Here is a 110,158-nt window from a genome sequence, read left to right on the forward strand (position 1 = left end):
GGTGGTGCAGGATGCAGGCCCGCACGACCAGACCGTGCTCCGGCAGTTCGGTCGTCGTGAGGTAGACGTTGCCCCGTGAGCAGACCAGCTCACAGAGTTCGGCGTTGAGGACGGAGTCACGAGCCCCACTGAGCTTGAAGATGACCACAGGCAAGTGGATGGGGTGCTGGCGCACCACCTCCAGACCGTCCAGGGTCGCCAGCCGGTCGGCGAGGTAGTGCGCGAGATCGATCTTCTCGTCCAGAGTGGTCTCGAACGCCGCCACACCGTGCATCTTCAGCGGCAGCCAGGCGGTCAGACCCCGGATCTCGCGAGACAACTCCGGGCCATATGACGCGAAGTCGGCCAGCTCAGGTTCGTCGACAAACCCTGGCAGGTAGGCGGCACCTGGGATCTCGAACGCGTCGCCTAGCCGGACCCGATCCTTCACCAGCAGAGCAGAGCTGCCGTGTGGCAGGAATAGCGACTTGTGCGCGTCGACCGAGATGGAGTCGGCGTCCTCGATGCCGCGCAGAGCAGCCCTGCCGCGCTCGGTCAACCGGAAGAAGCCGCCGAAGCACGCATCTGCGTGGAACCAAGCGCCCTCTTCATGGGCAATCCGGGCGATGGCGGCGAGGTCGTCGACTGCACCGGAGTTGGTGGTGCCCGCCGTACCGACAACGCAGACCGGCCGGAAGCCTGCCGCGCGGTCGTCGGCGATGCGGGCGCACAGTTCGGCCAAATTTTTTCCCTTTTGCCGATCACCCACAGCGGGGAACATTCTCACCAATCTGGCCCAGCGACTCTGCCCTTGAGCCAAGGCATGCAACAGTCATCGGGTTCATGAGTTGATCAGCTCGCCACCAGCGCAGCCGTTGTCCCAGGACCAGCATCTTTGGTCAGGCCTACGCGACCGCACCCCACCCTGAGCCTTGATCACTCTCCATGATATGATCATCTCTCTCTTAGAGACTGTTGGGTAACTGGGGCGACACTGAGCGTGGCGTGATGTTGATCTCGGCCAGCGTGTCGAGATGACAAAGGGACTGGAGTGCCGACGGCACGATCGACCGTGTCCACGACGCGCTGCGCGAAACGCGGGTTCGATATGGGCAAGAAAACGACAGGCCGCAAACGGCACCTCATCGTGGACACCCTCGGCCTGCTGCTGGTCATCATGGTCACCTCCGCATCGGTGCAGGACCGCGCGGAGCGCGGCGGGCGCGAGATCCTGCGGCGCCTGGCGGCCCGGTTCCCCTCGATCGCTCTGGTGTGGGCCGATGGCGGATACGCCAACTCCGTCGTCAACGGCCTGCTGGCCTGGGCGAAGGAAAAACTCGGACTGGTACTGGAAATCGTCAAACGCAGCGACGATGTCAAGGGGTTCCAGGTGCTACTACTAGGCTAGGTGGGTGGTCGAACGAACTTTTGGGTGGCTGATCCGCAACCGTCGCCTCGCCCGCGACTACGAACGCCTGACCGCGAACTCCGAAAACATGATCAAACTCGCGATGATCCGCCTCATGGCCACCCGGCTCGCCGGCCAGAGCATCCGGTGGTCCAACGCCACCGAACGCGAAGCCGCCCGCCGACTCACCGCCGAAACCAACATCGCTGCGTAACCACCCAGTTACCCAACAGTCTCTTAGACCATCAGCCTGGATAAGGAGATGTGGGGTGGCTCTGGCTGTCGCGTGGTTACCCCCGCGGTGTACTTCGAGTTCCTGGAACTGCAGCACAAGGTTGAGCTACACAACCTGACCGGCCGGGTGGTCGAGTGCCCGCTGGACGGGATGAACCGGCCGCCGGCCTCAGTCGAACCGCAGCTGCGGATCCCGCCGAGCGAGCAGTAGATCGAGCAGCTGTTTGCTGGGTGGCGCGAGGAGCTGGCCAACTGCCGCAAGTTCGCGTCGGACGTCCGCAACTACGCGGTCGCCCGGTTGGCCAGCGATGTCGGCTTGCGGATCAACGAGGCTCGGATGCTCGACCTGGACGACGTCCGGCGGGAGCTGGGCCGGGTCGGCAAACTCAACCGGTCCGACCGGAACTTGCAGTGGTTCATCCGACGGCGAAACACCGATAACCTAGGAAACAGCGCCCAACCCGAAACGCTCACGGGTCCTTCGCTGCGGCCATGCAGGAGTCGGGATCCCGGAGCCGAGAAGGCGTCTGAGGTTCCGCTACCCGCACAGTCAAGCACCAGCCCGGGATAGGTTTTCAGGCTTGGGCGATCTCCAGGAGGGTGTTGAGCATGGACTGGGTGGCCGGGCGGTCGGCCACCGTTTCCCGCACCGCGACGTACAGGCGGCGGGCGGGCTCCGGGTTGCGCACCGGCCTCACCACCACTCCGGGGTGCACGACGTCCAGGCCCAGGCGCGGGACCAGCGCAACGCCCAGCCCCGCGGCCACGAAACCCTGCGCTGAGTAGCTGCCGTCGGTCTCCAGCGCCACCTTGGGCGTGAACCCGGCACTGGCGTAGGCGTCCCTGAGCAGCGTCGAGCAGACGTCATCGCTGGTCACGGCGCTGTTGATCCAGGATTCGCGGGCCAGCTGGACCAGGTCCACGCAGTCCTGGGCGGCCATTGGGTGCGATTTCGGCAGCACCAGCCGGTACGGGTCGTCGCCGAGGTGCACGAACCGCACCCCGCGTCGTTCGGGCACCGCACGCCCCACCACGATGATCGCCAGGTCGGCCTCGCCGCGGGCCACCTCGTCGAGCAGCCCGACCTCCTGCATCCGCAGGTCGAGCTGGACCTCGGGGTGCTCGGCCCGGAACTTGGCGACCGCGGGCGGAATCAGCCCGACGCTGGCGGTGTGGAAGAACCGCACCCGCAGCAGGCCGGTGCGCCCGGCGCGGATGTCGGCCAGCTCCGCCTCGGTGCTGCTGAGCAGCTCGGCGATCTGCCCGGCGCGCTCGGCCAGCAGGGTGCCCGCCGGGGTCGGCCGGAGCCCGCGCCCGACCTTCTCCAGCAGCGGCGTGCCCGCCTCCTTCTCCAGCGTGGACAGCTGCTGGCTGATCGCGGACGGGGTGTACCCGAGGTTCGTCGCGGCCGCGCTGACCGAGCCGCTGGTGACCACGGCGCGCAGCACTTGCATCCGGCGTACGTCCAACACGACTCCACGATACAGCAAACCTAAAACATCGATTGATTTTATTTCACTTGTTCTTATGTCTGGGTTGGCGCAACGTAGTAGGCGGAAATCGGTTCGGCGGGCGCCGAAACACCGACGACCTACCTTCACGGCGACACCTCGACCACGCGATACCCCGCGAGACCGGACAGGACATGAACAACCCGAACAACTACGTCCGACTGGGCGTGCTGGCGCTGCTTTGGGGCTCCAGCTTTCTGCTGATCAAGCTCGCGCTGGGGGCGCTCTCCCCGACCCAGATCGCACTGACCCGCATCGTGCTCGGCGCCGCGGTCCTCCTCGCGCTGTGCGCGCTGCGCGGCATGCGACCGAGCCGCGACCGCAAGCTGTGGCGGCACATCGCCGTCGCCGCGCTGTTCGGCAGCGCGCTGCCGTGGGTGCTGTTCGGCCTCGGCGAGCAGACCGTCGACTCCGGCCTGACCGGCGTGCTGAACGCGACGACGCCACTGTGGACGGTGCTGTTCGGGCTGTTCGCCGGTCGCGAGGCGATGCCGCCGACCCGACTCGGCGGACTGCTGCTGGGGTTCCTCGGGGTGCTGCTGATCTTCGCCCCGTGGCAGGGCGGCAGCCTGCTCAGCTGGGGCGTGCTCGCCTGCCTGAGCGCGGCGGTCAGCTACGGGATCGGCTACGTCTACATCGGACGGAACCTCACCGGGAACCACGGCCTGCCACCGCTGGCGCTGGCCGCCATGCAGATGGTCGCCGCCACCGGATACGCGCTGCTGGCACTCCCGCTCGACGGCCTGCAGCCGGTGCGCTGGGAGCCCCTCGCGCTGCTCGCGGTCGCGGCCCTGGGCATCTTCGGCACCGGACTCGCGTTCGCGATCAACTACCGGATCATCGGCGACGAAGGCGCGACGACGGCGTCCACGGTGGCCTATCTGATGCCGATCGTATCGGTGCTGCTCGGTTGGTTGCTGCTTGGCGAAGAACTGGGCTTGCGGGTCCTGCTGGGCATGGCGATCGTGCTGCTGGGCGTAGCCCTGACCCGCCGCTCCCCCGCCCCGAAACCCGTTGCCGCACCCGCTCCCGAAGAGGACGAGATGTCGAACCAGCTCCGCACCAAGGCCACTCGCACCACCCGCACCACCCGCACCGACGAGCTCCCGCCGATCGAGCCGCCCGGCGCCTGGACCAGGATCCGCCTCGCGTTGATGCGCGGCTCTCAGCTCTACGCCGACCTGGCCACCAACCACCCGCTGAAATGACCTGGTCCGGGGATTTCCTGGTCCAGAACCGGGAAATCCCCGGAGGTCAGGTCAGCTGGTCATCGCGGGTCCGGGGCGCCGGAACAGCTACGGCTGCCGATAAAGACCGAGTCACACCAGGCGGCGGTCTGAGGCCCAGCGGGACAGCTCGTAGCGGTTCGACAGCTGGGTTTTGCGCAGCACGCTGGACACGTGCGTCTCCACCGTCTTCACCGAGATGAACAGCTCGGACGCGATCTCCTTGTACGCGTAGCCGCGCGCCAGCAGCCGCAGCACCTCACGCTCCCGCGGCGTCAGCAGGTCGAGCTCCGGGTCGCCGACCGGGGCCGAGTTCGGGCCCTCCGAGAAGGCGTCCAGCACGAAGCCCGCCAGCCGTGGCGAGAACACCGCGTCGCCCGCCCGCACGCGCTCGACCGCGTCCGCGAGCTCCCGCCCGGAGATCGTCTTGGTGACGTAACCGCGCGCCCCGCTGCGGATCACCGCGATGACGTCCTCCGCCGCGTCCGACACCGACAGCGCCAGGAACACCACTTCGGTGTACTTGCTGCGCACCTGCCGGAGCACCTCGGCTCCGCCGCCGTCGGGCATGTGCACGTCGAGCAGCACCACCTCTGGGCGGTAGTGATCGATCCCGGTGACGGCCTCGGCCACCGATCCCGCCTCGCCGACCACCTCGACTCGGTCGGCGGACGCGCCGAGCTCGGCGCGTACCCCGGCGCGGAACAACGCGTGGTCGTCGACCAGGAACACCCGGACCGGCCGGGATTCGCTGACCTCGGGTGTCGCTTCACCGGTCACGATCAACATCCTCCATCGCTGGGTTCGTCCCGCAGGGTACGCGAGTTCACGCCGCGGCCCTGGGCATTTCCATCTGCACCTCGGTGCCCGAGCCGGGCGAGGTGCGCACCTTGACCCGGCCGCCGTGCCGCTGCATGCGGCCGTGGATCGAGTCGGCGAGGCCGTGCCGGTCGTCGGGCACGCGGTCCGGGTCGAACCCCGCGCCGCGGTCCCGCACGTACACCGAGACCTGCTCGGACTCCACCTCCGCGTAGACGCTGACCTCCGCGACCCCCGCGTGCTTGGCGGCGTTGACGACCGCTTCCCGGGCCGCGGCGAGCTGCGCGGTCAGCCGCTCGTCGAGGTCGCAGTCGCCGACGACGACCTGCTGGACCTTGATCGCGAAGACGTCCTCGACCTCGCCGCAGACCCGGCCCAGCGCGGCGGCGAACCGGGCGGCGGGCGCGTCGTCGATCGCCGCCTCCCGCTCGGAACCGTAGCCGTCGGGGCCGTACAGCCAGTTCCGCAGCTCGCGTTCCTGGCCCCGCGCCAGGCGGCGCACCTCGCGCTCGGAATCGGCCTGCTTCTGGATCAGCGCGAGGGTCTGCAGCACCGAGTCGTGCAGGTGCGCGGCGATCTCGGCGCGCTCCTGGGAGCGGATGCGGCTGGCCCGCTCGACGTTGAGGTCGCGCACCAGCCGCACCCACCACGGCACGGTCAGCACCGCTACGCCGATCAGCGTGGCGAGCACCGAAAGCAATCCGAAGCGGACGTCGTCGATGGAGGAGGTGCCGACCAGGAAGATCACGAGGCCCAGGACCACCAGCGCCGCCCCGGCCGAGATACGCACCAGCGCCGCCCGCCCGCCGCCGCCCAGCAGCGCGCCCGCCACCCCGGACCGGGCGCCCTGCCGCCACCGGCGGCGCTGCGACTCGTCGGCTTCCCGCCAGACCACGGCGGCCCCGACCAGCACCACCACCAGCGGGGCGACGACCCACGTCGGCGCCGCGATGAACGACACGGCCGCCACCATCGCCCCGATGCAGAGCAGGATCATCCCGACGCCCTGCTGGCGTTCCTTGACCGAGATGGGCTGTTCCACGCCGCTGCTCTGCGGCACGAACACCCAGAGCACCGCGTACGCGAGGATCCCCGCCCCGCCGCACACGGCTAGCGCCGCGAAGGCACCGCGCACCCACAGCACCGGGAGGTTCAGGTGCTCTGCGACACCGCTGGCGACCCCGGCCACCAGCCGTCCGGTGCGCCGGCGCCGCAACTGCCCGGACAACGTGGACTGCGTCGACAGCGGCACCGTCGGCCGCTCCGCCAGCGGCGTTGCATCGGCCGCTTCCGCCTGATGAGTCCGTTTCCGCTTAAACCGGGCCTTCACGACAACGATCGTCACACGCCCGCACGCGCGCGGGCATCGGGGACGGCCCCTGACTTTCCGGGCAGTCTCAGGGGCGTCCCTGATGCCTCCGGGGGCACCGCTCTCGGATAGTGGTAGCCATGAGCAGCACGAAGCTATCCGGCGCCGCCGGTTTCGAGGAAACCTTGCGGGGCTTCTGGGCTACCCGCCCGATGCGGCCTCGCACGGGCGGCAAGCTGGGTGGCGTGTCCGCCGCGATCGGCACGCGGTACGGCATCGATCCGATCCTGGTTCGCGTCGCCTTCGCGCTGGCCACGATCTACGGCGGCGCCGGGGTGGTGCTCTACCTGCTGGGCTGGTTGGTGTTCCCGAAGGAAGGCGATCCGCTGCCGGGCTCGACCGAGCCGACCCGGGAACCGACGTCCACCGGGCTGGCCGTGGTCCTTGTGCTGCTGCTGATCCCCGGCGTGTTCTGGCTGACGAGCTCGCCGGCGATCATCGGCGTGGCCCTCGGTCTCGGCGCGCTCTACCTGCTGCACCGCAACTACGGCGACCGCGGCGTCACGCCGACGGCGACAGCACCGGCCACAGCGGCTCCCGTCGCCGGTCCACAGCCGGCGGTTCCGGTGGCCGAGAACACCTGGGTCTACCCCGGCGTCGCATCGACCACGACGAACGCAGCGCAGGCCGAACAGCCGCCACAGCAGCCGCCGGCCTGGGACCCGCTGGGGGCCGCACCGTTCGCCTGGGAGTTGCCCGAACCGAGCGAACCCGAGGAACCCCAACCGCCGCCGCGGCCCAAACGGCGCTGGATCACCATCGCGACCCTGGCGCTGGCGGCGTTCGCATCCGTCCTGGCTGCGGCGATCGGCGCGCCGCCGGAGTCGGCGCTGGCGATCGCGCTCGCCGTGCTGGGGCTCGGCATGATCGGCGGCGCGTTCCTGCGGGGCGGTCGCGGTCTGATCGGGGCCGCGATCCCGGTCGGCGCGTTGGCCATGGCGATGGCGGTGCTGCCGATGGGCGACTTCACCGGGAACATGGGCAGCGACGAGGTGCGGCCCACCTCGATCGAGAACGTGCTCCCGCACTACCAGCGGTCGGCCGGTTCCGTCCTGTTCGACCTGCGGGACCTGCAGATCACCGACGGCCAGGAGCTGCGCACCGGAGCCAAGGTCGGGTTGGGCGACATCACCGTCCAGCTGCCCCCGAACGTGGACGTGACGGCGCGGTGCGCGTCGGAACTGGGCGACGTGCGGTGCTTCAACGACACGGCGGACGGCCGGGGGGCGGACATCTCGGTCACCGACCAGGGCGAAGACGGCCCCGGCGGTGGGCACATCGTGCTCGACCTCGTGGTGGGCACTGGAAGCGTGGAGGTCACCCGTGGCTGACAACGAGATCAACCGTCGTCCCGACCGGGACGATCCGGACGTGGTGACGCTGGTCGCCGGCTTGCTCTCGGTCGCTGTCGCGGGCGGCCTGCTGTTCGGCTTCGGCGGTCACATCCAATGGCTGCTGGCGGTCGCCGCCGTCGTGATCGGCGTCGTCATGCTGATCGCCTCGTTCCGCACCCGCCGCGACACCTGAGGTCGTCCCGTCCCAGGCCCTTCGATTTCAATGGAAATCGAAGGGCCGATTTCCATTGAAATTGCGGAGCAGCACCCCGGGATGGGTCTGGGAACGGCGCGTCAGAGCACGATGCCGAGGACGACGCAGACGATCCCGGCCAGCGCGGCCGCCGGAATCCCGAACGCCAGCAACCGGTGTTGGGTCCGGAGGCTGTCGCGCACCTCCTGCTCGCTGCGGGTGGAGATGATGAAGAAGCCCTTCTGCTCGGGCTTGCCGATCACCAGCGGACCGATCCTGTCGTGCGCCTCACCAAAGATGTACAGCCGCTGACCAGGCCGGATCACCCACTCCTTGTACTCGTAGCCGACCGTGCCGCTGTTGTCGAAGATGTTCGGCAGCTGGAAGCCGAACACGGTCGGCCCCTGCGGGTTGTGCGGCTCGAACCGGTCGACGACCTGCTCCGGCCGATCCGGTTTGGTGCCGTTGGGATCGACGCCGATCAGCATGCCGGGTCATCGCGCAGCGTGTAGCCCTCCCACGACGTGTGCTCGGCGACGGTTTCGCTGCCCCGGTCGACTTGCCGACGACCATCCCGGTAGCGCACCCGCTCGTAGCGACGCTTGACGACATAGCGGAACCAAACGCATTCGCTTGCTGAGCTCGGAGATGAGCATGCCTTCCGGGCGCGGGTGCGCCGCGCCGACGACCTCGCACTCCTTGCGGAATCCGCCCCGCGCGCCGACTTCGTCGGAAGCCTTGCGCAGCAGCTCCAACTCGTTGACCGGCAGGGTTTCCGCGCCGATCATCGCGTGCAGCTCGTCGCGGGCGCGACGCATGAAGTAGAACCCGATGGCGGCCGCGACCAGCAGCACGACCCCGACGATGACCACGGCCATCGGCCCTCCCCAGATCAGTCCCGCCCGACCCTAGTTCCGCACGCCCGGCTCGGGCATCGATTTCGGCAGAACAGCAACGCTCGCCACAACTGGCGCCCGGGACCGCGATCCGCGGGATGGCGATTTCGCGCGAAATCGCCATCCGGCACGCGTGGGGAGCGGCGATTTCGCGCGAAATCGCCGCTCGTTCTCCCCGAGCGGTGCGCGGGATCTGAACGCGTTTCCAAAACACGCCACGCGCGAGACCTGATGCGGAACCGGTGGGCATACTCGATCGATCCACTCGGACCGCTGGGTGCGCGGGAGTGGGGCGCTCCCAGCTACTCGGAAGGAGCCGACATGGCCCCGAGACGACTGCTCGCGGCCGATGCCGCACACGCCCTGCTGGCCTCCGCGCCGCTGTCCGAAGCCGGTGCGACGCCCCGCGCCGAGGTGTTCTTCGACGACTTCTCCGGGTCGGAGCTCGACCGTTCCAAGTGGACGGTCGAGGTCACCGGCGAGAACTTCGGCACCGTCAACCAGGAACAGCAGGCGTACGTCGATTCGCCCGATACCATCTACCTCGACCAGGACCCGTCGACCGGGGCGAGCAACGGTGCGCTGGCGCTGCACCCCCGGTTCGAGCCCGGCCACCAGGCGCCGGACGGCCAGACCTACGACTTCATCTCCGGCCGGATCAAGACCCAGGACAAGGTCGAGTTCACCTACGGCAGGTACTCGGCACGGCTCAAGCTCCCCGAGAACGCCACCGCATCCGGGCTGTGGCCCGCGTGGTGGTCGCTGGGCTCGAACATCGACGCGGGCAAGCCGTGGCCGGAGTGCGGCGAGATCGACGTGATGGAACACGTCGGCGAGCCGTGGACGAGCTCGGCGCTGCACGGCCCGGAGTACCACGGCGACACCCCGTTCACCAGGCGCCAGAACTTCGAGGCCAAGGACCCGGCGGACTGGCATGTGTACGAAGTGGACTGGGCCCCGAACGGGTTGACCTTCTTCGTGGACGACACCGAGACGTACCGGGTCACCAAGCAGGAGATCGAGTCCAAGGGCTGGACGTGGGCGTACGACGACCCGCAGTTCCTGATCCTGAACTTCGCGCTCGGCGGCGGGTACCCGAACGGCGTCAACGGCGTGACGGAACCGTACTTCGGCCTACCGCAGTCCACAGTGGACAGGATTGCGACGGGCAACGTCCGGTACCTCATCGACTGGGTCCGGGTCGTTCCCGTTGCCGATGCTCTTTCGTGATCGGCCGGAATGTTCAGAATATCTCGTGCGACACGGCTAGATGGGTGACGTGTCCCCGGAATGCGGCCGACTGGCCTCGTCCGAAAAGCTTGCGCGATAGCCTTCTCAAACGGGGGAACACGACAAAAATATCCGGGGCCTGGGGTGGAGTGCAGTTTCTGGGAGTTCGGTGCGATCGTGCGGCAGGAGAAGGCCCGGCAGGATGCCGGGCTGGTCTCGGCGGCGGAAGCACGGCGGAAGTTCGATGTGCCGGTGTTCGTGACCTCGGCTCGCAGCGGGCTTGATCAGCCCAACGATCCGCGAGCGACGCTGGAGGCCGCACAGGACAGTGCGCGGGCCAAGGGCTGGATCGACCGCAGCGGCAGGCTGAACGACCAGTGGTACGAAATCGTCTCCGCACTGGCCTATGGTCAGTCGTTCGCTTACCTCTACCTCACCGAGCCGGACAAGCCCGAAACGCGGGCGATGGTGACCGTGAATCACCTGGCGTTCCGTTTCGTCCTCAGCCGCGACCGAGTATGGATCGATGAGCTCGCCCCGAACGCCGCCGGACAGGCGCTCGTTGCGTGCCTGCCCGAAGTTATCCCCGCGGCGGGCCAGGGTGTCACGGTACCGACGAAGATCCTGGCCGCCGCCGGCACGGAGGCCGAGAACCACCAGGCCGACCAGGGCGACTGGATCGCCTACGAACTCGGCCAGGCCGGAATCCGCGCCGGCGACGCCAAGGCGGTCGGCAGACTCGCGAACATGGCGGACCGGATGATCGGGCAGTTCAACGTCGGCATCCGCGAGCCCGACGGCCACAGCTACCTCTGGCCGTGGGCGATCACGACCCACCACAGCCCCACCGGCAGGGTCGCGCGGATCACCCAACTGCCACGGGGCGAGAACACGCTGGTCACCCCAGCCGACACCAAGGTGCTTATCGACGCGCTGCGTTCCTACCGCGACGACCTCCGACGAAAGGTCCGCGACCAGCAGCGATAGACGCTTGCCCCGGTGAGCAGCAGTTCGGGGCTGGGCGATGTGGCTGGTCCTACTTGACTTTGCCCACGAAGAGGGACGGCTGTGCCAGGATCACGGCCGGACGACGATCGAATGCAGGAGGGCACCAGGCGTGAGCGAGCCGATGTCACCGCAGCAAGCCGCAGCAATGCAGGCCGTCGGGATGGCAATGACCCCGTTCAACCCGGTCACCGGCGCCGCGATGATCGCGGCAGGCACCGTGAACGGTCACCAGACCTTCGAGATCCAGCCCGACCAGTTGCCGCGCGTTCTCGCAGGACTCGACGAAGTCCGCGCCAAATACGTCGAGGCGCAACGATTGGCGAGGCAGCTCTCAAACGTCACGCCTCCATTCGCCGACGACGTCACGGTCGAAGCGTTCAAGAAAATCAGCGAACGGGCCCAAGGGGGCGAGGGCTGTCTGTTCGACACAGCGCAAGGCATGATCGACTGGATTGAGGGTTTCAAGGCCGCTGTTCAGCAGGCGATCGAGGACCACCAGCGCATCGATGACGACAACCGGATGGCCTGACTGTGAACACCACACGTACCACCCTCGCTGCTGCGGCGAGCCTTTTCGGTCTCGGTTTGGCCGGCTGCTCCAGCCCGACACCAGGGCAGCCCGAGCCCACCACCGGGGGCGAGACCACGTCAGCAGTGAACGACCCGTTCCGGATCGACCAGCCCAAGAACCTCAAGGCCATTAGCGACCCCTGCCAGCTGCTTAACCGACAGCAGCTGCAAGAAGTTGGCGCGACGACCACTGGGCGACAGGACAAGTCCCAATGGGGTCAAGCCAACTGCGCCTGGGACGACGCCAAGTTGGCCCTGCAGGTTTCACCAGACACAGTCCAAGGCCAGGGCTTGCGGTACACCACGAAGATCGTGGCAGATGGTAAGCCGACAGCTGAGGTCGCGGGGTATCCAGCAACTCACGTTGGGGCCACTAGCGGTTCGTGTGGAACCTATGTGAGCACATCGGATACAGAACTGTTCCTGGTCGACTTCCAGATGGGTACTGAGGATTTCAAAGCATCAGGGTTTTCCGATCCGTGTGCAGCCGCGGACGAGATCGCAGAGATGGTGATCAAGAATCTTCCTCCTGCGTGAGGTCGGATTCGGTAGGGAGCTACGGGAGGGGCTATGGGGGCGTTTGATTGGTTGTTCGGTAAGCAGGCGATACCAGGGCGAGCCGTTGCGGCGTTTGATCACCCGAAGATCTACGGCGAGGTGGAGGCCGGGCCGGGTGTCGCCGCAGCATCGCAGGCCGCCGCGAACTGGCGGGAGCAGGTGAGCTCAGCCTTTGTCGACGCGGACGCCGCGCTGGCTCGGGTGCTCAAGGACTCCGAGATCATGATGCAGGGCGGCGCGGGTGAGCAGGCTCGGGACGCCGTGACGCCGCTGTCGCAAGCGACCCGAGGAGCGATCGAGGTTGCCGCGCAGTCCGGGGCGGCGGTGCAGCAGCAGGCGCAGGGCTCAGCGGACTTCAAGAACGCGTTCCCCCCGCCGTACCGGGTGCCGCCGGACAACATCGGCTGGGGTGACTACGTCAACCCGATCTCCTACGGGATCAAGTCCGGTGTTCGTGCAGCGCACGAGGAGCGCCATGACCAGGTCGAGGCGCAGGCGCGGGAGCAGTACGAGTCCTACACCGGGGCCACCAACGAGCGGGTCAACGGCATCCAGCAGTTCCCGCCGCCGCCCACCTTCGCCGGGAATGTGACTTCGGACCCGTCCACGCCGGTGAACAAGGTCAACCCGAGCACGAACTCCACCGCCACCAGCTCCACCAGCGACACGAGCGCGGGCCGACCGTCGACCCCACACGCCCCCGGCCCGCACCCTTCAACATCGACGCCACCGGCGCATTCATCTGTGAGTCCGTCGCCGCAAGCTCCGGCCGCATCGGGTTCGGCATGGTCGAATCCACCTGCCGCCGGCGCGACTCCACTGCCGGTTACGGCGACTCCAACGCCAGGGCCCAGTGGCGGCGGGTTCGTCGGTAACGCGGTGATCCCGCCCAGCAATTCTGGCGGTGGAACTCCCGCGCCGGAAACAGGCGGCCGAGTCGGCGGCGGTACGGGTTCGGGCCGCGGTGTCGGCCCCGGAACCGATGCGGGTGTTCGCGGCGGTGCGGGCAACGTGGGCGGGGGTGGTCGAGCCGGTGTCGGCGGCCTCACACCCGGCAGCGGCGCAGGCTCAGGCGCGAGTGGCGCAGCGCGTGCTGGCGCGGGTGCTGCGGGCGCGACCGGTGCACCAGGGCGGGGTAAACGTTCCGGCGACGAGGACAAGGAACACACCAACAAATACGCCGAGCCCAACACCGACCCGTGGGACGACCTCGGCCTGCCCAAGACCGCACCGCCCGTGTTCGGTGACTGGTCCGCACAGAACATGGAGGGCAAACCCCCTCGCCCTCCGGAGAAGCGATAACAACCCGCGGTCACCCTGCTCCGGTGCTGGCCACGGCATCCCCTTTTCCCAGGGGGATTCCGCGGCGAGCACCCTTTTTTGACCACATGCGAATGGCCGTTCCTGTCACCACCGGCAACAGGAACGGCCATTCAGGCACCCAGGTCAGTCGCCGAACCGGCCGGCCTTCACCGCGCCAATGAACGCCCGCCACTGAGAGCCGGTGGCGGTGAAGTACCCGGCGGCACGATCCTTGGTGTCACGCACCGCAGCGCCACCACCGACACGACCAACCTCGACACAGTTGCCGCCACTGTTCGACCGCGACGACTTGCGCCACGTCGTGCGGGAGAGGTCCACGCACCAACCTCCTAAGTGTCTTACGCCAGGTTGTCCCTGATCGTACGCAGAAGATCTAGCGATTCGGGAGCAGGTAGCGCCAGGGAACGGACCTCGTCGAAGACGTAACGCAGGGCCGCCACGTCGTCTTCTTTATCAACGGTGTGACCACCAAGCGGCGAGTCCATGAACCCGATCGACTCCTCGTCCGGCCGAGAGAACGCCAACACGATGAACGCGCCAGATGGACTGGCGTGCATGCCCGCTTTGAACGGCAGCACCTGAAGGATCACGTTTGACAACTGACACCGCTCGATCACGGCATCGATCTGCTCGCGCATCACTTCAGGCCCGCCGACCAGCCGATGGAACGCCGCCTCAGCTACCACGGCGCGAAACTCCAAGGGCGGGTTCTCGTCAAGCCTGCGCTGTCGCTCCATGCGTGCCTTCACCCGACGCTGGATATCCGGCGGATTGGTCGTATATCGACCCGCCCGGTGCACTTCGTAGGCGTAGCGCTCGGTCTGCAGCAGCCCGGGAATCAAGTCGAGTTCGAAGTTGTACGCCTCGCTTGCGAAGCTCTCGAACTCGACGAACGGCGCGAACCAGTCCGGCACTCGGTATGACTCCCACCAACCGCGCTGTTCGGCGTCGGCCTGCGTAGCCTCCAGCTGTTCGCGCACGTCGTCCGGTGCTTTGTAGCAATGCAACAGCTTGGCCAGCTCGGTCTTCTTGACCTTGGATCGGCCGGCTTCGATATGCCTGATCTTGCTGACCGAACAGCCCAGGACCTTGGCGGCGTCTTCCACGTCGTAGCCCTGCTGCTTGCGCAGCTTCTCAAGCCAGCTGCCCAGTTGCCGCTGCCGCGCCGATGACATGGCCGTCATCTTAACGATCTCGTAGGTCACAGAGTGTTCACCCGGTTGCGGGACTTGATGATCTGACATTATCGCCGATATCTTCTGATGTGTCAGACGAGATTCATGATTCAGGAGTGAATCCATGTGGTCGTCCACCAGCCGTGTCACCACCTCGCAGGCGGCGTCGTGATGTACCGACCGCACCCGTTCAGCTGGATTCCCGCCTGCGGAAAGCGACATGCCAGCGCCGACACGAAACCCCTTGGCGGCTACCCGAATGGCTTCGTGGTGGCCACGTTGTGCAGGCATCAACTGCCCGCAGACAACTCCGACGTGGCGTGGCTGTGGGAAACCTGTCCCGAGTGCAACGTCAAAGCTCACGAGCTCGCCGGGATTCCGATGCCGAAGGGCGGTACGCGATGACCGACTACGCCCGGCTCGCGAGACTCATGCGGTCCGCGATCGTGATGCTCGGCTTTGCGGTCGACGACATCGAGCGCGGCCTGTGGAACGTTGACGATCTCGAAAAGACCGCGAGAGGCCTCGACTGCCTGGTCGTCGCATTGCGCGACAACACCGCGACCGTTCCCGGCCACGAACTGGCAGTCATCGACGCAACGAGGGCCGACTCATGATCCCCACGCTCATACTCAGTGCAGCTGTTTTCGTTGTCGTCGCGTGGTTCGCGACTCGCCACTTCTCCGAGTACGGCAAACACTCCGGCGGCGGCGACGGCGCGCTGACGGTTCGGCACCTGCTAGCCCAGGCCGCCGCCGAAGCCGCGTCCCGCGGTCGGCACCACCTGCGCGAACCCCAACCCCCACCACACTCCACAAAGGACATCAACGCGCCCCAGCCACCACCGCTGGAAATCCAACGCCGAATCCTCGACGCCCTCCACCGCCTCTAACCCCCGAATCTCGGGCCCGGACGCCGACGCGCCCCCGACCCACGGCACCGGGCCTTGCGGGCCGGTCGGTGCGACTCACCACCCCACGCACCGACCGGCCACCCCACTACCCGACAGCGAGAGGCGTGAAGGGCACCTTCCGCCGGCCGACTCGGCCGGCAAACTCGGCAAAAGATGCCCTTGTCGCAGAACTACAGCCATGTGAACCGTGCGTCTGGTTGTTAACCCTGACGCGCCACCCTTCGGAGCATCCACCGGCCCAACCCCAGTCCAGCCCCAGTCCCAGTCCCGCCTACATGAGACTTCCGTTCGTGGAAAAGAACAGCCATGTCCGATGATCAATCCATCGAGGACCCTCCTACCGGGTCTTGGGCCGCGTTCGGCTACCAGAACCACATCCTGCTCAACAGGTTCGTGCCGCGTGACCACGGCAAGCTGACCGCCCTGTGCGGCGTACTCACCCCACCTGCCGAGGTGTCTGAAAAGGACGATCGTCCGGTGTGCGCATGGTGCGCAGAGCAGGTCCAAACCGGGCAAGTCCGCGTCGAGCTACCACCGGACACGGCCTGACAAAAGGGCGCCGACCGCGGAATCCCTGGGATTCGCCGGCCGCCGAATCCCCTGGAAAGGGTCACCGAGGTCCTGACCCGTTCCGATGAAGCGCGAAGGGCGCCTTCGACCAGTTGTCGAAGGCGCCCTTCGCCTCGTCGGACCTCTCCGGTCACTCCCACTCGATGGTGCCTGGGGGCTTGGAGGTGACGTCGAGGGTTACCCGGTTGACGTCGGCGACCTCGTTGGTGATCCGGGTGGAGATCCGCTCCAGCACGTCGTAGGGCAGCCGGGTCCAGTCCGCGGTCATCGCGTCCTCGCTGGACACCGGGCGCAACACGACCGGGTGCCCGTAGGTGCGGCCGTCGCCCTGGACACCCACCGACCGGACGTCGGCCAGCAGCACCACCGGACACTGCCAGATGTCGCGATCCAGGCCCGCGGCGGTCAGCTCCTCGCGGGCGATCGAGTCCGCCGCACGCAGCGTCGCGAGCCGCTCCGCGGTCACCTCGCCGATGATCCGGATGCCCAGGCCCGGCCCGGGGAACGGCTGCCGGTGCACGATCGTCTCCGGCAGGCCCAGCTCCAGCCCGACCCGGCGCACCTCGTCCTTGAACAGCGCGCGCAGCGGCTCGACGAGCTCGAACTGCAGGTCGTCGGGCAGGCCGCCGACGTTGTGGTGGCTCTTGATGTTCGCTGCGCCGGTGCCGCCACCGGACTCCACCACGTCCGGGTACAACGTGCCCTGGACCAGGAAGTCGATCTGCTCGCCGGCCGCGCCCGCCTCGGCCTGCAGGTCGCGGGCGGCCTGCTCGAAGACGCGGATGAACTCGCGACCGATAATCTTGCGCTTCTCCTCGGGGTCGGTAACGTCGGCCAGTGCGCCGAGGAACCGGTTCACCGCGTCGATGGTCACCAACCGGACGCCGGTGGCGGCGACGAAGTCGCGCTCCACCTGGGCGCGCTCGCCGGAGCGCAGCAGGCCGTGGTCGACGAACACGCAGGTCAGCTGGTCGCCGATGGCGCGGTGCACGAGCGCGGCGGCCACCGCGGAGTCGACGCCGCCGGACAGCGCACAGATCGCCCGCCGGTCGCCGATCTGCTCGCGGATCGCCGCCACCGTCTCGTCCACGATGGACGCGGTGGTCCACTGCGGGCGGACGCCGGCGATCTCGTGCAGGAACCGGCGCAGCACCTCCTGGCCGTGCGGCGAGTGCACCACCTCGGGGTGGTACTGCACGCCGGCCAGCTGGCGCTCGACGTTCTCGAAGGCGGCCACCGGGGTGTCCTTGGTGGCGGCGGTGACGGCGAAGCCCGCCGGGGCCTTGCTCACCGAGTCGCCGTGGCTCATCCACACCGGGTGGTGCCCGGGCAGCTCCGCGTGCAGCGTGCCGCCGTCGCCGCTGATGTCCAGCTCGGTGCGGCCGTACTCGCGGGTGCCGGTGTGCTCGACCGTGCCGCCGAGCGCGGAGGTCATCGCCTGGAAGCCGTAGCAGATGCCGAACACCGGGATGCCCGCGTTGAACAGCTCCGGGTCGATCTGCGGCGCGCCGTCGGCGTAGACGCTGGCGGGGCCGCCGGAGAGCACGATGGCTGCCGGGTCGCGGCGCGCGATGTCCTCGACCGGGATGTCGTGCGGCACGACCTCGGAGTAGACCTGCGCCTCCCGCACCCGTCGCGCGATCAGCTGCGCGTACTGAGCGCCGTAATCGACAACGAGAACAGGCCCCTGCCCCTTGCGGTCGGGGCCGTTGCTGCTTGCGGTACCGGACACGTCGTCGAAACCTCCTGGCGAGAGCGGTGGCGCCCATTGTCCCAGGTAACCGAGGCCACAGCGGCACCGACCCCGCCCCTCCCGCGAGGCCTCGCGGCCCTGGGTCGCGGCCGCAACGGGCGGGGTGCGCGGTCAGCTGAGCTGCTGGGCGGGCAGTACCCCGGCGCGTCGTGGCCGGTCTCGATCGGGTCCTTCCTGGTCACCTGCGTGCTGGTCGTGCCCGTCTTCACCGGGCTGCGGTTGCGGTCCGCCGCAACGTGCCCGCCGTCGTCGCGCACACCTTCGCCGGCACCGCCGCGGCTGCGCTGCGCTGGATGCCGTAGCAGCCGAGTTGCGGCGCCCAGAGGAACTTCCGAGCGCGACAGGTTAGACGTAACTACTCGCCAGTAGCTAGTGCCCGAGCCCCTTTCCGAACCCGTTTTGCACAGAAGGTGGAACCCTGCCGGTGCCCGCCGCCGGAGCCGGCCTCACGCGGAGTGGGCACCTCACCGGAGATCGGCGATTTCGCGCGAAATCGCCAGCCGGGCACTCCGAAATCGGCGATTTCGCGCGAAATCGCCAGCCGGGCACTCCGAACGGGCGGCGTCACGCCCGATCGGCGGCGCGCAGGTACCGCTCGCCGAGATTGGCCAGGTGGTCGCGGAGTTCGGGCGGGCCGACGACTTCGAAGTCCACGTCGAGCATCCCGGCGAAGACCGCCAGCAGGTGCATCGAGTCGACGCCCATGGTCAGCGTGCAGGAGTGCTCGTGCACCGGCTCGATCAGCGCCCAGGTCGGCGTGATCAGCTCGGCGAGGCGCGTCGCGGACCGCGGCATCAGCAGTGTCGCCTGGTACTGCGAGAGCGCGACCTGCAGCCGTTCGCCGAGGTAGGCGACGACGTCGCCGCCGGGCAACTCGCGCGGCGCGAAGCGCGGGCCGGCCGGGATCTTGGGCTCGATCCGGTCGGCCCGGAACGTCCGCCAGTCGGCGCGCTCGACGTCCCAGGCCAGCAGGTACCAGCGCCGGTTCGCGGAGCGGGAGAACAACGTCGTGCACTGGTCGGAGTTCGACGAAGGCGGCCACTTCCCGGCCCTCCAAGCCCCCGACCACCTGACCGAAGACCTCCGCGCCTTATACCGCCAGCTCCGCTGACGCCCCGAAAACTGCGCCGACGCCCGCAAACCGGAGTGCAGCGAACGGCCTGAACTCCTCGATAGACGACACGAACTGTCCGCTCGCTCCAACCGCTCAGCACCGGACCCGCGCTACGCGCCCGAATACCGGGTCAACCGCGGAGCATCAGGCCGACCTTCTGGAACTCCTTGAGGTCCCGGTAACCCGTCTTGGCCATCGCGCGGCGCAGGCCGCCGAAGAGGTTCAGCGTGCCGTACGGGTCGCTGCTCGGGCCGAACAGCAGCTTCTCCAGGTCCGCCCCGGAACCGGCGAAGCCGACGATCTCGCTGCGCGGCAGGCTCGGGTGCGCGGCGGCGGACGTCCAGTAGTAGCCCTGCGCCGGCGTCTCGGCCGACTCGGTCAACGCCTCACCGAGCATCACGGCGTCGGCACCGCAGGCGATCGCCTTCGCGATGTCCCCCGAGTACGACAGGGCACCGTCGGCGATCACGTGCACGTAGCGCCCGCCGGTCTCGTCCAGGTAGTCGCGGCGGGCCGCGGCGGCATCGGCGATCGCGGTCGCCATCGGCACCCCGATGCCCAGCACCTGCGTGGTGGTAGCCGCGCGGGACTGCCCGAAGCCGACGATCACCCCGGCCGCGCCGGTGCGCATCAGGTGCATCGCGGTGCGGTAGTCACCGACCCCACCGGCGATCACTGGCACGTCAAGCTCGGCGATGAACCGTTTGAGGTTCAGCGGCTCGCCGTTCCGGGCCACGTGCTCGGCGGAGATGATGGTGCCCTGCACGACCAGCAGCTCGACGCCGGCCGCGAGCAGGTCCGGGGTCAGCTCCTCGGCATGCTGCGGACTGACCCGCGCCGCCACGGTGACACCGGAGTCCTTGATCTGCTTCAGCGCGGTGGCCAGCAGGTCCGCCCGGATCGGCGCGGCGTGCAGCTGCTGCAGCAGCCGGATCGCGGCCTCCGGGTCGCTGTTCTCCTCCGCGGCGCGGACCACCTCGAACAGCTTCTCCTCGACGTTCTCGTGCCGCGCCCACAGCCCCTCGGCGTTCAGCACCCCCAGACCGCCGAGCTCGCCGATGCGCACCGCGGTGGCCGGCGAGACGATCGCGTCCGTCGGGTGCGTGACCAGCGGGATGTCGAAGCGGTAGGCGTCGATCTGCCAGGACAACGAAACGTCCTTCGACGACCGGGTCCGCCGGGACGGCACGATCTCCACGTCGTCCAAGTCGTAGCCGCGCATGGCCGTCCGGCCCATGCCGATCTCAACCTGATCCCGCACGTCAGTCCCTCCTCGCAGCACCGCTGTCCAACGGAACATTCTCGCTGCGGCATCCGGGCGACGTACAACTGGGGCACCTAAGCTCGCGCTGCCGCCGTCTCGCACTGCCGCAGGTGAGGTGGAGCGAACGGCCCGTTCGCTCCCTCACAAACGAGGCAAACGGTCCGTTCACCCCCGCCATCCCGCGCCGGAGACGACCCGGCCGCCGCCTCGCGGGGAGACGGCGGCCGGGTCGGTGGTGCTCAGCGGGTGGTGTAGTTCGGTGCCTCGACGGTCATCGTGATGTCGTGCGGGTGGCTCTCCTTGAGCCCGGCCGCCGTGATCCGCACCAGCTTCGCGTCTTGTAGCTCCGGGATGGTGCTGGAGCCCGTGTAGCCCATGCCTGAGCGCAGACCGCCGATCAGCTGGTCCACGACCTGCGCCAGCGGCCCGCGGAACGGCACCCGTCCCTCGATGCCCTCCGGCACCAGCTTGTCCTCGGACAGCACGTCGTCCTGGAAGTACCGGTCCTTGGAGTACGACTTCGCCTGGCCCCGCGACTGCATGGCGCCCAGCGAACCCATGCCCCGGTACACCTTGAACTGCTTGCCGTTGACCAGCACCAGCTGGCCCGGCGACTCGGCGGTACCGGCCAGCAGGCTGCCCAGCATGACGCTGCTCGCACCCGCCGCGATGGCCTTCGGGATGTCGCCGGAGTACTGGATGCCGCCGTCGCCGATCAGCGGCACGCCCGCCGGGCGGCACGCCATGCTCGCCTCGTAGATGGCGCTGATCTGCGGCACGCCGACCCCGGCGACGACGCGAGTGGTGCAGATCGAGCCCGGCCCGACTCCGACCTTCACCGCGTCCGCCCCGGCGTCGACCAGCGCCTGCGCGCCCGCCCGGGTCGCCACATTGCCGCCGATGACGTCGACGGAGTTGCCGAGTTCCTTCTTCAGCGTCGCGACGGTGTCCAGCACGGCGCGCGAGTGCCCGTGCGCGGTGTCCACGATCAGCACGTCGATACCCGCGTCCACCAGCGCCATCGCGCGCTCGTGCGAGTCCGCGCCGACGCCGACCGCGGCACCGCACAGCAGCCGGCCGTCCGGGTCCTTGGTGGCGCTGGGGTACTGCTCGGTCTTGACGAAGTCCTTGACGGTGATCAGCCCGCGCAGCTTGCCGGCGTTGTCGACGATCGGCAGCTTCTCGATCTTGTTTCGCCGCAGCAGCCCGAGCGCGGCCTCCGCAGTGACGCCGACCTGCGCGGTGATCAGCGGCGTGGCGGTCATCACCTCGCGCACCCGGCGGGTGTAGTCCACCTCGAACCGCATGTCGCGGTTGGTGATGATGCCGACGAGAGTGCCGTCCGGGTCGGTCACCGGGACACCGGAGATGCGGAAGCGGGCGCACAGCGCATCCACCTCGGCGAGGGTGTCGTCCGGCGAGCACGTGACGGGGTCTGTGACCATGCCGGCCTCGGAGCGCTTGACCACCTCGACCTGGGCGGCTTGCTCCTCGACGGACAGGTTGCGCTGCAGGATGCCGACCCCGCCCTGCCGTGCCATGGCGATCGCCATCCGGGCCTCGGTGACCGTGTCCATCGCGGCCGACAGCAGCGGCACCCGCAGCCGGATGTTGCGGGACAGTTGGGTGGACGTGTCAACGCTGCTGGGGATCACGTCGGATTCGTCGGGCAGCAGCAGGACGTCATCGAAGGTCAGACCCAGTGTTGCGAACTTCGAGGGGAGGCCGGGTGCGGAGAGTTCGCTGGTCATGGCGAGGGATGTGCCTTCCTTCACGCTGTGGTCCACAAACCTGCGGATGCGGATTGGATGTCCTCGGCGATTACGTCGTGCAACGTGGCATCGGCGGCGGGGATTCCCTCAATGATAGAGACGAGATAGAGACGACAGGTCAGGGCCCGTTTGCCCGTCTGCGCAGACGTGTGCCACGCCACGGCGAGCACCGAAATCCGCCCCGACAACCCCACGCGGTCGACGCAGCCGGTAGCGTGCGGGCCGTGCCGCACGATCCGATGCCACCAGACCCGTTCGCGGGTGACCCGGAAGATCCGAGCATGGCACTCGGCGATCACGACGCCGACGACGGACCGCCGCTCGGCGACGAGGAGCGGGCCGAACTGCTCGCCGACCTGACCGATCTCGCCGTCTACCAGGCATTGCTGGAGCCCCGCGGGCTCCGCGGCATCGTGGTGGACTGCGCGGACTGCGGCGAATGCCATTACCACGACTGGGAGTTGCTGCGCGCCAGCCTGGAGCAGCTGCTGCACGACGGCCAGATGCGCCCGCACGAGCCGGCGTTCGACCCGAACCCCAGCGCCTACGTCACCTGGGAGTACTGCCGCGGCTACGCGGACGGTGTGACGGAAAGCGAAACCACCCACTGAAGCTTTCCACCGCACACGAACGAAGAAGAGGGGCTCCCCACCGAGAGCCCCTCTTCTGTTTCAGGAGTACTGGGCAGTCATTCCGTCACGGATTGCTGCTGCTCTTCTGGGGGAAGAGATCCGAGCCCCAGCCGCTGGACGGCTGTTCCGAGCTACCGCTGGTCGCGCTCGGCGATGTGCTCGACACCGGCGGCGTGGACGACGACGGCGGTTGCGACGAGCTGTCCGTCGGAGGCACCGGCGGGGGCAGCGGCTGCGAAGGCGACGGCGAAGTGCTCGGCGTCGGCGGCGTCTCGGACGTCGGCTGCTGCGAGGTCTGCTCGTGCTCGTGGTCCATCCGCGCGGTCAACGAAGCGTGCGCGGCGCGCAGGTCGGACAGGCCGTGCTCGTCGTCGACGCCCCGCATCTGCTCCTGCGCGGACCGCAGCGCGGCCTCGGCAGCGGTGCGGTTGCCCTGCTCGATCGCACCCTCCGCGGTGTTCAGCTCCTCGCGAGCCGAGCTCGCGGCCACGACCGCGCGGGTGTGGTCGGTGTAGAGGACCTGGGCGACGCCCCACAGCATGTCGCCGGGCTGCGCGTCGCGAGCGGCCACGCCAACACCGGTGAACGTGATCATCAGGACCGCGGCGGCGGTGGCGACCGGCACCAGGTGCCGGCGCTTGAGCCTGCGGCGCGGGCGGTTGCCCGCCGCGATCGCCGAGGCTGCGGTCTCCACGTTGACGAGAGCGCCGATCGGCGCGGCGTCGATGTCCTGCCGCCACGCGACCAGCAGCGCCTCCAGGCTGGGGCGCTCGTCGGCCTGCGCGGCCACGTCGGGGTTGGTTCCGCCGAGCACGTCCAGCAGCGCGTCGTCGGCTTGCAGCGCGCTCAGGTCGATCGGTTCTTCGCCGAAGTCGTCGAAGTCGACAAGCTCGTCGCTCCCGTCGGCCGGGCGCGGCCGGAAGTCGAGCACATCAGCACCGCCCGTCTCGGCGGACGCGGTGTCGCATTCGGTGGTTTCGGACTCGGCCGAGTCGGAATCCCGATGGTTGTCGATCAGTTCCGTTCCCTCGTCTGCGCACTCCTCAGCGGGCGTCAGGTCCCGCTCGTCTGCACCGCGCGAACGGTCCTCGTGCCGACCGGACTCGACAGGGTCGCGTCCCGCCTGCTCCCCCTCGGGCCCCTTCCGCTCAGCCATTCAGACCACCTCCTCCGCGGACAGCGTCTTTCGCAGCCGGGCCAACGCGCGGTGTTGAGCCACGCGTACCGCGCCCGGCGTAGAACCGACCGCTTCGGCGGTTTCCTCCGCCGACAACCCGACGACCACCCGGAGCAACAGAATCTCCCGCTGCTTGGCCGGGAGGACGCGAAGCAGTTGCGCCATCCTGCCCGAAAGCTCACCCTGCATGGCCCGCTGCTCCGGTCCGGCCTGGGATTCCGGGGTGTCCGGAACGTCTGCGACCGGTTCGGAGCGGTTGCGTGCCGACGCACGATGCGCATCAGCCACCTTGTGTGCGGCGATGCCGTACACGAACGCCAAGAATGGACGACCCTGGTCCTTGTAGGTGGGCAGCGCGGTCAGTACCGCGAGGCACACTTCCTGGGCCACGTCATCCGCCGAAGCGAACGACCTCTCGTTTCGTCCGACTCTGGCGCGGCAGTACCGCACCACCAAAGGACGGATTTCGGCCAGCAAGCGCTCGATCGACTGACGATCGCCGTCGACGGCGGCGCCTACTAGAGCGTCCAGCCCGTCCTCCACGTTGGTCATCGCAGACAGCAGCCCTGGTGTTACGCGTTCAAGCGATTCGGATTCGTCCGGCGGAAATCGCGTGCCTCGCACGCCGCGCCGAGCTCACCGTACCGGGCAAGGAACGATCGTTGAACAGGGAGTGGGGGGAGGGGGCCGTCGTCGTCACACATTCAGAGATACCAGACGCCGTGCCCGGCGGCGTTTGACCAGGCCACCGGGATCGAGGTGGACCACAAGCGAAGATCTGAGACGATCTTCACAGGGGTAGTACGACCGGGCGACAACGACGATTTCGGGGCATCTTCGCCATTTGCCGCAAACGCCGGTTTCATCCCGCCATGTCCGATCGGGTGGACTGTGGTTCGCGCCGCGCCGGCGACCTCGGCCCGGAATCCGGGCCGCGCCGAAGTGACGCGAACTACAGCCGCACTCGTAACGTCAGCTCGCTCCAAGCCAACGCCCTCGCCGAGCACCGGCAGCTCGGGATCGTCCTGCCGGTGCGCTCCGATCGGCAGCCGCGCGGTGATCACCGCGCGCGGCGATCACGCGACGAGGCCGCGGCGGAAACCGTGCGCCACCGCTTGCGCACGGTCTCGCACGCCGAGCTTCCGGAACAGCCGGCGCGCGTGGGTCTTGACCGTGTCTTCCGAGAGGTAGAGCTCCCGGCCGATCTGGCCGTTGCTCTTGCCCTGGCTCATGCCCCGCAGCACTTGGAGCTCGCGCTCCGTCAGCTGCACACCGGGGTCGGACGGCTGTCGGGGTGCGGGCACCGAAGTGCTCGCCAACGTGTGCGCCAGCGCCGCGACCAGCTCCGGCCGGGAAGCATCCCAGCGGAGGTAGCCACGGGCTCCACCGGCGATCGCGGCGGCGATGCTCGCCGCGTCGTCCGGCGCACCGAACACGATCACGTTCGCTTGCGGATGCGCAGAGACGAGCCGACGGGTGGCCTCGACGCCGTTGGGCACCGCACGCTGGGTGCCCACCAGCACGACGTCGACGGCCTGCCGCGAGAAGCGGGCCAACAGCTCGTCACCATGCGCAACGCAATCGATTCGACTCACTCCGGGGACAGCAGACATCACACGAGTGAGCCCTTCCCGGACGCTACGTCGGTCATCGCAGATCAGGACCGTCGTCACGGGAACTCCTTTCCTGCAGGCGAGTGACGTTCCACCTCCCCTATCGGACGCAGGGGCCAAAACCTTGACACGATCCGGTGCTTAATCCGTCAAGAAATTTTGCGTCCCCCGCGTCGGAGGCGGTTTCACCGGAACGGAGCAAGCCGCCAAGACCGGGTGGTTCACCGCCCGGGAGGCCGCCAGCCACGCCCTGTACCTGCAGTATTCACCCGATTGCACCCAGTCGTGACCGCCGTTTCGCCCGTCCGCACGAACAGTGTCACCCCACTCGTATAGCGCAGTGTGACTTATGACACAATCGTGCCCGATTCAGCTCAGAACGGTCTCCGAAACACGGGCCACAGCGGCATCGAGCGAATCGAGGAGCTCCACATGCGCGGGCAGCGCCTGCTGCGCCCAACCGCCGCCGGCTACGAAGGCGCGGGCGCGCTGCCGGGTGATCGGGATGTCGTCCAGGACACGCGGCGAGGCGTAGTACGACTGGTCCGCCCAGAGCACCACGGCAGCCGGCGCGGAGCGGCGCACCGCCGCGGCCAGCCCCTCCCTCGGCAGCGCGGCACCGAACAGCCGGTGGCCGACGCGGTTGGCCGCGAGCGCCGCGGCGAGCGCCACGAGTTCGAGCTCCTGCGCTTCGCCGGGCACCGGCGCGAGCACCACCGGGCGCGGGTTGACCGGCGCCGGCGCGTTCGCGATCACCGACCGCAGCGCGGTTGACGCGCAGTCGACCAGCAGCTGCAGGACCTCGATGCCGGAGCCGGACCGCTGCCGACGTTCGCTGACCGCGCGCAGCACCGGCTGCAGCATGCCCTGCCAGGTCTCCACGACCCCGTCACTGTCCATCGACTCGATCAGTAACCGCTGCACGGACCAGGAGTCCAGCGCGAGCGCCGCGCGCCCCAGGCCGCGGGTGCGCGATCCGGCTCCGGTGAGCTTCAGCCCGCGCCCGCCAGTATTGGATCCGCCGGCCAACTTGATGTCGCCCGCGCCGTCGAGCACACCGGACAACATCATCGGTCCGTCGCCGGATTCGCCGGACTGCGTTTGCTGCTCGGCCGCATCGGGGTATCGCTGCGGCAGCGGTGCGGCGACGGTGCGCGCGTAGCGGGCCGCCTCCATGGGCGAGGCGCCTCGCAGCAGAGCTCGTTGCATCTGCTCCAGGCGCGCGATGTCGTCCGGGCCGTACCGACGGTGCCGACCACTGGTGTGATCGCTGGGGCCGAGCCCGTACCGGCGATCCCAGGTGCGCAGCGTGGCGGGAGCCACACCGAGCCGGCGGGCCACCGCAGCGACGCTGAGACGCGGCTGGTCGTCCGACGCAGCGTCGTCGGGGCCCTCGACCGGCCCCGGATCGGCGCTCGGATTGGAGGTGTCCTGTCCCTGCACAGGTTCCGGCCGCGTCGTCACGCGGGACATGTTCCGGTTCTGGCTCGTGGAGGGCAAGCCTGCTGGGCGTCGATCTTCGTCACCCAAAGATCACTCCAATGATGAACAGCTTTTGGCGCGATAAGGGTTGAACAAGTTTTGGCGCGGTTCTACGGTCGGATCATGCGAGGCTGCGGCGCCGCCGCAGCGGGGAGGGGACCCACCGCTAGGAGGTGGTTTGCGCAATGGCAGACACTCGACGTCTTCCAGGACCGAACGCCGATATCTGGGATTGGCAGATACGGGGCTCCTGTCGAGGCATGGACAGCGCGTACTTCTTTCATCCGGACGGCGAGCGTGGCCCGGCGCGAGCCCGGCGCGAGGCGAAGGCGAAAGAGGTGTGCCAACACTGCCCGGTGATCGCGCAGTGCCGGACCCACGCACTTGCCGTGCAGGAGCCGTACGGCATCTGGGGCGGACTGTCGGAATCGGAGCGAGAAGTGATCATCAAGGCACGCAAGCGCCAGCAGCTGGCGGTCGCAGCCAGCTGATGCGCTTGTGCCGGCCGCCGCGGCGAGGACCGCGAACGGCCACCGGAGTCGAATGACCACGAGGGGCGTCATTCGACTCCGGGCAGGGTGAGAAAGAGATCGGGGCGGCACCCAGGATGTGGGTGCCGCCCCGATCTTTCGCGCGTGCCGGTCCGGCTACGCGGTCACGAGCCCGGGCTCAGTGCCCGTGCCCGTGTCCGTGCCCGGCGGCTTCCGGCTTCTCCTCCGGCTTCTCCACGACCGCGCTCTCGGTGGTGATCACCATGCGGGCGATGGAGGCCGCGTTGGCGACTGCGGAGCGGGTCACCTTCAGCGGGTCGACGATGCCGGACTGGACCAGGTCGCCGTACTCACCGGTCGCCGCGTTGTAGCCGGCGCCCCAGTCGAGGTCGCGGACCTTGGAGACCACGACGGCGCCTTCCTGGCCCGCGTTGTGGGCGATCCAGAACAGCGGGGCGTCGAGCGCGCGGCGCACCAGCTGCACGCCGGTGGCCTCGTCACCGGTGAGCCCGAGGTCGTCGGCCAGCACCTTGGCGGCGTGGATCAGGCTGGACCCACCGCCGGGGACGCTGCCCTCCTCCGCCGCTGCCTTGGCGGCGGCGACGGCGTCCTCGATGCGCGACTTGCGCTCCTTGAGCTCCGTCTCGGTGGCCGCACCGACCTTGATCACCGCGACGCCGCCGGCCAGCTTGGCCAGCCGCTCCTGCAGCTTCTCGCGGTCCCAGTCGGAGTCGGTGGCCTCGATCTCCTTGCGGATCTGGTCGGCCCGCTCCTTGACGTCCTCGGCCTTGCCACGGCCGTCCACAATGGTCGTGGTGTCCTTGGTCACGGTGACCCGGCGGGCCGAACCGAGGACCTCGGGGCCGGCCTCGGACAGCTTGAGCCCGACCTCCGGCGCGATGACCTGGGCGCCGGTGGCGACCGCGAGGTCGTCCAGGAACGCCTTGCGGCGGTCGCCGAAGAACGGTGCCTTGACCGCGACGACCTTCAGCGTCTTGCGGAGCGCGTTGACGGCCAGGGTGGACAGCGCCTCGCCCTCGACGTCCTCGGCGATGATCAGCAGCGGCTTGCCGCCCTGCGCAATCTTCTCCAGCAGCGGCAGCAGGTCCTGCAGGCTGGAGATCTTCTCCCGGTGCACCAGGATCTGCGAGTCCTCCAGCACCGCCTCCTGCCGCTCCGCGTCGGTGACGAAGTGCGGGGAGATGAAGCCCTTGTCGAACTGGACGCCCTCGGTGATCTCCAGCTCGGTGGCCAGCGTCGAGGACTCCTCGATGCTGATCACGCCGTCCTCGCCGACCTTCTCCATCGCCTCGCCGATCAGCGCGCCGATGGTCTCGTCGCGGGAGGAGACGGTGGCGATCTGGGCGATGTTGTCGCGGCCCTTGACCGGGGTGGCCTTGGCCTTGAGCGACTCGACGACGGCGTCGGTGGCCGCCTGGACGCCCTTGTTCAGCGCCGCCGGGTTGGCGCCCGCGGCCAGGTTGCGCAGGCCCTCGCGGACCAGCGCCTGGGCGAGCACGGTGGCGGTGGTGGTGCCGTCGCCGGCGACGTCGTTGGTCTTCGTCGCGACGTTCTTGGCGAGCTGGGCGCCCAGGTTCTCGAACGGGTCGCTCAGCTCGATCTCGCGGGCGATGGTCACGCCGTCGTTGGTGATCTGCGGCCCGCCGAACTGCTTGTCCAGCACGACGTGCCGACCGCGCGGCCCGAGGGTGACCTTCACCGCGTCGGCGAGCTGGTTGACACCGCGCTCCAGCGCGCGGCGCGCCTGCTCGTCGAAGGTGATCTGCTTAGCCATGGTTCCAACAGCCCTTCATGGGTACCTGATCTATTGAGGCCGTACTTGTTCCATCGACAAGTCCCGCTGCCCCGGACGTGCGACCGCCCCGGCGGTCCCGCGGCCGGGACCGCCGGGGCGGCATTGCTCGCTTGGTGCGGAAGCGTCAGTTGACGACAGCCAGCACGTCGCGGGCGGAGAGGATCAGGTACTCCTCGCCGTTGTACTTGACCTCGGTGCCGCCGTACTTCGAGTAGATGACGACGTCGCCTTCCTTGACATCTACCGGGATACGGTTTCCCTTGTCGTCGACGCGACCCGGGCCGACAGCCAGAACCTCGCCCTCCTGGGGCTTTTCCTTGGCGGTGTCCGGGATCACGATGCCGGACGCAGTCGTCGTCTCGGCCTCGCTCGCCTGGACCACGATCTTGTCCTCAAGCGGCTTAATGCTCGCCACGGTGTGACCTCCACCTTCTGGGGCCTTCGAAGCGTTGTCTGGGTTAAGACGGCTCCGTGGCTCCCCGTCGTCGCGGGTGCCGGGGCGCTGCGGTGCCGTTCTGCTAGCACTCTACCGATGAGAGTGCCAACGCTCAACAACTACCCGCACCACGGGATGTCGGAGCACCGGCGAGCGCATGCTCCCGCTCATTCCACCAGCTCGTCCAGCCGTAGCCGGACCGGGAACGGCACCTCTGTGACGAACTCGCCCGCAACGTCCCCCGGATCTTGGTAGCCGAACGGTTCGGCGAGGTGGCAGGCGAGCAACGACACCGGCTCATCGAGGTCGACGATCCAGTAGTGCGGAATTCCCGCGTCGGCGTACTCGTCGCGCTTGATCACGTGGTCAATCCGGCGCGAACCAGGCGAGACGACCTCGACGACGACCACCACCTCGCTCGCCCGCAGCAACCCACCGTCCTGTCGAACCCGCTGCCGGGCCTTCCGATCAACAACGATCAGATCTGGACGCCGCACGAAGCCAGGCCGATCGGCCGGCACGAGCGCCAGATCGACGTCGAGTTCCAGGAGCTGCTCCAGATGACGCGGCAACTGCGGAGCGATCTGCGTGGCGAGCGCCAACAACGCGGCACCATGATCGGGCGACGGGCTCGGTGACACGACCAGGCTTCCCTCTTGGAGTTCGTAGCGGTGGCGATCGTCCTCGCCAAGCTCGGCGTACTCCGCGACCGTCAGCAAGTGGTGGGGCGTCTTGGGCACAGCAGTCATGATGACTCCTCACGATGCCGGTTGCGGCGATTACAGATCGTAGCGGAGCGGCTTGTGGGCGCTGTCACCTGGGAAGTTGTCACCGATGATCTGCGCTGCGTGATCTTCGCTGGTAGATCGGCATGCGGGAAATGTCACCAATGCCACGAAGTGGTTCACATCCGCCCCGCTCGGTGCCCTAGGTTGCCTGGCATGCCCGCCCTCTCGAAGCCCGCGAACCGCCCCTGGGAGCGCCGCCCCCGACCCGCGCGCCCGCCCGGCCCGCCCGGCCCGCCGACCCGAGCCGGTTGGCGCCCGAAGTAGCGCCGCGCCGAGTTCACTGCTCCGGCTGGTGGCGGTAGAGCTCGGCGTACCGCTGCGCCCGCTGGGCGCGAACGGCGGCCCTCGCCTGCTCGCGCACCTCCTTGCCCGTACCCAACGGGTAGCCGTGCTTGACGAGCCGGTACTCGCTGGTGTGCTCCAGGTACGACATCGAGTACCAGACCGCCAGGATCACCCCGCCCAGAACAGACATCGCCCGGATCCAGAACGGCCCCGGCAGCAGCAGGAAGAGCAGCCCCGGGGAAATCTGGACCAGGCTGCGCGCGAGGTGCCGCAGCACCCAGGTGCGGCAGGTGATGTCGTGCAGCACCCATTCGCGGCAGCGCTCCGGCAACCGCCCGCCGAAGGCGTACCAGATCCACTGCACCGGGTTGGGCCGGATTCGTCGGTCAGCGACCACGTCCCCTCCTTCGCCGAAGGCGTCCGAGAACACCGATATACTAATCATTAGTACGCTAATGATTAGCGTGACCGTCGGCACCCGGCCGGAAGGAACTCCCGCGATGAACCAGATCGACCTCGGCGAGGACCCGCTCGCCCTCGATCGCCAGGTGTGCTTCGCGCTCTCCGTCGCCTCGCGCAACGTCATCTCCGTCTACCGGCCGCTGCTGACGCCGCTCAACCTGACGCACCCGCAGTACCTCGTGATGCTCGCTCTCTGGGAGCAGTCTCCGCGATCGGCGAAGGACCTCTGCGGCATTCTCCAGGCCGATCCGGCCACCTTGTCGCCGCTGCTCAAGCGCCTCGAATCGATCGGCTACCTCGAACGGCGCCGCAGCACCGAGGACGAGCGGCTGCTCGCCGTCGGGCTGACGGACAAGGGCCGGGAGCTGCGCGCCGTGGCCGAGAAGATCCCGTACCGCGTCGTCGAACTCCTCGACATGCAGGTCTCCGAACTGGAGCAACTGAACGAGACGCTGACCAAGGTGATCGCGGCGACCCGCCGAGTCCTCGACGCCGAATAGCACGCCACCGGTGGGCGAACCGCGCCGGAGGCTCCACTGGGCGGCCGAGATCAAGCGGACGTACGACGATCCCGAGTCGCGGGCCGTCGGCACCGAGTCCGTCACCACCTCCGTCACCAGCGGCGGGGACGGCAACGACACCGGCAACGACACCGGCAACGACGACGTGCTCAAGGAGAACCCGCACGTGAAGTTCTACGCCAACCGGCGGGTCTACGTGCGCACCAAGTTCAGCGGGACCGGACTGCGCGCCGACTACCGGGTGCTGCCGTACGTGTCCAAGAAGGACGCTCCGGCGGAGACGGCGAAGTCGTTCGTCGTCGAAGACCGCAACACGGTGCTCAACCCGGCCGGAGGCGCCGCCGGCCGGACGTCCTGCGGGTTCTCGTTGCCGCGCCGCGCATTCCGCCCGCGGCACCGGTCTCCGGTGCGGGGGCACCCGGTTCCTCGGAGCCGGGTGCCCCTGTCAGCCGGTCGGGATACGATAACCGGCCGAAGCCGGTCAGCGGGGATGGCACACTTGGCCGGTGCGCGGACTGTGGGTGGGGCTGGTCGGGCTCGGAGCGGCCGTGGGGCTGCCATCCGGTTGGTCGTGGGTGCGCAGCGCCGGGCGCATCAAGGCCGTTCGCGACGTGCGTGCAACCGAGTTCGCGCTCGTGCTCGGCGCGGGGGTGCGCTGGGACGGCCTGCCGAGCCGGATCCTGCAGGGCCGGTTGGACGTGGCACGCGCGTTGTTCGAGGCGGGCAAGGTCCGGCGGATCATCGTCAGCGGCAGCCCGGAATCCCGCGGGCACAGCGAGCCCGCCGTGATGCGGCATTACTTGGTGTCCCACGGGATTCCCGCGTCCTCGGTGGTCCTGGACGAGTCCGGTGTGGACACTTGGTCCTCGTGCCGGCGTGCCTCCGAGGACTTCGGGCTGCGCAAGATCACCGTCGTGACCACGCGGTTCCACCTCCGCCGCGCCGTGGCGCTGTGCCGGCGCGCAGGCATCGACGCCCACGGCGTCGGCCACGACGCGGCTGCCGACGGCCTGCGCCGGGTCTCCGCCCGCGGTGCCCGGCGCGAGTTCCTCGCCACCACCAAGGCCTTCTGGTGGCGCCGTTGATCACCTCTTCGGCGACTACACCACGAAGAAGATCTGGACGCTGCGCTTCGACGCGTAGGGGAATCTAGTGCGGACACCGGAAAGCCCGCCGTTCGGCAGCGACATCGGCGCCGGAAAACTTGCGAAGTACCTGCAACTCGGCGCGCACGGCAAGTTCGGCCCGCCGACCACCGAAGAACTGTCCACACCGGACGGTGCCGGCCGGTACAACCACTTCGTCGGGTGACCGCCGGCTTCCCTGCATCGACCTACTGGAGCCCGGAAACCGGATCGCACGACGTGTACGGGCGGATCCGCGAACGCTGATCCACGCTCGTGGGAACGTTCGTACCTGGGCTACCCGAAGACCGGCGAGTTCGCGGTCCCGGGCGGTCGCCGCAACGACTTCCAGTACGGCTACATCCAGTGGTCCGCCGCGAACGGCACGACGACGGACGGGGAGTAGTAAACCCGATCACCACCCGCACCAGAATCGGGCAACACCCGGCACCGAGTTGTCGGGTCCGCAATTTCAATGGAAATCGGATCTCTGATTTCCATTGAAATTGCGGAAAGATCTACACCATCGGGCTACTGGACGACGATGGTGCCGACCGGGAGGCCCGGGTTGGCGGGCATGTCCAGAGGCGACGGCTTGGCGCCCGCGGCGAGGACGTGGGCGCCGAGCGCCGCGATCATCGCGCCGTTGTCGGTGCACAGGCGGGGGCGCGGCACGCGGAGCGTGATGCCCGCTTCCGCGCAGCGCTGGGCCGCCAGCTCCGACAGGCGGGAGTTCGCCGCGACACCGCCGGAGATCACCAGCGTGTCCACGTCCAGATCCCGCGCCGCGCGCACCGCCTTCGCCGTCAGCACATCGGCCACGGCCTCCTGGAACGACGCGCACACGTCCGCCACCGGAATCTCCCGGCCCGCGCGCTGCTCGGTCTCGACCCAGCGCGCGACCGCCGTCTTCAGCCCCGAGAAGGAGAAGTCGTACCTGGAGTCGCGGGGCCCGGTGAGCCCGCGCGGGAACGCGACGGCCTTCGGGTTGCCCAGCTTCGCCTGCTTGTCGATGGGCGGGCCGCCCGGGTACGGCAGGTCGAGGATGCGGGCCACCTTGTCGTAGGCCTCACCGGCGGCGTCGTCGATCGTGGAGCCGATCTCGGTGATCTGCTCCCCGATGCCCTCCACCAGCAGCAGCTGCGTGTGCCCGCCGGAGACGAGCAGCGCCAGGCAGCGCTCCGGCAGCGGCCCGTGTTCGAGGGTGTCGACCGCGACGTGTCCGCCGAGGTGGTTGACGCCGAACAGCGGCACGCCCAGCGCGGCCGAGTAGGCCTTGGCCGCCGCGACGCCGACCATCAGCGCCCCGGCCAGGCCCGGCCCCGCGGTGACCGCAATGGCGTCCACATCGGACAGTTCGAGGCCGGATTCGTCCAGCGCACGGCGCATCGTCGGGGCCATCGCCGCCAGGTGCGCGCGGCTGGCGATCTCCGGCACGACGCCGCCGAAGCGGGCGTGCTCGTCGACGCTGGATGCCACCGCGTCGGCCAGCAGCTCGACCGTGCCGTCGGCGGCCAGCCGGACCAGGCCAACGCCGGTCTCGTCGCACGAGCTCTCGATGCCGAGCACCACTCGGTCCGCAGTCATGACGCGCCCTCCGCAGTGACCGTATCCGCACTTTCCGCCGGGGATGCGGGACGTCGCATGGTGTGCGCATCCGCCCCGGACGGCTGGTAGTAGCGCTTGCGCAGCCCGACGATCTCGAAGCCGTGCTTCCGGTACATCCCGATCGCGGCTTCGTTGTCGGTGCGCACTTCCAGGAACGTCGTCGCCCGCTGCTCGTCGGCCCTGGCCAGCAGCGCGCGCAGCAGCGCCTTGCCCACGCCGCTGCCCTGGTGCGCCGGGTCGACGCCGATGCTGTGCACCTCGGCTTCGGCGTGCGGCGCGCGGCCGACGACGGCGAGCCCGGCGTATCCGATCAGGTGCTCGTCGACGTAGGCGCCGACGTAGAAGTGGCCCTGGTCGAGCTCCGCGGCGAACGCGGCCCACGACCACGGGTCGTCACCGGGGAAGAGCACCTGCTCCAGCTCCGCGCAGCGCTTCAGGTCGCTGCGGCGCAGCTTCAGCACCCGCAGCGCGGTCGTCGCGCGGTCGGTCACTTCCCACCCCTAGTCAGCACGGATTTCCGCTTGCCCGGCGCTTCGGCGTCCGGCCGCCGCAGGTAGAGCGGCACCAGCGGGGCAGGCTCGGACTGCAGCACCGCACGCGCCGCCGCGACCAGCCCCACCGGAGTGGGGTAGCGCGGCCCGACGACCTCGATGCCCAGCGCCTCGGCCATTTCCCCCGCGGCCACGCCGAAATCTCCGGTCGGGACCGCTGCCGGGCGCTGCACGTGCGGGCCGTCGATCCGGGTCCGCGCGGCGTCGTAGGCGGCCCAGTAGACCTCCTTGCGGCGCGCATCGGTGGCGACCAGCAGGGGGCCTTCGGCGGCGGCCTGCGCGGCGATCGCGTCGAGGCTGCACACGGGGTGCACGGGGCGGCCGCAGGCCTGGCCGAGCGCCGCTGCGGTGGCCATGCCGACGCGGAGGCCGGTGAACGGGCCGGGGCCGGCGCCGACGACGATCGCATCGGCATCGGCGAGTTCGCGCCCAGCCTCGGTCATGACGTCCACCAGCTGCGGCATGAGGAGTTCGCCGTGCGCACGCGGGTTGACCGTGACGCGCTCGGCGAGGACGCGCGGCGAACCGTCGTCCAAGGCGACCAGCCCGGCCGTGACCGCGGGGGTCGAGGTGTCCAGCGCAATGACGAGCACGATTACTCAGCGTACGTCAGCCCTGGTCACCGGGGTTACATGGGGACCACGCCCCCTCTCGCGTGCCCCGGCCAGGACAGCGGCCGGTCCCAGACTGCGATACCGCGTTTCCGCAGGTCCGGGGCGTGAACCTTTCGGGTCGCCATAGAGACGTCTGGCGAGCACAGCGGCGGCGTGGTGCGGCATCCATGACTCGTGGGTCCCGCAGTCCAGACGACGTCCGGGTTCCGCTTCCGCACCGCCACGCAGGACGAGCTTGGAAACAGCCTCTACCGCTGCCCAAAAGACTCACGGCCACCGCGACCAGCTCCCACGACAGCTGCACCAGTCCGGCTCGCGCCGCATCGCGCACCTCCTGCACCACCCACCCCAGCACCATCTCGTCGCGCCCGACGAGCTCCACCGCCGCATGTGCGACGTCCGCGCCGCGCAGCTTTCCCTGCTGGCCACGGCGATCAGCGCGTCCACCACGGCGGCGCGGTCCGCCGCTTCTCAGGCGCTGAGCACTAGCCGCCCTGACGGGTGAGCAAATTCCCTTGCAGCGCGGTCATTTCCACGTCCGGGCCGACGATCTGCTTGCCGCGCAGCCAGGTTTCGCGCACCACGCCGGACAGCGGGCGCCCGTGGTACGGCGAGACCGGGTTGCGGTGGTACAGCTTGGCGACGTCGACGACGAACGCGTCGTCCGGCGCGAACACGCAGAAGTCCGCGTCGTTGCCGACCGCGATGGAGCCCTTGCGCTGCAGCCCGGCGAGGTCGGCGGGCTTGCGGGACATCCACTGCACGACGTCCGCGAGGCCGTGGCCGCGCACCCGCGCCTGCGTCCACACCGCCGAAAGGCCCAGTTGGAGGCTGGAAACCCCGCCCCAGGCCACGCCGAAGTCACCGATGTCGAAGCGCTTGAGCTCCGGGGTGCACGGCGAGTGGTCGCTGACCACGCAGTCGATGATCCCGTCGGCCAGGCCCCGCCACAGCAGTTCGCGGTTGCGGGCCTCGCGGATCGGCGGGCAGCACTTGAACTGGGTGGCGCCGTCGGGGACCTCCTCGGCGCTGAAGCTCAGGTAGTGCGGGCAGGTCTCGACGGTGACCCGGACGCCGTCGGCGCGCGCGGAGGCGATCATCGGCAAAGCATCCGAAGACGACAGGTGCAGGATGTGCACCCGCGCCCCGATGCGCCGCGCCAGCTCGATGACCTGCGCGATCGCCACGTTCTCGGCGCCGCGCGGCCGGGAGTTCAGGAAGTCGCCGTAGGTCTCGCCGTGCGCCGTCGGGGCGTGCTCGATGGCGTCGGAGTCCTCGGCATGCACGATCATCAGCGCGTCGTAGCGGGCCAGTTCGCGCAGCGCCTCGTCCAGCTCGGTCGGGTTCAGCGGCGGGAACTCGTCGACCCCGGAGTGCAGCAGGAAGCACTTGAAGCCGAACACGCCGGCCTCGTGCAGCCCGCGCAGCTCGGCGAGGTTGCCGTGCACCGCGCCGCCCCAGAAACCGACGTCGACGTGCGCCTTCTCGCGCGCCGTCTTGCGCTTGACCTCCAGCGCGCCGGTGTCGATCGTCGGCGGCAGGCTGTTCAGCGGCATGTCGAGGATGGTCGTGACGCCGCCGGCCGCCGCAGCGCGGGTCGCGGTGTCGAAGCCCTCCCACTCCGTGCGGCCCGGGTCGTTGACGTGCACGTGGCTGTCGACCAACCCCGGCAGCAGGACCTCGTCCTCGGCGAGCTCGAGGGTGCGGGCGGCGTCGAGCTGGGCGCCCAGCGGCTCGACGGCGGCGATGCGGCCGTCGCGGACGCCGACGCTGCCGGACGTCTCCCCGTTCGGGCCGATGAGCCGTCGCGCGCGGAACACGACGTCGAACGCCCCGGTGGTTGGTTCGGGCAACGCGGTTACCTCCTCATCACAGGTATTCAACAAAGTGTTGAACCTAGGTGCGGATCGGGTCAAGGGCCAGTGCTCTCGACTTCCGTTCCCAGCCCGAGCCGGTGACCCGTGCGCGCTTCCGCGGCTACGGCACCCGAAAACGCGCGCAGCCCTCGGTTCGCGATTTCGCCGGCGCCCATCGGGACGCACACGCCGACCCCCGGCCTGGGCCACGGCGCACAGGCGCTCGCCGCGTGGACTATCGGGTCAGTTTTTCGAGCACCTACAGGCGGTCTTGGGCGAGGCGTTCGCCGAGGTCGACCAGGAGGGTGGCCGCTTCGCGGATGCAACGCTGCGGGTCGGATTCGATGTCGGTGAGGGCGTAGGCCGCTTCGATGCCCGCTTCGCGCAGGCGTTCCGGGGTGAGCTGGCAGTGGCCCGCGATGGCGACCACGGGGACTCCCGCTTCGAAGGCGCGGGCGGCGACTCCGGCCGGGCCCTTGCCGTGCAGGGTCTGCTCGTCGATGGCGCCCTCGCCGATGATTACCAGGCGGGCTCCGTCCAGCTGACGGTCGAAGTCGATCAGCTCCAGGATCACGTCGACGCCGGGCCGCATCCGCGCGCCCAGCACCGCGAGCGCCCCGTAGCCGACGCCACCGGCCGCCCCGGCGCCCGGCTGCTCGGCGACATCGCGACCGCCGGCGGCCAGCACCGCGCGCGCCCAGCGCCCCAGCGCCTCGTCCAGGAAGCGGACCTGGTCCGGGTCCGCACCCTTCTGCGGCCCGTACACGTGCGCCGCACCGCGCTCGCCGAGCAGCGGATTGTCCACATCGGACGCGAGGACGAAGTTCGTTTCGGCCAGCCGGGGATCCAGGCCGGACAGGTCCACCGCGGCCACTCGGGAAAGTGGTCCACCGCCTGGGGGCAACGGGTTATCCGCAGCGTCCAAGACCCGCGCCCCCAGGACGGTGAGCATTCCGGCGCCGCCGTCGGTGCACGCACTACCACCGACGCCCAGCACCACGTTCCGCGCGCCCGCGTCGAGCGCCGCCAGGATGGCCTCGCCGGTCCCCTCGCTGGAGGCCGCCAGCGGGGCGAGCTCGTCCGGGTCGAGCAGCGCCAGCCCGGATGCCGATGCCAGCTCCACCACGGCGGTGTCGCCGTCGATCGCGATCTCGGTGTCCACCGGCTCGCCGACCGGGCCCGCGACCCGCACCGGCACCGACACGTAGCCGCTGGCCAGCGCCGCTTGCACGGTACCGTCCCCGCCGTCGGCCACCGGCGCCAACCGCACCTGCACGTCGGGGCGGACCCTGCGCAGACCGGCGGCCACCGCCTCGGCTACTTCCGGCGCGGTCAGCGAGCCCTTGAACTTGTCCGGCGCGATGAGGACGGGACCAGGCACAACCAACTCCGATCGATAGGGCGGCATCCTCCGCCGAGACGCCCGGCACGTGCTCGGCGGAGGACACCAAGGGGCCATTCGGGTATTCCACCCGAGGACCCCGTCCATGGGGAATGCGGGGCGCGCTCGCCGTCCACGCCACCGCGCGTTCACGGCGAGCGCACCTCGCGCAGGGCTGCCCTGAAGCCCCGCCCGGGGGTTACTGACAGTTCCGGATCCTGTGTCAATGTGTGACAGAGCGTGGTGTAGTGTGTTGCTTTGCTGACCGAGCGAAAGCCAAGCCCGGTCAGCGGTTTTCCTGCGGCGGCAGGTGAAACACGTCAGGTACCGCGAGTTGCGTGGGAACCGGCCGCAAGGCCAAACGCACGTGGAGACCGTGTCAGACCAGCGTTCGTGCTGGCAGTGGTCGAGGAAGCGTGAAGGCCACCAGTCTTCCTGATGGTCAACGCAGGTGGCGCAAGTCATCTGCTCACGGAACGTTTTGACACGTTTCGTGAACGGTGCGGGAGTGAGTGTGTGACAGGACCGACCGCCGCGGTTCCCGTACGCGTCGGTCGGCCTCCGCACCCCAAGAAGCGGTTACGCGTTGGGAACGGGTTCGGGTTCGATCATGGCGTCGATGCGGATGCCGCGGGCCGTGTTGGCCTCCCGCTCGATCATCACCTCGACCAGGACCGGGCGGCTGGTGGCGACAGCCTCCTTGCGGGCCCACTCGATGGTCTCGGCGATGTCGCCGGGCTCGAACACCCGGCGGCCCGAGCAGCCGTAGGCCTCCATGATCTTGACGTTGTCGGTGCCGTACTCGTCGTAGTGTGTCCACCTCGGTCTTCATCCCGGACGCGTCGCCCTCGGCCTGGCGGATCAGGCCCAGGTACTCGTTGTTCAGCATGATGATCACGAACGGCAGGTCGTACTGGGCGGCCACCGCCAGCTCCTCGACCAGGAACTGGAAGGAGTAGTCGCCGACGACCGCGACGACCTCCGCGTCCGGCTCGGCCGATTTCACGCCGATCGCGGCCGGGATCTCCCAGCCGAGCGGGCCGGCCTGGCCGCACACCTGGTAGTGCCGCGGGCGGTGCGCGGTCTGGAACTGCCCGCCCCAGATCTGGTAGAGCCCGATCGCGGTGACGAAGTACGCCTCCGGCGGGAAGATCTCGTTGATCTCCCGGTACACCCGCGGCGCCTTGATCGGCACGGTGTCGTAGTCGTCGGGCCTGGTCAGCGTCTGCTTGAGGACGCCGACCCGCTCGACCCACGCCGAGTAGTCCTTGATCGCCCCGTGCTTGCGGGCGGCTTCCAGCAGGGCGTCCAGGAACAGCCGGGTGTCGGAGACGATGCCCAGGTCGGGGCCGAAGACCCTGCCGATCTGGGTCGGTTCGATGTCGACGTGGATGAACTTGCGCTCACCGCGATAGACGTCCAGCGCGCCGGTGTGCCGGTCACCGAAGCGGGCGCCCAACGCCAGCACCAGGTCGGACTCCAGGAACGACTGGTTGCCGTAGCGCTGGCTGGTCTGGACGCCGGTCATGCCGGCGAACAGCTCGTGGTCCTCGGGGAAGGAACCCTTGCCCATCAACGTGATCTGCACCGGGACGCCCAGCAGTTCCGCCAGATCCCGCACCTGCTCGTAGGCCTCGCCGAGGATCACGCCGCCACCGGCCAGGATCAGTGGCCGCTCGGCCTCCAGCAGCATGTCCAGCGCGCGCTCCACCTGCGGCTGGTGCGGCTCGACACGCGGGATCAGCAGCGGGGCGTCCAGCTCGGGATCCCACTCGATCTCCTGCTTCTGCACGTCCAGCGGCAGGTCGATCAGCACCGGGCCGGGGCGGCCGGAGCGCGCGATGCGGAACGCCTCGCGGAAGATCCACGACGCCTGCGCGGCCTCCTTGACCTGCACCGCCCACTTCGTGACCGGCTTGGCGATGTCGACGATGTCGACCGCTTGGAACGCCTCCTGGTGCAGCTTGGTGGACACCGCCTGGCCGGTGATGCACAGGATCGGGATGGAGTCGGCCTGCGCGGTGTAGAGGCCGGTGATCATGTTCGTTCCCGCCGGACCCGAGGTGCCGATGGCCACTCCGACGTTGCCGTTGGTACGGGCCCAACCGTCGGCCATGTGGGTCGCGCCCTCTTCGTGGCACACGATCAGGTGCTTGATGCCGCTGTCCTCCATCGCCGAGTACAGCGGGAGGATGGCCGCACCGGGGCAACCGAAGGTGATGTCGACACCCTCGGACTTGAGCACGTCGACGACGGCCTGCATGACAGGAACTTTGGGCATGGTGTAAGACTTCCTCTCGGGTGCGGCGCCTTCAGAGTCTGTTGGTGAATGGTCTGGGTGGGTGGTCGCTTAGCGGAACCTGAGAGAGGTTCCCTGGACTGCGGGTGCCCCTCCTGATGTATGTCCAATACACGGCGGAGGGGGCGTCCTCGCCAGAAAACCTCTCAGAACCCGCCGATGGTCGTCTTGGCAAGGTGAAGCAAGCGGCTACGCCGCTTCCAAAGGCGCGGACGGCATTCGCCGACAGGCTCTCAGTGCACCTGGTTGGGAACGGGTCGGCGGTTCTGGTTGCTTGGCGGCGCTGGACCGCAGACCCGTGATCGTCTTGCTGCTTTGAGGTCGCCCGGTCGGGCGAGTGCTGGCGCGATCTTCCGCAATTTCAATGGAAATCAGAGGTCCGATTTCCATTGAAATTGCACACCCACGGGGTGGGTGGCGGTGTCGCGCGGGGCCGTGGCCGCAGGAGACGAGGAACTCCCCGCGCGACACCGCGGTCTCAGTCGCGACCGTTGAGCCGCGTGATCTGCTTGAGCAGCCCGGAGTGGTCGAGCTTCCCATCGCCCTGCGCGACCGCGGCGGCGACGAGCTGGCTGACCAGCGAACCGAGCGGGATCGACAGGCCCGCGTCGCGCGCGGCGGCCTGCACGATACCCATGTCCTTGTGGTGCAATTCGAGCCGGAAGCCCGGCGCGAACTCGCGGTTGCGCATCTTCGCGCCCTTGGCGTCGAGCACGGTGCTGCCGGCGAGTCCGCCGCCGAGCACCTTCAGGCCCGCCTCGGTGTCGACGCCGTGCGCCTCCAGGAACACCAGGGCCTCGGCTACCAGCCCGATGTTGCCCGCGACGATCAGCTGGTTGGCCGCCTTGACTGTCTGCCCGGCCCCGGCGGGTCCAACGTGGACGATCGTGGTGCCGACGGCGCCCAGCACCGCTTCGGCTGCCGCGAACGCGTCGGCCTCGCCGCCGGCCATGATCGACAGCGTGCCGTCGATCGCCTTCGGCTCACCGCCGCTGACCGGCGCGTCGATCGCCCGCACACCCTTCTCGGCGGCAGCCTCGGCGACGCGGCGCGAGACGTCGGGGCGGATCGTGCTGCAGTCGATGAGCAGCGCGCCTCGCTTGGCGTTGGCCAGCACCCCGTCGTCGCCCAGCACGACGTTCTCGACGTCCGGCGAGTCCGGCAGCATGGTGAAGATGATCTCGGCGTCGCGGACGGCCTCGGCCACGCTGCCCGCCGCCTTGCCACCGTCGGCGACCAGCTGGTCGACCTTGGCCTGGCTGCGGTTGTAGCCGGTGACCTCGTGGCCGGCCTTGACCAGGTTGGCCGCCATCGGGCCGCCCATGATGCCCAGCCCGATGAATCCGACCTTGCTCATGGTTGTGGTACCTCCGTGGCAAAAGAGTGCGCGGGTCGCGTTGCTCAGCGGTGCGGGTAGCGGAACCTGAGAAGCCTTCTCGACTCCGGGATCCCCGACTCATGTATGACCAATACGCCACGCTGGGGCTGTCCTCGCGAGAAGCCTTCTCAGAACCCGCGGCGGTGCAGGTTGCGAGGGTGGTGGAAAGCGGCTTCGCCGCTTACCTGACGGTCGCGATCATGCCCTAAACCGTGCGACTTCTGAATGCGATCTTTATGGTTGTTTCAGCGGTCAGCGCTTGATCCAGCCGAAGCTGTCGGCGCTGGCCCCGCTCGGCTTGTACTCCAGTCCGATGTGGCCGGTGTAGCCCGCCGAGTCGAGCTTGTCGAAGTAGTGCTCGAAGTCGATCTCGCCGGTGCCCGGCTCGTTGCGGCCCGGCGCGTCGGCGATCTGCACGTGCCCGATGCTCCGGGCGTGCCGGTCGATCACCGCGTCGGGGTCGTCGCCGTTGACCGTCAGGTGGTACAGGTCGAACAGCAACCGCAGGTTGTCCACGCCGCCCTGGTTGTGCCCGCGGTCGATCACCGCGAGCGCGTCGGCGGCGGTCTTCAGCGGGTACGCGGGCGTACCACTGACCGGCTCGATGAGCACCGTACCGCCGATCCGGGCAGTGCCCTTCGCGGCGCGGACCAGACTCTCGGCGGCCACGTCGTCCTGCGCCTGCGCGTCGACACCGTCGATCCGGTTGCCGTACAGCGCGTTGAACGCACGGCAGCCCAGCCGCTCGCCGATGCCCACGGCGATGTCGACGTTGTCGGCGAACTCGCCGGCCCGGTCCGGATTCGACAGCACGCCGCGCTCCCCCGCGGGCATGTCACCGGCGAAGAAGTTCAGGCCCACCAGCGACACCCCGGCGTCGGAGATCGCTTGTACGAACCGGTCCACCTCGCGGTCGGTGGGCACCGCGACCGCGAACGGCCACCAGAACTCCACCTTGTCGAATCCGGCGGCCTTCGCCGCGGCGGGACGGTCCAGCACGTCCAGTTCGTTGAACAGGATCGAGAGGTTGACGTCGTAGCGGTTCGGATTCATCGGCACCCCCTCGGGTGGAAATTTCGTTATGCGGAAAGATTATTCTGTATAACGGTAGTTTAGCGAGAAGACCGCCGACGGTCAACGCCCCACCCCCGGCTACCCACCGGTCACCGGTGGCGGGCCCGACCAGCGCAGAAGCACCCGGTCCCGGTCCTCCGGCGGCGAGACCGCCTCGGCCGATACGGTTCAACCGGGAGGTCACGCCAATGATCTTGCGAGCCGAGTTCACCACCGAGCCCTTCGAGGGAGAAGGCGAGCCGCCGGCGCACGCCGTGGCCGCCCGCGACTGCCTCCGCGCCGCCGGGCTGGAGCCCGAATTCGGCCCGCTGGGCACCTCGATCAGCGGCGAGCGCGAGGCGCTGCTGCCCGCGCTGGTCGCCGTGCTGGACACCGTGCTGGACACCGGAGCGAATCGGATCACCCTGCAGGTGACCGTCGGCGATACCGACGAGGACCAGGTTTAGGCTGGTCAACGTGCATCCGCTCGCCAACGCGATCGCCCCGCTGCTGGAGCACGTCGGCGGTACCGCCGTGCCTGCCGCCGAGCGCGAGCCCGGCGACATCGTCCTGTACTGGGACGGCGCCCCGGCGGTCGCCGTCCGACTGCCCGGCGAAGAGCTGACCAGCGCCCTCGACCGGATCATCCGGGCCGTCGAGGGCGAACTCGGCGGACGCCTGCCGGACCTGCCGCGCGCGGACAAGCAGCGCGCCGTCCGGCTACTCGAAGAGCGCGGCGCCTTCTCCATGCGCAAGTCCGTCGAGACGGTGGCCAAGGCGCTCGGCGTCAGCCGCTTTACTGTCTACAACTACCTCAACCGCGAGCAGGCCGACCGGACCTGACCCCGGCGGACCGGTTCGACCCCGCCCGGCCGGACGGTCGGCCTCGCCGGGAACCGCAGCCCTGGCCAAGCCGCCGCTTCCGCCGGAAACCGACCGGACGAACAGGACAACGCCGAGCGGCCGGATTCGGGCAGGACCAACCCCGCGGCGAGTGCGTCCAGCACCCGGCACGCGGCGGGCCGACACCCGGCGAGCTGCCGGAGTTGTGCCAACCGCACCAGGCTTCACCAGGTTTTTTCAACAAAGTGTTGACACTCGGCGGGCTGCGGTCGTAGCTTTTGCCGCACCGGAGCTCGTGACCGGCAACCGCAGCACAGCCCAGGCATGCTCGGACTCTCGTCCGCCGCCTCCGCCAATCCCGGAAACCTCTCCGGGACGCACATCCTGTGAGAGTTTGCGATGCCAACAACCACCGAAACGGACCGGCTGAACGGCCTCCCCCGAGCGGAACTCGTTCAGCAGCTGCTCGCCTGCCTGGACATCCCCCGCTGGGCAGCCGACATCGCCGACCGGCGCCCATTCGCCGACGTCACCGCCGTCTACCAGGCCTCCGACGCCGCCGCACCGGAGCTGACCCCCGAGGAGATCAACGGCGCGCTCGCGGCACACCCCCGAATCGGCGAGCGCGCCACCGGCGAGGGCACCCCGGCCACGTTCTCGCGCAACGAGCAGTCTGGGGTCGGCGGCGGCGACGCCGAGCTGGCCCGCGCGCTGCGCGAGGGCAACGAGGCCTACGAACAGCGGTTCGGGCACGTGTACCTGGTCTGCGCCAGCGGCCGCAGCGGTGCGGAGCTGCTGGCGATCCTGCACTCCCGACTGGACAACGAGCCGGAAGCAGAGCTGCGGATCGTCACCGACGAACTCCGCAAGATCGCACGTCTGAGATTGGCAAAGGTGATCGAAGGATGAGTGCCGTCACCACCCACGTGCTGGACGCCGCGCAGGGCACCCCCGCCGCCGAGGTCGCGATCCGGCTGGAGGCCGCCAAGGGCCCCGAAGACCCGCTTGCGGGGTCGAGCATCGACACTGCCTGGAGCTCGATCGCCTCCGGCCGCACCGACGACGACGGCCGGATCAAAGATCTGGGCCCGGACCGGCTGGACGCCGGGGACTACCGGCTCACCTTCGAGACCGGCGAGTACTTCGAGCGCCAAGGCGTCGCGACCTTCTACCCGCAGGTGCAGATCACCTTCCGGATCGCCGACCCCGAGCAGCACTACCACGTTCCGCTGCTGCTGAGCCCGTTCGCCTTTTCCACTTACCGAGGGAGCTGATCACCGCATGGGCATCGTCATGGGCCCCAACCAGTACGGCAAGGCGGAGGTCCGCATCGTTTCGGTGAACCGGGACAACGCGCGCCACACCATCAAGGACCTCAACGTCAGCTCCTCGCTGCGCGGCGACCTCGATGCCGCCCACCTCACCGGCGACAACGGCAACGTGCTGCCGACCGACACGCAGAAGAACACGGTCTACGCCTTCGCGAAGGAAGCGCCGATCGGCGAGATCGAGGACTTCGCGCTGCGGCTTGGCCGGCACTTCGTCAGCACCGCGGACGGCATCGCCGGTGCGCGCATCCTCATTGACGAGTACAGCTGGGAACGGATCCCGGTCGGCGGCACCGGCCACGACCACTCCTTCGCCCGCGCAGGCGACGAGAAGCGCACCACCGCGGTCACCATCGACGGCGACCGGGCGCACATCGTGTCCGGGCTGAAGGACCTGGTGGTGCTGAAGTCCACCGGTTCGGAGTTCTGGGGCTATCCCAAGGACAAGTACACGACGCTGGCCGAGACCAACGACCGGATCCTGGCCACCGCGGTCACCGCCCGCTGGCGCTACCTGCACACCGACGTGGACTGGGGCAAGAGCTTCGGGTCGATCCGCTCGACGATGCTGGAGGCCTTCGCCACCACGCACAGCCTGGCGCTGCAGCAAAGCCTGTACGAGATGGGCAAGTCCGTGCTGGAGAAGCACCCGGAGGTGGGCGAAGTGCGGCTGTCGCTGCCGAACAAGCACCACTTCCTGGTCGACCTCGAGTACTGCGGGCTGGAGAACGACAACGAGGTGTACTTCGCCGCGGACCGGCCGTACGGCCTGATCGAGGGCGTCGTCACCCGCGACGACGTCGAGGAAGCACCGCAGGCCTGGTACAGCCTGCCGCAGTTCTGATCTTTCACGGCAGTTTTCGACCGCCGGACCTCCCCGACGCACGAGGAGAGGAGAGCCGGAAATCGAGGATCATCGCTGATCCTGCAGTTGGGGCCGCCGTCGAGCAACCGCCGTGACCAGGCCGTCATCGGCAGTGGTCCGACCAACGACCGCTACCGCTGACGAGTCCACTGCTGGGCCGAATTCGCGAATGGCACAAAATTCTCGACCGCGCGCCCGAATCCAGGAACAATGATCAATGCACGCGCAGCCGCGCGGGCACCGACCGATCCGGGAGCGCGGGCCGATGGACCTTTCGAAGCTTTTCAAGATGGTGTCCCCTGCGAAGCACCATTCGCACGGGCACTCCAGCAGCGGCGGAAACCGCCGCCGGCATTCCAGCAGCGGTGGGCACCGCCGTCGCTACGACAGCAGCAGCGGGCACGGCCACCGCCGGCACCGCTCGCGCAGCAGCAGCCACGGCCACTACCGCCGTCGCAGCCACAGCTGACGCCGCACAATCGGCTTCCTTCGGTGCTGATCGATTCGTTGAGCTCCTACTACTACGGCGAACCGGACCAGGGCTGGGGACCGTCCGAAGCGCCGCTCGCGCCGGGCGAAGCACTCGCGCCCGGTTACCGGGTCGTGGGCCACTTGCGCCGCGGCAGCCGGCTCGACGTCTACGACGTTTGGAGCGAGGAGCGTTCCTGCCGCTGCGTCGCCAAGACCGTCCGGCCGGAGCGCGCCGCGGACGAGCGCGCCGTGGGTTGGTTGCGCAACGAAGGCGTGCTGCTGACCCAGTTCGCGCATCCGCACCTGGTTCGCGGCTACGAGATCGTGCAGGCGGAGCGGCCGCTGCGCCCGGTGGTGATCACCGAGACGCTCCCCGGCCACACGCTGGGTTTCCTGATCGAGGAATTCGGTCGGCTGCGGCCGATCGACACCGCGGTGCTGGGCATCCAGCTGTGCTCGGTGCTCGGTTACCTGCACCGCCGCGGCTGGGTGCACCTCGACGTGAAACCGTCCAATGTGGTCGAGGTCGGCGGGCGGGCGGTGCTGCTCGACCTGAGCCTGGCCTGCCGGATCGGCGAGCGCAGCTCGGCCGGGACGTTCGACTACCTCTCCCCGGAGCAGGCCGGTGGCGGCGAGATGACCCCTGCGGCCGACACCTGGGGCTTGGGCACCACGCTGTACGAGGCCCTTTCCGGCACCACGCCGTGGGCGGAGGTCTCGCACCGGCAGCGCAGCAGCAACGGCACCCGCTACTACCCGCAGCGGGACACCACCGCCGCGCCGCTGCGAACCCACCGCCGCCTGCCCGCGGCGCTGTCCCGAACGGTCGACGCGTGCCTCAGCCCGGACCCGAAGTCCCGCCCCGCGGTCGCCGAGGTCGCGGACCAGCTGATCGCCTGGTCCGGCATGAATCCGGAAACCATCGACGCCTGACCTACCGGATCTCCTTGCGCGGCAAGGCGAAGGCCAACAGGCCCCCGGGCACCATCCCCGCCGCCGCCGGTTACCTCGTCGCCGTCCCCGGGGACGCCAGCTGCTGACCAACTCGGCGACGGCAGCCCTCGACACCGCGCGTCCCGGGAGTGGCTTCGAGGTGAGGACGCGGACCGCATGAGATCGATCGACCGAGCCTTCGAGAGCTATAACCGGCATTCACAGGAGTCTCGCAGGACTGGCCTCGGCGGGATCAGCGCTTGCGGCGGAAGGCGATCGCGATGGCGACCAGGGCAGTAGCGAGCGCCAGCTGGCCACCCCAAACGATCTTGTTCACGTTGACGGCCGCGTGCCAGGCGACCTTGCCGTCGGCGGAGATCGAAAACGCGCCGACCGGGCGGGCTTCCATGCCGATGCCGAAGCCGCCGTCGTCGTGGGGCCGGTGGCGCCCGCCGCCGGATCGAACACTGGCCACCGGCAGCAAAGTGGTGTCGCCCTGCTGCACGGGTTCCCCGAAGACCTGGCGCTTGCCCAGCCGCTCGGCCAACGTCTCCAGGATTTCGCGTCGGACGCCCTGCTCTTCCATGACCTTCTCCTCAACGATGCCGTGGTACTGACCCGACGCTAGCCGGTACGCCGACACCGCGCCGCACAGTTTTCCCATTACCTGCGGGGTAATCGACGCGACTCGGGAAGGCAGCGAGACTCGTAGCAGTTCCGACCGAGAGGAAAACACCATGACCTTCAGGAAAACCGTCGACAACTTCCTGCAGGCCCTGGCCGGCGGCGACCCGGACGCCATCGCCGCGCTGTTCGTGGAGGCAGTCGCCTGGAAGATCGCCGGATCGCCTGCGGTGCCGTGGATCCGGCTGCACGACCCGCGCGGACGTCGCCGGGTTCTTCCGCACGATGCTGGGCGGTTTCGTCCCGGGGGCGCGCGGCGAACATCGGCCACATCCTCGTCGAGGGGGCCGCACGCAGTGATCCTGAACGCCGACTTTCAAGCCCCTGCGCCGGGCGGCGACGACAGCCGGGTCCCGCAATTTCCATTGAAATCGAAGGTCCTGAGGTTTCGCGGTTATGCGGCGGTGGGGGTGCTGGTCGGGGGACCGGTCGGGTTTTGATCAGGTGTGTTGTGACCTGCGCTGATCGTTGTTATTCGGGCTCGGCGGAAGGCGATGAGCATGTCGTCGATGCTGATGTGGGTCTTGCGGCGGTACCAGGGTCGGCCGGCGTGGGCGATGGCCAGGTCGGTCACGGCGTTGCCGTGCTGGGCGTACCAGAGGATAAGGATGGTCAGGCCCAGCATGGTGAAGGGCACGCTGCGCTGCACGGCGGCGGGTACCCGGTTGGCGGTCTCACCGGTGCCGAGGAGGGTTTTACAGTCCTTGATCGTTTGCTCGATCGACCAGCGGTCGGCGTAGCGGGCGATGAGGGCTTCGCCGGTGGCGGTGGTGTCGGTGGAGACCACAGCGATGTCGTAGGGCTTGGTGGAGTCGGGGGTTTTGACCAGCACCACGACCACCGGGGTGGTGTACAGCGATCCCCACCACAGACACGGGATCACCGCGATCAGCACGGTGTCGGTACTGCCGTAGCGGCGCACCCGGGTGCGCCGCCAGGTGGCGGTAGCGGCCAGGTCCGCGGGGGTACCCAGCCGGTCGCCTTTGAGCCGGGGGCGCCCGCGCCGGCCGGTGCGCGGCGGGCGCGGGCCGTACAGCACGGCGTTGGAGGCCAGGCGGGTGGTGAAGGTGACCTTGGCCGGGAACGGGGTGCGCCAGGCCGGGCCACGGTAGGCGGCATCGACGACGACGTCGATCTGGCGTCCGGGAAACGCTGCCGCCACAAGCCCTACCAGTTCCCGCGCGAGATCGGGTTTGGAGATCCCGGACTTGTTCTTGGGGATGTACAAGCGAAACAGCACCGGCAGGCACACCTGGCGTGCCATGAACGGCAGTGTCACGATCAGCCCGGCGACCACGAAACAGTTACCGCGGCCGATACCGTCACGGCCTTTGGCCGAGCCGTCGTGCTGCCAGAACACCCCGTGGGTCTTGGAACCGTAGCGGTGGAACAGTGTGTCGTCGATGCCGACCCGCAACGGCCGGCCGTCATCGACGAGACGGGCCACCACCAGCCGGGCCAGCGCCAGCCCCAGGGCGTCCGGACTCCAGCGGGCATCGGAGAAAAACCGGTGCGCCCGCGCGTGATGCGACACCCCCGCCAGCCCCGCCGCGCCCCACATCCCGGTCACCGTCCGCGGGCCCGTGGCCGCCAAAAGCCCCGTCACCAGCTGCGTGAACGTGATGAACGTCGGCGCGGTGAACACCAACCGCACCCCCTCCAGCACAGACAGTAAGGACGCGAGTACGGTTCCAGCAGGAAGCATCGGCGAATCTCCCCATCAGCGGGCGGTTAGTAGCACGCCGATGCTTCCGCTATCTCCGGCCCCGCCACCCCACCCGACACCAAGATCAACCGATCGTGTCACCACCAAAACTGCGAAACCTCAGAAGGTCCGATTTCCATTGAAATCGAAGGAGTTGTCCACAACCTCCGGTGTGTCGGGGGCCGACACGCCGGTGGACCGCAGTTTCAATGGAAACTGCGGAGAGGAGGTGACCGGCGAACGGCGTCCTCCACCCGGCACCTGATCGGGATCAGAGGCGACCGAGCTTGCGGATCTCCGGTTCCGCCAGGCCCGTCATCTCCTTGACCTCGTCCGCGTCGGTGGCGCCGTTGTCCAGCGCCCGCACGAAGGACGCCGCCAGCGCTCGCGCCGTCGCCGGCTCGTCCAGCACCGCGCTACCGCTGGCCGACACGTACGCCGACAGCCGCGCCGCCTCGGCGGGAGCCGAGTCGCGGAAGGCCGCGAAAACCGCCGCGTAGCGGGTCACCAACTGCGCCGGGTGCAGATCCCAACCCTGGTAGAAGCCGTGCTCCAGCGACCGGCGGGTGAGCCCGTAGTGGGTGCGCCAGCCGTGGTGCACCTGGTCGCCGACCGGCAGCACGTTGGTCGAGCCGTCGGACAGGAACACCCCGGTGCCTGCCGCCGACACCTGCATCGCGTGTCGCGCGAAGTCGCAGGCGCGGTGCGCGAGGTGCTGGTGCGCGGCAGTCAGCCCGCAGCTCGCGGTGTAGTCGTAGGTGCCGAAGTGCAGCCCGGTGACCCGGCCGCCGCCCGCGCGCAGGAACAACGGCAGCGCGAAGCGCCCGTGGGAGTCCACGATGGACTGCGTGGTCTCCACCTGGATCTCGAAGCGCAGCGACTTCTCCGGCATGCCGAGCTGCTGCTCGAAGAGCTCCAGCAGCTCGACGAACACCTCCACCTGCGCGGCGTCGACGACCTTCGGGAAGGTGAGCACGAACCCGGCGGGCAGGCTGCCCCACTGCTGCAACAGCGCGGTGAGAAAGACGTCCAGCGTGCGCACCGAGCGGGCGCGCAGCTCGGGGGTGTCGAAGGACTTCACCCGCAGACCGAAGTTCGCCGGCTCGACGCCGTCGCGCAGCCACTCGGCGACCACCCCGGCGGTGCGCTCGGCGTCGGCGTCCTCGACGTCGTCGCCGGGCCGCCCGTAGCCGTCCTCGAAGTCGATGCGCAGGTCCTCCACCGGGGAGTTCTGCAGCTTCGCCCGCACCCGCGGGTGCACGGCCCGGGCGATCTGGTCGCGCAGGCCGAGGATCTCGACGAAGTCCTCGGGTCGGGGCGCGTCCCGGTCGAACGCGGCCAGCGCCTCCCGGCCCCACTGCCGCACCGTCTCGGCGTCGACCTTGTTCGCCGGCACGTAGCAGGTGTGCACCGGCTGCCGGGCCGCGCTCGCCCCCGGGTAGGTGCGGGCGATGTGCTCGTCCACGGCGGACAGCCGGGCGAGCCGCTTCGCGATCTCGGCGGATTCCAGCGACGTTCTGGCCACTTGTGCTCCCTTCGGTCCGACAGCCGGGAGGCGTCCCCGGCTGACCAGCTCGGCTGCAGCGATGGGCCGCGCGTCCACGGCAGTGCGATTTCAATGGAAATTGCGGGTCTGATTTCCATTGAAATCGCGGAGGACGCACGGCCCCGGGCTCACCGCAGCCTCATCACTCAGTCGATCTGCTCGTAGGCGGGCAGCGTCAGGAAGTCGACGAACTCGTCGGCCACCGCCACCTGCTCGAACAGCTCGATCGCCCGGCCTAGGTTGTCGACCGGGAAGCCGTTCTCGGCCCGCAGCTGCTTCTCCGTGTCGGCCAGCACCTCGCGGACCAGGTCCGCGGTGACCTGCTCGCCACCGGCCAGCACCACGCTGTTGTGCAGCCACTGCCAGATCTGCGAACGCGAGATCTCGGCGGTCGCGGCGTCCTCCATGAGGTTGTGGATCGCCGCCGCGCCGTTGCCGCCCAGCCACGACACGATGTAGCGGACGCCGACGTCGACCGCGGCGCGCAGGCCATCGATGGTCTTCTCACCGGGGGTGTCGGCCACCGACAGCAGCTGGTCGGCGGTCACCGAGACCTCGTCGCGGGTGCGGTCGATCTGGTTGGGCTTATCGCCCAGCACCGCGTTGAACTCCTCGAAGCAGATCGGCACCAGGCCGGGGTGGGCGACCCAGGAGCCGTCGAAGCCGTCGCCGGCCTCGCGCTTCTTGTCGTCGTGCACCTTTGCCATCGCGGCCTCGTTGGTGACCGGATCCTTGGTCGGAATGAACGCGGCCATGCCGCCGATCGCGAACGCACCGCGCTTGTGGCAGGTGCGCACCAGCAGTTCGGTGTAGGCGCGCATGAACGGCGCGGTCATGGTGACCGAGTTGCGGTCCGGCAGGACGTACTTGTCGGAGTCGCGGAAGGTCTTGATCACGCTGAACAGGTAGTCCCAGCGCCCGGCGTTGAGGCCGGCGGAGTGGTCACGCAGCTCGTAGAGGATCTCCTCCATCTCGAACGCGGCCGGGTAGGTCTCGATCAGCACTGTCGCGCGCACCGTGCCGTGCGGGATGCCGAGCTCCTGCTGGGCGTGGGTGAACACGTCGTTCCACAGCCGCGCCTCGAGGTGGCTCTCCATCTTGGGCAGGTAGAAGTACGGCCCGCTGCCGCGGCCGATCAGTTCCTTGGCGTTGTGGAAGAAGTGCAGGCCGAAGTCGACGAACGCGGCGACCACGGGCTTGCCGTCGACCAGGATGTGCTTCTCGTCGAAGTGCCAGCCGCGGGGGCGCACCAGCGGCACGGCGTGCTTGACGTCGTCGCGCAGCTTGTAGCGCTTGCCCTCGGGCGTGGTCAGCTCGATCTGCTTGCGCACCAGGTCATAGAGGTTGACCTGGCCGGAGACGACGTTGTGCCAGTGCGGGGTGTTGGCGTCTTCGAGGTCGGCGAGCCAGATGCGGGCGCCAGAGTTCAGCGCGTTGATCGCCATCTTGCGCTCAGTCGGGCCGGTGATCTCGACGCGTCGGTCGGCGATGTCGGCGGGCGGCGCGGCCACCTGCCAGTCGTCTTCGCGGATGTGCCGGGTCTCTTCCAGGAAATCCAGCCGCCCATTCGCGCTGGCCTCGGCGCGGCGCTCCTTGCGGCGGGCGAGCAACTCGTCGCGGCGGGCGCCGAAGGCGCGCTGCAGGCCGGCGACGAACGCGAGCGCTTCCGCGGTGAGGATCTCGTCCCCGCGCTCGACGGCACCGCCGAGCACCTGCACTCCTGCTGGCGTTTCGGACATGAGAAGTCCACCTCTTTCTGCTGCCGGGTTCCAGACGGTGGCTTGATGGCTCACCTTGCCGCGTGGCGGACTGTCGCGCACCCGACGGGCGCGCGGCGGCCGTTCCGCTAGCGGTACGCCCGTTATTTTTCTGCATCGTGGATGTTAGTTTCCATATAGCGTTCGAAGCAACATGAGCTGGCGCACCCACCACCGACTAGACTGCTGCTCAGCCAGCCACAGTGGAAAGGGAGTTCTGCGATGACCACTGGCCCGCAGCGGGCAACTCAGGGCGGAGGGGTGCAGTCGGTCGAACGCACCTTCGAACTCCTGGAACTGATGGCTGATGCCGGCGGCGAAGTCGCCCTGTCCGAGCTCGCCGAGAAGTCCGGCTTGCCGCTACCGACGATCCACCGCATCATCCGCACCCTGGTGAGCAACGGCTACGCCCGGCAACAGCCCTCCCGCCGCTACGCGCTCGGCCCCCGGCTGATCCGGCTCGGCGAGACCGCCAGCCGCGCGCTCGGCTCCTGGGCCCGCCCGTACCTGGCCGAGCTCACCGAGGCCACCGGCGAGACCTCCAACATGGCGGTGCTCGACGGCGAGAAGATCGTCTACGTCGCGCAGGTCCCTTCGCAGCACTCCATGCGGATGTTCACCGAGGTTGGCCGCCGGGTCGACGCGCACGCCACGGCCGTCGGCAAGGCCGTCATGGCCACCATGCCGCCGGAGACGGTGACGCAGCTGCTCTCCCGCACGACGATGCAGCCGCAGACCGAGCGCACCATCACGACGGTCGAGGCAATGCAGGAGGAGCTCGGCCGCATCCGCCAGCAGGGCTACGCGCTGGACGACGGCGAGCAGGAGGTCGGAGTGCGCTGCTACGCGGTCGCCGTGCCGGGCGCGCCGGCGGGCGCGGCCATCTCCATCAGCGGGCCGGAGGGCCGGATGACCCGAATCTCGACCGACGAGGTCATCCCCCTGATGAAGCGCCTGGCCAACGACCTGTCGGCCGAACTAAGCGTCAGCAACACGGCCTGACCGGGCTCACATCCAAGGCCGTCGGCGTACGGCGCCCCTTGCATGTTGACGCAATTTCAATGGAAATCGAAGATCCGATTTCCATTGAAATTGCGTCACGTTGAGGTTCCCGCCGACGCACGACGCGCGAGGCAACCCTGAAACAGGCCTTGCAGCACCGAAAAGCAATCACCGGGCTTGGTGGAGCTGCTTGCGGCGGCGGAGCCACCACACCGCCAGCACGATCAGCGCCGCGATGCCGAGCAGCGGCAGCCCCAGCAATCCCGCTGCCGCTTCCACCTGCTCGTACGCCGCACCCGACCAGGCACCGAGCAGCACCAACGTCGTCGCCCATGCTGCTGCGACCGGGACGTTGCAGATCGTGAACCGCAGGTGAGTCATGCTGGTCCGACCCGCAATCCGGGGCACCAGCGTCCGCACCACGGCGAAGCACTGCGACGCCGCCACCGTCGACTTCGCGCGTCCGTCCAATGCGGACTCCGCCCGCGCGAACCGCTGCTCGCCGAACCGCTTGACCAGTTGCCGCCGCAGCAAACCGTCCCGGCGACCGCGGTAGTAGCCGTGCTGGCAACCGGAAGCCGTCGCGCCGAATGCGCTGATCGCGGCCACCCACACCTCCACGACACCGTGCCCGGCCAACCACCCCAGCGCCAGCACGGTGGCCGAGCCCGGTAGGAAAACCCCGATCAGCAGGCCGGATTCGGCGAACAGCAGCGCCACGGCAACGGCGAGCGCGAGCGGGCCGGGTATTCCGGCCAATAAGTCCGTCACCGAGCGAGCAGTTCAGCGAGACGCGGAGACCAGGTTTCGCCGTGCGGCTCCAGGCTAATCTCGCGGACGTCGTCGTCCCGGCGGCGGATCCGCAGCAGCAGGTAGGAATCCGCGAGCCGCTCGGCGAGGCCCTCGCCCCACTCGACGACCACCGCGGCATCCGTCAGATCCGTGTCCAGGTCCAGGTCGTCGATCTCGTCCAACCCGGCCAGCCGGTAGGCGTCGACGTGCACCAGCTCCGGGCCGTCACCGGATTCCGGTCGGTGCACCCTCGCGATCACGAACGTCGGCGAGGTCACCGCGCCGGTGACCCCCATGCCCGCGGCGATCCCCCGCGCGAGCACGGTCTTGCCAGCACCGAGCGGCCCGTCGAGCAGCACCAGATCACCCGCGCGCAGCGCAGCCCCCAGCCGCCGGCCGAACTCCAGCGTGTCGGACTCCTCCGGCAACTCCACGACCTGCAGGGCAGGGCTCAACTTCCGGTCACCTCCCCATCCCCCGCGGCCCGGCGGATCAGCTCGATCAACTCCTCGGTCACCAGCTCCGGACGCTCCAGCATCACCGGGTGCCCGGCACCCTCGACCCGCACCAGCTTCGCGTCCGGCAGTTCCGCGGCGAGCACCTCGGCATGCGGCGAGAACGGGGTGACCCGGTCGGCATCGCCGCTGAGCACCAGCGCCTCGCAGGTCCGCAGCGCGGCCAGCGCCGTCCTACGGTCGTGCAGACTGATCGTCTCCAGGAAGTCGGTGACCACCTCGACGGTCGTGGCGCCGATCATCTCGGCCATCAGGTCCACGATCTTGGGCGAGACGTCGCGATCCCCGAACGACAGGTTGCGCACCAGGCTCCAGGCCAGCTTGTCGCCGAGCCGGCGGGTGCGTTCCACCAGGCCCGGCTGGAAGTCCGCGAGCAGCGCGAGCCCGCGCGGCACCGGGTTGGCTCGGTGCAGCCACGGCCGGGCGAGCCCGGACGCGCCGACCCCGCCAGCGGCGGTGCCGATCATCGCGACCGCGCGTACCCGGTCGCGGAACAGCTCGGGGCGCTGCTCGGCGAGCGCCATGATCGACATCCCGCCCATCGAATGCCCCACGAGCACGATCGGGCCCCGGCGCGCCGCGGAGCGCAGCACCGCGTCGAGGTCCCTGCCGAGCTGGTCGATGGTGCTGTTCTTCTTGCCGGAGTGGCCGGATCGGCCGTGGCTGCGCTGGTCGAAGAGCACCAGCCGAACCCGCGGCCCCGTGAGCTCCGGCAGGTCCCGGCGCTGGAAGTGCCAGCAGCGGGAGTCGAGCGCGAAGCCGTGCACGAGCGCCACGGTCAGCTCCGCTTCGCCGCCATCGGCGGGCTCGATCTCCTGCACCGACAGCGGAACCCCGTCATCAGCGGCCACAGTGGACTGCCGGTCCGGGCGGAGCCTGCCGAGCGGCTCGTCGGCGTAGGGGTCCTCGACCTTGCGCTGCGCGGCGACCCGCGAGCTGCGCGCGGCAACGCCGACGGCGGCGCCGGTGATAGCGGCACCGAGCGCCCCGCTCGTCCAGGCCAACGCCTGCCACACCGGCTTCACAGCGACTCCACGGTGGCCGAACGTCCTGCTCCGCTTTCCAGCATAGGCATGCCGCTCACGGCTTTCCGGCGCTTCGCGGTCGGCTCGCGCGTGCCGCGGACACGCTCATGACGCCTCCGCGTCGACGACGGTGCGCGTGACCCGCGGCCGGTACATGCCGGTGACGATCTCGTAGTGGATCGTGCCGATCTCGTCGGCCCACTCCGCGGCCGTCGGCTCGCCCCGGTCGCCCGGCCCGAACAGCAGCACCTCGTCGCCTTCCCGGACCTCGTCGTCGCCGCAGTCCACGACCAGCTGGTCCATGCACACCCGGCCGACCACCGGGCGCCGCTTCCCGGCCAGCCACACGGAAATCCGGCCCGACAGAGTGCGCGGCACGCCGTCGGCATAGCCGACCGGCACCAACGCGAGGTTCGTCGGCCGCTCGGCCGTCCAGCTCTGCCCGTAGGAGACGGCTTCGCCCGCCGCGATGCGCTTGGTCAGCGCCACCGAGGAGCGGAACGTCATAGCCGGGCGCAGGTCATGATCGCCGTGCTGCGGGACGGGATCCAGGCCGTAGACGGCGATGCCCGGCCGGACCAGCTCGAAGTGCAGGTCGGGGCGGGTCAGCACGGCGGCCGAGTTCGCCAGGTGCCGGATCGGGTTGAGCCCAGCCTCCCGCGCCTGCTCGTAGGCCCGCTGGAAGCGTTCGGCCTGCCGGTCGATGGAGGGGTGGTCGAGCTCGTCGGCGCACGCCAGGTGCGACCACACCGCCATGACCTCGACGTGCCCGTCGGCCTCTGCCTTCGCCGCGGCTTCCACCAGCGCGGGCCAAAGCTCGGCCGGGCAGCCGTTGCGGCACAGCCCGGTGTCGATCTTGAGGTGCACGCGCGCGACCCGGCCCTGGTGCTCGGCCGCGGCGGCGATCCGGCCCAGGCTGGTCTGCGAGGAGGCGGAGAGCTCGATGTCCGCGGCGACCGCCGGGGCGAAGTCGTCGTCCTCGACGTAGAGCCAGCACAACACCGGGGCGGTGATGCCGGCGGCGCGCAACTGCAGGGCCTCGCCGATCGATGCGACGCCGATCCGGTCCGCGCCCGATTCGAGCGCGGCGGCGGCGACCGTCACCGCGCCGTGACCGTAGCCGTCGGACTTCACGATGGCCATCGTGCGGGCGCCCGAACTGCGGGCGCGCGCCGACATCACCTTCACGTTGTGGCGGATCGCGCCGACGTCGATGCGCAGGTCGGCGCGGTACGCGGGCTGGTCACTCATGGCAGGCACATGGTCGCACACCACGCCACCAGTCCTCCCGAGGTATCGGACCGCGGTATCGGACCGCGGTATCGGACCGCGGTATCGGACCGCGGTATCGGACCGCCCGGACTCGACGCCTCGTCGCTGACCGGCCACAGCACACCGTCGCGGGAAGCGGCCCACCACCCGGCTGAACGTGAACTTCCGGCGCAATCTCCCCCACGCCGCACGCCACCTCGGCTGGCCATGCCGGGTGTGCGATCCAGGCTGCGAACCTCGCATCAGCACGATTTTTCCGTAGCTCAAGGCCCGCGAGTGCGTTGAGCTACGGGGATGCGGAGATGCGGCTCAGAGCCTCACGGCAGCGCCGCTTCGCGAACCGCCCGGATCGCCGTCGGGACGGCCGCGAGCAGCGCAGAGGCTCCGACCGGAGCGCCGACCTCGGACGGGGTCCGGGTGGGTGCGCCGTGGGCGGCGAGGTCGGCAGCGCGGGCGTGGACGTGCGCGGCGTATCCGCAGGCCAGCCACGGTTCCACGCCGCTGGCGAGGAGCGCGCCGATCAGGCCGGTGAGCACGTCGCCGGACCCAGCAGTGGCGGGCCAGGCGTGCCGCGAGTCGTTGACGAGCACCCGGCCGTCCGGTGCGGCGACGACGGTGGTGTTGCCCTTGAGCAGCACCACCGCATCGAAGCGCTCGGCGACCTCCCGCGCCGCGGAGACCCGGTCCTCGCCCAGCTCCGCACCGGACAGCCGCGCGAACTCGCCCGCATGCGGCGTCAGCACCAGCGGCGCATCGGGGTCGCGCGCGTCCCACAACGTGTCGTCGTCGGCGAACAGCGTTATCGAGTCGGCGTCCGCGCACACCGGGAGTCCCGATTCCAGCACGTGCCGCAACACATCGCGGCCGCTGGCCCCGGTGCCGATCCCCGGTCCCACGGCCCACGCCTGCACGCGCCCGGCGTCGGTGACCGAACCGGTCGCCACGACCTCCGGCCAGCGCATCCGCACCACGTCCGCGGCGGGCCCCGCGTAGCGCACCATGCCCGCGGTCGCCTGCACCGCTGCGCCACTGGCCAGCGCCGCGGCACCCGGATAGGTCGCCGACCCGGCGGCGACACCGACCACGCCCTGGCTGTACTTGTCGTCGGCCGGCCCCGGGACCGGCCAGCCCGCGCCGATCTCCGCGGCTTGCAGCAGGTAGAGCTCGGGCTCGGGCAGCTCGTCGGCCACCCCGATGTCGATCACCTCGACGTCGCCGGAGTGCGCCGCACCGGCCCCCAGCACGTGGCAGGGCTTGCGCCCGCCGAAGGTCACCGTGACGTCCGCCAGCACCGCGGGGCCGTTGACCGCGCCGGTGACCGGATCGACGCCGCTGGGCAGGTCGACCGCGACGATCGGCACGTCCACCCGGCGCACCAACTCCGCCGCCGTAGGCCGCAGCGATCCCCGCGCGGACAGGCCGACGATCCCGTCGATCACCACATCGGCGCGCTCGACCGCGTCCGCCGCCTCGGCCCCGATCCCCGCGGTGTCCGGGCTCGACCCCTCGGCGGGCACCGCCCGGCCGCCGGCTCGGCGCAGCGCCGCGAGACCCGCAGCATGCGCCTTCTCCGGGGCGAGCAGCACGGCCGTGATGCCGACCCCGCGGCGCCGGAGGAACGCCCCGGCCCATAGCGCGTCGCCGCCGTTGTTCCCCGCGCCGACGAACAGCGTGACGTGGCGACCGGCGACGCCACCGGTGACTTCGGCGAGGACCCGCGCGGTGTGGACGGAGACGGCGTACGCGGCGCGGCGCATCACCGCCGGTTCCGGTGTCCGGGCGAAGAGCCGCTGCTCAGCGGCGCGGATCTGATCCGGGGTCCACACTCCGTGCATAGCGTCCTCCCTCGTTACCGATCGACGATGCCGCAACAGTCTGCTCGCTCGCCGCGGCGATCCACGCCATCCCATCCGGACATTTCGCGAACGAGGTCGTGAGCGCCAACTGCGCTTCAAGTATGAGTGAAGGGCACCTCCGCTGACCGGCGTCGAAGACACCGCGCCGCGCAGCACCTCCTTGCGGTGCGGGGTCGCGATCGGGCGACGGTTCTGCCGCAATTTCAATGGAAATCGGACCTTCGATTTCCATTGAAATTGCGTGCCGGGGAAGGTGCCCTTCGTATTTGTGACCATTTTGTTATGGCGTTTTCCGGTTTTTGCCTGGTCATGGCGTCAGGTGGCGCGTGCTGGTGGCTGGTGGTGGCCATATGTGTGTCCACGGGACACACGGCGTGGCCGCGTGGTGCCGGTGCCTGCCGTCTGGGGTCTGCTTGGCAGTCTGGCACGAGAGCGTTTGCGCTTCACCGTTGCTGGACGTAGACCGCGCTGGGCTGGTTAGACCGGGCGACAGTGAGCCGGGCGGCTACGTCGGCGTGTAGCAGGCTCAAGGCTTCGTCTGGGCTTGACCATTGCCAGGCGTCCAGTTCGGTCGCCTGCAAGCGAATCCGGCGTGACAAGGTGGCTGTGTCGTGGGTGTCCATGTCGAAGATGAACGAGAACCGGGCGTTACGGCCCGGTCGTCGCGGTGGGTTCCAGCCGAGCGCGTAGAGCGGACCGGGCGTGAGGTCTACGCCGAGTTCTTCGCGGAGTTCTCGGCGGCAAGCGTCGGCCGGAGTTTCGTTCTGTTCGATCAGTCCGCCCGGCAGGTGCCACCGGTGGTCACCGGTCGGGCGGACGATCAACCAGCGTCCGGCCGTGTCGAAGATCATCCCGCGTGCTGTGGCTGGGCGTGCGGGCGGTACACGCCTCATTTGCGGGTGGCGGTGATCAGGCGTCGCGCGCCTTGGCGCAACAGGTCCCCAGCGACCCACGCGCCCAAGCTGGCCGGGTCGTCGGTCGGTCCCCAGCCGTGCGTGCGGACCCATTGGGAGCCGTCCCGGTTGAACACCATCCCGAACAGGGATAGTTGCCCGTCGGCGGTGGTGTGCGCGTGTCCGGCAATGGGGCTGTTGCAGTGCCCGCGCAGCATGTGCAGCATGGTCCGCTCGGCCGTGATGTGCCGGGCCGTGTCCGGGTCGTTGATCTCGTCCAGCAGTCGCATGACCGGCTCGTCGGCCGTGCGGGCCTGAACGCCGATCACGGCCGAGCCCACGGCGGGCACCATTGCCGGGGTGTCCCCGTCGGCCCACGTGGTCGGCAACACTTCGGTGATCCGGTCATCCAGGTTGATCCGCTGCAATCCCGTACGTGCCAACAGGATTGCGTCGTAATCCCCGGCGTCCAGTTTCTTGATCCGGCTGTCAATGCCACCCCGGACCCGTTCGATGATCAGATCGGGGCGGTACAGGGCCAGCTGTGCGCGGCGGCGCACGGCGGACGTGCCGATTTTCGAGCCGGGCGGGAGGTCTGCCAGCTGGCGGCCGTCGCGGGAGATCACGACATCGTGCACGTCGCCGCGTTCCAGGTACGCGCCGAATTCGGTTCCCTTAGTGGTCGAGTTCGTAAGTCCTTCGGGGGTTGATCATGCTGCCAGTGCGGTGGAGGATTCTGTCTGATGATCGGCGGTGTGCCGATCGAGTCTGGCCAGCAGATCGTCCAGGTCGGAGGTGGTGAACTTCCACTGGAACGGCTGTGCTGTGGCGTTGTAGCGGTTTTCGAAGGCTCGAAGCCGATCCCGGATCTCGTCGAGGTCGGTGAAGTCGTTGGGTGAGACGACCTTGCGCTGGACGATCGAGAAGAAGATCTCGATCTGGTTCGTCCACGAGGCGTGCACGGGGGTGTGGACCATGACGGCGTTCGGAAAAGCCTTGGTCAGGCGGTCGATGGCCTTCTGCCCTCGGTGAGAGGAGCCGTTGTCGACGATCCAGAAGACACGCTTGGCACTGGCGTACGGCTCTTGGCTCATGACCTGGGCGACCAGGTTCATGAAGGGCACGATGCCGGTGGTGGGTTCGGTACGGCCGAACACCTTGGCCTGGTGGACGTCGTAGGCGGCCAGGTAGGCCAGGGCGCCACCGCGGTCGTATTCATGGTTGACGCGCATCGCCCTGGCCTGGCCGGGGGCCAGGGTGGGGTGGCAGCGGCAGCGGGCCTGGATGGAGGTCTTCTCGTCCGCTGAGATCACGTACTCGTCCTCGCCCAGCGGGACCTCGCCCCAGGTGCGGGCGTACAGGTCCATGATGCGGCCGGCCTTGGCGCGGAAGTCCGGGTCACGGATGAAGATCCACGACCGGTACTGCCAGGGCTTGAGCGCGTCGTCGGCCAGCCAGCGACGCACGGTGGAGACGGAAACCGATCCGGCGATGGCCCGGGCGACTACCTCGCGGGCCAGTTCCGGACATGACCAGCGCGATAACGGCGTGCCGGTTTCGGCGGGCAGTTGGCAGGCCAGGGCTTTGGTCTCGGCGACTTGCAACGCGGTAAACGACGGCGGGCGGCCGGTGCGTTTGCGGTCGGACAGCCCAGGCAAGCCGTGTTCGGCGAACCGGCTCCGCCAGGTCCGGACCGTGTCGAGATGCAGCCCCGTCTCGCGGGCAATGCGCGCATTGCAGCGTCCGCGCGCCGCATGCCGGATGATCTGCGCGCGCAGCCGCAGCCGGTACTCGGTCTTGTGGCCCTGGGCCATCTTCTTCAGCCGCTTGCCCTCGGCGGCGGTCAGGCTTATCGGACGGGCCAGGGCAACGGGCATCAGATGGGGGCCAATCGAGAAGAAGTGGATCATGACAGCCCGTATCCTGCCGTGTCCCGGCCCTGCTGCCCATCGGGCAGGATGGCTGTCATGCCCACACCCCCGGAGTCCACCAGGCTCTCGCTCGAACAGCGTCTTGGCGAGCACGCCCGCACTGCCTGGCCGCAGATCAGGCGGCTGCACGTCCGCCACCGCGGAGCCTTCGCCTACGTGGAAGCGGAGCTGGCAGACGGCGAACAGGTCAAGCTGATGCGTCTGCGCTACGGCGGAACCGCCAGCAGGTGGGGCTTCGCCCTCTACTACGCCAGCAGCGACCGCTACGAGGACTCCCTCCTGCCCACCGGCGGCATCACCGGCACCCCCGAAAACGCCCTCGACTGCGCCTGCCAGCTCCACCTCGCCGCACCTGACATCTGACCGGCCGACACGCACAACACCGGACCTGAAGTCAACCCCCGAAGGAATTCTGAAACGGACCACTTAGGCAACGGCACATCACCGGGAACGTCTTTCATAGAGTGCACGGCGATATCGATTCTGCCGGAGATCAACGACCGATCGATTTCCTTGGTGAAGTTTCCTTTACCGCCCAATTGGGAAAGGTCACCGGTCCACAAATCGGCGGACGTCTGGATCTCCACGATTTCAACGGGCATTCTGGGGATAGCGTGTCCTATCCGGGTAATGACGCGCCGCGTCTGTGCTTGGGCCAGCGCGGTGGTACGGGTGCCGATACGTAGCGGGCTGCCGGAGAATCGCTCGGCCAGTTCATCGGCCAGGGTATCCGTTGCCGTGGTCATGACGGGTGTGCTCCCCTCGGTTACGGGATCGGGCTTATCGTCTCGCAGGCGAGGCAGGCTGCCTCACAGGGGCAGCGACAAGGGGCGGTGGTCTGTGCCGGGCAGCCAAAGCCCGGACGGCGCGCGCCGGACGAGCCGGGGCGCGCCTGGCTCGTCCGGTTTCGGCAGCTCCAAGAGGGCCGTGATCGCGGACAGGGTGTCGCCTTCGTGACTCCACACCACGCCGTCCGCACTGCACCGGGAATCCATGACCGCACGTGCTGCAATGGCTTCGGTTTCACCGGTGATCTGTATCCGGTCGTAGAATTCGCCCCACGCGTAGGACCCGACGATCACGGCTACATTGCCACGATCGTCTTTCACGTGCTGAAACCGGAAGCCTCGCGTGATCAAGACTCGCAGTCCGTCATCAATACTGTTCATTGGTGATCCTTACGCGTTTGTGGAACCAATGGCACATAGCGGCGGGGAACCAACGGCAGGACAATGATTTCCGTCTTGTCCCGATGAACAGGGATAGGGATTTCGTCTGTCGGGAATCGCTCGGCGGCGTGCCGACCGGTATTCGGACGCTCGGTATCCCAGCCGCGCATGGCATGCCGCCCGTCACGATCGCCGCTGGTTTCCTTCGCTATTCGGTGCATCAAGTCGGCCACGGTCAGCCGGTCCGGCACGTCTGCCCTGCCTCGGGTACGCGCGAGGCGCGCGACAAACACCAGGCCAAGCGCGCCGGCCATGCCGAGTAGTACGACTGCGGTCAGCATCACGGCCACCTGCCGTCGCATCGGGCCCGTGTCCGGCGTGGGTGGCTGTTTCGCAAGCGCATCACGTACCGCCTTCCGTGCCGTGGGCTGGAAAGCGGGACCGGTGACCGGTAGGGGACAGTCACCGGTCCCGCTGGTCTCAAGCCTCGGATGCCGAGCGGTAATCAGGAACAGAGATCAAGTCGCCGGTCCAGTCGTCGGACGGCTGGACGGATTTACCGGAGATCAGCCCGGAGGATTGGACGGAGGGTTGGCCGTAGGGATCACAATTCGCCCAGTTAAGCGCTACCCTGCGAACAAACATGATCACAGAGAGGTAGCTTGTCTCCTGTGCCGAACCACCGACTTACGGCCGCACGCGGTGCCCTCGGGCTGACGCAGGAGGGGTTGGCCGAGCTCGCTAACGCGCAGGTAGAGCGCGACACAGGTAAGCCCGGCGCGATGGATGCGGACTACATCAGCAAGCTAGAGCGCGGGGTCCACACCTGGCCCGGCAAGCACTACCGACGCGCGCTGTGCGCGGTGCTGGGCGCGCCTATCGATGCTGAACTTGGTTTCTACTCGACACGCAGCAAGGCGGCTACCGTCGTTGTCGATCGAACCGAGGGAGCGCAAGGGAGTGACGACGTGAAGCGGCAAGCGTTCCTACGTGCACTGGCCGCCACTGCGGCGGGCATGGCGGTTGGTGACCCGGTAGCCGAAGCGGTCGGCCGCGCGGCTGCGGGTGATGTCCCGTCACGGGTCGGCGCGACCGAGGTCGAACAAGTCAACCACGCAATCAATCTCTTCGGCGATTGGCAGGACTTGTACGGCGGGGGTGCATGTAAGGACGCTATCGCCGGACAAGTGAAATGGGCGACTCAACTACTTGGCGCTGACGCAACCGGCGGGGTGAAAGACCAACTTTATCGCGCAGTCGGATTCCTGGTGGACGTCGCAGGCTGGGGAGCTTTCGACGCCGGATACCACGATACGGCGCGTCAGTATTTCCAAGTGGCGTTGCACTGCGCCGAACAGGTAAATGACTGGGGCTTGCGGGCTAACGTCCTTTCGGACATGGCACGCCAAGCCATCTACGTCGGCCGTCCTGACGATGGGTTGAGTCTCATCGAGCTAGCCCAAGTTCGACAGGACCGGCAGACACCAACCGTGCGCGCAATGCTGTCCACTGTGCACGCTCGCACCCTGGCGAAGGTCAACCGGGGTGAAGAGTGCTACGGGGCTGTGTTGGCCGCCGAAGAACACTTCGCCAGTAAGAATTCGGACGAAGACCCGCCGTGGATCACCTACTTCGACGCGGCGGAATTGGCGGGCGACGCCGGGCATGCACTAATGGATGTTGCACTCGCCGGAAACCATATTGATGACACGCGCGAACGTCTCAGCAAATCAGTTTCGGCGTATTCGGCCACGCAAGCACGGGCACGCGCATTCTCTCTAGGCAAACTGGCGATCCTTGAACTAACAGTAGGCGACGCGAACCGAGGTATCGCCTATGGCGAACAGGCCCTCAGCGCAGAAGCACCGCTCAAATCCCGTCGCGCCAAGAGCGATCTTGTGGAAGTCCGTAGAGCGTTGACGAAGCAAGCGAAATTGCCGGGTGCGACTGACCTGCGATCCCGTATTACAGAGTCGCTCAAAGCTACATGAAAACGAAGTTCGATACCCCGGCGTGGTGCCGGGTGCTATGACGTATCGATCGAGCGATTGCCGGGGTAGGGGTGGAGGTCCCACCCCTACCCCGGCCTATGTGCGGGTTACGCGGCGTTGCGCCACCGGTCGTCAAGCTCGGTGATGAGCGCGGCGCTGGTCAACGGCCGGCAGGTCGTGGAAGTGCTGATCGAGCCATGCCAGGGCGGCGGCGTGCGGCCGGTAGGTCAGCCGGGCGCCGCGCTGGCCGAGCACGCGGTCAAAAGCCACGCCGCGTGCGTGTGCCGCAGGTCGTGAATCCGGGGGCTCTTCGCCAGGCCCGCCTTCTGGGCGGCCTTGCGCGTCGTGTCCCAAGCGGCGTTCACCCATGATTGTGACCACCAACCGATAGGTGAGCGTCTGCGGGGCACCCGTCGCGCCGGCCGCCGTACCGCCAACGAAGGCGGTAGGCGGTCGTACCATTAGCGCGCTTACGGGTATCGATCGAAGCCATGCGAGCCACTCCCAAGGGCCAAAGTGTGCCCGTGATGTGTCCACGGAACGCGGTTGACCACATCAGTGCAGCTCACAGGCTTGATCGGCGGAACGTGCCCTTCACTCGGAGGTGGTGGTCACTCGACGGTGACAGACTTCGCGAGGTTCCGGGGTTTGTCGACGTCGTAGCCGCGGGCCCTGGCGATCTCCGCCGCCAGCACCTGCAACGGCACCGTCGACACCAGCGGCTGCAGCAGGGTCGGCACCGCCGGGATCGTGATCAGCTCGTCGGCGAACGGACGGACCTCGTCGTCGCCCTCCTCCGCGATCACGATGGTCCGGGCGCCGCGCGCCTGGATCTCGCGGATGTTGGACACCAACTTGGAGTGCAGCAGCGCCCGCCCCTTCGGGGAGGGCATGACCACGACGACCGGCAGACCTTCCTCGATCAGCGCGATCGGCCCGTGCTTGAGCTCACCCGCGGCGAAGCCCTCGGCGTGCATGTAGGCGAGCTCCTTGAGCTTGAGCGCGCCCTCCAGCGCCACCGGGTATCCGACGTGCCGCCCCAGGAACAGCACCGCCTTGGCGTCGGCGAGCTCCTGGCCCAGCTGCCGCACCTGGTCCACTGTGGACAACGTGCTGCGCACCGCTTCGGGCATCGCGGACAGCTCCGCGAACTCCCTCGCCACCTCGTCGGAGTACTTCGTGCCGCGCGCCTGCGCCAAGGCCAGCCCGACTAGGTAGTTCGCCGCGACCTGGGCCAGGAACGTCTTCGTCGCCGCGACCCCGATCTCCGGACCGGCGTGGGTGTAGAGCACCGCGTCCGACTCGCGCGGGATCTGCGCGCCGTTGGTGTTGCAGATCGCCAGCACCCGCGCCCGCTGGGTACGCGCGTGCCGCACCGCCTCCAGGGTGTCGGCGGTCTCACCGGACTGGGAGATCGCCACCACCAGCGTGTCCCGACCGAGCACCGGGTCGCGGTAGCGGAACTCGCTGGCCAGCTCGACCTCGACCGGCACCCGGCACCAGTGCTCGATGGCGTACTTGGCGAGCAGCCCGGAGTGGTAGGCGGTGCCGCAGGCGACCACGAAGACCTTGTCGATGTCGCGCAGGTCCTGCTCGGTGAGCCGCAACTCGTCGAGGATGATGCCGCCGCCGGCGAAGTGGCCGCGCAGCGTGTTCTCCAGCGCCTCGGGCTGCTCCTCGATCTCCTTGAGCATGAAGTAGTCGTGACCGCCCTTCTCGGCGGCCGACAGGTCCCAGTCGACGCTGAACGGCTTGGCCTCGACGTCCTCGGTGAAGAAGTCGGTCACCCGGTAGCCGTCGCGGGTGATGGTCACCACCTGGTCCTGGCCGAGCTCCACCGCATCGCGGGTGTGCTCGATGAACGCGGCGACGTCCGAGGCCAGGAAGTGCTCGCCCTCGCCTACCCCGACGACCAGCGGGGACGACCGGCGAGCGGCCACGATCTTGCCGGGCTCGGCGGCGTGCGTGACGACCAGCGTGAAGGCGCCCTCCAGGCGTCGGGCGACCGCGCACACGCTGGCGGTCAGGTCGCCGGCGGTCGGCCCGTCGGCGTAGGCGGCGGCGACCAGATGCGCCGTCGTCTCGGTGTCGGTGTCGCTGGCCATCTCGATGCCCGCGGCTTCCAGTTCGGCGCGCAGCACGGCGAAGTTCTCGATGATGCCGTTGTGCACCACCGCGACCTGCCCGCTGGCGTCGCGGTGCGGGTGGGCGTTGCGGTCGGTCGGCGCCCCGTGGGTCGCCCACCTGGTGTGTCCCATGCCGCTGTGACCTGCGAACTTGCCGCCATCGACCTCGGCGAGGCGCTTCTCCAGGTTCGATAGCGCGCCGGCGGCGCGCTCCACCGCGAGGCCGCCCTCACCGTCGAGCAGGGCGACTCCCGCCGAGTCGTAACCCCGGTACTCCAGTCGCCGGAGTCCGCCGAGGACGACTTCGAGCGCCTGACGATGTCCTACGTAACCAACGATGCCGCACACTCGGCCCAGAGTAGCTACTCCACATGGTCTGAACCTGTTCGAGTCAGCCGGTTCGGGAACCCCCTCCCGTGGCGGCTACCGCACGTGCACGAGCAGGTCCGCTACCGTTGCTGACCATGGCGCGCACTGCCAAGAAGGCCCCTTCCGCGAAGAACGCGTTCGAAGAGCTGTCCCGCCGCGGACCGCACGACGTGCTGCACGGTGATCTGGCCCTCGTCGGGCTGCCCGGCATCGTCTGCACCCCCCGCAGTGGCCTCGGGCTGCCGGCGGTCGCGTTCGGGCACGGCTGGCTGCAGCCGCCCCGCCGCTACCTCGGCCTGCTCCGGCACCTCGCCTCGTGGGGCATCGTGGTCGCCGCGCCCGGCACCCAGCGCGGCGTGTTCGCGTCGCACCGGCTGTACGCCGCCGACCTGCGGACCGCGCTGGACGTCTGCGTCGGCGTCCGGCTCGGCGAGGGCGGGATCAGCGTCGACGAGAAGCGGCTCGGGGTGGCCGGGCACGCCATGGGCGGCGGCTGCGCGGTGCTCGCGGCGGCCGAAGACCAGCGGATCCGCTCGGTCGCGACGCTGGCCGCCGCCGAGACCATGCCGTCGGCGTTCGAGACGGCGAGCCGCGTCGAGGTGCCGGGCCTGCACATCGCCGCCGGCCGGGACCTGCTGACCCCGCCAGTGGCCAACGCCGAGCCGATCGCCCGTGCCTGGGGCGGTCCGGTGCAGCTGCGGACGGTGAAGAAGGCCAGCCACCTCGGCTTCACCGAGGGCCGGCACTGGACGCAGCTGGTGCTGCACGGCAAGCCCGAGTACGCGACGCAGCGCGTCACCAAGGCCCTGCTCACCGCTTTCTTGCTCCGCACGCTAGTCGGCGATCGGCGCGGTGAAGCGCTGCTGAGCGCCGACATCGGCGGCAGTCACATCGACAACGAGCACAGCCGCGGCGACCTCACCGCGGCGTGACTCACAGCTGTGCCGTCCTGGCCCTTCGTCGGCGCCCCGACGTCTGTCGCACCTTTTAGCAACCGCAGGCGGAAAACCAACCGCAGGCGGAAAACCAAGCGGAGCGCGGAAATCTCCGCGCCCCGCCGTGGATGTCACCTCAGCCAGCTCTGGTTCTCGTAGTCGTCGTCATCGTCGAACGCCACCCGCCGGCGCGGTACCGGCTTGGGGGCCGCCGGTGGCGGCGGTGGCGCCGGTGGCGGCGTGGGCCGGGCGGCCTGCTGCGGTCGTTCTTCCTCGTCGTCGGCTCCGAGGCTGATCTCGTTGCTGTCCTCGTTCCGCTTGCCGGCCCAGTCGTTGCGGGGCTTGTCCTCCGGAGGCTGGGCGTTGGCGGCCTTCTCGACGAGCTCCTGCTTGCGCTCGTCCGCCGCCGCCTTGATCTCCTCGTTCTTCTTCGCCGACGCGGCCTCCGCGGCGCGGACCGCGTCCATGCTGTCCTCGACGCCGTAGCGGTGCCGCGCGACCAAGGTCGCGATCTCGTCCGCGACCTTCTGGTTGATCAGAACCACCGCGCTCACCTCTCCCGGTCCTCGCCCAGCACCGACCGGAACCGCATGTTCGACGAATCGACGCCGTCATCGAAGAGCTGGCCCTGGGTTCGCCACGGACTGCTGTTGCTGCGCTCCTGCTCGCCACCCTGCTGACCGCCGTGGCCGCCGCCCATCGCGCCCATGCCGCCCATCATCGCGCCGCCCATCGCGGAGCTCTGGTTGGCGGACTGGCCGGCGTGAGCTCCCTGCGCCGAACCACTGCTCTGGTCGCCACCCAGCGACGACAGGCCGGTGGCGCCCTGCGGACTGCCGCCCGCGGAGTCTCCAAGGGAGGCCAGGCCGGTCGATCCGTGCTGGTCGGAACCGCCGGGCACGCCCGGCTGGTCCGGGCCGCCGAACAGCTGACCGGAGGCGCTGCCGAACGAGTTCTGCACCCCGTCGCTCATGCTGCTGAAGACGCTCATGCCCGCGGACTGCGGAGCGGTGGAGGCAGGCGTGCCCGCCGCCGCCGGCTCGGTGCCCGCAGGAACTTCGCCGCTGGTGTCGTAGGAAGGCATGGTCGAGCCCACGCCGTAGGCGGGCGAACCGAAGCCGGGTTCCGCCGCGGGCATCGTGCCCACCCCGCTGCCGTAGTCCGGCGCGGCGAAGCCGGGGTCCGGGGCTGGCATGGTGCCCACGTCGGGCACGGCGAAGCCGGGGTCCGGGGCTGGCATCGGCGCCACGGGGTCCGGCGCAGGCATCGTGCCCACGTCGGACGCGGCGAAGCCCGGGGCGGGCGCGGGCATCGTGGTGGCGTCCGACGGTCGGGGGACCTCGCCGGGCTGAGCTTCGGCGGGCATGGTCGTGATGCGGTCCGCCCCGTCGATCGGCTCCGCCTGGTCGCTGCCGAAGTCGATGGTCTGGTTCAGCGGCGGCTGCCCGCCACCGTTGTCCACGCTGACCTTGACCTGGCCGTCCGGCGTGCGCTCCAGCGTGATGGTGCGGTCGCCCTCGCGGATCACGGCCTTGCCGTCCTCGCCCGCCTGCACCGGGATCGGACCTTGGCCACCGGGCGGCCCGCCGACGCCGCCGGGCGCCTGCCCCGGCGCGGGCATCGTCTGGATGCCCTCCGCCCCGGGCGCACCGGCGCCACCAGCCGGGCCGAAGTCGACCTCGTAGGTCTTCGGCTTGCCGTCCGGGCCGATCAGCTCGACCTGCGTCTTGCCGTCCGGGCCAGGCTTCTGGACGGTGACCGCATCGTCGCCCTCGCCGAGGGTCACCTTCTCCTGTTCGCCCTGCTCACCGAGGCCGCCACCCGCTCCGGGGGCTTCCGGCATCTCCGGCATCTCGGGCGTCTTCGGCATCTCCGTCTCACCGCCGCCACCGCCACCGCCGCCGGTACCGGAACCACCGCCGCCGGTACCGGAACCTCCGCCACCGGTGTTGTTGCCGCCGCCGCCGGTGTTGTTGCCGCCGCCCTGGTCGTCACCCCCGCCGCCCTTGCCGTCTTCGAGGCCCTTGAACGGGTCATCGCTGACCTTGGCGGCCTGCAGCATCTGGTCGTACGCGGCCTGGACGGCGTCCTGGGTGGCCTTGCTCTGGTCCTTGAAGCTCTGGTACTTCTGCTCCATCTCGGGCTTGAAAGACTCGTCGAGCCACTTCTTGGCGTCGTCGATCAGGCCCTGGCGGATCTGGTCGCAGGCGTCCTTGGCCCCGAAGAACTGACCGATCAGCCCGCCGATGGGGCCGCCGAGGATCAGACCGATCGCCTGGTCCTTGATGATCGACCAGGCACCCGAGAAGATGTCATCGATCCCGATGTCCTTGAGGTCTTCGAGGTTGATGTCGCCGCGCGCCTTGCGGATCTCGTCCTTGGTGTCGTCCGGATCCTTGCCGGCGCACTTGATCTCCTTGCCCAGCTCCAGCACGAACTTGGCGTATTCCCGCACGGTCTGCTGGATGCCGTCGGCGGCCGGGGTGATGGCGCCGGCCATGTTCTCGGTCTCGTTGGTGACCGTCGTGCCCGCCATGCTGTAGCTGCCGACCTTGGATTCGGCGGCGTCCGCTGCCGAACCCTTCCAGGTCTGCTTGGCGCCCCGGAACGCCTGGCCCATCGAGTCGTTCTGGTCCAGCAGCGCCTTCTGCACGCCGCCCAACCGCTCGGCGTCGGCCCGGAACGCGCCGAAGTCGATCTCGCGGAGCTGGTCGTACTCCTGGACGACCTCGCCCTTGAAGTCCGGCCCCTTGCCTGCCCAATCCTGGTACAGCGGCAGGAACTTCTCGAAGAAGTCCAGCCCCATCTTGCCGTCGTCGAGGAGTTCGTCGGAGGTGTTGACGGCGCCGCCGCCCTCCAACTTCCCCTTTGCGTCCTCGAACTTGCCCTTGCGCTCCTCGGCGGCCTTGGCCTTCTCCTGCAGCGCCGAGAAACCGCCGTCGGTGAGGGACTCGAAGAGCTTGCCGCCGATCGGGTTGACGACGGACATCGCGGTGTCGGCGATGCTGCCCGCGTTGTCGACCAACCAGCTGCCCGCGTCGGAGGCCGTCTCGCCGAGCCACTCGCCGGCGTCCTGGGCGGCCCCGCCGATCGCGCCACCGATTTCCGAGCCGATCTTCGCGCCCGCCGCGGCACCGGCCGGCCCGAGCACCAGACCGGTGACCCCGCCCTGGATCCCGCCGACGACCGAACCGACGTCCTCGCCGAAGCTGCTTTCCTCTTCCTGTTTCTTCTCGTCCGCCATCAGGCCTGAACCTTCCCGACCTCTTGGGCACCGGATTCGTCGCGGGCCTGGTATTCCTTCGCGGATTCGGAGAAGCTCTCGGAGAGCTTCGATCCATGCTCGGCGAACGACTCGATGTTCTTCCCCAGCTTGTCCAGCGCGTCCTTGTAGGCCTTGCCCGCCTCGTGGAACTTCTTCCCGAACTTCTCAGCGGTCAATTTCGTATCGGTGGCCGCCTTGGCTTGCTCCTTGATCGCCCCAGAACCGTCGGAAAACGCATTGGCCGCCTTCCCGACATCACTTCCCGAAGTCTGCGCCCCGCTCATCGCGCCCCCTTCACCCGACCTGTCGCGCACGTCTCAGCGGGTGTGACGGCGCGGATGATTCGCTGGTTCCTAATCTTGGCAGGTTCCCCAGGGCTGAACGGCCAATCCACCGAGGTGCTTGCATCCGCGAAGGGAGAAGTCGATCACTGGGGCGGCTGCGGATCCTGCAACGGCTGGCCGTAGCCCTGCTGCGGCGGAAAGTGCTGCGGCGGGTACTGCTGCTGCGGCGGAAACTGCTGGGGCGGGTACTGCTGATGAGGCGGCTGCGGGGCGAAGCCCGGTGGCGGGAACTGCGCGGGCCGCTGGGCGTTGTTGCCGTTCTTGCCGATCAGAAGCGCGGTCAACGCACCGGCCCCGCCGCCGAAGAGCACGCTGAGCACCAGCGTGATCACCAGATACAACGTTTCCCGTTCACGAAACGTGTCAAAACGTTCCGTGAGCAGATGACTTGCGCCACCTGCGTTGACCATCAGGAAGACTGGTGGCCTTCACGCTTCCTCGACCACTGCCAGCACGAACGCTGGTCTGACACGGTCTCCACGTGCGTTTGGCCTTGCGGCCGGTTCCCACGCAACTCGCGGTACCTAACGTGTTTCACCTGCCGCCGCAGGAAAACCGCTGACCGGGCTTGGCTTTCGCTCGGTCAGCAAGCAACACACTACACCACGCTCTGTCACACATTGACACAGGATCCGGAACTGTCAGTAACCCCTGCTAGTCCGCTGCAAGTCCTGAACGGATCTGTTCGTAGTCGTCACTGCTGGTAGGGGCCCTGCGGCGGCAGCGAGAAGCCCTGCTGCGGCGGCGGGAACTGCTGCAACGGCGGCTGCGCCGGAGCCTTGTTCTTCGCGATCATCGCGACGAGCGCGCCACCACCGGCACCGGCGAGTGCGCTCACGACGATCACGATCAGGATTTTGAAGATCACCGGACCTCCAATCGTTCGACCAGGAACCGAACTTATCGGAGGGCACCGCGTCGGAGGCAGCGGATGGCCAGAATCGTTCAACGCCGCCGGAGCAGCACCAGCACGGGCACAACGAGGCAGATGGCCGCCGCGAGGCCCAGCAGCGGAACGGCGAACCCCAGATCGATGCAGAGCACGGCAGCGCATAATGCCGGATCACGGGCTCAGCCGATGATCAGTAAAGGCCGCCGCCCTCGAAGATCAGGTGCAGGCCCCAGCCCTGCGCCAGCACGACGGCGAGCACGAACGCGCCCAGGACCATGAGCACCAAGGGCACCACGAGAACGATCAGCAGGTCACCGAACACTCGTCCGCGCATGGCGCACGCTCAGCTTCGACCTCGACGGTTGACGAACCAGGACCTGCTCTCGTGCGCGGCGTTGACGGCTTTCATGCCGGCCAGCGCGAGCGCGGAGAAGATCACGATAGCGACGACGAGCCCGACAGCGACGAGCCCCACGACCATGGCGACAACGATGGCACCCATGTGAGCAGGGTCTCACAGATCGCGTCAAAATGAGAGATCAAAATCACAAGATCACCGGATTGCGGCAACGATTTCCGCCAAACGCTCGGCCACGGCCTGCGCGGTCTCCTCGCTCGGCGCCTCGACCATCACGCGTACCAGCTGCTCGGTGCCGGACGGGCGCAGCAGGATCCGGCCGGTGTCGCCGAGCTCCCCCTCGGCCGCCGCCACCGCGGACACCACCTCGGCCGCCGCGACCGCCGCGGCCTTGTCCGCCACGCGCACGTTGATCAGCACCTGCGGCAACCGCCGCATGACCTTGGCCAACGACGCCAGCGGCGTGCCGGTGGCCGACATCCGGCCCATCAGCCGCAGCGCGGTGAGCAGGCCGTCGCCGGTGGTCGCGTGGCCGGGCAGCACGACGTGGCCGGACTGCTCGCCGCCGAGCGCGAAACCGCCCGCCCGCAGCTCCTCCAGCACGTACCGGTCGCCGACGGCGGTGGTGCGCAGCTCGACACCCTGCTCGCGCATCGCCAGGTGCAGGCCGAGGTTGCTCATCACGGTCGCGACCAGCGTGTTATCCGTGAGCTCGCCGGACTCATGCATGGCCACCGCGAGGATCGCCATGATCTGGTCGCCGTCCACCGCGGCCCCGCTGGCGTCCACCGCGAGGCAGCGGTCGGCGTCGCCGTCGTGCGCGATGCCCAGGTCCGCGCCGTGTTCGAGCACCGCTGCCTGCAGCACGTCGAGGTGGGTCGAGCCGACGCCGTCGTTGATGTTGATGCCGTCCGGCTCGGCGTTGATCGCGATCACCTCGGCGCCCGCCCGGCGGTAGGCCTCCGGGGCGGCGACCGAGGCCGCGCCGTTGGCGCAGTCCACCACGACCTTCAGCCCGTCGAGCGACTGCGGAGCCGCGGTCAGCAGGTGATCGACGTAACGCCGCACCGCGTCGGGGACGTCGCGGACGCGGCCGACGTGGGCCGCGGTGGGCCGGTCGACCTGCTCGGTAAGGCGAGCCTCGATCTCGTCCTCGACTGCGTCCGGGAGCTTGTGCCCGCCGGCCCCGAAGAGCTTGACCCCGTTGTCCGGCATCGGGTTGTGCGAGGCGGAGATCATCACTCCGAGGTGCGCACCCAGCTCCGCGACCAGGTGCGCCACCGCCGGGGTGGGCAGCACGCCGACCCGCAGCACGTGGGCACCGGCCGAGGTCAGGCCCGCCGTGACCGCGGCCTCCAGCATCTCGCCGCTGGCCCGTGGATCGCGGCCGACCAACGCCACCCGGCGCTGCGAATCGTCCCGGTCGTAGAGCACCCGCGCGGCCGCTGCGGCCACCGACATCACCAGCTCCGGCGTCAGATCCGCGTTGGCCAACCCGCGCACCCCGTCGGTGCCGAACAACCGAGCCATCAGCAGCACGTCCTCCTCGTGTGACGCGGAAAACTCCGCGGGGCGCGAGACCGGACGCGCCACGTCGGGTTCTTGTCTTTGCAGCAGCGAAGCCGTTTATCCCACGCGGGCGTGGCGACCGCCCGCGGGCGTGGCGATTTTGACACCACCGCGGAGCGAGTCGGTAGAAGGCCTCCGGCGCATACGACTGCGGGAGCAGTCTCGTCCGCAGTGGACTGATGACTGCTCCCGCAGATCGGATGAAATTCGCGTCAGCGCTTGCTGTACTGCGGCGCCTTGCGGGCCTTCTTGAGGCCGTACTTCTTGCGCTCCTTCTCCCGCGCGTCACGGGTGAGCATGCCGGCCTTCTTCAGCGCCGGGCGGTCTTCGGCCTCGTAGGCCACCAGCGCCCGGGCGATCGCCATGCGCAGCGCACCGGCCTGGCCGGACGGGCCGCCACCGTGCAGGGTGGCCAGCACGTCGAAGCTCTCCACGCGCTCGACGGTGACCAGCGGCTCCTTGATCAGCTGCTGGTGCACCTTGTTCGGGAAGTACTGCTCGAGGCTCTTGCCGTTGAGCTTGAAGCCACCGTTGCCCGGCACCAGCCGGACCCGGACGACGGCTTCCTTGCGGCGACCCACGGTCTGCACCGGACGGCCGGTCGGCACCGGGATCGGAGCCGGGGCAACCGCCTCAGCGGTCTCCTCGGACGCGACCTCGGCGGTCTCGTCGACCTCGACAGTCTCCTCGGACGCGACCTCGGCGGTCTCCTCCGGGGTCACGTTCTCTTCCTGCTGAAGTTCGTCAGTCACTTCTCGACCTTCGCGTTGATCTCGAACGGCTGCGGGTTCTGGGCCTGGTGCGGGTGCTCCGGGCCGGCGTAGACCTTGAGCTTCTTGCCCATGGCGCGGCCGAGCTTGTTCTTCGGCAGCATGCCCTTGATCGCCTTTTCGAGCAGCCGCTCGGGGTGCTTCTCGAGCACCTCTCCGAAGGACTGCTTGCGCAGACCACCGGGGTAGCCGCTGTGCCGGTACTGGAACGCCTGGGTGCGCTTGTTACCGGTGAGGGCCACCTTCTCGGCATTGACGACGACGACGAAGTCGCCGGTGTCCATATGCGGCGCGTAGGTCGGCTTGTGCTTGCCGCGCAGCAGCGTCGCGGCCTGAGTTGCCAACCGGCCGAGCACCACATCCTCGGCGTCGATCACATGCCAGGCGCGGGTCACCTCGCCGGGCTTCGGGCTGTACGTGCGCACGGATCTACCTCGTCGTCGTTCGCGTCGGAATCGTCAGTGCGGAGCCCGTCTCGATCACGCCGGCGGTTCCCGCGGGAATTCTCCCGGGAACCGGCACGTCCGCCAGAACCGCCGCCTGGACCGCGATCCGTGAGAGACCCGATCCACTGGCGCGAACTGCAGCCGCGCACCGCACAACAAAGAATGAGGGTACTTGGTGGCTTCTGGCCCGGTCAAAACGGGTCCTCGGTACTTGCTTGGAGGTTTCTGACCTGGCAGATCGCCGGAAACAGGATAGCGAATGCCGGGGGCGGTACCCGCGCGACCCCGGACAGCGTTGCGGCCCCGGCGCTCGCCGGGGCCGCAGATCGCTCTTCAGCGGGTGGGATCAGCCACCGAAGCGACCGGCGTTCTTCTTCTCACCGGCCTGGAAGGACTCGTTGGCGGCGGCAACGGCCATGCCCATCTTCGCGGCGGTCTCCTGCATGCGAGCCGCTTCCTCATCCCAGGACTTCTGGGCGTCCTGGTACGCGGCCACGGCCTCGCCCTCCCAGGTGGAGACGAGTTTCTGGACCTTGCCCTCCAGCTCGTCCAGCTCACTCTGGATCTTCTGGGCCGCAGCCTGCAGGTCGTCCGAGGCCTGCTGCAGCTCGGCGAAGTTGACTGCAATCTCGCTCATTGCTTATCCCCTCAAATACCTATAGCCAAGAATTCGGAACGTGCGACAGTTCGGAGTGCGGCTCAGCCGTCGAGCATCGCCGAGATCTTGGAGATCTCCTGGGCCTGGTCCTCCTGGTCCTGGGCGTAGGCCGCACCGGAGCTCTGCACGTTCTGGCCCAGCTCGTCGAGCTTCTGCAGAATCTTCTTGCCGCTATCCTCGTAGGAGCCCATCAGCTTGCGGAACACGTCCGCGGCCGCGCCCTTCCAGTTCGCGACCGGCCCCTCCAGCTGGCCGCTCAGCTGCTGGAGCGCCTGCTCGACGGCGTTGCGAGCCTCGTCGATGTCCTGCGACGCCTTCTCGATCGCCTCGACATCTGCACCAATTCCAGCCATCTCTGGATGACCCCCTTCAAACTCGTCATCAAGTTCGGATGAACCTGCGACGCAGACATTGCCATGTTCGGTTCCACGTTGTCCTGGATTTCTGCGCAACCCGTTGCTGATGTAAACGCCGGGAACGGAACCCGCAGGTCATCGCATGATTTGCGCTTGCGAAAAGTCGAGATCGCTGCCGTCGGAAGGCGTTTGCTCTTGCGATTTCCCGGCCGCCGACTCGTTAGCGGCGGTGTCCGGGCGCACATTCGACTCGATTGCCGAGTACTCGGGAACTTCCAGACCCACCCGGGTGCGGTAGTCGATCGCCACCGCCCGCTGCACGGATTCGGCGGCGCTGCTGCCCGTCGCCGCGTTCTTCGCGAGTTCCGTTGTGTGCCTTTGGAAAACCTCGGCGCGGTGGTGCGCCTCGTCGCGGGCCCGCCGACTGCGGCCCACCGCGTCGGCGAGTTCGGCGCGGAATCTGCGGACGGAATCCGCTGGATCTGCCATGGCAATGTCTCCCTGTCCGACGGCCGCGCGAAATCCATTCCGCCGCGGCGAATTCACCGCCGGTTCAACGGACCTTGATGGAACCGACGACCTGTTCGCAAGCGCGGACCACGTCGTCCTTGCCGACCGAGCCGTACTTGCAGCCGACGAGGACCCGGAATTGTCGTCGGTGCAGTACATACCACTCGACCGTCGCATCCGGCATTTGTTGCCGGTAGTACACCACGTCCCGACCGGCGAAACTGGTGGAAGGGTTGAACAACGAGAACGGTTCGCCGGCCGCGACCTTTTGCTGGTAGTCGCTGAGCAGCTGTTGAACCGCCCGGTTCCGGTCGGTGTCGGTGTCGAAGTCGAGCTTCCCCTCGTTGACCGCGATCACCGAGTCCTGCGCGTCGTCCTCCGGCGCGATCAGCGTCTGCCAGTTGTTCGGATCCCCGCCGATCTGCTTCCAGTCGCCGGGGTAGGAGAACTCGTAGTCGTACTGCGCGGCCCGCCGGGTCGGGCCGCCGGGTTCGGCCTGCGGCTGGCCGCTGCTGGTGATGACCAGGGTCAGGACCACGCCGACGGCCACCACGACGGCCACGCCGGCACCGATCAGCCACGGCAGCTTGGGCTTCTTGCGGCTGGGCCGGTGCGCGACCGGCATCGTCTGGTCGCTGCCGCCGATGACGACGGTCCGGGCACCGCTGAGCGAGTCGCCCGCGGTCACGCCGGGGCCGACCGGCGAGCCGCCCGCGGAGCCGACCGGGGGCGGGCCGGGCACCGGGTAGGCGCGCACCGTCGACGCGCCCGCCCAGGCACCAGCAGGTGCCAGCCCACCGCTGCGGTCCGGATCCAGCCGCACCGCGCGGAGCGCGCCGCGCGCCACCACGGTTTCGGGCTGGTCCAAAGTGGTCGGCACCACGCCGGTGCGCTCGTGGATCAGCCGCGCCACCATCGGGATCCGGCTCGAACCGCCGACCAAGAACACCCCGGCCAGCTGCTGCCGCTGCACCTTGCCCTCGCGCAGGGTGGCCAACACCAGGTCGGCGGACTTGCCCAGCGGCCCGGCGATCAGCGCCTCCAGGTCGACGCGGGTGACGTGCGCGTCCGAGAACGGCGGCGGCATCGGCACGTCGGTGTAGGTGTGCCGGGACAGGGTCTCCTTGGCGCCGCGGACGTCCTGCCGCAGCACCCGGCGGCGTCGGCGATCGGCCATGTCGCGGCCCTCGACGAGCTTGCGCCACGCCTCGGGATCGGTGGCGGAGACGAGCCGGCCGATGTGGTCCAGCAGCGCCTGGTCGATGTCCGCGCCGCCGAAGTTCGGTTCGCCGCGGGTGGCCAGCACCTGGAACGAGGAGCCCTGCTTGCGCACCACGCTGGCGTCCACCGTGCCGCCGCCGAGGTCGATTACCGCCAGCGCGCCGCCGTCGGGGAGGCCGTGACCGGCGGAGTGGAACACCGCCGCCGCAACGGGTTCCGGCACCATGACCAATTCCTTGCCCAGCCCGGTGGCGGCCTTGCGCAGCTCGGCGGTGCGCATCGCGCCCCAGTCCGCGGGGTGGGTCAGCACCAGCAGGTCCACGGCGGCGCCGCCGGCGAAGCGGCGGGCCTCGCCGACCGCGCGCTGCAGCACGGCGCGGATCACGTCGACGACCTTCAGCACGCTGCTGCCGAGCAGCAGCTCGCCTTCGTCGATGCGGCGCTTCGGGTGTGGCTCGAAACGAGCGGGGTCGACTGCGGCCTGGCGTTCGGCCTCGTGCCCGACGAACAGCGTGCCGTCCGCCGCCGCGAAGACCGCGGACGGGACCAGCGGCTGCCCGTCTATCACCACCACCTGTGGTTCGGCACCGCCGACAGACACCACCGTGCATGTGCTCGACGTGCCGAAGTCGATCGAGACGTGCAGGGACACCCAGAACTCCTTCACCATCGCCGAAGCGCCTTTTCCGGCGACGTCTGTCGTCCGACCGCCGACTTCTCGGCGCGCCGACTCCCCCCGAGCACCCTAGAGGTTAAGGGTGCGAGCGCACCAACAGTCTGCCCCTGACCGGGTGATCAACGCGACCACCTGTCACGGATTGTTGCCATCCAAACGGGTTGAGGGGCACCCGCGCCCAATTGACCAGGGTGCGAGTGCCCTCACCACGCCCGATCCCCCACGACGCGACCCAGCGGTGAAGCCCTGCTCGGCGAGCCGATCGGCCATCTCCAGCCACCGACCGGCCTCAGCAACGCCGCCCGGCTGTCCGAAGTGGACCAGCTCTGCGACGGCTCCCGCACGCGCCGCCGACACATTCGCGCCACCCGCCGATCCCCGCCAGAGGTGGTGGCGATTTCGCGCGAAATCGCCACCCGCCAGGCGTGGCGTTCGCCGATTTCGCGCGAAATCGGCGAACGCCACCCGGCGAAAGGAAGCAGTAGCGATGTTCTGGATTCAGCTCTGCGCGTTCACCCAAACCACACCACCAGGTGAGACGTGAGGGGCACCCTTGGGTGGTACAGCCGCTTCTTCAGTCTCAGCCGCTCAAGGGTGCCCCTCACCTTGAAAAATCACCCGGATTGGGTCGGCACAAAAAGCCTCCCCCAGGCCTGGGCTCGGGGGAGGCTTTCGCGTCGTCCCGTCGGATCACTCCGGCTGGATGAACGCCGTCTGGATCATCTGCGGCCCGCCGCGCAGGCTGCGGCTGACCAGCGTGCCTCGACCAGGCGGCAGCGGCCGCGACTTGATGTTGGCGACCAGCTGACCGTCGTCCTTGTTCGCGCTCATCGCCAGACCAGGCGCCGACGTCTCGCGCATCTTGCCGATGATCGGCTCGTACAAGGACTTGCTGCCACCACCGGAGTTGCGCGCCAGCACGATGTGCAGACCCACGTCGTTCGATACCGGCACGAACTCCGCCAGCGGCGCCAGCGGGTTGTTGCCCTGCGGCGCGACCAGCTCGTAGTCGTCGACGATGACAAACAGCTCTGGGCCCTTCCACCAGGAGCGGTCCTTCAACTGCTCCTGCGTCACATCCGGGCCGGGCAGCCGCTTCTTCAACGATGCCGCGATGTCCTTGACGTTGCCCTTCAACTGGTCCGCACCGACCGCGTACTCCAGCAGGTGCCCGGTGTTGAGGAACCCGAGCATCGTGCGCCGGTAGTCGACCAGCAGGACCAGCGCTTCCTTCGGCGTGTACCGCTCGGTGATGCCGCGGACGATCGTGCGCAGCAGCGCCGTCTTGCCCGACTCCCGCTCGCCGAACGCGTAGAAGTTCGGCTCGGCGTTGAAGTCCAGGTACACCGGGTGCAGGCCGTCCTCGTTGATGCCGATCGGCACCAGCTTCGGCTTCGGCTGCTGCTCCGGACGCGGCAACTGCTGGTACGGCAGCAGCTCCGGAAGCAGGCGGACCTGCGGCGCCGGACGCCCCTTCCAAGAGCTCTTGACCCGATTGACGAAGTCGGCGACACCGTCGGAGACGTCGTCGTTGTAGAGCTCCCAGCCCAGGCGGGGCGCGCGGACCGGCTTGCCCTCGTCGATCTCCCGCTTGACCTGTTCGTGCTCAGCCTCGACGCGGTCACCGATGGTCTCGCTGTCCACGCGGGGCAGGGCGGTCAGGAAGTGCAGCTTGCTGCCGTGCATACCGCGCCCCGGGCGGCCCTGCGGGACCTTCACCGCGAACTTGCGGTCGATCTCGGACTCGCTCGGGTCACCGAGCCTCAGCTCGATGCGGGTCTGCATCAGGTCCTTCATCGCCGGGCGGATCTCCGCCCAACGCGCGGCGGTGACGAACAAGTGCACGCCGTAGGCCAGGCCGTTGGCCGCGAGGTTCAGCACGTCCTGCTCCAGCGACTCGAACTCCTCGCGGAACGTCCGCCAGCCGTCGATGATCAGGAACGCGTCGCCGAACGGGTCGTCCTCGAACTCACCGCGCCGCTTGCGGTTGCGGTAGTCGTTCATGCCCTCGACGCCGTGCTGCTGGAACCGCGCTTCCCGCTCGGCCAGCATCGTCTTGAGCTCCGCGATCGTCCGCCGAACCGTGTCCTGGTCACGCCGGGTGCCGTAACCGCCCATGTGCGGCAGGCCCCGCAGCGCGGAGATCGAACCACCACCGAGGTCGACGCAGTAGAACTGCACCTCCCGCGGCGTGTGGGTCAGCGCCATCGAAGCGACCATCGCGCGGACCGTGTTCGACTTGCCCGCACCGACACCGCCGACGATCGCGCCGTGACCCCCCTGACCGCTCAGGTCCAGCGTCAGCGGGTCCTGTCGCTGGTGGTACGGCACGTCGATCAGCCCCACCGGGAACTGCAGCCGGCCGCTGCCCGCGAAGCCCGCCGCCGTGTAGCCGCGGTCGTCAGTCTGCTGCAGCGGCGGCAGCAAGGCGTCCAAAGTGGGCGGTGTGTCCAGCGGCGGCAGCCACACCGCGTGCGCCGGCGGGCCCTGCCCGCGAATCTTGTCGATGATGATCTGGAAGTCCGTCGGGTCGAGGTCGCTCTTCTGCTCCTTGACCTCCTCGACGACCGGCTTCTCCGGTTCCGGCGGCTTCTCGATGTAGTCCGGGATGAACTCCCGCGGCATCTTGTCGCCGGTGACCGGCGACGCGCCGCCCTTCAGCGTCGGGCGGCGGCCACTGGTCTGGTGCATGTGGCCGGACACGAACGCGGCGCGGAACCGCTCCATGCCGTTGGGGTGCTTCAGGTACCCGTGACCACCGGTGGCGGGCAGGTCGGCGGCGTCCGGAACACCGATCGCCGCACGGGAGTCCGCCGCGTTGAAGGTCTTCAAACCGATCCGGTAGGACAAGTGCGTGTCCAGACCGCGCAGCTTGCCCTCTTCCAACCGCTGGGAAGCCAGCAGCAGGTGGACCTGCAGCGAACGACCCAGTCGGCCGATCATCACGAAAAGCTCGGCGAAGTCCGGCTGCTGCGACAGCAGCTCGGAGAACTCGTCGATGACCACGAACAGCGCGGGCAGCGGCTCCTGGCAACGTTCGTCGCCAGCCTCGCTCATCTTCCGGTAGTCCCAGACGTTCTTCGCGCCCGCCTTGTTCAGGACCTCCTGGCGGCGGTTCATCTCACCGGCCAGCGCGTCCTGCATGCGGTCGATCAGCGAGCCGTCGCCCTCCAGGTTCGAGATGCTCGCCGAAACGTGCGGCGCCGGCTCGAACCCGTTGAACGTCGCACCACCCTTGAAGTCGACGACCACGAAGTTGAGCATCGACGACGAGTGGGTGGCCATCAGGCCCAGCACGATGGTGCGCAGGAACTCGGATTTACCGGAACCGGTCGAACCGATGCACAGCCCGTGCGGGCCCATGCCGCCGGAGGCGGTTTCCTTGATGTCCAGGTGGACGATCTCGCCCTGCTCGCCGGGGCCGATCGCGACGCGGTACAGGTCGTCGCGGGACCGCGGCCGCCAGGCTTCGTTGAGGTCGAAGGTGACCACGTCACCGGCCAACCCCAGCTGCTCGATGTAGTTCAGCGGCGTGGTCAACGGCTCGTAGCCGCCGCTGTCGGCGTCGGACGCCGAAACGCCGCCGGCCACCCGGTACGGCGCCAGCTGGCGAGCCAGCGAGGTGGCCTCCTCCGTGCTCAGCGTGTCCGGCTTGCCGAACCACTCCACACCGGACCCGCCGCGGGCACCGATGCGGTCCTCCTCCACGACCATCCGCATGCCGCGGCGCGCGGTGAGCTGCCCGAGCAGGTCGGACAGGTCGATCAAGGTGACCCCGGCCAGCCCGCCTTCGACGTAGAGCGCCTCTTCGCGGGTGATCTCGGCGTCATCGAGGATGATCACGATGTGCGGCTGGCCGTCCGGCGGCGCCGTGTTGCGCTGGAACCGCGGCCGCTCCGCCAGCTGCTCGGCGAGCATCTGCTCCAGGGCCCCGAGCGAACCGGCCATCAGCCGCATCTGGCCGATGCCGTCGGTCTCGGTCGGGTGCTGGGCGTGCGGAAGCCACTTCACCCAGTCCCACTCCGTGCGCGCGCGGCCGCTGCTGGCGACCGCGATCATCACGTCGTCGGGGGTGTGGAAGGTGGCCAGCTGGCACACGATCGCGCGGGTCAAGCCGCGCACTACGTCCCGGTCGCCCTGCAGGCCGACCGCGGCGAAACCGCGCAGCGAGGTGGCGATCGGCAGGTCCGGCACCAGCGAATGCGCGCGCACGAAGCGGCGCAGCGCCAGCGTGGTGATCGGCTCCAGCTCGTCGACCGGGCCGGTTTGCGGTGGCACCAGGCGGGTTTCCAGCCGCTGCGAACCGCGACCTACCCGAACCTGGCAGAAATCGTTGTCGTTGGGACGTCGCTCCCACATGCGCCGGCTGCCGGCGGCCAGGGACCACAGGGTCTGCGGGTCGGGGTGCACCCACTCCCGGGCTAGCCGCTGCTCGTCGGCGGCCTCCCGCGCGCGGTCGCGCATTTGCCCGAGGTACCGCAGATAGTCCTTGCGGTCCTCGTTCATCTCAGCCTTCTTCTGGCTGCCTTCCTTGCCGCCGCCGGCCATCATCCCGAAAGTTGAGATGAGCATCATCATCGGCATCATCATCATCATCGGGTTGTCCTTGGCCCGCTGAAGCATGAAGACCATCATTCCCAGCGATGCGACGATCATGATGCCCGGCAGGACCTTCTGGACGATGCTGCCCGGTATGGTCCGCGGAATCTCCGGCGGTGGTTCGAGGTGCACCTCCCCGCCCGGTGGCCTGGGAGCGGCCAGGCGTGGCGTTCGCTTGAACTGCAGCGTGCTCACCGGACGCAACAACCTTTCCGTGTCAAACGTGCTCTCGAATGTCGCAGCCAGCATTCTGTACCGGTGCGGCACCGCCTGCGGCGGGGTGGGACTCGGGCGTGACCAACTAGATATGAAGTAGTTGGCACGAGTTGCACCAAACCTGCCCCCGCCGACGGTCGGTGTGGCCATACTAGGGGCGCTCTTCGACCGGGCGGGCCGGTTTCACGAGAAAAACCGGCCTTGGTTGGATCGAGCCCAACGACACAAATGAATGCAAGGCAATCAACCTCAGGGAGTAGGGGGCCCAAGTGGCGACCGGGACCACGGTGTTCAGCCGCGTGACGGTGGTGGCGCCTACAACTCGTATCGACCTGGCGCTTCCCGCAGACGTGGCGGTGGCAGACCTTTTGCCGATGGTGCTGGACATGGCCCGCGGGATCACCTCGGACGGCGGTTCGCGGCACGGCGGCTGGTGCCTGGCCAAGCTCGGGGAGAGCCAGCCCCTCGACCCGAGCCAGACGCTGTCCTCGCAGGGAATCGTCGACGGCGACATGTTGCAGCTGCGGCGCCGGTCGGACGACCCGCCGCCGCCGCTGTACGACGACGTCGTCGACGCGCTCGCGGAAGCGGAACCGGGCAGCTACCGGCCGTGGACGAAGGAAACCGCGGCCAAGATCGGGCACGCAGCCGGCGCGCTGGCGCTCATCGGCGCGGCCGTCGCATTGGGGTTGGCGGGCCCGGCCGGGCTGCTGCACCCCGAACTGGAGGGCACGGCGCCGATCGTCTACCAGATCGTGGCCGCCGTAACGGCGGTCGTGGTGGCGATCTTCGCGACCGGCGTCGGCTCGATCGTGACCCGCGCCTACGCGGCGCCCACCACCGGCACGGTTATCGCCGCCGCGGGCGGGCTGCCGATGGCGTTCGTCGCGGGCTTCAACATCGTGCCGGGCAACGCCCTCGAACCGAGGCTGTTGCTGGCCTGCGCGTTGACGCTGATCTTCGCCTCGGTATCGATCATGGTGATCGGCGCGGGCATCGTGACGTTCATCGCGGCCGCCACGGCGGCGGCGTTCGGCACCATCGCCTTCCTCGTCGCGACGCTGGTGCCCACCGCCAGCATCGCGGGCATCGCCGCGGGCGCCGCGGCCGTCGGCCTGGCCGGCATCTCGCTGCTGCCGCGCATCACCATCCAGCTCGCGAAGCTGCCGCTGCCGCACGTGCCGGGCAGCGCCGAGGACCTCAAGGAAGACACCGGCTTCCCGGACTACCGCATGATCGAGCGGCAGACCGGCCTGGCGCACCAGTACATGACGGGCCTGATCATCGGCTGCGGCGTGGTCGCGGCGCTCGGCTCGATCCTCGCGGCAGCGGCCAGCATCTGGGGCGCGGTGTTCGCGATCGTCGTCTCGGCGGTCCTGCTGCTGCGCGGCCGCAACTACGCCAACGGCAGCCAGGCGATCGCGCTGCTGCTGAGCGGTCTGCTGTCGTCCCTGGGCGTCACCATCGGCCTGCTGGTGCAGGTCGCGCAGTGGTCGCTGGCGGTGGCCTGGGTGTTCCCGCCGCTGCTGCTGCTCGGCATCCTGGCGATCATCTTCGGCGTGGTGTTCCCGAACCGGCGGTTCTCGCCGGTGCAGCGCCGCACGGTGGACATCCTGGAAGCGGTCCTGATCGCGCTGGTGCTGCCGCTGGCGCTGGCCGCCATGAACCTCTACATGTACATCCGCGACCTCAACCTGAACTTTTTCTGAGGGGCGGCGTGATGCGCTCTAGGATCTCCCGCTTCCGGGGCGGGCTGCGCGGATTCGCGCTGCTCGCCGCAGTGGGCACGTTCGCGCTGGGCGGCCCCACGGCACCCGCGGTCGCGCAGACCGTCGGTCCGCCACAGCTGAACGAGGCGTGGCAGACCGGGTCCAAAATGGATGCCTCGCCCGGCTACGAGCAAAAGCAGGGCTGCATGCGCGGCAACACCGGCAACTCCATGATCGAGGAGAAGCCGTGGAGCCAGCTGGTGCTCGGCTACGAACGAGCCCACGAGCAGGGCTTGAAGGGTGAAGGCCAGAAGGTGGCCGTCATCGACACCGGGGTGAACCCACATCCGCGACTGCACCACCTGCAGGGCGGTGACAACACCGTCCCTGGCGGCGGCGCCACCGTCGACTGCGACGGGCACGGCACGATAGTGGCGGGCATCATCGGGGCGGCCCCGGACGAGACCGGCCAGACAGGGTATGTCGGGATCGCACCAGAAGCCACGATCCTGTCGATCCGGCAGTCCTCCCAGGTGTGGATACGTCAGTCGGACAACTCCACGATCGGCAACACCAAGACGATGGCGCAGGCCATCAACGGCGCGGTCGATCAGGGCGCCGCGGTCATCAACATCTCGCAGTCGTCGTGCCAGCCGATCGCGCAGGGCAGCAACCCCCTCGACGTTGGTAACCAGGAACTGCACAACGCGGTCAAGCAGGCCTACGAAGCGGGGGTCGTTGTGGTCGCCGCGGCCGGAAACGTCGGCGACGCCTGCCAGAAGAACCCGGCCGGCAGCCCGACGACCGCGGTGCTGCCCGCCTGGTTCGACGACTACGTGCTCACCGTCGCCTCGGTGAACCAGGCGGGTGCGCCGTCGGAGTTCACCGTGCCGGGTCCGTGGGTGGACGTGGCCGCGCCGGGCGAGAACCTGATCACCCTCGACCCGGGCGCCCAAGGCAAGGGCCTGGCCAGCCAAATCGCCGGGGGCAAGGACGGCCAGATGGGCCCGATCCAGGGCACCAGCTTCGCCGCGCCGTACGTGTCCGGCCTGGCGGCACTGATCAAGGAGAAGTTCGCGCGCGAAGGCAAGCCGATGAACACGGCCGAGTCCGCAAAGCAGGTGATGGACCGGATCAAGCAGACGGCTTTGCACCCGGGCGGCATCAACGGACGCAACGACATCGTCGGCTACGGCATGGTCGACCCAATGGCGGCGCTGAGCGACGTCCTCCCATCCGAGTACGACAAGGCGGCGCCGCCGCCGAAGCCGACGAAGCTGGACGTGGATGTCATCCCGCAGAAGGACTTCCCGGCCCTGATCATCGCCCTGGGCGGTGCAGGAGCGGGAATCGCGGCGATCATCTTCACGGCGTTCCTGGTTAACGCGGTACGCAACGTCCGAGCCCGAGCGCGCGAAAACAGCGGCGGCTGAAGACGTTCGACGAGACGGCCCGGTGTCCCATGCGGACACCGGGCCGTCTCGTTAAACCACCAGGCTCCTCGCTCGATCTACCTGCCGAACGAACTTCTTCAGCACCTATCTATGTCATCGCTTTGCGAGACTGCCTGGAGATCTCGCTGGCTGCCCTATCGGGAGGGCGTGCTGCCTCGCCAATCGGTGTGAAGCGAACGGCCTGTTCGCCTCGGTAGACGACGGCACGAACGGTCCGTTCGCCTCAACCAACACATCCCAAGCAGCCTCTATCGCACCCGATAGCACTCACGGTCCCCAGCAGCCGAAGCGGGCTCAACGGTGCCGGCCCAGGATGGAACGCGTTTCATGTGCGGATCTTGTTGGCGGGAGGCCTAGTTCCGGCGCTTCGGCGGTGGCGCGTCGCCGACCGATGCCGTACCCGTCTTCGGCTTCGGCGGTGGCGCGTCGCCCACCGATGCCGTACCCGTCTTCGGCTTCGGCGGTGGCGCATCACCCACCGATGCCGTGGCTGGCTTCGGCTTCGGCGGTGGCGCATCACCCACCGATGCCGTGGCTGGCTTCGGCTTCGGCGGTGGCGCATCACCCACCGATGCCGTGGCTGGCTTCGGCTTCGGCGGTGGCGCATCACCCACCGATGCCGTGGCTGGCTTCGGCTTTGGGGTGTCTTCCGCCGTCTGCTTGGGGTGGAGGGCGTCCGCGATCGAGGGGCGGGGGGTGGGCGGCTCGATGATCGACGGGACACCGAGCCTCCGCGTCGACTGCCGGGTCGTCGCGGCCGGCCGTTCCTGGTTCTGGTCGCGGTCTCGCGACGACTCGCCGAGGACCGCCGGGGCCGCATCCGGCGGCGTGCCGAACAGCTCCTCCGGCTTGCTCTTCAGCCGGGACTGGTTCTTCCGGTCCTGGCCGGCACCCTGCGCGCCACCCATCATTCCGCCCATCATGCCCATCGGCATCATGCCGCCCATCATGCCGCCGGCGGCAACACCGCCCGCCGCACCGGCGACCGTGCCACCAGCGGCAGCGGCAGCGGCAGCGGGTGGCACCGCCGAAGGCTCCCCGGCTCGCGTGGTGTCGCCTGGGGAGAGGGGGTGTTCCGCACCTCCTCCGGGTCCCCCGGAGACCCCGGCCGCAGCGGTACCTCCTCCGGGCGCCCCGGAAACCCCCGCCGCAGCGGCACCTCCACCGACAGCACCGACACCTCCGGCACCGCCGCCAGCCGATTCAGCCCCCGCCGGCTCAGCGAGCGCCGGGTGTGCCAGGGTCGGGGCGTTGAAGTCCCATGCCTGGGCGGGCATCCGGTGGTCGAACTGCACCGATCCCGCCGACCGGCCCGCCTCCACGTCGTCGCAGAACCGCGCGAACGCGCGATAAGTGTCCGAAATGGACTCCGCCAGCTCGCTGGCGGGCTGCGCCAATTCCACCAGGTGCTGGCGCGCCCGCTTCGCCCCTCCTTCGGGTGCCAGCAGCGCCGCGGACACCGAATCCGCCGCTTCCGCGACCAGTCCGCCCAAGTCGTCCAACTGCGCCTGCAGGGCTTCCACCGTGTGGTCCAGCACATCCGCCAGCGCGCGCATCGTGTCGACCAGGTCGTTGCCTGCCAGGCCGACGTCCTGGACATGCGCGAGGAAGGCATCGGCGTCCTGGCCCTGCCAAGCAGAATCGATTCCACCGAGCCTGCCTTGCACGTGCGCTGCGGCGTTCTCCAGGTTTTCCGCGCCCTCGTGCCAGACCCGGGCCGCCTCGCGCAGTTCCTCGTGGCGGCCGACCAGGTCGGCGAGATCCGCGGGGATCGAGTTCGCGACCTCCAGTTCGTCGGCGATGCGGGACAGGTAGTCGAGGTGCTCGGCCACTTCGGAGCTGTTGCGCGCCATGCTCATGCCTCCTGCTTTCGCATCTCGACGGCGCTGTCGTCGTCGCCCCCGGCGTGGAAGTCCACGACCTCGCGCAGCTCGTCCCCGGCTCGGGTCAAGGTCTCCCCGGCGCGGCGGTTCTGGTCCAGTAGCAGGGCGTACAGGCGCTGGTAGGCCTCGGCTGCACCGGCCTCGCGGCCGAGCACGCCGAAGGTTTCCGGCGCGAGTTCCGCGGCCGTCAGCGCCGGCTGCGCCGCCGTGATCTCCTCGCCGGCGGCGCGCACCTCGCGCGCGCAGCTCGCCAGCCATTCGATGTCGATCCGGATCCCCGACATCCGGTACCTCCCACGTTCGGTCGCTCTTATTAGAGCCTGTTGGTGATGGTCTGGGTGGGTGGTCGCTTAGCGGAACCTGAGAGCTTCCCTGGACTGCGGGTGCCCCTCCTGATGTATGTCCAATACGCGGCGGAGGGGCCGTCCTCGCCAGAAAACCTCTCAGAACCCGCCGATGGTCGTCTTGACAAGGTGAATCCAAGCGGCTACGCCGCTTCCAAAGGCGCGGACGGCATTCGCCGACAGGCTCTCACGACGATCCGCCCGCAGCTCACCGTGGGCTGCGGGCGGATCGCTTGTTCCTCGGACGTTGGAGCCGACCAGTTCGGTTCCCGGTTCGGCGCGTGGGTTCGGCTGCTCCCGCGACCCGAACCGTCAGCTACCTGATTGGGCGGCTCCGGCTTGCTGCTGCTGTTGCGGGTTCTGCGGCGGGCGGTTCACTCCGCCCGGCCCGACCGGGACCGAGTCGTAGGTCAGGCTCGCGTTCGCCGGGTCGAGGAAGTCGCCGTTCGGCAGCGTCCGCATCAGCCAGGACGGCCCCGCCTTGATGTCGCCGGCACCGCCGATCACGCCGAGTCCCTGCGCGGTCGCGACGTCCTTGATGCCGTACTGCACGCCCTGGTCCGAAACCAGGAAAATCGGGCCGCTGTCCGCACCGGCCTCATTCGAGGCCCCGCGCACCACGGCCGCCTTGCCCGGCGGCATGTAGAAGTAGTCGACGTTCAGGTCGGCACCGTCGTACTGGGCCAGCTTGACCGGCGCCTTCGCCGCCGGCGAGCCCTTGTGCAGGGTCACCGTGATGTTCTGATCACCGTTGACGTTCTTCCAGCTCAGGCAGGAAGTGTCGGACTGCTGGAAGGTGACCGGCGTGGGCACCGCCGTCGGGAAGCTGGAGAGGTTGATCTGCTCGCTGGGGTCGGCCTGCGGAGCGTCGGTGACCGCACCCGTCGCGTTCGGGATGTCCTGGCTGTTGGTCTTCGACGCGTGCAGCACCGCCGCCGCGCCCTCGTTGATCTCCTGCTTCCCGTTCTGCAGCAACAGGAAGAACTGGTCCGGCTGCCCCGGCAGGGTGCGCTTGACCACATCGCCGACCTTGTAGCGGGTCATGTAGCTCTGCAGCTGCTGACCATCACCCGGGATGGTGGGCACCTGCAGCGCCGGGACCTCCGGGATCGCGTTCAGCATGTTCGTGCTGATCGTCCGCGGCGTGGCGCCCCGAAGCCGGAAGACGTCCATGACAGTGGTTTCCGTCATGCTGATCTTCGACTTCACCGCGTGCGTGTGCTGCCGACCCGGCAGGTCCTTCACACGGTAGATGAGGTATTCCTCCTTGGAGGTCTGGTCTTTGACGTAGAGCGACTGGTTCGGCGCGATCTCGGTGCCGTGGTTGCCGTCACCGCCGATGACCGTCGTCTCCACCTTCGTCGCAGCCTCCACCTTGGCATCGCTGAGGGTGTCCCGGACCTGGCCGACATCGCAGATCGCCCAGGACGGCTCCGCGGGATTCTTGGCGTCAGGCAGGAAGGTCGGCGCGTTGACCATGCCGGTGAGCGCACCGCGCGGGAAGTCCGCCAGAGCGGCCTGCTTCACCCTGGTCGGCTCCACCGGGCCGCCACCCTGGCCGCCCCCCTGCGCCATGACCAGCAACTTCGCCGAGGCCATGTTCAGCATCGGAATGAGCCGCTTCTGGGCCTGCTGGTCTGAAGTTACGACGAAAACGTTGCCGGTTTCCTGGGCTATGACGATCGAACCCGGCTCCGGGACGTTGCCCTTACCACCGAAAAGGCCCCAAACAAGGAACCCGATCATGCCGACAGCGGCGAGTACCGCACCCGCGACCGTGGCCCGCTTGTGCGAACCCATCGGATCGTGGAGCATCACCGCGTCTTTCCGCACCAGCGCCGACTCCATGCGGCGCAGCACGAACCGATACGCCTGAACCTGTGACTTCGTTGTGGGTGTTGATGCCATTCTTCGCCTACAGCTCTCCCGTCCGAGGTACGGTTTCGCAGGATAGTCGCAGAGATATACCGAATGGGTGCGGTTCGACCGAGTCCATCAGTATTCTCATCACGCGGCTGACTCCGACAACGCGTCCCAGCGCGCCGTGTGCCGCACTTACCTGCGAGGGGGAGAGACCGAACGGATGTCCGTGACCACACAACATCCGGCCCAGCCGAAAGCTCCCGGGCCCGCCAACCCGCCCCGCGCCCGAATTCGCGCGCGCCGGCGGCGGATCAACGGCGTGACGCTCGGCGGCATCCCTGCGGCCAACATCGTGCTCATCGAGGTCGGCCTCGCCATCGGCCTGATCCTCACCCAGATCAACAACATGCCGCTGCCGGTCGGTGCCGGTGTGGCGGCGCTGGCGATCATCATCGCGCTGCTGCGGCGGCGCGGCCGGTGGTTCACCCAGTGGTTCGGGCTGGTGCTCGAATACCGCGGCCGCAACCACACTCGGGCTTCGCACCCGGCCAACGTCGATGCGATGGAGCCGGCTGAGGATAAGGACGGCGACGGCATCATCGGCCCGGACGAGAACCACCGCGTCGCGCTGCTGCGGCTGGTCGTCGAGGACCTGGTGATCGCCCGCACCCAGGACCACGACCGCAACCCGGTCGGAATGTCGTGGCACAAGGGCAAGTGGACCGCGGTGCTGATGGTCGAGCCGGCCCCGTCACTGCTGAACCCGGTCGACAGCGCGCCGAACCTGCCGCTGGGCGTGCTGGTTCCGTGCCTGGAAGACCGCGGAGTGGTGCTCGACGCGGTGCAGGTCATCTGGCACTGCTACCCGGGAAGCGCGGCGCTGCCGTCGAATTCGCCCGCGCTGAACTCCTACCTCGAAGTCCTGGGCCGACTGCCCGCGGCTGCCCGGCGCACAACCTGGATCGCGGTCCGCCTCGACCCGCAGCGCTGCGCCAAGGCCATCGGCGAGCGCGGCGGCGGCATCATCGGCGCGCAGCGGGCGCTCATCGGGGCCTTGTCCCGAGTCCGCAATGCGCTGGAGCGGCAGGGCGTGCCGACCCGTCCGCTGGACCCCGACGAGCTGCTGCAGGCCGGGATCTCATCGGCGGAATTGCACGGCGTGCTCGGTTCACAACGGCCGGTGGGCCTCAAGGAGCGGTGGGACGGCGTGACCGCCGGTGGCGTCGGGCACTCCAGCTACGCCATCACCGGTTGGCCGAACCAGATGAACGACAGTCTCAACGCGCTCACCGGGATCCGCGCGCTGTCCACCAGCATCGCGCTGTCCATCTCGCCGGTCGGCGAGGAAGGCGAGGTCGGGCTGCGCGGCCTGGTCCGGGTCAGCGCCCGCACGCCCACCGAGCTGGACGCCGCCGACGAGCGGCTGAAGGCGATCAGCAACCGTCTCGGATTGACCCTGACCCCGCTGCGCGGCTCGCAACTGGCCGGCTACGCGGCGACGCTGCCGCTCGGAGGTGCGGCATGAGCCGAAGCAGAACGATCGATGTGCCGGGCAGCCGCGGCGCGGCACCGGAATTCCTGGTCACCGCGGAAACCCTGGACGCCATCAGCCCGTCCGGCGACCGCGGCGGCGTGATCATCGGCTCAGACCCGCAGGGCGAGGCACAGGCCGCGTCGATGCTGCGGCCGCACCCGACCCGGATGGTCACCGTCGGCGGCCTGTACCTCGCCCGGCAGCTCGCGCTGCGCGCGATGGCCACCGGTGCCTGGGTGATCGTCGCCACCGGTCGACCGGCGGCGTGGAAGATGCTGGAGCGCGCGGCCGGGCAGACCCCGGACGGGAAGCCGGTGCCGCTGGCGCAGATCCGGCGGTTGGCGCCGTTCGACCTCCCGAGGTCCACTGAGGACACCCCGCTGCTGGTGATCCACGATGGCGGCGCGGTGCCGCAGGAACTGTTCCCGCCGCGCGCACCGTGGCAGACCACCATGTACGTGCTGCCCTACCTGCACCCGCAGGTCAGCAGCGGCACGGCGGCGAACACGGCGGACCTGGTGCTGCTGCAGCGCCTCCCGCTGAACCAGGCACAGCTCGCCCAGCGCATCTGGAGCCTCCGCGGCCACCAGGTCCAGCAGCTGACCCAGCTCAAGGACGACCAGGTGATCGCCCTCGGCAACATGACCTGGACGATGATCCGCCTGGTGACGAACCAGAAGGAGAAGGAGATCCTCGGCCCGATCCGCCGCGGCGACTGACTCCTCCGGCAACACCGCGAAAGCCCTGGCCGCGACGGTCGGGGCTTTTCGTTTTCGGGCCTGTGAGCAGCGAGTGATATTAACTGCTCATAACCGGAAATGATGCCAGATCCGCGGTGTTGAGCTGACCACGCCGAAGCCCTTGCGCAGGTCTGCGAAGTTGCGGGGCGAACTGGATGGAGATCTTCCACCAGACGACTTCGCCCAGCCTCCGGCCGCCTCGACGGCGGAGCACTCGAGGTCGCCTTCCGCACGGCTTCCACCCAGAGTCGACACGGCCGCACTCGACGGGACGGCCGCCACCACGGCCAGTAACCCGCCAACCGTCACCGGCTGTTGTGCAATTTCGCGAGAAATTGACGTTCACCCTGGTGACGGTCAATTTCTCGCGAAATTGTCCCACTCCGCGTCAGGGGAGGGTGCGCATCGCCCGGGTTTGCGCGGCCCGGGCTTCGAGGTCTTCGTCTGACGGGTAGTCGATGGCCGTCAGGGTCAGGCCGTGGGCCGGGGCGACCGCCGTCGTCCGGCTGGTGGATTCGAGGAGTTCTGCTGGCCAGGGCCGGGCTTTCCGTCCGTCGCCGACCATCAGGAGCGTGCCCACCAGGCTCCGGACCATCGAGTGGCAGAACGCGTCCGCGCTGACGTGTGCGACGATCAGGTGCTCCGCCACCCGCCCCCACTCGAACCGCTGGAGTTCGCGCACCGTCGTGGCGCCCTCCCGCGGCTTGCAGTACGCCGCGAAGTCGTTGAGCCCCAACAACTCCTGCGCCGCGGCGTTGAGCGCCGCCACGTCCAGCGGCCGGTTCCAGGCGAGTGTGTCCCGGCGCCGCAGCGGATCCACGCCCCACGGTGCGTCCGACACCTGGTACCGGTAGTGCCGGCGCAGCGCCGAGAACCGCGCGTCGAACGCCGAAGGCACCACCCGTGCCCCCAGCACCCGCACGTCCGGCGGGAGGATCCGGTTCCACCGGTGCACCATCCGCTCCAGGTCCGGGATCCCCTGGGCGTTAACGGAAATCCGCTCACCGCCGACCGGGTCGTGGGGCACCACGTCGAAGTGCACGACCTGCCCCGAGGCGTGCACCCCGGAATCCGTCCGCCCTGCGACCACCACCGGTCGCGGCACCGACCGCCCCGGCGGCTGCTTCGCCAGCGCGTCCTCCACCAGGCCCTGCACGGTGCGCTGACCCGGCTGCTTCGCCCAGCCGCAGAAATCCGTGCCGTCGTAGGAAACGTCGAGGCGCACGCGAACGAGCCCGCCGTCCCCAGCGGGAGCGGCGGGCTCGTTCAAGGCAGCACTACGTGCCGGAATCAGGACTCGTCCTTCTTCTCGGCAGCGGTGTCCTCGGCCTTGGCCTCGGTGGCCTCCGGAGTCTCGGCCTTCGGGGTTTCCTCGGCCTTCGGCTCGTCCTCGGTGGCCTCCAGAGCCTCGGTGGCCTCCAAAGCCTCGGCCTTCGGCTCGTCCTTGGCGAACTTCGTGCCGCGAGCGGCCTCCGCCTCGGTGGTGACGAGCCTCTCGGTCACCAGCGCGATGACGGCCATCTTCGCGTTGTCACCCTTGCGCGGCATCATCTTCACGATGCGGGTGTAACCGCCGTTGCGTTCCGCGAAGTGCGGGCCGATCTCGGCGAAGAGCTTGTGCACGACGTCCTTGTCGCGGATGGTCTTCATGACCTCGCGACGGTTGTGCAGGTCACCCTTCTTGGCCTTGGTGATGAGCCGCTCGGCGATCGGCCGAAGCCGCTTCGCCTTCGCCTCGGTCGTGGTGATCCGGCCGTGCTCGAACAGCGAGGTGGCCAGGTTGGCCATGATGAGCCGCTCGTGCGCCGGCGACCCGCCGAGACGCGGACCCTTGGTCGGGGTGGGCATCGGTTGCTCCTCTCAGGGCGCGCCGGTGTACCCCGGACGCGCAACACAGCTACAGCTGCTCTGTCTCCGCGTAGTCCTGACCGTCGTCGTAGCCGTTGTCCTCGACGGGCCCGATCGCGCCGACGGTGGTCTCCTCGGAAGACCAGCCTTCGGACGGGTACTCGGCCGCCGCGGCCGACGGGTCGAATCCGGGCGGGCTGTCCTTGAGCGCGAGCCCAAGGCCGGCCAGCTTCATCTTGACCTCGTCGATGGACTTCGCACCGAAGTTGCGGATGTCCAGCAGGTCGGCCTCGCTGCGCGAGACCAGCTCGCCGACGGTGTGGATGCCCTCCCGCTTGAGGCAGTTGTAGGAGCGCACCGTCAGGTCGAGGTCCTCGATCGGCATCGCGTAGGCCGCGATGGTGTCGGCTTCCGCCGGCGACGGGCCGATCTCGATGCCTTCGGCGTCGATGTTGAGCTCGCGGGCGAGCCCGAACAGCTCGACGAGGGTGCGTCCCGCCGAAGCCACCGCGTCGCGCGGGGTGATCGACGGCTTGCTCTCCACGTCGAGGATCAGCTTGTCGAAGTCCGTGCGCTGCTCGACACGGGTCGCCTCGACCTTGTAGGTCACCTTCAGCACCGGCGAGTAGATCGAGTCCACCGGGATGCGGCCGATCTCTGCACCGGTCTGCTTGTTCTGCATCGCGGGGACATAGCCACGACCACGCTCGACGACGAGCTCGATCTCCAGCTTGCCCTTCGCGTTGAGGGTGGCGATGTGCAGGTCGGGGTTGTGCACCGTGACGCCCGCCGGCGGCACGATGTCGGCCGCGGTGACCTCACCCGGCCCCTGCTTGCGCAGGTACATCGTCACCGGCTCGTCTTCCTCGGAGCTGACGACCAGCTCCTTGATGTTCAGGATGACGTCGGTGACGTCTTCCTTCACACCCGGAATCGTGGTGAACTCGTGCAGCACACCGTCGATGCGCAGGCTGGTGACCGCCGCACCCGGGATCGAGGAGAGCAGGGTACGACGCAGCGAGTTGCCGAGGGTGTAGCCGAAGCCCGGCTCCAGCGGCTCGATGACGAACCGGGAGCGCGTCTCCGACACCGCCTCTTCGGACAGTGTGGGTCGCTGGGAGATGAGCACTTCGTTTTCCTTTCCTCACGACGCCCGCTATTTGACGCCGATGGAATGGCGTTGCCCGCGAAGCGCGGGCCGGTGGCGGATTCCTGCACCGTCACCAATGGCTGCGAGCCGCCGACGGCCAGACCCCGAGGGGGGCCGCCGGCGGGACGCGTCACTTCGAGTAGAGCTCGACGATGAGCTGCTCGGTGACCGGAGTGTCGATCTGCGCGCGCTCCGGGCGCTGGTGCACCAGGATCCGCAGGTTCGAGGGCACAACCTGCAACCAGGCCGGCACCGGCCGATCGCCGAGGGTTTCCTTGGCGATGATGAACGGCGTGGTGGGCACCGACTTCGGCTTGACGTCGATGATGTCCCACTTCGAAACCTGGAAGCTGGGGACGTTCACCTTCTTGCCGTTGACCGTGAAGTGGCCGTGGCTGACCAGCTGCCGCGCCATCCGGCGGGTCCGGGCCAGGCCAGCGCGGTAAACGACGTTGTCCAGCCGGGACTCCAGCAGCTGCAGGAGATTGTCACCCGTCTTGCCCGGACGCCGGTTGGCGTCCTCGTAGTACGAGCGGAACTGGCGCTCCAGCACACCGTAAGTGAACTTCGCCTTCTGCTTCTCCTGGAGCTGCAGCAGGTACTCGGTTTCCTTGATGCGCGCGCGGCCGTGCTGCCCCGGGGGGTACGGACGGCGCTCGAACGCCTGGTCACCACCGACGAGGTCAACCTTCAGACGGCGGGACTTGCGGGTCGCGGGACCGGTATAACGTGCCATCTCTGTCTACTCCTTCCCGCGCCTCAGACCCGACGCCGCTTCGGCGGCCGGCAGCCGTTGTGCGGCTGCGGGGTCACGTCCTGAATGGTGCCGACCTCGAGACCGGCGGCCTGCAGCGAACGGATCGCCGTCTCCCGGCCCGAACCCGGACCCTTGACGAAGACGTCGACCTTCTTCATGCCGTGCTCGGCGGCCTTGCGGGCCGCGTTCTCGGCGGCCATCTGCGCGGCGAACGGGGTGGACTTACGGGAGCCCTTGAACCCGACGTGGCCGGCCGAGGCCCAGGCGATCACCGCACCGGTCGGGTCGGTGATCGAAACGATGGTGTTGTTGAACGTGCTCTTGATGTGCGCCTGGCCGTGAGCGACGTTCTTCTTTTCCTTGCGCCGCACCTTCTTGACGGCACCAGCGCGAGACTTGGGTGGCATGGCTTTAGCTGACTCCTAGCGAGGCTTACTTCTTCCCGGCCTTCTTCTTGCCGGCGACCGTCTTCTTCGGCCCCTTGCGGGTACGGGCGTTGGTCTTCGTCCGCTGCCCGTGAACCGGCAGGTGCCGGCGGTGCCGAAGCCCCGCGTAGCAGCCGATCTCGATCTTCCGGCGGATGTCGGCCTGGACCTCGCGGCGGAGGTCACCCTCGACCCGGTAGCTGCTCTCGATGAAGTCGCGCAGCTTGGTGAGCTGCTCGTCATCGAGGTCGCGCGGCCGGGCGTCGGGCGAGATTCCGGTCGCGGAGAGGATCTCCTTCGACCGGGTCTTGCCGATCCCGTAGATGTAGGTGAGCGCGATCTCCATGCGCTTTTCGCGCGGGAGATCGACGCCGACGACCCGTGCCATCTGGCCGGTTCTCCTTCGTTGATCCAGGTCTGCTCCCTCGCCGCCCCCGCAACTGATGCGGAGCCCCGGCCTGGTCCGGGGGTCAGTCGGCCCGCGTTAGGGCCGACAGGTCGAGGGAGTTCCTACTCGATCCTTGCGACGCTGTGCTGCGCTCAGCCCTGACGCTGCTTGTGACGGGCGTTGTCGCAGATCACCAGCACCCGCCCGTGACGGCGGATGACCTGGCACTTGTCGCAGATTCGCTTCACACTCGGCTGGACCTTCACGGTCGTGCTCTCCTGCTCGGACGCGTGTCCGGTCGCCCGGACACCGTGGAGGTCACTTGTAGCGGTAGACGATGCGCCCACGGGAAAGGTCGTACGGCGAGAGCTCCACCACGACCCGGTCCTCAGGCAGGATGCGGATGTAGTGCTGACGCATCTTGCCACTGATGTGTGCGAGGACCTTGTGGCCGTTCTCCAACTCGACACGGAACATCGCGTTGGGGAGCGGTTCGATCACCCGACCCTCGACCTCAATGGCCCCGTCTTTCTTGCCCATGTCCTCCGCGTTTCGTGACGGTGACGGTTTGCGGACCTAAGTCCCGCCGCTTGCACCGGAGGCCCCGGCACCAGCGACGGGCACACCGCAGCCCGGTCCGGAACACCGATAACGACCCGATCCGAGAACATGGAGCGGGTTACCAGGCACAACGAACCGGCGCTACGAGTGCGCCGATGTTCCACTGTACGCGGCGCCGTTTGGGCGCTCCACATCGGGGCAGCTCAACGGCGCTGTGGACACGCTGTGCAACTTGGGGGTGACGCTGATGACGGTACCCGACCGCGCCTCGCGGCGGCTTGCGCGGTCGCTTCGGATCTCACTACTTTCGATCACACGCTCGACATCGGGGTCGAGGGCCCGGACCGTGGGAGAACCGAGGAGAAGCGTGACACCTCAGCAGGAGCAACGTGGCTGGAGCACAGCGCCGCAGCTCCGCACGTTCGGCAGCGTCGGGCAGCACACGGCGAGCAAGCTGGAGGAGTACCGGACCTTCTTCCGGACTGCGGTGCGCAATCCGAAGATGGTCGGCGCGGCGACCCCGACCTCCGCCACGGTAGCCGCCACGGTGGCCCAGGTGGTGCCGACGACCGGCGCCCCGGTGGTGGTCGAGCTCGGCCCCGGGACGGGTTCGTTGAGCAACGGCATCCACCGCAGGCTGCCCGAGGGCTCCCGGCACATCGGCATCGAGCTCGGCGAGGCCATGGTCGAGCATCTGCGCACCCACAAGCCTTGGATGGAGATCGTGCACGGCGACGCGGGCGACCTGCTCGCGCTGCTGGACAAACACAACATCGACCGAGCGGACGCGGTCATCAGCAGCATCCCGTGGTCGCTGCTGGCGGCCGACGCGCAGCACCAAATCCTGCGACAGGCCGCCGAGGCGCTTGCCCCGCAGGGTGCGTTCACCGCGCTGACCTACCTGCCCGCCGACCAGACGCCGGGCGGCCGCCGCTTCCGCACCCGGCTGGGGCAGACGTTCGACGAGGTCCTCACCCACACCACGTGGCGCAACCTCCCGCCGGTCCTGCACTACATCTGCCGCCGCCCGCTGCGGTAGGCCGCGCAACCCGGAGGGGTGAAACTGGGGGTCGAAGGGATGAAACTCGGGGCACTGCCCGGGCGAACCCCGAATCACGCTCCGTCACCCTGCGCACCAGGCTTGACGCATGACCAACAGCACACCAGTCCGGGTGGACACGCCGCAAACTCATGAAGACGCATCGCCACGTGCTGCGACCTGCACAGATCCGCTGCACGCTGCGATCGAAGCACCAGCTACCGTCGCCGCGTTCGCCGATTTGGCAGGAGTGGTCGTGAGCAAGCGAAAGAAGCTGCGCGAGTACTGGACGTTCCTCAACCGCGCGGCCCGCCGACCGTCGAGGGTCGGTGCCGTGCTGCCGACCTCCCGGCACGTCGCGGCCGCGGTGGCCACCGTGGTGCCCAGCTACGGCACCCCGACCGTGCTGGAGCTCGGCCCGGGCACCGGCGCGCTCAGCGGCCCGATCCAGCGCCGGCTGTCCGAGGGCGCGCGGCACCTGGCCGTGGAGATCGATCCGGAGATGGTGCGCTACCTGCGCAGCACCAAGCCCTGGCTGGAAGTCATCGAGGGCGACGCCACCCACCTGCGCAAACTGCTGGACGACGCCGGGGTCGACCAGGTCGACGCCGTCATCAGCAGCATCCCGTGGACCCTGCTGCCGCCGGACAAGCAGCGCGAGCTGCTCCTGCAGGCTACCTCGGTGATGGCGCCGAACGGGGTGTTCACCACGGTCACGTACCTGACCACGCTGTGGCGACCGCCCACCCGGCAGTTCGTCGAGGCGCTACACGACACCTTCGAGGAAGTGCTCCCGCGGACCGCGATCTGGCGCAACGTCCCCCCGGCCCGCATCTACGCCTGCCGCCGCCCCAAGTGACTCCACCCGGCGCAAGTTCCATTGAAATCAGACCTTCGATTTCAATGGAAATCGAACAAGTCGTCCGCATCCTGCGGCGTGTCGTGACCCGACACGCCGCAGATCCGCAAGTTCCATTGAAATCGGACCTTCGATTTCCATTGAAATTGCGTCGGGGACTGGTCAGTCCTCGGCGGCGGTGAGGACCCAGGGGCCGTCTTCGGTGATCGCGACCGTGTGCTCCCAGTGCGCGGCGCGGGAGCCGTCCTCCGTCACCACCGTCCAGGCGTCGTCGAGTTCCGCGGTCTCCGCCGAACCGAGCGTCAGCATCGGCTCCACCGCGATCGCCATGCCGACCCGCAGCCGCGGGCCCTTCCCCGGCTTGCCGAGGTTCGGCAGGAACGGCTCCATGTGCATCTGGGTGCCGATGCCGTGACCGCCGTACTCCGCGATGATCCCGTACTCCACGCCATCGGCCTGCGCGGCCGAGCGCGCCGCGGTCTCCACCGCGTGCGAGATGTCGGTCAGCCGGTTCCCGGCCCGGACCTGCTCGATGCCCGCCCACATGCTGGCCTCGGTCGCCGCCGACAGACCGCGGTCCTTCGCGCTCACCTCGCCGATCGCCAACGTCACGGCGGAGTCGCCGTGCCAGCCCTCCAGGATCGCGCCGCAGTCCACCGACAGCAGGTCGCCCTCGGCTAGGACCTCGGTGCGGGCCGGGATCCCGTGCACCACCTTCTCGTTCAACGAAGCGCAGATCGACGCCGGGAAACCGTGGTAGCCCTTGAAGGAGGGCACCGCGCCGGCGTCCCGGATCACCTGTTCCGCGACCGCGTCCAGCTCGCCGGTGCTCGCCCCCGGCTTCGCGTGCTCGGTCACCGCAGCCAGCGCGCGGGCCACGACCAGACCGGCGGCGCGCATCGCCTCGATCTCGCCCCGCGACTTGAGCTCGATGCCCTTCCCCCGACGCAACAAGGCACTCACCTTCAGGATTCTTTCTCGGACTGCGTTCCCCGCCGGTCACCACGACGACCAGCCGACCGGCTCACCCCCGGTTGCGCAGCGCTTCCAGCGCTCGGGCGGTGATCTCCTCGATCGAGCCGACGGCGTCGATCTTGACGATCCGGTCCCGGTAGTACTGCAGCAGCGGCTCGGTCTCCGAACGGTACACCGCCAGCCGACGGCGGATGACGTCCTCGGTGTCGTCCGAGCGCCCGCGGGCGAGCATCCGCTTGACCAGCTCTTCCTCCGGCACGTCGAACTGCAGCACCGCAGTCAGCTCCGCGCCGTGCTCGCTCAGCATCTCGCGGAGCACCCCGGCCTGCGCCGTGTTGCGGGGGTAGCCGTCCAGCAGGAAGCCCTTGGCGGCGTCCTCGTCGGAGAGGCGGTCGCGCACCATCTCGTTGGTGACCTCGTCGGGGACCAGCTCGCCGGCATCCAAGTAGCTCTTGGCCTTCTGGCCGAGCGGGGTGGAGTTGCCGATGTTCGCGCGGAACAGATCTCCGGTGGAGATGTGCGGAACGTCCAGCTGCTCGCTGAGCACGGCCGCCTGGGTGCCCTTGCCCGCACCGGGCGGGCCGACGAGAACCAATCGCACCAAGGGTCTGCCTCCGAATCAATCCGATCGCGCGCCAACTGCTGACGAGCTGCACGGGCGCCCTGCCTGCATCCGGGCAGCCTCGCTCCAACCCTACGCATGGGCCACGCGCACCAGGCCGGCCCACCCGCAACGGCGGTCTCCGGGCATGCGCCACCGCGCGCCCGGACCGTCCAGTTTACCGGAGGAAACCCTCGTACCTGCGTTGCGTGAGCTGGCTCTCGATTTGCTTCACGGTGTCCAGGCCGACGTTGACCATGATCAGCACCGCGGTGCCGCCGAACGGGAAGTTCTGGTTCTGGCCCTGACCGCCGGTGATGCCGAGGAAGAAGTTCGGCAGGATCGCGATGATGCCCAGGTACAACGAGCCGGGCAGGGTGATCCGGGAGAGCACGAAGTTCAGGTACTCCGCGGTCGGCCGACCGGGCCGGATGCCCGGGATGAACCCGCCGAACTTCTTCATGTCGTCGGCGCGCTCTTCCGGGTTGAACGTGATCGACACGTAGAAGTACGCGAAGAAGATGATCAACGACATGTACAGCAGGATGTGTACCCAGCTGGACGGCGACACGATGTAGGTCTGGATGAACCGCGCCCACCAGGTGTCCTGGTTGCCGGCCAGCTGGCCGAGCAGCTGCGGCAGGTACAGCAGCGAGGAACCGAAGATGACCGGGATGACACCTGCCTGGTTCACCTTCAGCGGCAGGTAGGTGGAGGTCCCGCCGTACATCCGGCGGCCGATCATGCGCTTGGCGTATTGCACCGGGATCCGGCGCTGCGCCTGCTCGATGAAGACCACGGTCGCGATGATCACGATGGCGAAGGCGCACACCACGGCGAAGACCAGCCCGCCGTGCGAGGTGAGGATCGCGCCACCCTCGGCCGGGATCCGCGAGGCGATCGAGACGAAGATCAGCAGCGACATGCCGTTACCGATGCCGCGCTCGGTGATCAGCTCGCCCATCCACATCAGCACCGCGGCACCGGCGGTCATCACGACGACGATGGTGATCAGGTTCAGCACCGAGTCGTCCGGGATGACCGACACGGAACAGCCCTGGAAGAGCTGGCCGCGGACCGCGAGCGCCACGATGCCGGTGCCCTGCAGGATCGCCAGCGCGATGGTCAGGTACCGGGTGTACTGGGTCAGCTTCGCCTGGCCGGACTGGCCTTCCTTCTTCAGCTGCTCGAAGCGCGGGATGACCACCTGCAGCAGCTGGATGATGATGCTCGCGGTGATGTAGGGCATGATGCCCAGCGACAACACCGACAGCTGCAGTAGCGCACCGCCGCTGAAGAGGTTGAGCAGCGAGTACACGCTCTGCGAACCGCTGCCCTGGATCTGCTCGATGCACTTCTGGATGTTCGGGTACGACACCCCGGGAGAGGGGATCGTGGCGCCGAGCCGGTAGAGCACGACCATGCCCAGGGTGAACAGGATCTTGCGGCGCAGGTCCGGCGTCGCCAGAGCCGAGCGGAAGGCGCCGAGCACGCGAACCTCCTGTACGCGAGCCGGTCGGAACCGGCCGGGAAAAATGCGGCAATTTCCGCAGCACCCGTTCATTACGGCACTGCCGGGGCGACTCTAGCAGGCCCGAACGAAGCCACGGGCGGCGACCGAACCCGCACAGCCGATCACAGTGTCCGCCACCGGCGAACAAGATTTTTCACAGGTCCCCCGAAAAAACGCGAACACCGAAATACTCTGCCTCCAGGACAAAACGAAATAGATTGTCCCCCAAGGCAATTCGATCACGCGGCCGACCGGGAACCACCAATTCCCGGGTACACCGAAACGATCGGGTTGCGGATGGAGGGCGCCTTCGACCGACTGCACCGGTCGAAGGCGCTCTCCAGTCTTCACCTGATCGGGAAAAGGCCGAGGGCCGGGCGACTTCCCGTCGCCCGGCCCTCGGTTGGAAAACCGTTGTCAGCGGTCCAGTTTGGTGACCGAACCACCCGCAGCGGTGATCTTCTCCTGGGCGCTGCCGGTGAACGCGTGCGCGGTCACCTCCAGCTTGATGCCCTCCAGATCCCCGTCGCCGAGGATCTTGGCCAGCTCGTTCTTCTTGACCAGGCCCTTGGCGACCAGCTCGTCGATGCCGACGGTGCCGCCCTCCGGGAACGCCTGGGCCAGCCGACCGATGTTCACACCCTGGTACTCGGTGCGGAAGCGGTTCTTGAAGCCCTTCAGCTTCGGGAGCCGCATGTGGATCGGCATCTGCCCGCCCTCGAAGCGGGGGGAGACGTTCTTGCGGGCCTTGGTGCCCTTGGTACCGCGACCGGCGGTCTTGCCCTTGGAGCCCTCACCACGGCCGACGCGGACCTTGTCGCGCTTCGCACCGGGGGCCGGACGCAAGTCGTGCAGTTTGATGACCATGTCAGTCGACCTCCTCGACCGTCACCAGGTGACGGACGGCGTTGATCATGCCGCGCACGTTGGAGTCATCCGGACGCACCACGGACTGACGGATCTTGCGCAGCCCGAGGGAGCGCATGCTGTCGCGCTGGTTCTGCTTGGTGCCGACCAGCCCGCGAACCTGGGTGATCTTCAGCTGTGCCATGTCGATCAGGCCCCCTGCTGCGCCGCACGGGCACGCAGGATGAACGCCGGGGCGACGTCCTCCAAGGGCAGGCCGCGACGAGCCGCGACCTCCTCCGGACGCTGCAGCAGCTTCAGCGCGGCGACCGTGGCGTGCACGATGTTGATCGGGTTGTCGCTGCCCAGCGACTTGCTCAGCACGTCGTGGACACCGGCGCACTCCAGCACCGCGCGAACCGGGCCACCGGCGATGACACCGGTACCGGCGCTGGCCGGACGCAGCAGCACGACGCCCGCGGCGTCCTCGCCCTGCACCGGGTGGGTGATGGTGCCGCCCAGGCGCGGGACGCGGAAGAAGTTCTTCTTCGCCTCCTCGACGCCCTTGGCGATCGCCGCCGGAACTTCCTTGGCCTTGCCGTAACCGACACCGACCATGCCGTCCCCGTCGCCGACGACGACCAGCGCGGTGAAGCTGAACCGCCGGCCACCCTTGACGACCTTCGCGACGCGGTTGATGGTCACGACGCGTTCGAACTGCGGGGTCTTCTCTTGGGCCGCCCCGCCACGGCCGCCGTCGCGGCGGTCCCGGCGGTCCTTGCCGCCGGACTCCCCGCCCTCACGCCGAGTGCGTCCAGGCATCAGGCGTCCCTTCCGTTCTCGTTCTTACCCACTTGTCAGAACTCCAGTCCGCCGTCACGGGCGGCGTCGGCCAGCGCGGCCACCCGACCGTGGTAGGCGTTACCGCCGCGGTCGAACACGACCTTGTCGATGCCGGCGTCCTTGGCACGGGCCGCAACGAGCTCGCCGACCTTGGTGGCCTTGGCCTTCTTGTCGCCCTCGACGGCCCGGACATCGGTTTCCAGGCTGGAAGCCGAGACCAGGGTGTGGCCCTTGGTGTCGTCGATGACCTGCGCGACGATGTTGCGCAGCGACCGGGTCACGACCAGACGCGGACGCTCGGCGGTGCCAACGATCTTCTTGCGGATGCGCGTGTGCCGCTTGGCACGGGCAAGCCGACGCTTGGTCGAGAGGTCCTTGCCCACCGGCTTACGCTTGGTAGCTGTCGTCTCGCTCATGGTCACTTACCCGTCTTCCCGACCTTGCGGCGGATGATCTCACCTGCGTAGCGGACACCCTTGCCCTTGTACGGGTCGGGCTTGCGCAACTTGCGAATCCTGGCCGCGATCTCGCCGACCAGCTGCTTGTCAATGCCCTTGACCGACAGCTTGGTCGGACCATCTACGACGAACTGGATGCCTTCCGGCGGTTCGATCACGATGGGGTGGCTGTAGCCGAGGGCGAACTCCAGGTTCGACCCCTTCTGCAGCACGCGGTAACCGACGCCGTGGATCTCCAGGTTCTTCTGGTAACCCTGGCTGACACCGATCACCATGTTGTTGACCAGCGTCCGGGTGAGCCCGTGCAGCGAACGGCTTTCCCGCTCGTCGTTGGGGCGCTTCACCAGGATCGAACCGTCCTCGTCCCGCTCGACGACGATCGGCTCGGCGACCTGGTGCTGCAGGCTGCCCTTGGGGCCCTTCACGTTCACCGCCGGGCCGTCGATGGTCACCTCGACGCCGGAGGGGACGGTGATCGGCAGTTTTCCAATGCGCGACATTGCCGCTCCTCCTCCCTTACCAGACGTAGGCGAGGACTTCCCCGCCCACGCCCTTCTTCATGGCCTGCCGGTCGGTCAGCAGACCGCCGGAGGTCGAGATGATCGCGACGCCCAGGCCACCCAGCACCTTGGGAAGGTTGGTGGACTTGGCGTAGACCCGCAGGCCGGGCTTCGAGACCCGGCGCAGGCCCGCGATGCTCCGCTCGCGGTTCGGGCCGTACTTGAGCTCGACGACGAGCTGCTTGCAGTTCTCGCCCTCTTCGACGCGGGAGCCGGACACGTAGCCCTCCCGCTTGAGGATCTCGGCGATGTTCGCCTTCAGCTTGGAGTGCGGCATCACGACCTCGTCGTGGTATGCCGAGTTTCCGTTGCGCAGACGCGTCAGCATGTCTGCGATCGGATCGGTCATCGTCATGACCTGCTCAACCTTTCTCGTCTGGTTCCGATGGGCCCCGACCGCGCACCACCCGGGATCCGGGTGGCCGTCTGGGCCCTGGCCTGGACGAAGTTCGGGGTTTCCCGGCCGAGCAGCCGGGTCCCTTGTACCAAGGAGACCGAAAGCAAGTCAGCCTGCACGACCGGCGGCCGAGCTACGTTTGGCCTTCAACGACACTTTCGGTCGGATTGGTATCTACCGACACAGTATTTCACGTGCAAGCACGGCGTTCGCCGCGGAGCGTGGGCATCAGCCCTGGTAGGCCTGCTGAGGGTACCGGGAGCCGGCATCCCCGCAGCAGGCGGGCAGTCACCAGGAAGACTTGCTCACGCCGGGCAGTTCGCCCGCGTGCGCCATCTCGCGGAAGCACACCCGGCATAGCCCGAACTTGCGGAACACCGCACGCGGCCGACCGCAGCGCTGGCAGCGGGTGTAGCCGCGGACGTTGAACTTCGGCTTGCGCGCCGCCTTGATAACCAGCGCCTTCTTGGCCATCGCTCAGTTCTCCTTGAACGGGAAGCCCAGGTGCTTCAGCAGCGCCCGGCCTTCCTCATTGTTGGTGGCCGTGGTAACGACGGTGATGTCCATGCCACGCGGGCGGTCGATGTTGTCCGGGTTGATCTCGTGGAACATCGACTGCTCGTTGAGGCCGAACGTGTAGTTGCCCTTGCCGTCGAACTGCTTCGGCGACAACCCGCGGAAGTCGCGGATTCGCGGCAGCGCGATGGTGACCAGGCGGTCCAGGAACTCCCACATCCGGTCGCCGCGCAGGGTGACCCGCGCACCGATCGGCATGCCCTCGCGGAGCTTGAACTGCGCGATGGACTTGCGGGCCTTGCGGATCTCCGGCTTCTGACCGGTGATGATCGACAGGTCGCGGACCGCGCCCTCGATCAGCTTGCTGTCCCGAGCGGCGTCGCCAACACCCATGTTGACCACGACCTTGACCACGCCGGGCGTCTGCATCACGTTGGAGTAGTTGAACTCCTCGTTGAGCGCCTGGCGGATCTCCTCGCGGTAACGGGTCTTCAGCCGCGGGACAATCTTCTCAGCGCCTTTTTCCAAGGTAGTCATGATCAGATGTCCTTACCGTTACGACGAGAGATGCGAACCTTCTTGCCGTCCTCACCGATGCGGTAGCCGACCCGGGCGGGCTTGCCATCGGAGTCCACGACCATCACGTTGCTCACGTGGATCGACGCTTCCTGGGTGACGATGCCGCCGGACTGCGCGCCACGCTCGGTCCGGGAGACCTTGGTGTGCTTCTTGATCCGGTTGACACCCTCGACCAGCACGCGCTGCTCCTGCGGCATGGCCTTGATGACCTTGCCCTTGGCGCCCTTGTCTTTGCCGGAGATGACGACGACCGTGTCGCCTTTCTTGATTTTCATCACAAAACCTCCGGCGCGAGCGAGATGATCTTCATGAACTTCTTGTCGCGCAGCTCGCGGGCGACCGGCCCGAAGATACGGGTACCCCGGGGCTCGCCACCGGGCTTGACCAGCACCGCGGCGTTCTCGTCGAACCGGATGTAGGAACCATCCGCGCGACGCTTTTCCTTCTTCTGGCGGACGATGACGGCCTTGACCACATCGCCCTTCTTGACTCCGGCACCGGGGATGGCTTCCTTGACGGTCGCCACGATGATGTCCCCGAGGCCCGCGTACCGCCGACCCGACCCACCGAGGACACGGATCGTGAGGATCTCCTTGGCCCCGGTGTTGTCGGCGACACGCAGTCGCGACTCCTGCTGGATCA

The 110,158-nt window shown here is 68.6% G+C and carries 121 protein-coding genes and 4 pseudogenes (2 of these 125 cut by a window edge); 42 read left to right on the plus strand and 83 right to left on the minus strand.

Annotation, left to right across the window (positions count from 1 at the left end; genetic code table 11):
• Positions 1-721, minus strand: partial view of a pyridoxal phosphate-dependent decarboxylase family protein gene (locus tag ACRXBZ_RS15815; RefSeq protein ID WP_433879776.1) — the 5' portion only. It extends 80 nt beyond the left edge of the window; 721 of the gene's 801 nt are visible here — the first part of the coding sequence; the start codon lies at positions 719-721; its stop codon lies beyond the left edge, outside the window.
• Positions 722-1,020: 299 nt separating this feature from the next.
• On the opposite strand from ACRXBZ_RS15815, the pseudogene ACRXBZ_RS15820 reads away from it, so the two are divergent.
• Together ACRXBZ_RS15820 and ACRXBZ_RS15825 are read left to right on the plus strand one after the other, a co-directional pair.
• Positions 1,021-1,601: pseudogene (locus ACRXBZ_RS15820) on the plus strand (transposase); the annotation flags it as partial.
• A gap of 72 nt (positions 1,602-1,673) precedes the next feature.
• Positions 1,674-1,832 carry a hypothetical protein gene (locus tag ACRXBZ_RS15825; RefSeq protein ID WP_433879777.1) on the plus strand — a complete coding sequence of 53 codons (159 nt, stop codon included), beginning with the start codon at positions 1,674-1,676 and terminating at the stop codon, positions 1,830-1,832.
• Between the two features lie 364 nt (positions 1,833-2,196).
• Here the strand turns inward: ACRXBZ_RS15825 and ACRXBZ_RS15830 are convergent, their stop codons facing one another.
• Positions 2,197-3,093, minus strand: coding sequence for a LysR family transcriptional regulator (locus tag ACRXBZ_RS15830; RefSeq protein ID WP_433879778.1), 897 nt, complete (start codon positions 3,091-3,093; stop codon positions 2,197-2,199).
• Between the two features lie 173 nt (positions 3,094-3,266).
• Between ACRXBZ_RS15830 and ACRXBZ_RS15835 the strand changes: the two genes are divergently transcribed.
• Complete coding sequence (locus tag ACRXBZ_RS15835) at positions 3,267-4,340, plus strand: DMT family transporter (protein WP_433879779.1); 1,074 nt, start codon at positions 3,267-3,269, stop codon at positions 4,338-4,340.
• Positions 4,341-4,451: 111 nt separating this feature from the next.
• Here the strand turns inward: ACRXBZ_RS15835 and ACRXBZ_RS15840 are convergent, their stop codons facing one another.
• Together ACRXBZ_RS15840 and ACRXBZ_RS15845 are read right to left on the minus strand one after the other, a co-directional pair.
• Positions 4,452-5,147 (minus strand): response regulator, encoded by a 696-nt coding sequence (locus ACRXBZ_RS15840; RefSeq protein ID WP_168585423.1) that lies wholly within the window; start codon positions 5,145-5,147, stop codon positions 4,452-4,454.
• A gap of 37 nt (positions 5,148-5,184) precedes the next feature.
• Positions 5,185-6,507, minus strand: coding sequence for an ATP-binding protein (locus ACRXBZ_RS15845; RefSeq protein WP_433883890.1), 1,323 nt, complete (start codon positions 6,505-6,507; stop codon positions 5,185-5,187).
• 119 nt (positions 6,508-6,626) lie between these two features.
• On the opposite strand from ACRXBZ_RS15845, the gene ACRXBZ_RS15850 reads away from it, so the two are divergent.
• Positions 6,627-7,877 carry a PspC domain-containing protein gene (locus ACRXBZ_RS15850; protein ID WP_433879780.1) on the plus strand — a complete coding sequence of 417 codons (1,251 nt, stop codon included), beginning with the start codon at positions 6,627-6,629 and terminating at the stop codon, positions 7,875-7,877.
• Complete coding sequence (locus ACRXBZ_RS15855; RefSeq protein ID WP_433879781.1) at positions 7,870-8,073, plus strand: hypothetical protein; 204 nt, start codon at positions 7,870-7,872, stop codon at positions 8,071-8,073. The genes ACRXBZ_RS15850 and ACRXBZ_RS15855 overlap by 8 nt, the downstream gene beginning before the upstream one ends.
• Before the next feature lie 101 nt (positions 8,074-8,174).
• Here the strand turns inward: ACRXBZ_RS15855 and ACRXBZ_RS15860 are convergent, their stop codons facing one another.
• Both ACRXBZ_RS15860 and ACRXBZ_RS15865 read right to left on the minus strand, forming a co-directional pair.
• Positions 8,175-8,561 (minus strand): GIDE domain-containing protein, encoded by a 387-nt coding sequence (locus ACRXBZ_RS15860; protein ID WP_433879782.1) that lies wholly within the window; start codon positions 8,559-8,561, stop codon positions 8,175-8,177.
• A 6-nt stretch (positions 8,562-8,567) separates the two neighbouring features.
• Entirely contained in the window at positions 8,568-8,951 is a 384-nt protein-coding gene (locus ACRXBZ_RS15865; RefSeq protein WP_433879783.1) for a hypothetical protein, read from the minus strand.
• A 339-nt stretch (positions 8,952-9,290) separates the two neighbouring features.
• Between ACRXBZ_RS15865 and ACRXBZ_RS15870 the strand changes: the two genes are divergently transcribed.
• The 5 genes from ACRXBZ_RS15870 to ACRXBZ_RS15890 all read left to right on the plus strand — a co-directional run bounded on the left by ACRXBZ_RS15870 (position 9,291) and on the right by ACRXBZ_RS15890 (position 13,637).
• Positions 9,291-10,199 carry a glycoside hydrolase family 16 protein gene (locus ACRXBZ_RS15870; RefSeq protein WP_433879784.1) on the plus strand — a complete coding sequence of 303 codons (909 nt, stop codon included), beginning with the start codon at positions 9,291-9,293 and terminating at the stop codon, positions 10,197-10,199.
• A 177-nt stretch (positions 10,200-10,376) separates the two neighbouring features.
• A complete protein-coding gene (locus tag ACRXBZ_RS15875) occupies positions 10,377-11,186 on the plus strand; it encodes an ESX secretion-associated protein EspG (RefSeq protein ID WP_433879785.1) in 810 nt (269 codons plus the stop codon).
• A gap of 130 nt (positions 11,187-11,316) precedes the next feature.
• A complete protein-coding gene (locus tag ACRXBZ_RS15880) occupies positions 11,317-11,736 on the plus strand; it encodes a hypothetical protein (RefSeq protein ID WP_433879786.1) in 420 nt (139 codons plus the stop codon).
• A gap of 2 nt (positions 11,737-11,738) precedes the next feature.
• Positions 11,739-12,314 (plus strand): DUF3558 domain-containing protein, encoded by a 576-nt coding sequence (locus ACRXBZ_RS15885; protein ID WP_433879787.1) that lies wholly within the window; start codon positions 11,739-11,741, stop codon positions 12,312-12,314.
• Positions 12,315-12,347: 33 nt separating this feature from the next.
• Positions 12,348-13,637 (plus strand): hypothetical protein, encoded by a 1,290-nt coding sequence (locus ACRXBZ_RS15890; RefSeq protein WP_433879788.1) that lies wholly within the window; start codon positions 12,348-12,350, stop codon positions 13,635-13,637.
• A 144-nt stretch (positions 13,638-13,781) separates the two neighbouring features.
• On the opposite strand, the gene ACRXBZ_RS15895 is transcribed toward ACRXBZ_RS15890, so the two are convergent.
• On the minus strand, positions 13,782-13,976 hold the full coding sequence (locus ACRXBZ_RS15895; protein WP_190820908.1) for a DUF397 domain-containing protein: 195 nt from the start codon (positions 13,974-13,976) through the stop codon (positions 13,782-13,784).
• A gap of 20 nt (positions 13,977-13,996) precedes the next feature.
• A complete protein-coding gene (locus ACRXBZ_RS15900) occupies positions 13,997-14,863 on the minus strand; it encodes a helix-turn-helix domain-containing protein (protein ID WP_433879789.1) in 867 nt (288 codons plus the stop codon).
• Positions 14,864-14,959: 96 nt separating this feature from the next.
• On the opposite strand from ACRXBZ_RS15900, the gene ACRXBZ_RS15905 reads away from it, so the two are divergent.
• From ACRXBZ_RS15905 to ACRXBZ_RS15920, 4 genes are all read left to right on the plus strand, one after another.
• Complete coding sequence (locus ACRXBZ_RS15905) at positions 14,960-15,238, plus strand: HC3 family zinc finger protein (protein ID WP_433879790.1); 279 nt, start codon at positions 14,960-14,962, stop codon at positions 15,236-15,238.
• Positions 15,235-15,450 (plus strand): hypothetical protein, encoded by a 216-nt coding sequence (locus tag ACRXBZ_RS15910; protein WP_433879791.1) that lies wholly within the window; start codon positions 15,235-15,237, stop codon positions 15,448-15,450. Before ACRXBZ_RS15905 ends, ACRXBZ_RS15910 begins: the two co-directional genes overlap by 4 nt.
• On the plus strand, positions 15,447-15,725 hold the full coding sequence (locus tag ACRXBZ_RS15915) for a hypothetical protein (RefSeq protein ID WP_433879792.1): 279 nt from the start codon (positions 15,447-15,449) through the stop codon (positions 15,723-15,725). The genes ACRXBZ_RS15910 and ACRXBZ_RS15915 overlap by 4 nt, the downstream gene beginning before the upstream one ends.
• Positions 15,726-16,052: 327 nt before the next feature.
• On the plus strand, positions 16,053-16,295 hold the full coding sequence (locus tag ACRXBZ_RS15920; RefSeq protein ID WP_433879793.1) for a hypothetical protein: 243 nt from the start codon (positions 16,053-16,055) through the stop codon (positions 16,293-16,295).
• Between the two features lie 151 nt (positions 16,296-16,446).
• On the opposite strand, the gene guaA is transcribed toward ACRXBZ_RS15920, so the two are convergent.
• From guaA to guaB, 4 genes are all read right to left on the minus strand, one after another.
• Complete coding sequence (gene guaA, locus ACRXBZ_RS15925; protein ID WP_433879794.1) at positions 16,447-18,048, minus strand: glutamine-hydrolyzing GMP synthase; 1,602 nt, start codon at positions 18,046-18,048, stop codon at positions 16,447-16,449.
• Positions 18,049-18,633: 585 nt separating this feature from the next.
• A complete protein-coding gene (locus ACRXBZ_RS15930; RefSeq protein WP_433879795.1) occupies positions 18,634-19,074 on the minus strand; it encodes a WYL domain-containing protein in 441 nt (146 codons plus the stop codon).
• A gap of 239 nt (positions 19,075-19,313) precedes the next feature.
• Complete coding sequence (locus ACRXBZ_RS15935; protein ID WP_433879796.1) at positions 19,314-20,444, minus strand: GuaB3 family IMP dehydrogenase-related protein; 1,131 nt, start codon at positions 20,442-20,444, stop codon at positions 19,314-19,316.
• Between the two features lie 242 nt (positions 20,445-20,686).
• Positions 20,687-22,198 carry an IMP dehydrogenase gene (guaB, locus tag ACRXBZ_RS15940; RefSeq protein WP_433883891.1) on the minus strand — a complete coding sequence of 504 codons (1,512 nt, stop codon included), beginning with the start codon at positions 22,196-22,198 and terminating at the stop codon, positions 20,687-20,689.
• A gap of 260 nt (positions 22,199-22,458) precedes the next feature.
• Between guaB and ACRXBZ_RS15945 the strand changes: the two genes are divergently transcribed.
• Positions 22,459-22,830, plus strand: a complete 372-nt coding sequence (locus ACRXBZ_RS15945) for a DUF5319 domain-containing protein (protein ID WP_168589905.1) — start codon at positions 22,459-22,461, stop codon at positions 22,828-22,830.
• 85 nt (positions 22,831-22,915) lie between these two features.
• Here the strand turns inward: ACRXBZ_RS15945 and ACRXBZ_RS15950 are convergent, their stop codons facing one another.
• The 4 genes from ACRXBZ_RS15950 to ACRXBZ_RS15965 all read right to left on the minus strand — a co-directional run bounded on the left by ACRXBZ_RS15950 (position 22,916) and on the right by ACRXBZ_RS15965 (position 27,114).
• The gene (locus ACRXBZ_RS15950; protein WP_433879797.1) at positions 22,916-24,007 is read right to left on the minus strand and encodes an anti-sigma-D factor RsdA; all 1,092 of its coding nucleotides are present in this window, start codon (positions 24,005-24,007) and stop codon (positions 22,916-22,918) included.
• Complete coding sequence (locus ACRXBZ_RS15955) at positions 24,008-24,580, minus strand: sigma-70 family RNA polymerase sigma factor (protein ID WP_433879798.1); 573 nt, start codon at positions 24,578-24,580, stop codon at positions 24,008-24,010. It abuts the gene before it with no gap.
• Positions 24,581-25,104: 524 nt separating this feature from the next.
• Positions 25,105-25,701, minus strand: a complete 597-nt coding sequence (locus tag ACRXBZ_RS15960; protein WP_029536209.1) for a response regulator transcription factor — start codon at positions 25,699-25,701, stop codon at positions 25,105-25,107.
• 309 nt (positions 25,702-26,010) lie between these two features.
• Positions 26,011-27,114, minus strand: a complete 1,104-nt coding sequence (locus ACRXBZ_RS15965; RefSeq protein ID WP_433879799.1) for a MerR family transcriptional regulator — start codon at positions 27,112-27,114, stop codon at positions 26,011-26,013.
• A 194-nt stretch (positions 27,115-27,308) separates the two neighbouring features.
• On the opposite strand from ACRXBZ_RS15965, the gene ACRXBZ_RS15970 reads away from it, so the two are divergent.
• Positions 27,309-27,614 (plus strand): WhiB family transcriptional regulator, encoded by a 306-nt coding sequence (locus tag ACRXBZ_RS15970; protein WP_029536210.1) that lies wholly within the window; start codon positions 27,309-27,311, stop codon positions 27,612-27,614.
• 178 nt (positions 27,615-27,792) lie between these two features.
• Here the strand turns inward: ACRXBZ_RS15970 and groL are convergent, their stop codons facing one another.
• From groL to ACRXBZ_RS15990, 4 genes are all read right to left on the minus strand, one after another.
• Positions 27,793-29,409 (minus strand): chaperonin GroEL, encoded by a 1,617-nt coding sequence (groL, locus tag ACRXBZ_RS15975; protein WP_433879800.1) that lies wholly within the window; start codon positions 29,407-29,409, stop codon positions 27,793-27,795.
• A gap of 145 nt (positions 29,410-29,554) precedes the next feature.
• Positions 29,555-29,845, minus strand: coding sequence for a co-chaperone GroES (gene groES, locus ACRXBZ_RS15980; RefSeq protein WP_433879801.1), 291 nt, complete (start codon positions 29,843-29,845; stop codon positions 29,555-29,557).
• Positions 29,846-30,033: 188 nt separating this feature from the next.
• Positions 30,034-30,615, minus strand: a complete 582-nt coding sequence (locus tag ACRXBZ_RS15985) for a Uma2 family endonuclease (RefSeq protein WP_168585442.1) — start codon at positions 30,613-30,615, stop codon at positions 30,034-30,036.
• Positions 30,616-30,931: 316 nt separating this feature from the next.
• Positions 30,932-31,336 (minus strand): DUF5313 family protein, encoded by a 405-nt coding sequence (locus ACRXBZ_RS15990; RefSeq protein WP_168585443.1) that lies wholly within the window; start codon positions 31,334-31,336, stop codon positions 30,932-30,934.
• 103 nt (positions 31,337-31,439) lie between these two features.
• Between ACRXBZ_RS15990 and ACRXBZ_RS15995 the strand changes: the two genes are divergently transcribed.
• The 6 genes and pseudogenes from ACRXBZ_RS15995 to ACRXBZ_RS16020 all read left to right on the plus strand — a co-directional run bounded on the left by ACRXBZ_RS15995 (position 31,440) and on the right by ACRXBZ_RS16020 (position 33,452).
• A complete protein-coding gene (locus tag ACRXBZ_RS15995) occupies positions 31,440-31,901 on the plus strand; it encodes a MarR family winged helix-turn-helix transcriptional regulator (RefSeq protein WP_433879802.1) in 462 nt (153 codons plus the stop codon).
• Positions 31,902-31,911: 10 nt separating this feature from the next.
• Positions 31,912-32,148: pseudogene (locus ACRXBZ_RS16000) on the plus strand (alkaline phosphatase D family protein); the annotation flags it as partial.
• A gap of 322 nt (positions 32,149-32,470) precedes the next feature.
• Positions 32,471-33,007 carry a SanA/YdcF family protein gene (locus ACRXBZ_RS16005; protein WP_246868890.1) on the plus strand — a complete coding sequence of 179 codons (537 nt, stop codon included), beginning with the start codon at positions 32,471-32,473 and terminating at the stop codon, positions 33,005-33,007.
• Between the two features lie 67 nt (positions 33,008-33,074).
• Positions 33,075-33,233: a hypothetical protein gene (locus ACRXBZ_RS16010; protein ID WP_433879803.1), complete on the plus strand. Its 159-nt coding sequence runs from the start codon at positions 33,075-33,077 to the stop codon at positions 33,231-33,233.
• Positions 33,230-33,313 (plus strand): hypothetical protein, encoded by an 84-nt coding sequence (locus tag ACRXBZ_RS16015; protein ID WP_433883892.1) that lies wholly within the window; start codon positions 33,230-33,232, stop codon positions 33,311-33,313. The genes ACRXBZ_RS16010 and ACRXBZ_RS16015 overlap by 4 nt, the downstream gene beginning before the upstream one ends.
• A 25-nt stretch (positions 33,314-33,338) precedes the next feature.
• Complete coding sequence (locus ACRXBZ_RS16020; protein WP_433883893.1) at positions 33,339-33,452, plus strand: hypothetical protein; 114 nt, start codon at positions 33,339-33,341, stop codon at positions 33,450-33,452.
• A 125-nt stretch (positions 33,453-33,577) separates the two neighbouring features.
• On the opposite strand, the gene tsaD is transcribed toward ACRXBZ_RS16020, so the two are convergent.
• From tsaD to tsaB, 3 genes are read right to left on the minus strand one after another with little or no spacing between them, the layout of a single operon-like run.
• A complete protein-coding gene (gene tsaD, locus ACRXBZ_RS16025; protein ID WP_433879804.1) occupies positions 33,578-34,633 on the minus strand; it encodes a tRNA (adenosine(37)-N6)-threonylcarbamoyltransferase complex transferase subunit TsaD in 1,056 nt (351 codons plus the stop codon).
• Positions 34,630-35,121: a ribosomal protein S18-alanine N-acetyltransferase gene (rimI, locus tag ACRXBZ_RS16030; protein WP_433883894.1), complete on the minus strand. Its 492-nt coding sequence runs from the start codon at positions 35,119-35,121 to the stop codon at positions 34,630-34,632. The genes tsaD and rimI overlap by 4 nt, the downstream gene beginning before the upstream one ends.
• A gap of 20 nt (positions 35,122-35,141) precedes the next feature.
• Positions 35,142-35,798 (minus strand): tRNA (adenosine(37)-N6)-threonylcarbamoyltransferase complex dimerization subunit type 1 TsaB, encoded by a 657-nt coding sequence (gene tsaB, locus ACRXBZ_RS16035; RefSeq protein ID WP_433879805.1) that lies wholly within the window; start codon positions 35,796-35,798, stop codon positions 35,142-35,144.
• Positions 35,799-36,054: 256 nt separating this feature from the next.
• Here tsaB and ACRXBZ_RS16040 point away from each other — a divergent pair, with 256 nt between their 5' ends.
• The gene (locus tag ACRXBZ_RS16040; RefSeq protein ID WP_433879806.1) at positions 36,055-36,324 is read left to right on the plus strand and encodes a hypothetical protein; all 270 of its coding nucleotides are present in this window, start codon (positions 36,055-36,057) and stop codon (positions 36,322-36,324) included.
• Here ACRXBZ_RS16040 and allB read toward each other — a convergent pair.
• The 4 genes and pseudogenes from allB to ACRXBZ_RS16060 all read right to left on the minus strand — a co-directional run bounded on the left by allB (position 36,305) and on the right by ACRXBZ_RS16060 (position 42,712).
• A complete protein-coding gene (gene allB / locus ACRXBZ_RS16045) occupies positions 36,305-37,672 on the minus strand; it encodes an allantoinase AllB (protein WP_433879807.1) in 1,368 nt (455 codons plus the stop codon). The two genes, ACRXBZ_RS16040 and allB, sit on opposite strands and share 20 nt — an antisense overlap.
• A 262-nt stretch (positions 37,673-37,934) precedes the next feature.
• On the minus strand, positions 37,935-39,083 hold the full coding sequence (locus ACRXBZ_RS16050) for a glycerate kinase (RefSeq protein ID WP_433879808.1): 1,149 nt from the start codon (positions 39,081-39,083) through the stop codon (positions 37,935-37,937).
• Between the two features lie 552 nt (positions 39,084-39,635).
• Positions 39,636-41,319: pseudogene (gcl, locus tag ACRXBZ_RS16055) on the minus strand (glyoxylate carboligase).
• Between the two features lie 514 nt (positions 41,320-41,833).
• Complete coding sequence (locus ACRXBZ_RS16060) at positions 41,834-42,712, minus strand: 2-hydroxy-3-oxopropionate reductase (protein WP_433879809.1); 879 nt, start codon at positions 42,710-42,712, stop codon at positions 41,834-41,836.
• A gap of 101 nt (positions 42,713-42,813) precedes the next feature.
• On the opposite strand from ACRXBZ_RS16060, the gene ACRXBZ_RS16065 reads away from it, so the two are divergent.
• Positions 42,814-42,942: a hypothetical protein gene (locus ACRXBZ_RS16065; protein WP_433879810.1), complete on the plus strand. Its 129-nt coding sequence runs from the start codon at positions 42,814-42,816 to the stop codon at positions 42,940-42,942.
• 43 nt (positions 42,943-42,985) lie between these two features.
• Here the strand turns inward: ACRXBZ_RS16065 and ACRXBZ_RS16070 are convergent, their stop codons facing one another.
• Positions 42,986-43,786: a hydroxypyruvate isomerase family protein gene (locus tag ACRXBZ_RS16070; RefSeq protein ID WP_433879811.1), complete on the minus strand. Its 801-nt coding sequence runs from the start codon at positions 43,784-43,786 to the stop codon at positions 42,986-42,988.
• A 209-nt stretch (positions 43,787-43,995) separates the two neighbouring features.
• Here ACRXBZ_RS16070 and ACRXBZ_RS16075 point away from each other — a divergent pair, with 209 nt between their 5' ends.
• The 6 genes from ACRXBZ_RS16075 to ACRXBZ_RS16100 all read left to right on the plus strand — a co-directional run bounded on the left by ACRXBZ_RS16075 (position 43,996) and on the right by ACRXBZ_RS16100 (position 48,226).
• Positions 43,996-44,253, plus strand: coding sequence for a thiamine-binding protein (locus ACRXBZ_RS16075; protein WP_433879812.1), 258 nt, complete (start codon positions 43,996-43,998; stop codon positions 44,251-44,253).
• A 10-nt stretch (positions 44,254-44,263) separates the two neighbouring features.
• The gene (locus tag ACRXBZ_RS16080; RefSeq protein ID WP_433879813.1) at positions 44,264-44,629 is read left to right on the plus strand and encodes a helix-turn-helix domain-containing protein; all 366 of its coding nucleotides are present in this window, start codon (positions 44,264-44,266) and stop codon (positions 44,627-44,629) included.
• 399 nt (positions 44,630-45,028) lie between these two features.
• Positions 45,029-45,538 (plus strand): 2-oxo-4-hydroxy-4-carboxy-5-ureidoimidazoline decarboxylase, encoded by a 510-nt coding sequence (gene uraD, locus ACRXBZ_RS16085; protein ID WP_433879814.1) that lies wholly within the window; start codon positions 45,029-45,031, stop codon positions 45,536-45,538.
• Positions 45,535-45,903 carry a hydroxyisourate hydrolase gene (gene uraH, locus ACRXBZ_RS16090; protein WP_433879815.1) on the plus strand — a complete coding sequence of 123 codons (369 nt, stop codon included), beginning with the start codon at positions 45,535-45,537 and terminating at the stop codon, positions 45,901-45,903. The genes uraD and uraH overlap by 4 nt, the downstream gene beginning before the upstream one ends.
• A gap of 7 nt (positions 45,904-45,910) precedes the next feature.
• Positions 45,911-46,801, plus strand: a complete 891-nt coding sequence (pucL, locus tag ACRXBZ_RS16095; protein WP_433879816.1) for a factor-independent urate hydroxylase — start codon at positions 45,911-45,913, stop codon at positions 46,799-46,801.
• A 513-nt stretch (positions 46,802-47,314) separates the two neighbouring features.
• Positions 47,315-48,226 (plus strand): serine/threonine-protein kinase, encoded by a 912-nt coding sequence (locus ACRXBZ_RS16100; protein WP_433879817.1) that lies wholly within the window; start codon positions 47,315-47,317, stop codon positions 48,224-48,226.
• Positions 48,227-48,479: 253 nt separating this feature from the next.
• Here ACRXBZ_RS16100 and ACRXBZ_RS16105 read toward each other — a convergent pair whose 3' ends face one another.
• The gene (locus ACRXBZ_RS16105) at positions 48,480-48,890 is read right to left on the minus strand and encodes a hypothetical protein (protein WP_433879818.1); all 411 of its coding nucleotides are present in this window, start codon (positions 48,888-48,890) and stop codon (positions 48,480-48,482) included.
• Positions 48,891-48,963: 73 nt separating this feature from the next.
• Between ACRXBZ_RS16105 and ACRXBZ_RS16110 the strand changes: the two genes are divergently transcribed.
• Positions 48,964-49,350 (plus strand): nuclear transport factor 2-like protein, encoded by a 387-nt coding sequence (locus ACRXBZ_RS16110; RefSeq protein ID WP_433879819.1) that lies wholly within the window; start codon positions 48,964-48,966, stop codon positions 49,348-49,350.
• Here the strand turns inward: ACRXBZ_RS16110 and ACRXBZ_RS16115 are convergent.
• From ACRXBZ_RS16115 to aceB, 3 genes are all read right to left on the minus strand, one after another.
• Positions 49,305-50,615 (minus strand): IS701 family transposase, encoded by a 1,311-nt coding sequence (locus ACRXBZ_RS16115; RefSeq protein ID WP_433878414.1) that lies wholly within the window; start codon positions 50,613-50,615, stop codon positions 49,305-49,307. The two genes, ACRXBZ_RS16110 and ACRXBZ_RS16115, sit on opposite strands and share 46 nt — an antisense overlap.
• A 271-nt stretch (positions 50,616-50,886) precedes the next feature.
• The gene (locus ACRXBZ_RS16120) at positions 50,887-52,140 is read right to left on the minus strand and encodes a DUF6986 family protein (RefSeq protein ID WP_433879820.1); all 1,254 of its coding nucleotides are present in this window, start codon (positions 52,138-52,140) and stop codon (positions 50,887-50,889) included.
• Between the two features lie 167 nt (positions 52,141-52,307).
• Entirely contained in the window at positions 52,308-53,900 is a 1,593-nt protein-coding gene (gene aceB, locus ACRXBZ_RS16125; RefSeq protein WP_433879821.1) for a malate synthase A, read from the minus strand.
• A 240-nt stretch (positions 53,901-54,140) separates the two neighbouring features.
• Here aceB and ACRXBZ_RS16130 point away from each other — a divergent pair, with 240 nt between their 5' ends.
• Positions 54,141-54,920 carry an IclR family transcriptional regulator gene (locus ACRXBZ_RS16130; RefSeq protein WP_190820825.1) on the plus strand — a complete coding sequence of 260 codons (780 nt, stop codon included), beginning with the start codon at positions 54,141-54,143 and terminating at the stop codon, positions 54,918-54,920.
• 168 nt (positions 54,921-55,088) lie between these two features.
• Here ACRXBZ_RS16130 and ACRXBZ_RS16135 read toward each other — a convergent pair whose 3' ends face one another.
• From ACRXBZ_RS16135 to ACRXBZ_RS16170, 8 genes and pseudogenes are all read right to left on the minus strand, one after another.
• Positions 55,089-55,691, minus strand: coding sequence for a DedA family protein (locus ACRXBZ_RS16135; protein WP_168585462.1), 603 nt, complete (start codon positions 55,689-55,691; stop codon positions 55,089-55,091).
• A complete protein-coding gene (tsaE, locus tag ACRXBZ_RS16140; RefSeq protein ID WP_433879822.1) occupies positions 55,688-56,167 on the minus strand; it encodes a tRNA (adenosine(37)-N6)-threonylcarbamoyltransferase complex ATPase subunit type 1 TsaE in 480 nt (159 codons plus the stop codon). The genes ACRXBZ_RS16135 and tsaE overlap by 4 nt, the downstream gene beginning before the upstream one ends.
• Entirely contained in the window at positions 56,164-57,252 is a 1,089-nt protein-coding gene (locus tag ACRXBZ_RS16145; RefSeq protein WP_433879823.1) for an alpha/beta fold hydrolase, read from the minus strand. Before ACRXBZ_RS16145 ends, tsaE begins: the two co-directional genes overlap by 4 nt.
• Positions 57,253-57,357: 105 nt before the next feature.
• Entirely contained in the window at positions 57,358-58,503 is a 1,146-nt protein-coding gene (gene alr / locus ACRXBZ_RS16150; protein ID WP_433879824.1) for an alanine racemase, read from the minus strand.
• Between the two features lie 338 nt (positions 58,504-58,841).
• Complete coding sequence (locus ACRXBZ_RS16155) at positions 58,842-60,359, minus strand: NAD(P)H-hydrate dehydratase (protein WP_433879825.1); 1,518 nt, start codon at positions 60,357-60,359, stop codon at positions 58,842-58,844.
• Between the two features lie 464 nt (positions 60,360-60,823).
• A complete protein-coding gene (locus ACRXBZ_RS16160) occupies positions 60,824-61,387 on the minus strand; it encodes an NUDIX domain-containing protein (protein ID WP_433879826.1) in 564 nt (187 codons plus the stop codon).
• Positions 61,270-61,947: pseudogene (gene hemC, locus ACRXBZ_RS16165) on the minus strand (hydroxymethylbilane synthase); the annotation flags it as partial. The gene ACRXBZ_RS16160 and the pseudogene hemC, both read right to left, overlap by 118 nt.
• A gap of 36 nt (positions 61,948-61,983) precedes the next feature.
• Entirely contained in the window at positions 61,984-63,183 is a 1,200-nt protein-coding gene (locus tag ACRXBZ_RS16170) for an IS630 family transposase (RefSeq protein ID WP_433879703.1), read from the minus strand.
• A gap of 57 nt (positions 63,184-63,240) precedes the next feature.
• Here ACRXBZ_RS16170 and ACRXBZ_RS16175 point away from each other — a divergent pair, with 57 nt between their 5' ends.
• On the plus strand, positions 63,241-63,567 hold the full coding sequence (locus tag ACRXBZ_RS16175; protein ID WP_433879296.1) for a hypothetical protein: 327 nt from the start codon (positions 63,241-63,243) through the stop codon (positions 63,565-63,567).
• Here the strand turns inward: ACRXBZ_RS16175 and ACRXBZ_RS16180 are convergent.
• The 3 genes from ACRXBZ_RS16180 to ACRXBZ_RS16190 form a co-directional block, all read right to left on the minus strand.
• On the minus strand, positions 63,468-63,950 hold the full coding sequence (locus ACRXBZ_RS16180; RefSeq protein ID WP_433879827.1) for a hypothetical protein: 483 nt from the start codon (positions 63,948-63,950) through the stop codon (positions 63,468-63,470). The genes ACRXBZ_RS16175 and ACRXBZ_RS16180 overlap by 100 nt on opposite strands.
• A 63-nt stretch (positions 63,951-64,013) precedes the next feature.
• Positions 64,014-64,373 carry a hypothetical protein gene (locus ACRXBZ_RS16185; protein WP_433879828.1) on the minus strand — a complete coding sequence of 120 codons (360 nt, stop codon included), beginning with the start codon at positions 64,371-64,373 and terminating at the stop codon, positions 64,014-64,016.
• Positions 64,370-64,714 carry a hypothetical protein gene (locus ACRXBZ_RS16190; protein ID WP_433879829.1) on the minus strand — a complete coding sequence of 115 codons (345 nt, stop codon included), beginning with the start codon at positions 64,712-64,714 and terminating at the stop codon, positions 64,370-64,372. The genes ACRXBZ_RS16185 and ACRXBZ_RS16190 overlap by 4 nt, the downstream gene beginning before the upstream one ends.
• A gap of 330 nt (positions 64,715-65,044) precedes the next feature.
• Here ACRXBZ_RS16190 and ACRXBZ_RS16195 point away from each other — a divergent pair, with 330 nt between their 5' ends.
• A complete protein-coding gene (locus ACRXBZ_RS16195; protein WP_433883895.1) occupies positions 65,045-66,364 on the plus strand; it encodes a helix-turn-helix domain-containing protein in 1,320 nt (439 codons plus the stop codon).
• 144 nt (positions 66,365-66,508) lie between these two features.
• Positions 66,509-66,661, plus strand: coding sequence for a hypothetical protein (locus ACRXBZ_RS16200; protein WP_433879830.1), 153 nt, complete (start codon positions 66,509-66,511; stop codon positions 66,659-66,661).
• A 314-nt stretch (positions 66,662-66,975) separates the two neighbouring features.
• Here the strand turns inward: ACRXBZ_RS16200 and glmS are convergent, their stop codons facing one another.
• Entirely contained in the window at positions 66,976-68,838 is a 1,863-nt protein-coding gene (glmS, locus tag ACRXBZ_RS16205; RefSeq protein ID WP_433879831.1) for a glutamine--fructose-6-phosphate transaminase (isomerizing), read from the minus strand.
• A gap of 116 nt (positions 68,839-68,954) precedes the next feature.
• On the opposite strand from glmS, the gene ACRXBZ_RS16210 reads away from it, so the two are divergent.
• The gene (locus ACRXBZ_RS16210; protein ID WP_433879832.1) at positions 68,955-69,791 is read left to right on the plus strand and encodes a dienelactone hydrolase family protein; all 837 of its coding nucleotides are present in this window, start codon (positions 68,955-68,957) and stop codon (positions 69,789-69,791) included.
• 134 nt (positions 69,792-69,925) lie between these two features.
• On the opposite strand, the gene ACRXBZ_RS16215 is transcribed toward ACRXBZ_RS16210, so the two are convergent.
• The 15 genes from ACRXBZ_RS16215 to eccCa all read right to left on the minus strand — a co-directional run bounded on the left by ACRXBZ_RS16215 (position 69,926) and on the right by eccCa (position 85,653).
• Positions 69,926-70,348: a hypothetical protein gene (locus tag ACRXBZ_RS16215; RefSeq protein ID WP_433879833.1), complete on the minus strand. Its 423-nt coding sequence runs from the start codon at positions 70,346-70,348 to the stop codon at positions 69,926-69,928.
• Positions 70,345-73,038, minus strand: coding sequence for a WXG100 family type VII secretion target (locus ACRXBZ_RS16220; RefSeq protein ID WP_433879834.1), 2,694 nt, complete (start codon positions 73,036-73,038; stop codon positions 70,345-70,347). The genes ACRXBZ_RS16215 and ACRXBZ_RS16220 overlap by 4 nt, the downstream gene beginning before the upstream one ends.
• Positions 73,038-73,343, minus strand: a complete 306-nt coding sequence (locus ACRXBZ_RS16225) for a type VII secretion target (protein ID WP_168585471.1) — start codon at positions 73,341-73,343, stop codon at positions 73,038-73,040. The genes ACRXBZ_RS16220 and ACRXBZ_RS16225 overlap by 1 nt, the downstream gene beginning before the upstream one ends.
• Before the next feature lie 143 nt (positions 73,344-73,486).
• Positions 73,487-73,735, minus strand: a complete 249-nt coding sequence (locus ACRXBZ_RS16230; protein WP_433879835.1) for a hypothetical protein — start codon at positions 73,733-73,735, stop codon at positions 73,487-73,489.
• A gap of 362 nt (positions 73,736-74,097) precedes the next feature.
• Positions 74,098-74,271 (minus strand): hypothetical protein, encoded by a 174-nt coding sequence (locus ACRXBZ_RS16235; protein WP_433879836.1) that lies wholly within the window; start codon positions 74,269-74,271, stop codon positions 74,098-74,100.
• A gap of 214 nt (positions 74,272-74,485) precedes the next feature.
• Positions 74,486-74,629 carry a hypothetical protein gene (locus tag ACRXBZ_RS16240; protein WP_168585474.1) on the minus strand — a complete coding sequence of 48 codons (144 nt, stop codon included), beginning with the start codon at positions 74,627-74,629 and terminating at the stop codon, positions 74,486-74,488.
• A 9-nt stretch (positions 74,630-74,638) separates the two neighbouring features.
• Positions 74,639-74,797: a hypothetical protein gene (locus ACRXBZ_RS16245; RefSeq protein WP_168585475.1), complete on the minus strand. Its 159-nt coding sequence runs from the start codon at positions 74,795-74,797 to the stop codon at positions 74,639-74,641.
• A 51-nt stretch (positions 74,798-74,848) separates the two neighbouring features.
• Positions 74,849-76,183, minus strand: a complete 1,335-nt coding sequence (gene glmM / locus ACRXBZ_RS16250) for a phosphoglucosamine mutase (RefSeq protein ID WP_433883896.1) — start codon at positions 76,181-76,183, stop codon at positions 74,849-74,851.
• A gap of 251 nt (positions 76,184-76,434) precedes the next feature.
• Positions 76,435-76,944 carry a 30S ribosomal protein S9 gene (gene rpsI, locus ACRXBZ_RS16255; RefSeq protein WP_433883897.1) on the minus strand — a complete coding sequence of 170 codons (510 nt, stop codon included), beginning with the start codon at positions 76,942-76,944 and terminating at the stop codon, positions 76,435-76,437.
• 26 nt (positions 76,945-76,970) lie between these two features.
• The gene (gene rplM / locus ACRXBZ_RS16260) at positions 76,971-77,417 is read right to left on the minus strand and encodes a 50S ribosomal protein L13 (RefSeq protein WP_010316190.1); all 447 of its coding nucleotides are present in this window, start codon (positions 77,415-77,417) and stop codon (positions 76,971-76,973) included.
• 367 nt (positions 77,418-77,784) lie between these two features.
• Positions 77,785-78,075 (minus strand): WXG100 family type VII secretion target, encoded by a 291-nt coding sequence (locus ACRXBZ_RS16265; RefSeq protein ID WP_433879837.1) that lies wholly within the window; start codon positions 78,073-78,075, stop codon positions 77,785-77,787.
• Positions 78,076-78,137: 62 nt separating this feature from the next.
• Positions 78,138-78,449, minus strand: coding sequence for a WXG100 family type VII secretion target (locus ACRXBZ_RS16270; protein WP_433879838.1), 312 nt, complete (start codon positions 78,447-78,449; stop codon positions 78,138-78,140).
• 138 nt (positions 78,450-78,587) lie between these two features.
• Complete coding sequence (locus ACRXBZ_RS16275) at positions 78,588-78,941, minus strand: hypothetical protein (RefSeq protein ID WP_168585478.1); 354 nt, start codon at positions 78,939-78,941, stop codon at positions 78,588-78,590.
• A 64-nt stretch (positions 78,942-79,005) separates the two neighbouring features.
• A complete protein-coding gene (locus ACRXBZ_RS16280) occupies positions 79,006-80,853 on the minus strand; it encodes a type VII secretion-associated protein (RefSeq protein ID WP_433879839.1) in 1,848 nt (615 codons plus the stop codon).
• Positions 80,854-81,549: 696 nt separating this feature from the next.
• On the minus strand, positions 81,550-85,653 hold the full coding sequence (gene eccCa / locus ACRXBZ_RS16285; protein ID WP_433879840.1) for a type VII secretion protein EccCa: 4,104 nt from the start codon (positions 85,651-85,653) through the stop codon (positions 81,550-81,552).
• Between the two features lie 290 nt (positions 85,654-85,943).
• Between eccCa and eccD the strand changes: the two genes are divergently transcribed.
• Together eccD and mycP are read left to right on the plus strand one after the other, a co-directional pair.
• On the plus strand, positions 85,944-87,383 hold the full coding sequence (eccD, locus tag ACRXBZ_RS16290) for a type VII secretion integral membrane protein EccD (RefSeq protein ID WP_168585481.1): 1,440 nt from the start codon (positions 85,944-85,946) through the stop codon (positions 87,381-87,383).
• Between the two features lie 11 nt (positions 87,384-87,394).
• Positions 87,395-88,816 carry a type VII secretion-associated serine protease mycosin gene (gene mycP / locus ACRXBZ_RS16295; RefSeq protein ID WP_433879841.1) on the plus strand — a complete coding sequence of 474 codons (1,422 nt, stop codon included), beginning with the start codon at positions 87,395-87,397 and terminating at the stop codon, positions 88,814-88,816.
• A gap of 374 nt (positions 88,817-89,190) precedes the next feature.
• On the opposite strand, the gene ACRXBZ_RS16300 is transcribed toward mycP, so the two are convergent.
• The 3 genes from ACRXBZ_RS16300 to eccB form a co-directional block, all read right to left on the minus strand.
• Positions 89,191-90,690: a WXG100 family type VII secretion target gene (locus ACRXBZ_RS16300; protein ID WP_433879842.1), complete on the minus strand. Its 1,500-nt coding sequence runs from the start codon at positions 90,688-90,690 to the stop codon at positions 89,191-89,193.
• Between the two features lie 2 nt (positions 90,691-90,692).
• Positions 90,693-91,004, minus strand: a complete 312-nt coding sequence (locus tag ACRXBZ_RS16305) for a hypothetical protein (protein WP_433879843.1) — start codon at positions 91,002-91,004, stop codon at positions 90,693-90,695.
• A 372-nt stretch (positions 91,005-91,376) separates the two neighbouring features.
• Positions 91,377-92,972, minus strand: a complete 1,596-nt coding sequence (eccB, locus tag ACRXBZ_RS16310; RefSeq protein WP_168585485.1) for a type VII secretion protein EccB — start codon at positions 92,970-92,972, stop codon at positions 91,377-91,379.
• Positions 92,973-93,147: 175 nt separating this feature from the next.
• Here eccB and eccE point away from each other — a divergent pair, with 175 nt between their 5' ends.
• Both eccE and ACRXBZ_RS16320 read left to right on the plus strand, forming a co-directional pair.
• The gene (gene eccE, locus ACRXBZ_RS16315; protein WP_246868891.1) at positions 93,148-94,452 is read left to right on the plus strand and encodes a type VII secretion protein EccE; all 1,305 of its coding nucleotides are present in this window, start codon (positions 93,148-93,150) and stop codon (positions 94,450-94,452) included.
• Positions 94,449-95,180: a hypothetical protein gene (locus tag ACRXBZ_RS16320; protein WP_010315349.1), complete on the plus strand. Its 732-nt coding sequence runs from the start codon at positions 94,449-94,451 to the stop codon at positions 95,178-95,180. The genes eccE and ACRXBZ_RS16320 overlap by 4 nt, the downstream gene beginning before the upstream one ends.
• Before the next feature lie 409 nt (positions 95,181-95,589).
• Here ACRXBZ_RS16320 and truA read toward each other — a convergent pair whose 3' ends face one another.
• The 8 genes from truA to infA all read right to left on the minus strand — a co-directional run bounded on the left by truA (position 95,590) and on the right by infA (position 100,309).
• Positions 95,590-96,471 (minus strand): tRNA pseudouridine(38-40) synthase TruA, encoded by an 882-nt coding sequence (gene truA / locus ACRXBZ_RS16325; protein ID WP_168585487.1) that lies wholly within the window; start codon positions 96,469-96,471, stop codon positions 95,590-95,592.
• Between the two features lie 20 nt (positions 96,472-96,491).
• A complete protein-coding gene (rplQ, locus tag ACRXBZ_RS16330) occupies positions 96,492-97,049 on the minus strand; it encodes a 50S ribosomal protein L17 (protein ID WP_433879844.1) in 558 nt (185 codons plus the stop codon).
• A 49-nt stretch (positions 97,050-97,098) separates the two neighbouring features.
• Positions 97,099-98,178: a DNA-directed RNA polymerase subunit alpha gene (locus ACRXBZ_RS16335; RefSeq protein ID WP_010315355.1), complete on the minus strand. Its 1,080-nt coding sequence runs from the start codon at positions 98,176-98,178 to the stop codon at positions 97,099-97,101.
• Positions 98,179-98,329: 151 nt separating this feature from the next.
• Positions 98,330-98,935: a 30S ribosomal protein S4 gene (gene rpsD, locus ACRXBZ_RS16340; RefSeq protein WP_168585489.1), complete on the minus strand. Its 606-nt coding sequence runs from the start codon at positions 98,933-98,935 to the stop codon at positions 98,330-98,332.
• Positions 98,936-98,958: 23 nt separating this feature from the next.
• Positions 98,959-99,363, minus strand: coding sequence for a 30S ribosomal protein S11 (gene rpsK, locus ACRXBZ_RS16345; RefSeq protein ID WP_132493023.1), 405 nt, complete (start codon positions 99,361-99,363; stop codon positions 98,959-98,961).
• Positions 99,364-99,388: 25 nt separating this feature from the next.
• Positions 99,389-99,769, minus strand: a complete 381-nt coding sequence (gene rpsM / locus ACRXBZ_RS16350) for a 30S ribosomal protein S13 (RefSeq protein WP_010315370.1) — start codon at positions 99,767-99,769, stop codon at positions 99,389-99,391.
• A 152-nt stretch (positions 99,770-99,921) separates the two neighbouring features.
• The gene (rpmJ, locus tag ACRXBZ_RS16355; protein WP_010315372.1) at positions 99,922-100,035 is read right to left on the minus strand and encodes a 50S ribosomal protein L36; all 114 of its coding nucleotides are present in this window, start codon (positions 100,033-100,035) and stop codon (positions 99,922-99,924) included.
• A gap of 52 nt (positions 100,036-100,087) precedes the next feature.
• Positions 100,088-100,309, minus strand: coding sequence for a translation initiation factor IF-1 (gene infA, locus ACRXBZ_RS16360; RefSeq protein WP_009948665.1), 222 nt, complete (start codon positions 100,307-100,309; stop codon positions 100,088-100,090).
• A gap of 388 nt (positions 100,310-100,697) precedes the next feature.
• Between infA and ACRXBZ_RS16365 the strand changes: the two genes are divergently transcribed.
• Together ACRXBZ_RS16365 and ACRXBZ_RS16370 are read left to right on the plus strand one after the other, a co-directional pair.
• Positions 100,698-101,369 carry a class I SAM-dependent methyltransferase gene (locus tag ACRXBZ_RS16365; RefSeq protein ID WP_433879845.1) on the plus strand — a complete coding sequence of 224 codons (672 nt, stop codon included), beginning with the start codon at positions 100,698-100,700 and terminating at the stop codon, positions 101,367-101,369.
• A 256-nt stretch (positions 101,370-101,625) separates the two neighbouring features.
• Positions 101,626-102,228, plus strand: a complete 603-nt coding sequence (locus tag ACRXBZ_RS16370; protein WP_433879846.1) for a class I SAM-dependent methyltransferase — start codon at positions 101,626-101,628, stop codon at positions 102,226-102,228.
• 162 nt (positions 102,229-102,390) lie between these two features.
• On the opposite strand, the gene map is transcribed toward ACRXBZ_RS16370, so the two are convergent.
• The 13 genes from map to rplN form a co-directional block, all read right to left on the minus strand.
• Complete coding sequence (gene map, locus ACRXBZ_RS16375) at positions 102,391-103,182, minus strand: type I methionyl aminopeptidase (RefSeq protein WP_433879847.1); 792 nt, start codon at positions 103,180-103,182, stop codon at positions 102,391-102,393.
• A gap of 70 nt (positions 103,183-103,252) precedes the next feature.
• A complete protein-coding gene (locus ACRXBZ_RS16380; protein ID WP_433879848.1) occupies positions 103,253-103,807 on the minus strand; it encodes an adenylate kinase in 555 nt (184 codons plus the stop codon).
• Between the two features lie 175 nt (positions 103,808-103,982).
• Complete coding sequence (gene secY / locus ACRXBZ_RS16385; RefSeq protein WP_168585492.1) at positions 103,983-105,296, minus strand: preprotein translocase subunit SecY; 1,314 nt, start codon at positions 105,294-105,296, stop codon at positions 103,983-103,985.
• A 438-nt stretch (positions 105,297-105,734) separates the two neighbouring features.
• The gene (gene rplO / locus ACRXBZ_RS16390) at positions 105,735-106,184 is read right to left on the minus strand and encodes a 50S ribosomal protein L15 (RefSeq protein WP_168585493.1); all 450 of its coding nucleotides are present in this window, start codon (positions 106,182-106,184) and stop codon (positions 105,735-105,737) included.
• 1 nt (position 106,185) lies between these two features.
• Entirely contained in the window at positions 106,186-106,368 is a 183-nt protein-coding gene (gene rpmD / locus ACRXBZ_RS16395; protein WP_168585494.1) for a 50S ribosomal protein L30, read from the minus strand.
• 5 nt (positions 106,369-106,373) lie between these two features.
• A complete protein-coding gene (rpsE, locus tag ACRXBZ_RS16400) occupies positions 106,374-106,985 on the minus strand; it encodes a 30S ribosomal protein S5 (RefSeq protein ID WP_168585495.1) in 612 nt (203 codons plus the stop codon).
• A 35-nt stretch (positions 106,986-107,020) separates the two neighbouring features.
• Positions 107,021-107,422, minus strand: a complete 402-nt coding sequence (rplR, locus tag ACRXBZ_RS16405) for a 50S ribosomal protein L18 (RefSeq protein ID WP_168585496.1) — start codon at positions 107,420-107,422, stop codon at positions 107,021-107,023.
• A 2-nt stretch (positions 107,423-107,424) separates the two neighbouring features.
• A complete protein-coding gene (rplF, locus tag ACRXBZ_RS16410) occupies positions 107,425-107,964 on the minus strand; it encodes a 50S ribosomal protein L6 (RefSeq protein ID WP_433879849.1) in 540 nt (179 codons plus the stop codon).
• Between the two features lie 16 nt (positions 107,965-107,980).
• On the minus strand, positions 107,981-108,379 hold the full coding sequence (rpsH, locus tag ACRXBZ_RS16415) for a 30S ribosomal protein S8 (protein ID WP_010315396.1): 399 nt from the start codon (positions 108,377-108,379) through the stop codon (positions 107,981-107,983).
• 330 nt (positions 108,380-108,709) lie between these two features.
• Complete coding sequence (locus ACRXBZ_RS16420) at positions 108,710-108,895, minus strand: type Z 30S ribosomal protein S14 (protein WP_010315398.1); 186 nt, start codon at positions 108,893-108,895, stop codon at positions 108,710-108,712.
• A 3-nt stretch (positions 108,896-108,898) separates the two neighbouring features.
• Positions 108,899-109,474, minus strand: coding sequence for a 50S ribosomal protein L5 (gene rplE, locus ACRXBZ_RS16425; protein WP_168585498.1), 576 nt, complete (start codon positions 109,472-109,474; stop codon positions 108,899-108,901).
• Between the two features lie 2 nt (positions 109,475-109,476).
• Complete coding sequence (gene rplX, locus ACRXBZ_RS16430) at positions 109,477-109,791, minus strand: 50S ribosomal protein L24 (RefSeq protein WP_168585499.1); 315 nt, start codon at positions 109,789-109,791, stop codon at positions 109,477-109,479.
• Positions 109,791-110,158, minus strand: the 3' portion of a protein-coding gene (gene rplN, locus ACRXBZ_RS16435; RefSeq protein WP_010315405.1) for a 50S ribosomal protein L14. Its footprint extends 1 nt past the window's final position; only the last 368 of its 369 coding nucleotides appear in the window; the start codon is cut by the window's right edge — 2 of its three bases fall inside, at positions 110,157-110,158; its stop codon occupies positions 109,791-109,793. The genes rplX and rplN overlap by 1 nt, the downstream gene beginning before the upstream one ends.

Origin of the sequence: Saccharopolyspora hattusasensis, assembly GCF_050972075.1 — a bacterium.
In the GTDB taxonomy this organism is placed as follows: domain Bacteria; phylum Actinomycetota; class Actinomycetes; order Mycobacteriales; family Pseudonocardiaceae; genus Saccharopolyspora; species Saccharopolyspora hattusasensis.

Excerpts from the sequence above, each read along its gene's own strand:
- ACRXBZ_RS15835 (WP_433879779.1), top strand. The coding sequence starts at position 3,267 with ATGAACAACCCGAACAACTACGTCCGACTGGGCGTGCTGGCGCTGCTT.
- ACRXBZ_RS15840 (WP_168585423.1), bottom strand. The coding sequence starts at position 5,147 with ATGTTGATCGTGACCGGTGAAGCGACACCCGAGGTCAGCGAATCCCGG.
- ACRXBZ_RS15850 (WP_433879780.1), top strand. The coding sequence starts at position 6,627 with ATGAGCAGCACGAAGCTATCCGGCGCCGCCGGTTTCGAGGAAACCTTG.
- ACRXBZ_RS15860 (WP_433879782.1), bottom strand. The coding sequence starts at position 8,561 with ATGCTGATCGGCGTCGATCCCAACGGCACCAAACCGGATCGGCCGGAG.
- ACRXBZ_RS15865 (WP_433879783.1), bottom strand. The coding sequence starts at position 8,951 with ATGGCCGTGGTCATCGTCGGGGTCGTGCTGCTGGTCGCGGCCGCCATC.
- ACRXBZ_RS15870 (WP_433879784.1), top strand. The coding sequence starts at position 9,291 with ATGGCCCCGAGACGACTGCTCGCGGCCGATGCCGCACACGCCCTGCTG.
- ACRXBZ_RS15890 (WP_433879788.1), top strand. The coding sequence starts at position 12,348 with ATGGGGGCGTTTGATTGGTTGTTCGGTAAGCAGGCGATACCAGGGCGA.
- ACRXBZ_RS15910 (WP_433879791.1), top strand. The coding sequence starts at position 15,235 with ATGACCGACTACGCCCGGCTCGCGAGACTCATGCGGTCCGCGATCGTG.
- ACRXBZ_RS15915 (WP_433879792.1), top strand. The coding sequence starts at position 15,447 with ATGATCCCCACGCTCATACTCAGTGCAGCTGTTTTCGTTGTCGTCGCG.
- ACRXBZ_RS15920 (WP_433879793.1), top strand. The coding sequence starts at position 16,053 with ATGTCCGATGATCAATCCATCGAGGACCCTCCTACCGGGTCTTGGGCC.
- guaB (WP_433883891.1), bottom strand. The coding sequence starts at position 22,198 with ATGACCAGCGAACTCTCCGCACCCGGCCTCCCCTCGAAGTTCGCAACA.
- ACRXBZ_RS15945 (WP_168589905.1), top strand. The coding sequence starts at position 22,459 with ATGCCACCAGACCCGTTCGCGGGTGACCCGGAAGATCCGAGCATGGCA.
- ACRXBZ_RS15950 (WP_433879797.1), bottom strand. The coding sequence starts at position 24,007 with ATGGCTGAGCGGAAGGGGCCCGAGGGGGAGCAGGCGGGACGCGACCCT.
- ACRXBZ_RS15955 (WP_433879798.1), bottom strand. The coding sequence starts at position 24,580 with ATGACCAACGTGGAGGACGGGCTGGACGCTCTAGTAGGCGCCGCCGTC.
- ACRXBZ_RS15965 (WP_433879799.1), bottom strand. The coding sequence starts at position 27,114 with ATGTCCCGCGTGACGACGCGGCCGGAACCTGTGCAGGGACAGGACACC.
- ACRXBZ_RS15970 (WP_029536210.1), top strand. The coding sequence starts at position 27,309 with ATGGCAGACACTCGACGTCTTCCAGGACCGAACGCCGATATCTGGGAT.
- groL (WP_433879800.1), bottom strand. The coding sequence starts at position 29,409 with ATGGCTAAGCAGATCACCTTCGACGAGCAGGCGCGCCGCGCGCTGGAG.
- ACRXBZ_RS15985 (WP_168585442.1), bottom strand. The coding sequence starts at position 30,615 with ATGACTGCTGTGCCCAAGACGCCCCACCACTTGCTGACGGTCGCGGAG.
- ACRXBZ_RS15995 (WP_433879802.1), top strand. The coding sequence starts at position 31,440 with ATGAACCAGATCGACCTCGGCGAGGACCCGCTCGCCCTCGATCGCCAG.
- tsaD (WP_433879804.1), bottom strand. The coding sequence starts at position 34,633 with ATGACTGCGGACCGAGTGGTGCTCGGCATCGAGAGCTCGTGCGACGAG.
- ACRXBZ_RS16050 (WP_433879808.1), bottom strand. The coding sequence starts at position 39,083 with ATGCCGCCCTATCGATCGGAGTTGGTTGTGCCTGGTCCCGTCCTCATC.
- ACRXBZ_RS16060 (WP_433879809.1), bottom strand. The coding sequence starts at position 42,712 with ATGAGCAAGGTCGGATTCATCGGGCTGGGCATCATGGGCGGCCCGATG.
- ACRXBZ_RS16065 (WP_433879810.1), top strand. The coding sequence starts at position 42,814 with ATGTATGACCAATACGCCACGCTGGGGCTGTCCTCGCGAGAAGCCTTC.
- ACRXBZ_RS16070 (WP_433879811.1), bottom strand. The coding sequence starts at position 43,786 with ATGAATCCGAACCGCTACGACGTCAACCTCTCGATCCTGTTCAACGAA.
- ACRXBZ_RS16075 (WP_433879812.1), top strand. The coding sequence starts at position 43,996 with ATGATCTTGCGAGCCGAGTTCACCACCGAGCCCTTCGAGGGAGAAGGC.
- uraD (WP_433879814.1), top strand. The coding sequence starts at position 45,029 with ATGCCAACAACCACCGAAACGGACCGGCTGAACGGCCTCCCCCGAGCG.
- uraH (WP_433879815.1), top strand. The coding sequence starts at position 45,535 with ATGAGTGCCGTCACCACCCACGTGCTGGACGCCGCGCAGGGCACCCCC.
- pucL (WP_433879816.1), top strand. The coding sequence starts at position 45,911 with ATGGGCATCGTCATGGGCCCCAACCAGTACGGCAAGGCGGAGGTCCGC.
- ACRXBZ_RS16105 (WP_433879818.1), bottom strand. The coding sequence starts at position 48,890 with ATGGGAAAACTGTGCGGCGCGGTGTCGGCGTACCGGCTAGCGTCGGGT.
- ACRXBZ_RS16110 (WP_433879819.1), top strand. The coding sequence starts at position 48,964 with ATGACCTTCAGGAAAACCGTCGACAACTTCCTGCAGGCCCTGGCCGGC.
- ACRXBZ_RS16115 (WP_433878414.1), bottom strand. The coding sequence starts at position 50,615 with ATGCTTCCTGCTGGAACCGTACTCGCGTCCTTACTGTCTGTGCTGGAG.
- aceB (WP_433879821.1), bottom strand. The coding sequence starts at position 53,900 with ATGTCCGAAACGCCAGCAGGAGTGCAGGTGCTCGGCGGTGCCGTCGAG.
- ACRXBZ_RS16130 (WP_190820825.1), top strand. The coding sequence starts at position 54,141 with ATGACCACTGGCCCGCAGCGGGCAACTCAGGGCGGAGGGGTGCAGTCG.
- alr (WP_433879824.1), bottom strand. The coding sequence starts at position 58,503 with ATGAGTGACCAGCCCGCGTACCGCGCCGACCTGCGCATCGACGTCGGC.
- ACRXBZ_RS16155 (WP_433879825.1), bottom strand. The coding sequence starts at position 60,359 with ATGCACGGAGTGTGGACCCCGGATCAGATCCGCGCCGCTGAGCAGCGG.
- ACRXBZ_RS16160 (WP_433879826.1), bottom strand. The coding sequence starts at position 61,387 with ATGGGTCCGCACGCACGGCTGGGGACCGACCGACGACCCGGCCAGCTT.
- ACRXBZ_RS16170 (WP_433879703.1), bottom strand. The coding sequence starts at position 63,183 with ATGATCCACTTCTTCTCGATTGGCCCCCATCTGATGCCCGTTGCCCTG.
- ACRXBZ_RS16175 (WP_433879296.1), top strand. The coding sequence starts at position 63,241 with ATGCCCACACCCCCGGAGTCCACCAGGCTCTCGCTCGAACAGCGTCTT.
- ACRXBZ_RS16180 (WP_433879827.1), bottom strand. The coding sequence starts at position 63,950 with ATGACCACGGCAACGGATACCCTGGCCGATGAACTGGCCGAGCGATTC.
- ACRXBZ_RS16185 (WP_433879828.1), bottom strand. The coding sequence starts at position 64,373 with ATGAACAGTATTGATGACGGACTGCGAGTCTTGATCACGCGAGGCTTC.
- ACRXBZ_RS16190 (WP_433879829.1), bottom strand. The coding sequence starts at position 64,714 with ATGCTGACCGCAGTCGTACTACTCGGCATGGCCGGCGCGCTTGGCCTG.
- ACRXBZ_RS16200 (WP_433879830.1), top strand. The coding sequence starts at position 66,509 with ATGAGCGCGGCGCTGGTCAACGGCCGGCAGGTCGTGGAAGTGCTGATC.
- ACRXBZ_RS16210 (WP_433879832.1), top strand. The coding sequence starts at position 68,955 with ATGGCGCGCACTGCCAAGAAGGCCCCTTCCGCGAAGAACGCGTTCGAA.
- ACRXBZ_RS16220 (WP_433879834.1), bottom strand. The coding sequence starts at position 73,038 with ATGGCGGACGAGAAGAAACAGGAAGAGGAAAGCAGCTTCGGCGAGGAC.
- ACRXBZ_RS16225 (WP_168585471.1), bottom strand. The coding sequence starts at position 73,343 with ATGAGCGGGGCGCAGACTTCGGGAAGTGATGTCGGGAAGGCGGCCAAT.
- ACRXBZ_RS16240 (WP_168585474.1), bottom strand. The coding sequence starts at position 74,629 with ATGCGCGGACGAGTGTTCGGTGACCTGCTGATCGTTCTCGTGGTGCCC.
- ACRXBZ_RS16245 (WP_168585475.1), bottom strand. The coding sequence starts at position 74,797 with ATGGGTGCCATCGTTGTCGCCATGGTCGTGGGGCTCGTCGCTGTCGGG.
- glmM (WP_433883896.1), bottom strand. The coding sequence starts at position 76,183 with ATGGCTCGGTTGTTCGGCACCGACGGGGTGCGCGGGTTGGCCAACGCG.
- ACRXBZ_RS16265 (WP_433879837.1), bottom strand. The coding sequence starts at position 78,075 with ATGAGCGAGATTGCAGTCAACTTCGCCGAGCTGCAGCAGGCCTCGGAC.
- ACRXBZ_RS16270 (WP_433879838.1), bottom strand. The coding sequence starts at position 78,449 with ATGGCTGGAATTGGTGCAGATGTCGAGGCGATCGAGAAGGCGTCGCAG.
- ACRXBZ_RS16275 (WP_168585478.1), bottom strand. The coding sequence starts at position 78,941 with ATGGCAGATCCAGCGGATTCCGTCCGCAGATTCCGCGCCGAACTCGCC.
- ACRXBZ_RS16280 (WP_433879839.1), bottom strand. The coding sequence starts at position 80,853 with ATGGTGAAGGAGTTCTGGGTGTCCCTGCACGTCTCGATCGACTTCGGC.
- mycP (WP_433879841.1), top strand. The coding sequence starts at position 87,395 with ATGCGCTCTAGGATCTCCCGCTTCCGGGGCGGGCTGCGCGGATTCGCG.
- ACRXBZ_RS16300 (WP_433879842.1), bottom strand. The coding sequence starts at position 90,690 with ATGGCGCGCAACAGCTCCGAAGTGGCCGAGCACCTCGACTACCTGTCC.
- ACRXBZ_RS16305 (WP_433879843.1), bottom strand. The coding sequence starts at position 91,004 with ATGTCGGGGATCCGGATCGACATCGAATGGCTGGCGAGCTGCGCGCGC.
- eccB (WP_168585485.1), bottom strand. The coding sequence starts at position 92,972 with ATGGCATCAACACCCACAACGAAGTCACAGGTTCAGGCGTATCGGTTC.
- eccE (WP_246868891.1), top strand. The coding sequence starts at position 93,148 with ATGTCCGTGACCACACAACATCCGGCCCAGCCGAAAGCTCCCGGGCCC.
- ACRXBZ_RS16320 (WP_010315349.1), top strand. The coding sequence starts at position 94,449 with ATGAGCCGAAGCAGAACGATCGATGTGCCGGGCAGCCGCGGCGCGGCA.
- rplQ (WP_433879844.1), bottom strand. The coding sequence starts at position 97,049 with ATGCCCACCCCGACCAAGGGTCCGCGTCTCGGCGGGTCGCCGGCGCAC.
- rpsD (WP_168585489.1), bottom strand. The coding sequence starts at position 98,935 with ATGGCACGTTATACCGGTCCCGCGACCCGCAAGTCCCGCCGTCTGAAG.
- rpsK (WP_132493023.1), bottom strand. The coding sequence starts at position 99,363 with ATGCCACCCAAGTCTCGCGCTGGTGCCGTCAAGAAGGTGCGGCGCAAG.
- rpsM (WP_010315370.1), bottom strand. The coding sequence starts at position 99,769 with ATGGCACGGGTCGTCGGCGTCGATCTCCCGCGCGAAAAGCGCATGGAG.
- infA (WP_009948665.1), bottom strand. The coding sequence starts at position 100,309 with ATGGGCAAGAAAGACGGGGCCATTGAGGTCGAGGGTCGGGTGATCGAA.
- rplO (WP_168585493.1), bottom strand. The coding sequence starts at position 106,184 with ATGGTCATCAAACTGCACGACTTGCGTCCGGCCCCCGGTGCGAAGCGC.
- rpmD (WP_168585494.1), bottom strand. The coding sequence starts at position 106,368 with ATGGCACAGCTGAAGATCACCCAGGTTCGCGGGCTGGTCGGCACCAAG.
- rpsE (WP_168585495.1), bottom strand. The coding sequence starts at position 106,985 with ATGCCTGGACGCACTCGGCGTGAGGGCGGGGAGTCCGGCGGCAAGGAC.
- rplR (WP_168585496.1), bottom strand. The coding sequence starts at position 107,422 with ATGAGCGAGACGACAGCTACCAAGCGTAAGCCGGTGGGCAAGGACCTC.
- rplF (WP_433879849.1), bottom strand. The coding sequence starts at position 107,964 with ATGTCGCGCATTGGAAAACTGCCGATCACCGTCCCCTCCGGCGTCGAG.
- rpsH (WP_010315396.1), bottom strand. The coding sequence starts at position 108,379 with ATGACGATGACCGATCCGATCGCAGACATGCTGACGCGTCTGCGCAAC.
- ACRXBZ_RS16420 (WP_010315398.1), bottom strand. The coding sequence starts at position 108,895 with ATGGCCAAGAAGGCGCTGGTTATCAAGGCGGCGCGCAAGCCGAAGTTC.
- rplE (WP_168585498.1), bottom strand. The coding sequence starts at position 109,474 with ATGACTACCTTGGAAAAAGGCGCTGAGAAGATTGTCCCGCGGCTGAAG.
- rplX (WP_168585499.1), bottom strand. The coding sequence starts at position 109,791 with ATGAAAATCAAGAAAGGCGACACGGTCGTCGTCATCTCCGGCAAAGAC.